Annotated in this window: 90 protein-coding genes and 1 tRNA gene (1 of these 91 cut by a window edge); 35 read left to right on the top strand and 56 right to left on the bottom strand. The window is 58.2% G+C overall.

The features are described from left to right. A protein-coding gene (gene tgt / locus FKG94_RS02290; protein ID WP_425460021.1) for a tRNA guanosine(34) transglycosylase Tgt crosses the window boundary here: on the bottom strand, positions 1 to 234 show its 5' end (the start). 894 nt of this gene lie to the left of the window's left edge; 234 of the gene's 1,128 nt are visible here — the first part of the coding sequence; the start codon lies at positions 232 to 234; its stop codon lies beyond the left edge, outside the window. A 14-nt stretch (positions 235 to 248) separates the two neighbouring features. Then, positions 249 to 1,322, bottom strand: coding sequence for a tRNA preQ1(34) S-adenosylmethionine ribosyltransferase-isomerase QueA (gene queA, locus FKG94_RS02285; RefSeq protein ID WP_142902543.1), 1,074 nt, complete (start codon positions 1,320 to 1,322; stop codon positions 249 to 251). 142 nt (positions 1,323 to 1,464) lie between these two features. Here queA and FKG94_RS02280 point away from each other — a divergent pair. Then, positions 1,465 to 1,551 (top strand) — tRNA-Leu (locus FKG94_RS02280). A 60-nt stretch (positions 1,552 to 1,611) separates the two neighbouring features. Here the strand turns inward: FKG94_RS02280 and FKG94_RS02275 are convergent. The 3 genes from FKG94_RS02275 to FKG94_RS02265 form a co-directional block, all read right to left on the bottom strand. Beyond that, positions 1,612 to 1,851: a helix-turn-helix domain-containing protein gene (locus FKG94_RS02275; protein WP_142902542.1), complete on the bottom strand. Its 240-nt coding sequence runs from the start codon at positions 1,849 to 1,851 to the stop codon at positions 1,612 to 1,614. Then, entirely contained in the window at positions 1,832 to 2,992 is a 1,161-nt protein-coding gene (locus FKG94_RS02270) for an alpha-hydroxy acid oxidase (RefSeq protein ID WP_142902541.1), read from the bottom strand. The genes FKG94_RS02275 and FKG94_RS02270 overlap by 20 nt, the downstream gene beginning before the upstream one ends. A 299-nt stretch (positions 2,993 to 3,291) precedes the next feature. Next, a complete protein-coding gene (locus FKG94_RS02265) occupies positions 3,292 to 5,040 on the bottom strand; it encodes a putative bifunctional diguanylate cyclase/phosphodiesterase (protein ID WP_142902540.1) in 1,749 nt (582 codons plus the stop codon). A 457-nt stretch (positions 5,041 to 5,497) separates the two neighbouring features. Between FKG94_RS02265 and FKG94_RS02260 the strand changes: the two genes are divergently transcribed. From FKG94_RS02260 to FKG94_RS02240, 5 genes are read left to right on the top strand one after another with little or no spacing between them, the layout of a single operon-like run. Next, entirely contained in the window at positions 5,498 to 6,103 is a 606-nt protein-coding gene (locus FKG94_RS02260; RefSeq protein ID WP_179957446.1) for an SCO family protein, read from the top strand. Further along, on the top strand, positions 6,075 to 6,512 hold the full coding sequence (locus tag FKG94_RS02255) for a hypothetical protein (protein WP_142902538.1): 438 nt from the start codon (positions 6,075 to 6,077) through the stop codon (positions 6,510 to 6,512). Before FKG94_RS02260 ends, FKG94_RS02255 begins: the two co-directional genes overlap by 29 nt. Then, on the top strand, positions 6,502 to 8,916 hold the full coding sequence (locus FKG94_RS02250; protein WP_142902537.1) for an ATP-binding protein: 2,415 nt from the start codon (positions 6,502 to 6,504) through the stop codon (positions 8,914 to 8,916). Before FKG94_RS02255 ends, FKG94_RS02250 begins: the two co-directional genes overlap by 11 nt. 29 nt (positions 8,917 to 8,945) lie before the next feature. After that, the gene (locus tag FKG94_RS02245) at positions 8,946 to 9,386 is read left to right on the top strand and encodes a response regulator (RefSeq protein ID WP_142902536.1); all 441 of its coding nucleotides are present in this window, start codon (positions 8,946 to 8,948) and stop codon (positions 9,384 to 9,386) included. A gap of 14 nt (positions 9,387 to 9,400) precedes the next feature. Further along, positions 9,401 to 10,159: a sensor histidine kinase gene (locus FKG94_RS02240; RefSeq protein WP_142902535.1), complete on the top strand. Its 759-nt coding sequence runs from the start codon at positions 9,401 to 9,403 to the stop codon at positions 10,157 to 10,159. Positions 10,160 to 10,239: 80 nt separating this feature from the next. On the opposite strand, the gene FKG94_RS02235 is transcribed toward FKG94_RS02240, so the two are convergent. The 3 genes from FKG94_RS02235 to FKG94_RS02225 all read right to left on the bottom strand — a co-directional run bounded on the left by FKG94_RS02235 (position 10,240) and on the right by FKG94_RS02225 (position 17,447). Continuing rightward, positions 10,240 to 11,358, bottom strand: a complete 1,119-nt coding sequence (locus FKG94_RS02235) for a transglutaminase family protein (RefSeq protein WP_142902534.1) — start codon at positions 11,356 to 11,358, stop codon at positions 10,240 to 10,242. After that, a complete protein-coding gene (locus FKG94_RS02230; protein WP_142902533.1) occupies positions 11,312 to 16,663 on the bottom strand; it encodes an FG-GAP-like repeat-containing protein in 5,352 nt (1,783 codons plus the stop codon). The genes FKG94_RS02235 and FKG94_RS02230 overlap by 47 nt, the downstream gene beginning before the upstream one ends. 85 nt (positions 16,664 to 16,748) lie before the next feature. Further along, positions 16,749 to 17,447, bottom strand: coding sequence for an RHS repeat-associated core domain-containing protein (locus FKG94_RS02225; RefSeq protein ID WP_142902532.1), 699 nt, complete (start codon positions 17,445 to 17,447; stop codon positions 16,749 to 16,751). 712 nt (positions 17,448 to 18,159) lie between these two features. On the opposite strand from FKG94_RS02225, the gene FKG94_RS02220 reads away from it, so the two are divergent. Together FKG94_RS02220 and gap are read left to right on the top strand one after the other, a co-directional pair. Further along, positions 18,160 to 19,188 carry a type I glyceraldehyde-3-phosphate dehydrogenase gene (locus tag FKG94_RS02220; protein WP_142902531.1) on the top strand — a complete coding sequence of 343 codons (1,029 nt, stop codon included), beginning with the start codon at positions 18,160 to 18,162 and terminating at the stop codon, positions 19,186 to 19,188. 2 nt (positions 19,189 to 19,190) lie between these two features. Next, positions 19,191 to 20,189 carry a type I glyceraldehyde-3-phosphate dehydrogenase gene (gene gap / locus FKG94_RS02215; protein WP_142902530.1) on the top strand — a complete coding sequence of 333 codons (999 nt, stop codon included), beginning with the start codon at positions 19,191 to 19,193 and terminating at the stop codon, positions 20,187 to 20,189. Here the strand turns inward: gap and FKG94_RS02210 are convergent. Beyond that, positions 20,186 to 21,574 carry an MFS transporter gene (locus tag FKG94_RS02210; protein WP_142902529.1) on the bottom strand — a complete coding sequence of 463 codons (1,389 nt, stop codon included), beginning with the start codon at positions 21,572 to 21,574 and terminating at the stop codon, positions 20,186 to 20,188. The genes gap and FKG94_RS02210 overlap by 4 nt on opposite strands. A 649-nt stretch (positions 21,575 to 22,223) precedes the next feature. On the opposite strand from FKG94_RS02210, the gene FKG94_RS02205 reads away from it, so the two are divergent. The 4 genes from FKG94_RS02205 to FKG94_RS02190 all read left to right on the top strand — a co-directional run bounded on the left by FKG94_RS02205 (position 22,224) and on the right by FKG94_RS02190 (position 25,363). Next, positions 22,224 to 22,652 carry a YiiD C-terminal domain-containing protein gene (locus FKG94_RS02205; RefSeq protein WP_142902528.1) on the top strand — a complete coding sequence of 143 codons (429 nt, stop codon included), beginning with the start codon at positions 22,224 to 22,226 and terminating at the stop codon, positions 22,650 to 22,652. Between the two features lie 118 nt (positions 22,653 to 22,770). Then, positions 22,771 to 23,664, top strand: coding sequence for an adenylate/guanylate cyclase domain-containing protein (locus FKG94_RS02200; protein ID WP_142902527.1), 894 nt, complete (start codon positions 22,771 to 22,773; stop codon positions 23,662 to 23,664). Positions 23,665 to 24,275: 611 nt separating this feature from the next. Beyond that, a complete protein-coding gene (locus FKG94_RS02195; RefSeq protein ID WP_142902526.1) occupies positions 24,276 to 24,803 on the top strand; it encodes a hypothetical protein in 528 nt (175 codons plus the stop codon). Positions 24,804 to 24,862: 59 nt separating this feature from the next. Then, positions 24,863 to 25,363: an RDD family protein gene (locus tag FKG94_RS02190; RefSeq protein ID WP_142902525.1), complete on the top strand. Its 501-nt coding sequence runs from the start codon at positions 24,863 to 24,865 to the stop codon at positions 25,361 to 25,363. A 31-nt stretch (positions 25,364 to 25,394) separates the two neighbouring features. Here FKG94_RS02190 and lptG read toward each other — a convergent pair whose 3' ends face one another. Then, complete coding sequence (gene lptG / locus FKG94_RS02185) at positions 25,395 to 26,459, bottom strand: LPS export ABC transporter permease LptG (RefSeq protein ID WP_142902524.1); 1,065 nt, start codon at positions 26,457 to 26,459, stop codon at positions 25,395 to 25,397. Then, positions 26,452 to 27,582, bottom strand: coding sequence for an LPS export ABC transporter permease LptF (gene lptF, locus FKG94_RS02180; protein WP_142902523.1), 1,131 nt, complete (start codon positions 27,580 to 27,582; stop codon positions 26,452 to 26,454). Before lptF ends, lptG begins: the two co-directional genes overlap by 8 nt. A 415-nt stretch (positions 27,583 to 27,997) precedes the next feature. Between lptF and FKG94_RS02175 the strand changes: the two genes are divergently transcribed. From FKG94_RS02175 to FKG94_RS02160, 4 genes are all read left to right on the top strand, one after another. Next, entirely contained in the window at positions 27,998 to 29,518 is a 1,521-nt protein-coding gene (locus FKG94_RS02175; RefSeq protein ID WP_142902522.1) for a leucyl aminopeptidase, read from the top strand. Between the two features lie 21 nt (positions 29,519 to 29,539). Further along, a complete protein-coding gene (locus tag FKG94_RS02170) occupies positions 29,540 to 29,995 on the top strand; it encodes a DNA polymerase III subunit chi (protein ID WP_246124884.1) in 456 nt (151 codons plus the stop codon). Positions 29,996 to 30,018: 23 nt separating this feature from the next. Then, the gene (locus FKG94_RS02165; RefSeq protein WP_142902520.1) at positions 30,019 to 31,857 is read left to right on the top strand and encodes an MSCRAMM family adhesin; all 1,839 of its coding nucleotides are present in this window, start codon (positions 30,019 to 30,021) and stop codon (positions 31,855 to 31,857) included. Between the two features lie 141 nt (positions 31,858 to 31,998). After that, a complete protein-coding gene (locus FKG94_RS02160) occupies positions 31,999 to 34,764 on the top strand; it encodes a valine--tRNA ligase (protein WP_142902647.1) in 2,766 nt (921 codons plus the stop codon). 421 nt (positions 34,765 to 35,185) lie between these two features. On the opposite strand, the gene FKG94_RS02155 is transcribed toward FKG94_RS02160, so the two are convergent. From FKG94_RS02155 to FKG94_RS02130, 6 genes are all read right to left on the bottom strand, one after another. Further along, positions 35,186 to 35,986 (bottom strand): delta-class carbonic anhydrase, encoded by an 801-nt coding sequence (locus FKG94_RS02155; RefSeq protein WP_179957445.1) that lies wholly within the window; start codon positions 35,984 to 35,986, stop codon positions 35,186 to 35,188. Positions 35,987 to 36,270: 284 nt separating this feature from the next. Continuing rightward, entirely contained in the window at positions 36,271 to 36,681 is a 411-nt protein-coding gene (locus FKG94_RS02150; RefSeq protein ID WP_142902519.1) for a GFA family protein, read from the bottom strand. A 585-nt stretch (positions 36,682 to 37,266) separates the two neighbouring features. Further along, entirely contained in the window at positions 37,267 to 37,956 is a 690-nt protein-coding gene (locus tag FKG94_RS02145; RefSeq protein WP_142902518.1) for a 3'-5' exonuclease, read from the bottom strand. After that, positions 37,940 to 39,796 carry a DUF294 nucleotidyltransferase-like domain-containing protein gene (locus FKG94_RS02140; protein WP_142902517.1) on the bottom strand — a complete coding sequence of 619 codons (1,857 nt, stop codon included), beginning with the start codon at positions 39,794 to 39,796 and terminating at the stop codon, positions 37,940 to 37,942. The genes FKG94_RS02145 and FKG94_RS02140 overlap by 17 nt, the downstream gene beginning before the upstream one ends. A gap of 549 nt (positions 39,797 to 40,345) precedes the next feature. Beyond that, entirely contained in the window at positions 40,346 to 42,052 is a 1,707-nt protein-coding gene (locus FKG94_RS02135) for a sodium:solute symporter family protein (RefSeq protein WP_142902516.1), read from the bottom strand. A gap of 10 nt (positions 42,053 to 42,062) precedes the next feature. Beyond that, entirely contained in the window at positions 42,063 to 42,335 is a 273-nt protein-coding gene (locus FKG94_RS02130; protein ID WP_142902515.1) for a DUF4212 domain-containing protein, read from the bottom strand. A 142-nt stretch (positions 42,336 to 42,477) separates the two neighbouring features. On the opposite strand from FKG94_RS02130, the gene FKG94_RS02125 reads away from it, so the two are divergent. Continuing rightward, positions 42,478 to 45,969, top strand: a complete 3,492-nt coding sequence (locus FKG94_RS02125; protein WP_142902514.1) for a hybrid sensor histidine kinase/response regulator — start codon at positions 42,478 to 42,480, stop codon at positions 45,967 to 45,969. 66 nt (positions 45,970 to 46,035) lie between these two features. On the opposite strand, the gene FKG94_RS02120 is transcribed toward FKG94_RS02125, so the two are convergent. Next, a complete protein-coding gene (locus FKG94_RS02120; RefSeq protein WP_142902513.1) occupies positions 46,036 to 46,677 on the bottom strand; it encodes a response regulator in 642 nt (213 codons plus the stop codon). Between the two features lie 692 nt (positions 46,678 to 47,369). Beyond that, positions 47,370 to 49,376, bottom strand: coding sequence for an acetate--CoA ligase (acs, locus tag FKG94_RS02115; protein ID WP_142902512.1), 2,007 nt, complete (start codon positions 49,374 to 49,376; stop codon positions 47,370 to 47,372). Positions 49,377 to 49,632: 256 nt separating this feature from the next. Here acs and FKG94_RS02110 point away from each other — a divergent pair, with 256 nt between their 5' ends. Then, positions 49,633 to 50,796 (top strand): DcaP family trimeric outer membrane transporter, encoded by a 1,164-nt coding sequence (locus FKG94_RS02110; RefSeq protein ID WP_142902511.1) that lies wholly within the window; start codon positions 49,633 to 49,635, stop codon positions 50,794 to 50,796. 74 nt (positions 50,797 to 50,870) lie between these two features. Here the strand turns inward: FKG94_RS02110 and rnhB are convergent, their stop codons facing one another. The 15 genes from rnhB to rpsB form a co-directional block, all read right to left on the bottom strand. Further along, positions 50,871 to 51,476 carry a ribonuclease HII gene (gene rnhB / locus FKG94_RS02105; protein ID WP_179957461.1) on the bottom strand — a complete coding sequence of 202 codons (606 nt, stop codon included), beginning with the start codon at positions 51,474 to 51,476 and terminating at the stop codon, positions 50,871 to 50,873. 11 nt (positions 51,477 to 51,487) lie between these two features. Then, positions 51,488 to 52,636: a lipid-A-disaccharide synthase gene (lpxB, locus tag FKG94_RS02100; RefSeq protein WP_142902510.1), complete on the bottom strand. Its 1,149-nt coding sequence runs from the start codon at positions 52,634 to 52,636 to the stop codon at positions 51,488 to 51,490. Positions 52,637 to 52,656: 20 nt separating this feature from the next. Beyond that, positions 52,657 to 53,436, bottom strand: coding sequence for an acyl-ACP--UDP-N-acetylglucosamine O-acyltransferase (gene lpxA / locus FKG94_RS02095; RefSeq protein WP_179957444.1), 780 nt, complete (start codon positions 53,434 to 53,436; stop codon positions 52,657 to 52,659). 30 nt (positions 53,437 to 53,466) lie between these two features. Then, on the bottom strand, positions 53,467 to 53,904 hold the full coding sequence (gene fabZ, locus FKG94_RS02090; protein WP_142902509.1) for a 3-hydroxyacyl-ACP dehydratase FabZ: 438 nt from the start codon (positions 53,902 to 53,904) through the stop codon (positions 53,467 to 53,469). A 227-nt stretch (positions 53,905 to 54,131) separates the two neighbouring features. After that, positions 54,132 to 55,337, bottom strand: a complete 1,206-nt coding sequence (gene lpxD / locus FKG94_RS02085) for a UDP-3-O-(3-hydroxymyristoyl)glucosamine N-acyltransferase (protein WP_342779057.1) — start codon at positions 55,335 to 55,337, stop codon at positions 54,132 to 54,134. A gap of 11 nt (positions 55,338 to 55,348) precedes the next feature. Beyond that, complete coding sequence (locus FKG94_RS02080; RefSeq protein WP_142902508.1) at positions 55,349 to 55,852, bottom strand: OmpH/Skp family outer membrane protein; 504 nt, start codon at positions 55,850 to 55,852, stop codon at positions 55,349 to 55,351. Positions 55,853 to 55,992: 140 nt separating this feature from the next. Continuing rightward, complete coding sequence (gene bamA, locus FKG94_RS02075) at positions 55,993 to 58,605, bottom strand: outer membrane protein assembly factor BamA (protein WP_142902507.1); 2,613 nt, start codon at positions 58,603 to 58,605, stop codon at positions 55,993 to 55,995. 88 nt (positions 58,606 to 58,693) lie between these two features. Then, positions 58,694 to 60,037, bottom strand: a complete 1,344-nt coding sequence (gene rseP, locus FKG94_RS02070; RefSeq protein ID WP_142902642.1) for an RIP metalloprotease RseP — start codon at positions 60,035 to 60,037, stop codon at positions 58,694 to 58,696. Positions 60,038 to 60,100: 63 nt separating this feature from the next. Beyond that, positions 60,101 to 61,273: a 1-deoxy-D-xylulose-5-phosphate reductoisomerase gene (ispC, locus tag FKG94_RS02065; RefSeq protein WP_142902506.1), complete on the bottom strand. Its 1,173-nt coding sequence runs from the start codon at positions 61,271 to 61,273 to the stop codon at positions 60,101 to 60,103. 79 nt (positions 61,274 to 61,352) lie between these two features. Further along, positions 61,353 to 62,189 (bottom strand): phosphatidate cytidylyltransferase, encoded by an 837-nt coding sequence (locus FKG94_RS02060; RefSeq protein WP_142902505.1) that lies wholly within the window; start codon positions 62,187 to 62,189, stop codon positions 61,353 to 61,355. Continuing rightward, complete coding sequence (gene uppS / locus FKG94_RS02055; RefSeq protein WP_142902504.1) at positions 62,182 to 62,913, bottom strand: polyprenyl diphosphate synthase; 732 nt, start codon at positions 62,911 to 62,913, stop codon at positions 62,182 to 62,184. The genes FKG94_RS02060 and uppS overlap by 8 nt, the downstream gene beginning before the upstream one ends. An 88-nt stretch (positions 62,914 to 63,001) precedes the next feature. Beyond that, complete coding sequence (frr, locus tag FKG94_RS02050; RefSeq protein WP_142902503.1) at positions 63,002 to 63,559, bottom strand: ribosome recycling factor; 558 nt, start codon at positions 63,557 to 63,559, stop codon at positions 63,002 to 63,004. Next, on the bottom strand, positions 63,552 to 64,310 hold the full coding sequence (gene pyrH, locus FKG94_RS02045; RefSeq protein ID WP_142902502.1) for a UMP kinase: 759 nt from the start codon (positions 64,308 to 64,310) through the stop codon (positions 63,552 to 63,554). Before pyrH ends, frr begins: the two co-directional genes overlap by 8 nt. A 293-nt stretch (positions 64,311 to 64,603) precedes the next feature. Next, on the bottom strand, positions 64,604 to 65,476 hold the full coding sequence (gene tsf, locus FKG94_RS02040; RefSeq protein ID WP_142902501.1) for a translation elongation factor Ts: 873 nt from the start codon (positions 65,474 to 65,476) through the stop codon (positions 64,604 to 64,606). A 307-nt stretch (positions 65,477 to 65,783) separates the two neighbouring features. Beyond that, entirely contained in the window at positions 65,784 to 66,533 is a 750-nt protein-coding gene (rpsB, locus tag FKG94_RS02035; protein ID WP_142902500.1) for a 30S ribosomal protein S2, read from the bottom strand. Between the two features lie 408 nt (positions 66,534 to 66,941). Here rpsB and map point away from each other — a divergent pair, with 408 nt between their 5' ends. The 4 genes from map to nth all read left to right on the top strand — a co-directional run bounded on the left by map (position 66,942) and on the right by nth (position 72,429). Further along, entirely contained in the window at positions 66,942 to 67,712 is a 771-nt protein-coding gene (gene map, locus FKG94_RS02030; RefSeq protein ID WP_142902499.1) for a type I methionyl aminopeptidase, read from the top strand. 102 nt (positions 67,713 to 67,814) lie between these two features. After that, the gene (locus FKG94_RS02025; RefSeq protein ID WP_142902498.1) at positions 67,815 to 70,493 is read left to right on the top strand and encodes a [protein-PII] uridylyltransferase; all 2,679 of its coding nucleotides are present in this window, start codon (positions 67,815 to 67,817) and stop codon (positions 70,491 to 70,493) included. Between the two features lie 12 nt (positions 70,494 to 70,505). Further along, complete coding sequence (gene dapC, locus FKG94_RS02020; RefSeq protein ID WP_142902497.1) at positions 70,506 to 71,702, top strand: succinyldiaminopimelate transaminase; 1,197 nt, start codon at positions 70,506 to 70,508, stop codon at positions 71,700 to 71,702. Positions 71,703 to 71,760: 58 nt separating this feature from the next. Then, positions 71,761 to 72,429, top strand: coding sequence for an endonuclease III (nth, locus tag FKG94_RS02015; RefSeq protein ID WP_142902496.1), 669 nt, complete (start codon positions 71,761 to 71,763; stop codon positions 72,427 to 72,429). 424 nt (positions 72,430 to 72,853) lie between these two features. On the opposite strand, the gene FKG94_RS02010 is transcribed toward nth, so the two are convergent. After that, the gene (locus FKG94_RS02010) at positions 72,854 to 73,339 is read right to left on the bottom strand and encodes a winged helix-turn-helix transcriptional regulator (protein WP_142902495.1); all 486 of its coding nucleotides are present in this window, start codon (positions 73,337 to 73,339) and stop codon (positions 72,854 to 72,856) included. Positions 73,340 to 73,404: 65 nt separating this feature from the next. On the opposite strand from FKG94_RS02010, the gene FKG94_RS02005 reads away from it, so the two are divergent. The 8 genes from FKG94_RS02005 to moaE all read left to right on the top strand — a co-directional run bounded on the left by FKG94_RS02005 (position 73,405) and on the right by moaE (position 80,696). Then, positions 73,405 to 74,232, top strand: a complete 828-nt coding sequence (locus FKG94_RS02005) for a nuclear transport factor 2 family protein (protein ID WP_142902494.1) — start codon at positions 73,405 to 73,407, stop codon at positions 74,230 to 74,232. Positions 74,233 to 74,325: 93 nt separating this feature from the next. Then, positions 74,326 to 74,673, top strand: a complete 348-nt coding sequence (locus FKG94_RS02000) for an ArsC family reductase (protein WP_142902493.1) — start codon at positions 74,326 to 74,328, stop codon at positions 74,671 to 74,673. A gap of 27 nt (positions 74,674 to 74,700) precedes the next feature. After that, positions 74,701 to 75,735 carry a 2,3,4,5-tetrahydropyridine-2,6-dicarboxylate N-succinyltransferase gene (gene dapD, locus FKG94_RS01995; RefSeq protein ID WP_142902492.1) on the top strand — a complete coding sequence of 345 codons (1,035 nt, stop codon included), beginning with the start codon at positions 74,701 to 74,703 and terminating at the stop codon, positions 75,733 to 75,735. 533 nt (positions 75,736 to 76,268) lie between these two features. Further along, entirely contained in the window at positions 76,269 to 77,432 is a 1,164-nt protein-coding gene (gene dapE / locus FKG94_RS01990; RefSeq protein WP_142902491.1) for a succinyl-diaminopimelate desuccinylase, read from the top strand. A 548-nt stretch (positions 77,433 to 77,980) separates the two neighbouring features. Beyond that, entirely contained in the window at positions 77,981 to 79,369 is a 1,389-nt protein-coding gene (gene hemN, locus FKG94_RS01985; protein WP_142902490.1) for an oxygen-independent coproporphyrinogen III oxidase, read from the top strand. Between the two features lie 115 nt (positions 79,370 to 79,484). Continuing rightward, positions 79,485 to 79,970, top strand: coding sequence for a cyclic pyranopterin monophosphate synthase MoaC (gene moaC, locus FKG94_RS01980; protein WP_142902489.1), 486 nt, complete (start codon positions 79,485 to 79,487; stop codon positions 79,968 to 79,970). Then, entirely contained in the window at positions 79,967 to 80,218 is a 252-nt protein-coding gene (gene moaD / locus FKG94_RS01975; protein WP_142902488.1) for a molybdopterin converting factor subunit 1, read from the top strand. Before moaC ends, moaD begins: the two co-directional genes overlap by 4 nt. Before the next feature lies 1 nt (position 80,219). Further along, entirely contained in the window at positions 80,220 to 80,696 is a 477-nt protein-coding gene (gene moaE, locus FKG94_RS01970; RefSeq protein WP_142902487.1) for a molybdopterin synthase catalytic subunit MoaE, read from the top strand. Between the two features lie 105 nt (positions 80,697 to 80,801). Here moaE and FKG94_RS01965 read toward each other — a convergent pair whose 3' ends face one another. Then, a complete protein-coding gene (locus FKG94_RS01965) occupies positions 80,802 to 81,392 on the bottom strand; it encodes a hemerythrin domain-containing protein (protein ID WP_142902486.1) in 591 nt (196 codons plus the stop codon). A gap of 152 nt (positions 81,393 to 81,544) precedes the next feature. On the opposite strand from FKG94_RS01965, the gene FKG94_RS01960 reads away from it, so the two are divergent. Then, entirely contained in the window at positions 81,545 to 81,823 is a 279-nt protein-coding gene (locus FKG94_RS01960; protein WP_246124883.1) for a hypothetical protein, read from the top strand. Positions 81,824 to 82,176: 353 nt separating this feature from the next. On the opposite strand, the gene FKG94_RS01955 is transcribed toward FKG94_RS01960, so the two are convergent. From FKG94_RS01955 to FKG94_RS01935, 5 genes are all read right to left on the bottom strand, one after another. Next, positions 82,177 to 82,995 (bottom strand): class I SAM-dependent methyltransferase, encoded by an 819-nt coding sequence (locus tag FKG94_RS01955; RefSeq protein WP_142902485.1) that lies wholly within the window; start codon positions 82,993 to 82,995, stop codon positions 82,177 to 82,179. Between the two features lie 163 nt (positions 82,996 to 83,158). Then, positions 83,159 to 83,833, bottom strand: coding sequence for an energy transducer TonB (locus tag FKG94_RS01950; protein WP_179957443.1), 675 nt, complete (start codon positions 83,831 to 83,833; stop codon positions 83,159 to 83,161). 96 nt (positions 83,834 to 83,929) lie between these two features. After that, complete coding sequence (locus tag FKG94_RS01945) at positions 83,930 to 85,504, bottom strand: M56 family metallopeptidase (RefSeq protein ID WP_142902483.1); 1,575 nt, start codon at positions 85,502 to 85,504, stop codon at positions 83,930 to 83,932. A 14-nt stretch (positions 85,505 to 85,518) separates the two neighbouring features. Next, positions 85,519 to 85,905, bottom strand: a complete 387-nt coding sequence (locus tag FKG94_RS01940; protein WP_142902482.1) for a BlaI/MecI/CopY family transcriptional regulator — start codon at positions 85,903 to 85,905, stop codon at positions 85,519 to 85,521. 408 nt (positions 85,906 to 86,313) lie between these two features. Continuing rightward, complete coding sequence (locus tag FKG94_RS01935) at positions 86,314 to 87,783, bottom strand: alpha/beta hydrolase (RefSeq protein WP_218943403.1); 1,470 nt, start codon at positions 87,781 to 87,783, stop codon at positions 86,314 to 86,316. A 143-nt stretch (positions 87,784 to 87,926) separates the two neighbouring features. On the opposite strand from FKG94_RS01935, the gene FKG94_RS01930 reads away from it, so the two are divergent. Both FKG94_RS01930 and FKG94_RS01925 read left to right on the top strand, forming a co-directional pair. Further along, entirely contained in the window at positions 87,927 to 89,486 is a 1,560-nt protein-coding gene (locus FKG94_RS01930; protein ID WP_142902481.1) for a LytR/AlgR family response regulator transcription factor, read from the top strand. Between the two features lie 366 nt (positions 89,487 to 89,852). Further along, complete coding sequence (locus FKG94_RS01925) at positions 89,853 to 92,015, top strand: winged helix-turn-helix domain-containing protein (RefSeq protein ID WP_179957442.1); 2,163 nt, start codon at positions 89,853 to 89,855, stop codon at positions 92,013 to 92,015. 305 nt (positions 92,016 to 92,320) lie between these two features. Here FKG94_RS01925 and FKG94_RS01920 read toward each other — a convergent pair whose 3' ends face one another. The 4 genes from FKG94_RS01920 to FKG94_RS01905 all read right to left on the bottom strand — a co-directional run bounded on the left by FKG94_RS01920 (position 92,321) and on the right by FKG94_RS01905 (position 98,933). Then, the gene (locus FKG94_RS01920) at positions 92,321 to 94,279 is read right to left on the bottom strand and encodes a metallophosphoesterase family protein (RefSeq protein ID WP_218943402.1); all 1,959 of its coding nucleotides are present in this window, start codon (positions 94,277 to 94,279) and stop codon (positions 92,321 to 92,323) included. A gap of 3 nt (positions 94,280 to 94,282) precedes the next feature. Continuing rightward, positions 94,283 to 95,608, bottom strand: coding sequence for a DUF2252 family protein (locus FKG94_RS01915; RefSeq protein WP_142902479.1), 1,326 nt, complete (start codon positions 95,606 to 95,608; stop codon positions 94,283 to 94,285). 508 nt (positions 95,609 to 96,116) lie between these two features. Further along, the gene (locus tag FKG94_RS01910; RefSeq protein WP_142902478.1) at positions 96,117 to 96,530 is read right to left on the bottom strand and encodes a cupin domain-containing protein; all 414 of its coding nucleotides are present in this window, start codon (positions 96,528 to 96,530) and stop codon (positions 96,117 to 96,119) included. An 819-nt stretch (positions 96,531 to 97,349) separates the two neighbouring features. Next, positions 97,350 to 98,933 (bottom strand): PQQ-dependent sugar dehydrogenase, encoded by a 1,584-nt coding sequence (locus FKG94_RS01905; RefSeq protein ID WP_142902477.1) that lies wholly within the window; start codon positions 98,931 to 98,933, stop codon positions 97,350 to 97,352. A 336-nt stretch (positions 98,934 to 99,269) separates the two neighbouring features. Here FKG94_RS01905 and FKG94_RS01900 point away from each other — a divergent pair, with 336 nt between their 5' ends. Continuing rightward, positions 99,270 to 100,541: a mandelate racemase/muconate lactonizing enzyme family protein gene (locus FKG94_RS01900; protein WP_142902476.1), complete on the top strand. Its 1,272-nt coding sequence runs from the start codon at positions 99,270 to 99,272 to the stop codon at positions 100,539 to 100,541. A 34-nt stretch (positions 100,542 to 100,575) separates the two neighbouring features. On the opposite strand, the gene ileS is transcribed toward FKG94_RS01900, so the two are convergent. From ileS to FKG94_RS01875, 5 genes are all read right to left on the bottom strand, one after another. After that, a complete protein-coding gene (gene ileS, locus FKG94_RS01895; RefSeq protein ID WP_218943401.1) occupies positions 100,576 to 103,722 on the bottom strand; it encodes an isoleucine--tRNA ligase in 3,147 nt (1,048 codons plus the stop codon). Positions 103,723 to 104,003: 281 nt separating this feature from the next. Then, entirely contained in the window at positions 104,004 to 104,516 is a 513-nt protein-coding gene (locus FKG94_RS28640; RefSeq protein ID WP_179957441.1) for a hypothetical protein, read from the bottom strand. Between the two features lie 496 nt (positions 104,517 to 105,012). Beyond that, positions 105,013 to 106,881 carry a Gldg family protein gene (locus FKG94_RS01885; protein WP_142902474.1) on the bottom strand — a complete coding sequence of 623 codons (1,869 nt, stop codon included), beginning with the start codon at positions 106,879 to 106,881 and terminating at the stop codon, positions 105,013 to 105,015. Positions 106,882 to 106,888: 7 nt separating this feature from the next. Then, entirely contained in the window at positions 106,889 to 107,635 is a 747-nt protein-coding gene (locus FKG94_RS01880) for an ABC transporter permease (protein WP_218943400.1), read from the bottom strand. After that, complete coding sequence (locus tag FKG94_RS01875) at positions 107,632 to 108,555, bottom strand: ABC transporter ATP-binding protein (RefSeq protein WP_142902473.1); 924 nt, start codon at positions 108,553 to 108,555, stop codon at positions 107,632 to 107,634. The genes FKG94_RS01880 and FKG94_RS01875 overlap by 4 nt, the downstream gene beginning before the upstream one ends. A gap of 119 nt (positions 108,556 to 108,674) precedes the next feature. Here FKG94_RS01875 and FKG94_RS01870 point away from each other — a divergent pair, with 119 nt between their 5' ends. Further along, complete coding sequence (locus FKG94_RS01870) at positions 108,675 to 109,205, top strand: leucine-rich repeat domain-containing protein (RefSeq protein ID WP_179957440.1); 531 nt, start codon at positions 108,675 to 108,677, stop codon at positions 109,203 to 109,205. A 132-nt stretch (positions 109,206 to 109,337) separates the two neighbouring features. On the opposite strand, the gene FKG94_RS01865 is transcribed toward FKG94_RS01870, so the two are convergent. The 6 genes from FKG94_RS01865 to lpxL all read right to left on the bottom strand — a co-directional run bounded on the left by FKG94_RS01865 (position 109,338) and on the right by lpxL (position 114,981). Continuing rightward, the gene (locus FKG94_RS01865) at positions 109,338 to 109,622 is read right to left on the bottom strand and encodes a PilZ domain-containing protein (protein ID WP_142902471.1); all 285 of its coding nucleotides are present in this window, start codon (positions 109,620 to 109,622) and stop codon (positions 109,338 to 109,340) included. Positions 109,623 to 110,131: 509 nt separating this feature from the next. Beyond that, positions 110,132 to 110,845, bottom strand: a complete 714-nt coding sequence (purC, locus tag FKG94_RS01860; RefSeq protein ID WP_142902470.1) for a phosphoribosylaminoimidazolesuccinocarboxamide synthase — start codon at positions 110,843 to 110,845, stop codon at positions 110,132 to 110,134. Between the two features lie 27 nt (positions 110,846 to 110,872). Next, a complete protein-coding gene (locus tag FKG94_RS01855) occupies positions 110,873 to 111,631 on the bottom strand; it encodes an MBL fold metallo-hydrolase (protein ID WP_142902469.1) in 759 nt (252 codons plus the stop codon). Continuing rightward, positions 111,631 to 112,815 (bottom strand): outer membrane protein assembly factor BamC, encoded by a 1,185-nt coding sequence (gene bamC, locus FKG94_RS01850; RefSeq protein ID WP_142902468.1) that lies wholly within the window; start codon positions 112,813 to 112,815, stop codon positions 111,631 to 111,633. The genes FKG94_RS01855 and bamC overlap by 1 nt, the downstream gene beginning before the upstream one ends. A gap of 62 nt (positions 112,816 to 112,877) precedes the next feature. Then, entirely contained in the window at positions 112,878 to 113,750 is an 873-nt protein-coding gene (gene dapA / locus FKG94_RS01845) for a 4-hydroxy-tetrahydrodipicolinate synthase (protein WP_142902467.1), read from the bottom strand. 259 nt (positions 113,751 to 114,009) lie between these two features. After that, a complete protein-coding gene (lpxL, locus tag FKG94_RS01840; protein ID WP_142902466.1) occupies positions 114,010 to 114,981 on the bottom strand; it encodes an LpxL/LpxP family Kdo(2)-lipid IV(A) lauroyl/palmitoleoyl acyltransferase in 972 nt (323 codons plus the stop codon). Positions 114,982 to 115,343: the final 362 nt, after the last annotated feature.

Genomic DNA, 115,343 nt, shown 5'->3' with positions numbered 1-115,343 from the left:
CAGATCGCCATGGGCCCGCACCACCTCGGTACCCGGTCGCAACATCAGGTGAAAGGTATTGCCGAGAATGATCTGGGCGCCGGTGGCGCCGATATCCCGCGGTAACATGCCTTTGACACTGCCATAGGTGCCGACCGGCATAAACGCCGGGGTTTCCACTACCCCACGGGGAAAGTGCAGGCGCCCGCGGCGCGCCCCTGCAGCCTGACCGGGCGTGTCCAGCTCAAACCGCATATGGCAAGTGCGCATCAGCCCGGGTACCCGGCGCGCCGGCCGGGCATATCGTCGCCGGCGTTGGAATTGCGGGTGATAAACATGGCATCGCCATAGCTGAAGAAACGATAGCGATTTTGCACCGCCTGGCGATAGGCCTCCAGCGTGTGGCGGTAGCCGGCGAACGCCGACACCAGCATCAACAGCGTTGACTCCGGCAGGTGGAAATTGGTTACCAGGGCGTCCACCACCCGATAGCGGTAACTGGGATAGATAAAGATATTGGTCTCGCCTTGATAGGGTTGAAGCTCACCGCTCTGGGCTGCCGTCTCGAGACAGCGCACGCTGGTGGTGCCCACGGCGATCACCCGCTTGCCCGCCGCCCGGGTGGCGCGCACCTGCTCACAGACCGCGGCGGATACCTCCATGATCTCCGAGTGCATATTGTGCTCGTGAATATTGTCCACCCGCACCGGCTGGAAGGTACCCGCGCCCACATGCAGGGTCACAAAGGCAATCTGGACGCCGGCAGCCCGCAGTTGCTCCAGTAACTCGGCGTCGAAATGCAGACCCGCGGTGGGCGCCGCCACCGCGCCCTGGCGGTGTCCGTAGACAGTCTGGTAACGCTCACGATCGGTCACCTCATCGGCCCGGTCGATATAGGGCGGCAGGGGCATATGGCCGATGTTCTCCAGCACCTCCAGTACCGGCTTGGCGGGCGGGAAGCGCAGCTCAAACAGCTCCTCGTGCCTGGCCACCACCGCCAAAACAGTGCCGTCTTCAAGCAGGATATCGGTGCCGACCCGGGGCGATTTACTGGCCCGGGTGTGAGCTAACACCCGGTTATCGGGCAGGACCCGCTCGATCAGAATCTCGACCCGCCCACCGGTGGGCTTGCGCCCGAATACCCGCGCCGGTATCACCCGGGTGTCGTTGAAAACCATCAAATCCCCGGGCTGCAGGCAATCGAGAATATCCGGAAAACGGCGGTGGCTGACCTGCCCCGAGGGGCCGTCAAGGACCAATAGACGACTGCCGCGCCGCTCGGCGGCGGGCGCGCGGGCGATCAGTTCGTCTGGTAAGGTGTAGTAAAAATCCTGGCGACGCATAGACTGTGCTTGACGGACACATCCGCTAAACTGGTGATCGTTGAGGGCGGGTAGAGTATCGGAAAACCGTCACTTTGGCTACCGGCCGCAGATAAGGCGTTGACCCGGGTAGAACCGCTGCTATAATCTGCGCCTCTGAGAAGCCAGAGTGGTGAAATTGGTAGACACGACGGATTCAAAATCCGTTGCCTTAACGGGCGTGTCGGTTCGAGTCCGACCTCTGGTACCAGTAAAATCAAGGGCTTACGTAATATGGCGTAAGCCTTTTTGTTTCTAGCCTGCAAAAGTGTCAACAAAGTGTCGACGCAGTTTCACGCTTGCCTGAGTACTTGTTTTCCTTCATTACTGTTAATTGCTCAAGCTGGCAGTCAAAAGCGCTGGCAAGTTTCTCCAGTCCCCGTTTCTGCTTTTTAGCTTCCGAGTTTTCCAACTGTTGGTAAGCGGATTGTGAAATATTTATTTGGTCAGCCACGTCCCGCTGGCTTTTATTTCCGAACAGCCGCCACGCCTTAAACGGGAGGCCATACAACTCGGTGGCGGGACAACTGCGCCACCGTGCCGCATCCCAATTGCCTCATGATCTGCTGCAGTTGCATCTTCAGGCTGTTAATCGTGTGTTCCCCACCCCTCTTCCCAAGCGCCGCAACACCGTAAACAAAGGTGCGCCCGAGAAACGTAAAGTCTGCCCCACAAGCCAGCGCACTGGCGATATTGGGACCGGAGCGCAGGCCACTGTCCATGAAAATTTTTATTTTTTCGCGGTATTTCGGTGCTATACGTTGCAGTGCCCTGATCGACGATTCGCCAATGTCCAACTGTCTGCCGCCATGGTTGGATATCACTACAGCATCGGCGCCGAGTTCAACGGCCTTATCGACGTCGTATTCGCTGGTCAGTCCTTTTATCACCAAGGGACCTTTCCACATATCCCGGATAGCTTTAAGGCCCTCAGAATCCACGGGACCCATGACCGTCTTATTCATAAAACCAGCCAGTTCGGTAGCGAGCAGGTTTTTCGGCATATAGGGTTTAAGCGTTTGCATTTCCGGCTTCCCTGCCCGCGCGGTCTCCAGTAACCAGCGCGGTCTGGTTAGCATCCGGATAATGTTTGACCAGGTCATAGTGGGGGGCATCGCCAATCCGTTTTTGATATCGCGCGGACGAAAGCCGAAGGTAGGAACGTCGACGGTCACAACCAGCACCCGGTATCGGGCCGCGGAAATACGCCGCAACAAGTCTGTTCTGGTGGCACTGTCGGTAGGGTTGTAGAGCTGGAACCAGGCATTGCCTTGGGTAATTTCGGCGATGCGCTCAAGACCGGCCGAGGAGACTGTACTCAATACAAACGGTATATTCCCCTCCGCAGCCGATGCGGCCAGTATTTCTGGGCATTTCGGCCACATCAGCCCCTGTAAGCCAACCGGCGCAATGCCGAAGGGCGCGCTGTATCGATGCCCAAACAGTTCGACACTCAAATCACAGCTCACAGCGGGCTTGAGTAATTCACTGTGAAGCTGAACGGCCTGTATATCATCTCGATTGCGACGTACCCCGACCTCTTCATTACAACCACCCTGGAGATAGTCGAACGCGAAAGCGGGCATTCGTTGTTGTGCCCGGCGTTCCAAGTCTGCGCTGTCAGGGTAAGCGGAATTAAAATAGTCACTCATGGTTAGCTCCATCCAAGGGCTACAGCCAGTGCCAATCTTCGGCTCGACAGCGAACAAGTGGGCCTGAGCTGTCTCTATCCGGACGAACGCCCGTATCGATAGTGACTTTCCGCGCGATATATCAATTTATTCACTATCGCCTGAGGCCTCACAGGTCACACTAGTCCAGCCATTGCTCCGCTATTATTGTACCACTGGGCTTCTTTGTTAAGCCCCGTCCATTGATTTGGTTTTTTGTTGAAGCCGGTAGACACAGGCGTTCGCAAACGCGCCGGGTGAATTGTCAATGGGTGGCTGCTTCAGCCCATGAGTTTGATATCAGACTTTCCCGGCAATACCGGTTTCGGCTGCCAATCGGTGCTCGGCTCTCCCCATAAAAATCCCTGGCCTTCATTACACCCCAACTCTTTGAGTCTCTGTTTTTGCGCGTCGGTCTCGATGCACTCCGCCACGACATTCAATTCCAACGCCCGGCCCAGCGAGACAATAGCCTTGAGCACCGCCTGGTCTTTAGGGTTGGTATCAACATGGCGGATAAACGCACCGTCAATTTTCAATGTATCGATAGGTAACCGGCTTAAATAACTTAGCGAAGAAAAACCCGTTCCAAAATCATCTATCGCAATGCGAATACCGAGGTTTTTCAATGCCGTCAACCGCTTTTCCACCTCTTTTAGGTTTTCCAGCAGCATGTGCTCCGTAATTTCAATTTCCAACCGATGTCCTGGAACTTTGTATTCCTCCAGAACAGCCACTAAGGTCGAACCCAAAAAACAGTCATCATTAAACGAACGACCCGAGAGGTTGATACAAATGCTCAGCCATTCATCCCGATCCTGCCACTGCTGTAGTTGCAGGCAGGCCCGACGCAACACCCATTCGTCGATTTGTGCAAGCAAACCTGACTCCTCGGCCATGGGAATAAAATCGGCCGGCGATACGGCTCCCAGCGCAGGGTGATGCCAGCGCAACAGTGCTTCCACCGAGCTTATGCGTCCATTGAGAAGATTAACTTTGGGCTGGTAAGCCAGCGCAAAAGATCCCGCAAGACCCTGCAGGGTTTCTTTTAACGACATTTCCTGTTCATAAGCCTGCTGCTGTTGCCGTGATAACAGGGGAGAAAAGAAGTGGTATTGATTACGGCCTCTATTCTTGGCCTCATACATCGCCATATCGGCATTCTTGAGTAATTGGCTCGGCGTAGTTCCGTGGCGCGGGTAGCAGGTTAAGCCCATACTGACACCCACTGAGCAGGTTTTTTGTCCGAGATTGATCGGAACATTGACCAGGTCGATCACCTGTTGGGCAATCTTGGCAAGGTCGGCTTGCCGATGCGTCTGGCGCAGGATCAAAGTGAACTCATCTCCCCCCAGTCGCGCCGCCGTGTCACTGTCTCTAATCAATGTCGACAGCCGCTTGGAGACCGTACGCAACACTTCATCTCCGGCGCCATGTCCCAGGGTATCATTGACAGATTTGAATCTGTCCAGGTCGAGAAAACACAGGGTAAAGCATTCATTGTTGCGCTGAGACTGCAACACCGCCTGACTGAGGCGATCGAGGAATAGTAAACGGTTAGGCAAGCGGGTAATAGGGTCATAGTTCGCCAGAAGATGCTCGCGATCCCGAATAGCTTCTATACCCAATTTCAACCGATGTCTCTCCACCGCATGACGTAAAGTTCTAACAATCAGGCTGCTGTCGTGCAGGTAACGCTTTGAAATGTATTCTTCAACCCCTACATGTACGGCCTGCAGGACCAGTTCGTCATCTTCGCTACCCGACAGGATGACCACCGGCGTTTTACAAGCGGCCTTGAGCAGGTCGTTAACCGTGTCGAGATTTCTCGAATCGGGAAGGTTGAGGTCCGTCACAATGACATCGAAAGAGGTATTCAGGAGACAGCCGATAGCATCTTTCACCTCCGTCGCTATGGTGCAACTGAAATGTTGTAGATAACTGTCTTCCAATGCTTCGCGAAAGAGTTTGCTGTCGTGCGGATCGTCTTCGATAAGGAGAACGCGGACGCCTTTTTCGTCTTGGGCCATGACTATCAGTGCACATCGCTTAAAACAATAGAGTAATTTGCCAAGTATAGGCGACAACTGGGGGTAAACCAGCGCTACCAACAGCTACTTACACAACAAGACCTACGGCGCGAATTGGTTTGCCAGGCGGTGTTCGCTGGACAATAGGAGGATATGGGCTACGCTTAAGGCGGTATGGCTCGGAGGCCCAATCTGTGACCACAGGTTATTTTACGGACTGTAAAAAATGTAATGCGCCGATGTTGTTATTCAACAGGAGGGGCTGTGCGCGAATAAGCGATACGCAGCAATATTGCCCAAGTATCGTCATGGCCGCCCGCGGGCCCTGGTTGGTGGCGACAAGGTACCCAGTACGCCGCCGCGGAAACCTGGACACTGCATATCAACTTACGAAGACACCCTTGCGAATACGCGAGATTTGGCGTCAATCCGCTGACAGCACGAGCGAGGCCTGACCTTGCCTTCGCGTTTTTGGATCAGTATTGGTGGTTTTCTCTCGGCCGCAGCAATTGCGATTGTCGCAATCGTGCAGGCGTTTCCCGATCCTGCGCCTACCCTGCAGTTCAATCTCACAACTCATAACCAGCACCCGATGACTGAGCGGGAGCTGGTGGGGCGCCCAACATTGCTGTTTTTGGGTTTTACGGCCTGTCCCCACGTATGCCCAACCACACTCGCCCGGCTGTCCCGGGCTCTGGAGTCACTGGATGCACAGAGCCGGAACGTGAATGTCTTGTTTGTCACTGTGGACCCGCACACGGATACGCCGGAACGAATGGCGCGGTATTTAAAGCAGTTTCACCAGCAAATTATCGGTCTCAGCGGCCCTGATAGGTCGCTGCAACAGCTCTACAGTCGCTTGCGTGCTTATGTCAAAAAGCTACCGGGGACCACACAAGGGTTTAACCACAGTGCGTATTTGTATGTTTTCGACGCCGACGGCACGCTGAGTGGCCACTTGAGCGGTAGCAGCAGTGTGGAAACACTCAGCGCCCAAATCCAGCAGCTACTGTCCCACCATGAGGAAACTCTCCATGCCAGACTGGAATATTACCCTGATTGATACCCTGACCAATCTGTTTAGTACAGAGCGTTTCATGCCGCATGGGTACTGTTTTTTGTGGCAACAGGAATTGCTTTGGATGCATGTGATCGGCGATATCGCCATCGCCATCGCCTACTTTTCAATTCCGATTACAATTCTGTACCTGCTGCGTAAAAACAGGCAGACCATGCCCTACCGCTGGGTTTTTAACATGTTTGCAATCTTTATTTTTTTATGTGGCGCCACACACCTGATTGAACTTGTCACCCTATGGTACCCCATCTACTACCTTGAGGGGTTAATGAAAGTTCTCACTGCAGCCGTCTCCGTCGCCACAGCAATTATGATTTTCCCCTTGATCCCCGCTCTTATGAAAAAGTTTTCACAACTGAGTTCCCTGACACAGACTGCAGAGCATGTCGACTGATACAGCTCGTTTCGCTACCGCCGGCGAAACACTCACCTATTTTCGGGTGCCGGTTATCACCACGGCAGCGGGCGTACTGATCAGTATATTTCTCTTTATGTGGAGCATCCAAAGTGGACTCACACGTCTAAAATCAGACTTCGAAAAATTTTCTGTATTTGAATCCAAAGCGTTGGAAATGCAGCTCCAGCAGCACGTTTTACATGCTGAACTGCTGCGCAGCTTTTTTGATGTTTCGGAATTTTTCTCGCAAAAGGAATTTACTGACTATGCGGAGCCGTTGTTTTCAGACCCGGCCTACAGTTACGTAGCTTGGGTGCGTTACCGGCCGGATCAAACCTACGAAACAGTCTACTCAGTCGGCACCAAGGCTCCGGCACTCAGCGACGCCCGCCTGCCGACACTGGACTCCGTGGCCCACAAAGGCGCTGTAGCGTATGAGAAACACGAAGACGGAGCCACAACGCTGGTTATTATGCTCCCTTTAGATAATGGTGAAAACGCACGGGGCCTGATAACAGTTGCATTGGATCTGGGATCGATAATTATTGAGACGCTGACCTGGAAAAAACACCAAAAGCGCGCTTATCTGTACGACGAGACTGACCTCGGAATGCCAGTTTACCGCCTCAGGCCGATGGATAGCAATGCCGAAACCTATCGCAATCAGCTTGCCGGCACTGATGACTACAAAACAACGGAACGTTTCGCCATTTATCATATTCAGCAATCCATTTCAGTCCTCAATAGAGACTGGAAAATTCTTTTCATCCCAACCTCCGAGTACTTCTCCAGCGCTGCGGAGTATGCCTCGTGGTTGGTTCTGTTGCTGGCACTTCTCATTACTGGACTGGTGGGGTATAGCGCCTTTAGATATGCCAGCGATAATCTGCGCATCACACAGGAAGTGAAACGTCAAACCGACGTAATCAATGAAAGTCAACGACGCCTGCGTGAGAGTGAGGAGCGCTATGATATCGCCGTGCGCGGCTCCAGCGTCGGCCTATGGGATTGGAACTTAAAAACTAACCAGCTGTATTGGTCAGAACGCTTCAAGAATATCATCGGTATCGATGACAACCAGTTTATCCGGCACTTTAGTGAATTTGAGAACCGACTTCACCCAAATGATCACGCCGCAGTTCTGCACGCCTTGGAGCGGCACTTCGCCGATAGAGAGCCCTTCGACACAGAGTATCAGTTAAGGCACAGCGCCGGACACTATGTCTGGATTCATACCAGTGGTCAAGCAGTGTGGGATAAAGAAGGCCAAGCCACTCGCATGGCCGGTTCTGTACAGGACATTTCAGATCGCAAGAAATCTGAAGAGCGGTTACACGACGCCTATCGCTTTCAAAAACTCGTGTTTGACACCAACCCGCTACTACTGTTTGTAAAGGACGCTGCGTTCAAAATCGTTGACGCAAATCAGCATTTTATTAATATGTATCCGCGCGCAATGCACGACGAAATTATCGGCCACACCACACTGGAAAAGTACAGCAAAAAAGATCGACAAGATTTTCTTGAGATGGATCAAAAGGCGTTTGAAGAGGGGTACTCCCGAGTCGAGGAAACTTTCACCACACCCAGCGGAGAGATCAAAATCTACGACACGCAAAAAATTCGCTTCCACAACACCCGTGGTGACCGTTTTATCCTGGGGGTTGCACTTGATATAACGGAACGTGAAGCGTTGATTCAGAAACTGGTCTCCTCCAACGAAGAGTTGGAACGTTTCGCTTATATCTGTTCTCATGACTTGCAGGAGCCGCTGCGCATGATCCGCAGCTTTTCCGAGAAACTTCTGCGCCATATGGATGACAAGCTCCAGAATGACACCAAAGCCCGGCGTTACTTTGGTTACCTCACTGAGGGCGCGGCCCGCGCTCAAAACATGATCGCCGACATCCTTACTTACGCCAGTGTAGATCGAGATACGCAAAAACCCGAAAAGGTTTCCCTCAGCGAACTGATCGATGTGACGAAAAGCCATTTGCAAGCCAATCTGGAAGAAAGCAGTGGCTGTATCACCTATGATTCCCTACCGGAAGTCTTAGGGCACAAAACTCAACTTTACCAACTGCTCTCGAATCTTATTGGTAATGCTTTAAAATATCAGAAGACTAACACCAGGCCAAAAGTTCATGTCGGTGTTTGCGAGCTGGACAGCCACTGGCAAATCGCGGTGAACGACAACGGCATAGGTATGGACAAGCGGCATCTGGTCAGAATTTTCGAGGTATTTCAAAGACTGCATCACACTGACGAATATGCAGGTACGGGCATTGGTTTGTCAATCTGCAAGAAAGTAGCAGAGCGTCACGGAGGGAGGATTTGGGTCGAATCCGAAAAAGGCGTCGGTTCCACCTTCTACTTTACGCTGCTAAAGTCAGCTGATTAGCCAAGTAATCCAAGGGGAGGCATTGAACGATGAATACAAAACTTGCCGAGATTCTACTGGTCGAAGACAACCTGGCCGATATCGATCTCACACGAGATGCATTTGCGGAGGCCAAGTTGCGCAACAACCTGCACGTCGTGCGCGATGGCGAAGATGCCGTAGACTATTTATTCAAGCGCAATAAATTCAAGTCTGCAGTAACGCCTGATATCATTTTACTGGACCTTAACATGCCCAAAATGGATGGTCGGGAAGTTCTAAAGATTATCAAGAAAGATGCCAATTTACGCCGTATCCCAACTATTGTTTTAACCAGCTCGCAGGCCGATACGGATGTTATAGAGAGTTATGACTTATACGCCAATTGCTACATTGTCAAACCGATCGATGCCACTAAATTTATCAATGTAGTGCAACAGGTGGAAAACTTCTGGGTGGAGGTCGTATGCCTGCCTCCTAAGCCGGTGTAACCAGGAGGGGCGGCATGTTGAGAAAGCCGGTGGATTCGGTGACGCAAACGCAGGCAAAGTACGAGGCCTTGAAGGCGGAGTACCAACAGTTCGCCTATGTTGTCTGTCACGATTTAAAATCACCTTTACGACACATCGATGGTTTCACCAAGCGCATTAAGAAGCGCTTGAAGGATACATTGGACGAGAAGAGCCGGGAAGATTTCGCGGTAGTGGATAACAGCGTTGCGCGCGCCGAAGCGTTGTTGGAGGCACTGCTGGCGTTTTCACGCTTAAGCACCACAGAGGAACCCCTCGGCCCGGTCGACTGTAACGCACTCGTCAAGCGGACGCTAACGCAATTATTCGACACAGATGGGGGCGAACAACTAATAGCGGGACCACTACCGGTAATTGACGGATACAGGAAACAGTTGGCGACACTTTTTTATCACCTCTTGCATAACGCAAAGCACTATCAGCCAGCGGGCCAAGTCCCGGCTGTCTCGGTGGCCGCAGTTGAGATAGAACACTATTGGCAATTTACGCTCACTGATAACGGTATAGGCATTGCAGCTAATAGAATCGGTCGAGTTTTTGACATATTCACCCGGGCGGCTCGTGAAACCGATTACCCCGGTCTCGGCCTGGGGCTTACCCTGGCAAAAAAAGTGGTGCAATGTCATGCCGGAGAAATCCGGATCGAGTCAGAAGAGGGAAAAGGTACGACTGTATTTTTTACCCTGTCAAAATACTTGTCAGCAGATCGCGCAACGCAGCGCTCATCATCATAACGGGACAGCCACCCATTCCCAATTCTGCTGCATGGACATGAACATCACCAAAGTTAGCGACGCCAACACCCGGGCCAGAGTCAGTTACCCCGATGCGCTTTGAAACGCTCAACAGTGTGCATATACCTTTCCGAAAGCCCCGCCGCGGGCTCTCGCCAACCGAGTGCTTCCGCCTTCGAAAACCAAGCCAGATTCTGTCGCTGCAACGAGTCGAGCCGCCGTCGCTCGGCTTGGCTTCGCGGCAGACCTGCCGCTTTCATCGTGGCTAATTCGCTATGCAGCATTCGCGCATAAAGGTTTCCCTTTAGTAGCACAGCGTTAACAAACTTGGGGTGGTAACCCAACATTAAATCAACCGTCTTATGCGCTATATCGTACTGGCCACTATCGAGATAAGCCTGCCCCAAATCATAGAGCATCAGCGCCACCGCCTCTTTTTTAGTCAAACTGCGCAGGTAGACCCCCTGCTCGATCGCCTCCGGTCGAATCCCGAATTCTTCGACATACCTGGCATCGCTCAGCAGCGTGCCCGAAGTCGTTTCAATATTGGTCGATTTTTTGTCTGCATCGGTATAGCGCACAAACATATGGTGAGGTGCAAGCACCAAATTCACACCGACACCCAGTCTTTCACTGAGCAACAGCAATAAAATCGGCATTGATACACAATTTCCTTTTTTGGTGGCCATATAGTTGACCACCGACTTTCCCCTCGGCTTCAACGTTCCCATCGGGTCGTCGAGATCATATCGATAGGCCTGCTGGTGATTCCATGGGCCCGCGGTGTACAGGTAACGTATGGCTGTGCCCAGTTTTTCCAGGGACGACGGGCCGTATTCGGGCATGGTTTTGATCGTCGCCACGATATTACTGATATTTCTTTCACTCGCGGCAACATCCATATCGTCGTAGAGAGCGGCCTCGATCAAAAAACGTGTGCGCGCCAGATCAATTTCATCTTCCGGCAGAGCTAAAAACCTCTGTATTTTCTCAACAACATCTGTGGACCGATACTCTGCATCGGCCACTACAGAAAAGACTATAAGAAAAGCAATTAACGCACGCGTATACACCACAACATGCCTGCTGGCGCAATGGGGGATTATTTGTATGCCAATGCGCCTGCGCTTATCGAGGAGCTGCTCGCTCCATCTAAAGGCCGTCAACGCATATACCAGAGTTTTCACTTTCAACTTCACGCTGGCTCTCACTATCGACATTGCTAGAGGGTGTATCACCGTCAGTGCTATCCTCGCCCAGGCCATCGGCAACTTCGCCTGGGCCCTTTGCATACACCTGACTATCGGCATTATCGAGGTATCTACTCAACTCATCGCTATCGGTTTGGGAATTCGACGGATCGGCCACTACCAAACGGGCCAGTACCGGGTCGTAATAGCGTGCATTTAAAAACATCAATCCACTGTCATCCAGACGTTCGCCTATAAAGCTGTGAGTCTCGATATGTTCACTGGATTGACTTAACTGCTCCCCGAATGCCGCATAGGTATAACGCTGTATCATATCGCCATTGCTGTCGGTTACCGCCTGCACCGACTGTAAGTGATCTTTGTGCAACCAGAAAGTTTGCCCGGCTTCGCGTTTCGTGTCCTCCGGCAGATATTTCGTGATCTCACCGTCGCGAATCTCCAGGTTATTGACATACAAAGTGGTCACACCATTTTCGGTTTTCTTGACGCGCTCGCCATTGGGACCGTAGAGAAAAGTGCTGCTGTCAATGCGAAGCGGGCGATCGCGACCGTCGTACTCGATCTCGCGACCACTGCCGGCAACCATATTGCCGTTGGCGTCATAGCGGTAATCCGAGTGCGCGCCGGCCGACAACACCGCGTGAGGCCGATCACTGCCGGGAGCGGGATAATCGTACACCCCCACCCTGGAATTGAAAATCATATTGTCGACAGTGTCATAATCAAACGTCTGACTAAGCATCGTATCGTCGATATTGGCGGCACTCTTTAGCCGATACAAATCGTCATAAACATAGGCCCAGCTTTCATTGGCAAAACCACTGGTGATTGTCGTTATCAACCCGATGGAATCCCGCTCGTGGACAATGGCCTGAATACTGCGCCCCCCGGCCCGGGAGTTGATGGACATCAGCCAGTCGTTGTCGTCATTGTAACCATAATCGGTAGTCACCCCATTGGCCAATACTTTCTGGACCATCATGCCGTGATCGTTGTAGGAAATACTCTCGATCAAGCCCGGTATTCCCTGCAGGCGACCGGCAGCATCATAGCGCCAGGGTTGGGTATCACTGCCGATCAGATCACCATCGGGATAGCGCTGCCAGCGGATTCGGCCAGCGGCGTCAAAACCGGTATCAAAGGCGTAAGTGTTACCGTCGATATGGTGGGTGCTTTGCACCGCACGACCAGCCGCATCATAGTTGTATCCCACCGTCATGTTTTCATTACGGGCTGTGCTAAGGCGACCGACATTAAAGTATCCGCCGTACGCTTCATCGTAGATATACTCATTGATTTCAGCGTCGGGTGTACCGGCGCGATAAGTCTCCCTGCGTTTACGACCGAGCAAATCGTACTCGTAGCGGGTGCGCTGGCCGAGGGCATCGGTGCTGGCGAGCTGACGCCCGACATCGTCATATTCATACGACCTGATCCCTAAATCCGGATCGTCAATCCGGGTTTGCCGGCCAAGCGAGTCAAAGTCATAGGTCCAGGTATTGCCGACATTATCGACTATGCCAACAATGCGACCCAGCGCGTCAAACGACATCCGGGTAGATACGCTCCGATCGTTTAAGAAACGGTCGCTTTGCACGCGCTGTCGATAGGCATCGTAGTGCGCGACACTGCGTTTTTGCTGATGATTGGTGCGTACCACTTTTTCAAAATAGGGGCCGTGCAGATAGTCCCAGCGAGTTATACGGCCATCGGCTTCAGTGGTTTGGATCAATCGGTCTAAACCATCGTGGTAACTCAAGCTCCACCGCGGTGTCGTCGTCGCGCGATGCCAGTCACTGTTCGCAGCCACCAACCCCCGTTGGTTAAAGCGTGTCAAGTGTTGCAATACAGCGCCGTCGCCGGCCGGTTTTTGACTCTGGTAAACGCGCTCGAAACCGTCCAAAAATTCACGCCGCCAAAGATCGGGCTGACCATCCGCCCCGGGTGTTACCACCTCAGTGAATTGCGTTTGGGGATCGCCGTAATGATTGTAAGCCGTGATCTCGAAATCGTCACCGGGAAAATCAACCCGGGTAACCCGGCACAATGCATCGTACTGCGAACGTGTAACTTGGTTATTCTCATCGGTCGCCAGGCGTTCCACGCCACAGACGGGGTCCCACTGCATCAGTGTTTTGTGGCGGGTGTCACCGGTAAAATATAACGGCTTGCGGGTTTCAACCACAAATTGTCGGTCGAGTTCATCGTAGATAAACTCCGTTCGGGCCCCCACTGCATCGTAGGCGTTGATGATATTGCCCTCGGCATCGTATTGCGCCCGCGAGGACACAAAGCGATTTTCAGTGTTGAGCCAGTGCTGCTCTTCGGTGCGATTGCCCACCGTCGGCGCGCTAGACCAGGTGGCGGCATTGTCGTAGAGGTAGCGCACCTCGGCGACTTTACTACCGCCGTCGGCAAGCCCGTCAAAAGTTTCAACTCTGGCAGGCAGATTCACGATATAGTCATCGGTATTGGGCACATAGGTGGTTCTAACAGTGCGTTCATCACCTTCGAGCGTCACATCGCCCAACAGGGTTTTACTCACCACATTGCCGAAGTCATCAAATGTTTTTTCGATACCAATTCTCTTGTACTCGCGGTTGTGCCCAACGGTTTCAGTTCGCCCGGTGACCAGTGCTGTATGCGGGACCCGGGTGAGATCTACATCGTATTGATAGCTGAGGCTGCGGGTAAAGGTGCTGTCGCCGTTGTTGCGCGAGATATCGGCAATCTGTCCCCGAGTGGCCAAATCCAGCCGATAAGTTGCCCGTTCATAAGGACAGACCGACTCTCCCTGGAGGCAGGGCAGATACGCGGTAACGCGGGCAAAGCCCATAAACAGCCGGGCTTTCTTGTCTTCCACCCCCACCCAGTAGGTATACTCTGTGCGGCGCACGCTATCGCTGCGGTTGCGGCCGTCGTCCTTACTGATCGCTGTCACTGTCTGCACGATGCGCGGATTAAAGAGGTTGAACCAAGCGGAGGACGGTGTGTACTCCACGCGGGTGGTGCCGCCAAAGTGATTGGTTACTTCAACGAGCTTCAGGTGCTGGTTGGGATCGGTAAGCCGAACAAAATTGCTGCCGTTGTCGGTGTTGTGACATTGATAGTCGGTGCGACCATCACCGTTAAAATCACCGAGAGAAAAGGTATTAACCCGATTCTCTTTACAAAAGACGGACCCGGTACGTGCGGTAAAGGTACCATCGCCTTTGGAAAAGGCGATGGCGGTGGTGCCGGACCGGCGATCGTGGCATTGCAAGTCAGTTAAGTAATCCCCATTAAAGTCGCCCAGAGAAAAGTTGTCGGCGCCAGGCGTACCTTTGCAAAACCTGGGGCCAGCCACTATGGCAAAGCTGCCGCCGCCTTTTGAGAGCGCTACCGAATTATCGCCTTTCAGAATGTTGTGGCATTGCAAGTCGGTCGCGCCGTCGCCGTTAAAATCTCCCAGAGAAAGTCGATATTCGGTACTACCCAGACAGTAGTTTATTCCACCCACGGCGACAAAAGTGCCGTCCCCCCTGGACAGCCTAATACCGTTTTCCTGTCCCTGTCGACACAGGTAGTCGGTTTTACCATCGCCGTTGAAGTCACCGAAAGAAAGCGTACCGCGCTTGCATGTTTCGGGACCCATCGCCAGCGTGAAGGTACCGTCGCCGTTGGAGAACTGCACCCAGGTCTGGCCGTCTCGGGCCCGCTTACAGTGGTAGTCCGTCTTGCCGTCGCCATTAAAATCCCCCAGCGAGAAGATATTGGGCTCGGTGCACCACTTCTCTCCTTCACGCACAAAAAAGCCCAAACCGTGGCTGGATTCCTTGATCCAGTTCTTGCCGTCCCGCCGGCGGTGACATTGGAAATCGGTTTGGCCATCGCCGTTGAAGTCGCCGAGAGAAAGCTGCTCTCCGCCACACCAACTGCCGTCGTCCATAAACTCGAAACTGCCATCGCCGTTAGACAGGCCGATGCGGGTGCCGCAACGATAGTCGGTGCGGCCATCGCCGTTAAAGTCACCGCCGGAGGAAAAATTCCCTGCACACCATCTCACACTGTCTGCCACACGGGTGACCGGATCGACGGTTTCCTCGGCGTAGCGCATCTCGATCGGCGCCAGGGTGGTGCCCGGGTCCGTCACTATGCCGTCGCTGTCGACCACAGCATCGCGGCCATGGGTTGTCACTCGACTCAGCAGCGACTTTTTTGACCCGGCGCTTTGCGTATAGCTCAAGGAATAGCTATTGCGCCGCTCGTCACCCACCCGTACATCGATGGTTTTTAAGCGGTACCGGGTTTTTACCATGCCTCTCCCCGTGGCCCGAAAAATCGGGTCCGGTCGTGTCTCCCAATAGAAGTTAACACTGGCGCGGTTGTAGAAAATCTTTTTGATATAACAGTCTTTTTGCGGCGTAGAGCTGGTCGGGAAGATACCGCCAGCACCGTCGCACCAGTACCAGTAGGTGACTTGGTTACCATGGGTATCCAACATCGCACTCAGCGCCCAGCGGAAGGTGGTTTCCGGTGTATTCGGCGGAAAACCTGTCGGGTTCGACAGATCGCGCAACTGACGGGTATAGATAAAACGGGTGCCGTCTTTGAACGTGAGCGTCCATTTATTCGCTTCGCTGTCGAGGGTAAGGCGCTGGTAGCTTTCGACCTTGGTAGTGTGCGTGCCGCCGTTTTGACACCCCGGGCTCGACATGTCGGGGGTACAGGGAATAATATCGATAACACTGCCGTTAAACAGAAAAATATCCGTATCGTCATAGCGCGGTGCGCCGCGCCCCGGGGAGGCCCGGGTAATAGTCGACAACCCACCGATATGCCAGCCCAGCCCCAGTTGGCCATTGCGGCTGTTAGACTCGTACTTCAAGGCGAGGGCCGGTGTCAAATCCCGATACTTGGGTAAGTCGATATCAATTGTGGTCGTATACTCACCATTAAATGCGTGCGTATCGTAACTGATCTCACCGGCGTTGGCGGCATCGCTGCTCACGGTACCGTCAACCTCACTGACTCCGACTGTGCTGGCGGTCGCCGCCTCCTTGTCTGCCACCGCCACGGAGGCCGGGCTGGGTTGCCCGTCGGCGGGCGCCGCAACGGTCTCGGCAGGCACCGCAACCGTCTCACTATCCGGGGTATCTGCATTCGACGGCACCGTGGCCGCAGCGGTGTCGCCGGCCTCAGTCGACACCGCAACAGCCACTCCCGCGTCGCCGCCTGTCTGACTCGCCGATACAGTGTCGAATCCACAGCTAAACACCAAGAAAAACGCCACACCTAAGCCTGATCTATTCATAGTCTTTCCTATTATCAGATGAGTCGTGTTAACGATAAAACCTCAACTTCCCGCTGAGCCGAAAAGCCGACGACAAACCGTCCGGTTAACGTTTGGGAGCCGGCTCATCGGCATGGGGATTCGGCTCATCAGGCCTCGCCCCCGGGCTGGCGTTATCCAGCGGCGCAACGGGTTCGACATCACTGGGCAATCCGGGCTGCGGTTGCCGGCCCGGCTCGGGAAATGCATTTTTATCCAATATATCCTGCAGGTCATTCAACCGGTCCGACAAGCGCTGCGCCTTCTCCAGCGCTTTTTGACGCGCGTCTTCAAGTTGTTCCATTTTGTCTTTTATCGCTTCCCGTTCCTCCTCGGTCAGTTCACCCTGTTGTTCGTCCTCCTGCTCGACGGCGTCTTCGGACTTACCGGGCTGCTGCCCGCCCGGGTCCGCATCGGCGTGCTCACCGGCACCACCGTCATTCTCAGCCGCGGCCTCGCTGTCGGTATCTTGTGGATCATTGGCTTCGGCAGACAAGCCGCTGGGGTCTCTGACAAACACCGGGTTGTTAAACGCATAAGCGTAGCGATTAAGTCCGACACCATCGCCCAACGGATCGGAGGGGTCTGCTGACACAAAGCGAGCCAGTACCGGCCGGTAGTAACGGGTAGTAGTGGACAGCGGCCCGCAACAATAAGAATACCCGGCCTGCGGCGCGGATTCGGCGCGGGTTTCTACAGTAGCTACCGCACTAAAGCCACGCCAACAAAACGCGAGGGCCGCCACCAGTATCAACACTTTTCTCATTCCTGTTCACCTTCCCGAGGTTGGGCAAGAATCTAGACAGGCGATAGCCAGAGAGACGATACGTTGCGGCGCCGCTGTTACCGGGTATATGCCAACTATGCACTAAAGGTGCACATTTAATACTCGGTTGCGCCGCCAGCGCTTTCACTGCGGTGGCAATTGTGCTGGTCGACCGCGGATAAATCGCCTCACTCGATCCAATGAAACTTTTTCGCGCAATTTTTTGATCCAGTTAACACACTGGGTCCGGGGATCAGCTCAGTGCCGCCCCAAATACGGGTTAGCGATAAGGATGACGCAGGAGGGGCATGCGGGTAAGCTGCCTGATCCATCTCCGAGCACATAGGCAAGCGGCACCGCAGTATGGGCAAACGGCACCTTAATCGAGGGGATCCAGGCGCGTATATCCTTGTCCGCAAACCATTAACCCAGCATCGTTGTCATTCACACCAGCGACTCGCGACAACGGCTTGTTTTTCCCCCGCCAGAAACGCCACCCGGGGCCTGTAACACTATATCCTTCAGTCAGGCCCTGAGCACAGTTGCGCCACTTGGAATACACCCACAGGTCAATTAAGCTACGCCATGGAATAGCTGGAACCTGCGCAAACCGGGGTTTCAACTGTTGCGCTTAACGACTACTGTTAACCATTGCCGTTAACTATTGCCTTCAACTATTACCTTCAACCACAGCAAGCAGGGGGTGTCAGTCTTGGCTACACAAAAGATTCGATTGGGTATTATGGGTTTCGGCCATATCGGCAGGCATCTCTATCGCCTGGCGCTGGAGGGCGATGACATAGAAATCGTTGCAGTCTGCGACATCGGCAAGCCGGAAATTATTCACTACCTGTTGGAGACCGAGGGGGTCGAAGGCCTGGATTGTACCCTGGATGGGAACTACCTGCGCAATCCGAAATTCTCCACCCGGATTCTCAACGGCTCGCACCCGAGCGATGTACCCTGGGACCTGTTCGAGGTGGATTTCGTCATCGACGCCACCCGCAAATACGACGGTCGCGACGATATGCAGGCCCACCTGGACGCCGGCGCTAAACGGGTCATTATCGCAATGCTGCCGAAAGATCATATCGACCGCTTTGTAATACCGGGTATCAACGACGACACCATTAAGGCCGGGGACCGTATGATTTGCGCCGGCTCGGCCACCACCGGCGCCCTGGCGACCGTGCTGAACGCCGTCGACAGGGCCAATCTCAAAGTCGACTACGCGATTATGACGTCGGTCCACGCCTACACCAGTGACCAGTCTCTGCAGGACGCCGCCGGCGAGGACTACCGCCGCAGCCGCTCGGCGGCGGAGAACATCATCCCCAATACCAACCTGTCGCCCGCCTGGGTTGAAAAAATTATGCCGCAGTTTGCCGGCCGCCTGTGCGGCAACGCCCTCAATGTGCCGGTTCAGAAAGGTTCGATGCTCGATTGCACGATTATTTTCAAGGACCCGGCCGTTACTGTGGAGGATGTCAACACGGCTATCGTCAAGGGCGCGGAGCAGACCCCCAACCTACTGGCAGCCACCGCTGAGCCGATTGTGTCATCGGATGTGATCGGCTGCCGGCAGTCGGCACTGTTCGACCTCAAAGCGACTATTAAATCGGGGCAGAAAATGGTCAAGACCATCGCCTGGTATGAAAGTGTCGGCCACGCCTGTCGCATTATCGATGTGGTGCGGGCCTATGCCGACCTGGAACAAGCCAATCTGGAAAAAGGAGAATAATCGTGCGAGTTGCAATCAACGGTTTCGGGCGCATCGGTCGCGCGGTCTTTCGCATTCTGGATCAAAGAACCGATATACAGGTAGTCGCCATCAACGATCTGTTCGACCCGGCGGCACTGAAATACCTACTCAGCTTCGACACGGTCATGGGCCGTTTCAAGGGCCCGCTGGAACTGCAGGACAACCACCTGAAAACCGCCCATTCCGATGTGACCATGCTGGCCGAGCGGGACCCGGACAACCTGCCCTGGGGCGACCTCAATATCGATGTGGTGGTGGAATCCACCGGTGCGTTCCGGGCCAAGGCGCAGTTGGAAAAACACCTGCAGGCCGGTGCCAAGCGGGTGATCCTGACCGTGCCCGCCAAGGATGAGATCGACTACACCGTGGTACTGGGTGTCAACGACGACGGCCTCACCCCCCAGCACCGTATCGTCTCCAACGCCAGTTGCACCACCAACTGCCTGGCGCCGATGGCCAAGGTCCTCAACGACGCCTTCGGCATTGCCGAAGGGGTGATCAACACGGTGCACGCCTACACCAACGACCAGCGCCTGGCCGATGTGCCCCACTCCGACTGGCGTCGCAGCCGTGCGGCCGCCGAGAATATCATCCCCACCTCCACCGGCGCCGCCAAGGCGGTAGGTGAGGTGCTGCCGGAGTTGAAGGGCAAGCTCGACGGTATCGCCTCGCGGGTGCCGGTGCCAGACGGCTCGGTGGTGGACCTGGCAGCGGAGCTGAATCAGGACGTCACCGTGGAAGACATCCACACTGCCGTCAAAGAAGCCTGCGCCACCGAGGCGCTGCACAACATCCTGCAGTTTACCGACCAGCCCCTGGTCTCGTCCGATATCATCGGCAACCCCCACTCTTCCATTTACGACGCCAGCTTTACTCAGGTGGTGGGCAAGCGCTATGTCAAAACCCTGAACTGGTACGACAACGAATGGGGCTACTCCTCCCGGGTCTGCGATCTGCTGGCCAGGATGGCCAGCTTTTAAGCAGCCGGCTCCACGTCGGCCGTTGCGGTGTCGTTGTCGCCGTAACGGCTGACGGCCACCTGCCCGCGCTTTTCATCGACGGTCAGTAACAACAGCAGACCGACGACGAAAAACAGCAACGTCGACAGCAGTGCCAGGCGGTGGTCGCCGCCGCTGAAATAGCTGATCACACCGTAACTCACCGGCCCCACTATCGCCGCCACCCGCATGGCCAGACCCCACAAACCAAAAAATTCCGCGGTGCGCGCCGGTGGGGTGAACTGCCCGATCAACGCCCGCCCGGCCGACTGAGTCGCGCCCATAGCGAGACCGATAAGGTTGCCGGCGATCCACATATCCAGCGGCTGCGACGCGCGAAAGACCACGGCGACCGCCACTATCCAAATCAGTAGTGTGATCGCCAGCGTGCGTATGGAGCCGAGTTTGTCCTGGATCAGCCCGAACACCACCGCACCGAGCGCCGCGGTAAAGTTGACCACCAGGATCAACAGAATAATATCCTGCTGCGACAGCCCCACCACCTCCTGGGCATACACCGCCGCCAGCACAATGACCGTGCTGACGCCGCTTTGGTAGACCGCCAGCGTCAGCAGAAAACGAAACAGGTCCCGGTAGTGGGAGGCCTCCCTGAGCGTGTGCAGTACCCGCCCCAGCCCCCGATTCAGGCCGACCCGGCCGGCCTGCAACAGAGAAAATTGCCGGGTGACGGGGGCCACCGGCACCGCCCGCTCACGCAGCCATAAAAACGTCGGCAGCGCCGCCAAGGCAAACATCACCGCAACGATCAGCATGGTTACCGGTACATACTGGCTGGCATCGGCGCCGCGGCCCTCGGCCCAGTTGATATAGAGCAGGCACAACACCAGCGACAGTATGCCGCCGAAATAACCCAGCCCCCAGGCAAAGCCCGATACCCGGCCCATATTTTTTCTGTCGCTGATCTCCGGCAAAAAGGCGGAAATCAGGTTTTCGCCACTGGCAAACATAACATTGGAGATAATCACCAGCGTCATGGCCATCACCAGGTCGCCCGCCCCGGCCAGCGCGAGCAACGCCGTGCCCGCGACACAACCGATGGTGGTGACCACCAACAGCGGCTTTTTGATCGCGTGATAGTCGGCGATGGCTCCGAGCACCGGCGCCGACAACAGCACGATGGCGTTGGCGATCCCCATGGCCAGGGTCCACAGGAAAGTGGCGCTGCCGCCGTTGTCGGCATTCAGGCTACTCGCCACCACACCGACGAAATACACATTGAAAACCGTGGTGAGCACCACCGTGGTGTAACCCGAGTTGGCGAAGTCGTACATCGCCCAGGCAAACAACTCGCGCTTTTGCGGCTTATCCGCGGGCGCGTGCCGCGTATCGATACCTTGATCCGTCATTTATCCACTCCACTTTTCACTTCACCTGCGCAGTCCATCACCTGCCGTCCAACCTTCGTCGGTGAGGATTCTCCGCCGCACAATGGCCGCTGAACGTCAGCCGGCAGACATGGTCCGCAAACCACAGGCCCACGAAGGCCGCCGCGGGCCGGGTGCGACAGGCCGCCACGCGGCTTCCCGGCCGCCCACCATAACATATACCGCAGCAACGCATAGAAACTTCATGAAATGTCACCGTCGTTGATAGTTAACGTCACTGCAAATGTATGGATATTTTCTAAAATAATCTGCCAGCGGACCCGCACTGCCGGCACCGGCAAACTGCCGGCGTCGGGAATAGCAATGCCTTAAGCAAAAGCGTGCCAATTGGCCGGTTTGCCGCTGGGTAGGGCTTTCAGAAACACGTCGTGAACCCGTACCTGGGGACTCGCCTAAAGCGCCTACTTTTGGTCCCGACAGCATCCCTGCTGTCGAGAGTTTCTGGAAGCCCTACCCAGCGGCAAACCTACCTCCGATATTCTTAGCCGAGATCGATAGGGATAACGAGGGTCGATAAATTGTGCAAATTCGCTTAAAGCAATGCCATCCCCGGCATCGGGTAACTTTCAGCTTCTACCACCTTTGCCAGTCAACCGATAAGCGAGTTGCCATGACCACCGACCAACCAGCCATGACGATCGATATCATTGAGAAGATGGGTGCGCGTATCCTTTCGCTCGATGACAACCGGGTAACCGCCACCATGCCCCTGGCTCCCAACGTCAACCATGTCGGCACCATGTATGCGGGCAGTCTGTTTACCCTGGCCGAGTTCCCCGCCGGCGCCCTGTTCGTGCGCCGGGTGGACACCCGCAAAATACTGCCCATAGTGGCGGAGGTAAAAATACGGTTTCGCCGCCCGGCGCTGACCGATGTGTTTATGTCGCTGGAGATTGCCGAGGCAGAGTTCGAACGCCTGCAGCGCGAGACCCTGGCCGAGGGCAAGAGCAGCCTGATCAACCACCAGGAGCTGACCGATACCAATGGCGAAGTCGTCGCTATCGCAGAGGCCCGCTACGTCTGGCTGAAGGCGCCCTGAAATCCGGCCGGGGTCCAGACCGCTGGCACGAATTTGCCTGTGGCTTTTTGCGATAAGGCGCCGACAGTCGATATACTTGGCAACCGGGCAGCCGTGCCTGCATCACCGGAGTCAAGCCATGAGCGATACCAGCCAGCTGCAAGCCATCATGTTCGCCGATGTGTCGGGCAGCTCGGCGCTGTACAAACGCGTGGGCAACCTCGAGGCAAAAAGCCTGATCGACGAAACTATCGGCACTATGCGGGCCCTCACGGAGGCCAATAACGGTATCGTGGTAAAAACCATTGGCGATGAAGTCATGGCGCGCTTCGATCACCCCGAGGCCGCCTGCAGCGCCGCCATCGCCATGCAGCAGGGCAGTCAGGACGGCAACGGCCTGGCCATTCGCATCGGCCTGGCTTATGGCGCGACCCTGCTGGTGGACGGCGATGTGTTCGGCGATACGGTCAACGATGCGGCCTGCGTCGCCCATATCGCCCGCGCCCGGCAGACGGTTGTCACCCAGGCGATAGTGGACGAGTTGCCGCCGTCATTGCGCGACGCCTGCCAGGAGTTTGACCGCATCCCCATCAAGGGCGAGGGCCAAATCTCGTTGATCTACCGCCTGCAGTGGGAGCTGCCCGACCAAACCTACAGCGCCACGCGCGTCATGGCACTGCAGGAACTCAGCGGGGATAATCCCGCCAGCCAGCGCCTGACCCTGGCTCACAGCGACGGCGAATTGCAGCTTACGCCACAGGAGACACCGTTTGTGATCGGCAGGGACCCGCGGCGTGTGGATCTCTTTATCAATACCAGCCTCGCCTCCCGCGACCACTGCCATATCGACTTCCGCCGCGGCAAGTTTGTACTGGTGGACCACAGCACCAACGGCACCTATGTCACCACGCCCGGTCACGAACCGATTTACCTGCGCCGCGAGGAAGTGCCGCTGCAGGGCGAAGGCAGTATCGGCATCGGCGGCCAGACCGATAAACCCAGCACCGAAGTGATTCGTTTTCGCCTCAGCTAAGCGGCAGTGCGCTGCCCTACTCAGCCTCAATAGAATAAAAAAGTCTATTTTTTTATTTTTTAATTCTTTTTGGCTTTTAAAAAGAAACAAAAATGACACAAATCGTTTAAATCCCGACCAGCGACTAGATCGATTTGTTCTACTCGGCCTCTTCTGAAACTGCTGAGAGAATTAAGACGTCACAGCCGGGACAAAAATTCCATTTGGCAAGTTAAGATTCACTCACCCCCCTGTGCAAGAGGCTGGTAGCCCCCGGGCCGACGCCTGGAATGGCTGAGCAGTCACGCCGATGAACCGCTTACATTTTCCATACATTTCGATCTAAAAAGAGGCTTTATAATCCACAGCGATCAGGGCAAGATGATCCATACTTCTGGAAACAGGAGCTTGGCGAGATGACGAGAAGTACGGACCATAGAAATACAAACCAAATAAGCGCGAACCAGATAAGTACGAACCAAGTAAGCACGAGCGAGAAAAGCAAGAGCAAGAGCAAGAAAAGTACGAACAAAACTGAAAACAAAGACAACACGACAAACACAAACAAGACAAAGTACACAAAACAGTTGAACAAACCGTCGCCCGGCGACGCCAACCTCGGAGCAATTGTTTTGACGGATCGAATACACCCACTGCCGTTCTATATGGCCACCCTGCTTCTGGCACTGAGTGCCATCGCGCCCCAGCTCAGTTGGGCTGAAAACAGCGACGATATATTCATCCCCGATAACCTCTTGTTTTACAACCCCCTCAAGCAGACCGATAATCGCGTGGAAATTTCCGCACTCCCCAGCACCACCGGTCTCGATAACCAGGCGCTGGAACAGGCCGCCATGCATTTTCGCGACAACCAGATGAACTCGACCCAGCGGGCGCTGAACTACCAGTGGTTGCATCAACATCACCACCAGACCGATCTCGAACACGATAGTAAGGTCTTGTCCAAGTTGTTGAAAATGGGCTTGCGTACTTACTGGGACAATATGCAAAAGCCGGGATTTATGACGGGAAAGAACAGCCTGGGTACGGGTTCCGGCAGCAAAAAGTCCTACCGCAGCAGTTTCACCAAAAGTGAGGTCGACTACGACCTCAAGATTTCCGGCAATAAACTGAAACTGTCTATGGACTATAAGTTTTAAACGCTACTTCACACATCTGCTACAATCAGGCCCGCACAGTTCAGCGGGCCTTTTTATTTATGCCATCGACAACCGCGCCGACGCCGGCCGATTCCATCACCAACCCCAGTGCCGGCCCACTGCGCCGTGTCGCCGCGCTGGTTTACGACAGTCTGTTGCTGATCGCACTGAGTCTGGCCTACGGATTCTTGGGCGTGGCGATAACGGTAGTGATAACGGGCGCCGACCCGCAAACTCTCGAGCCGATCGCTGCCAGTCCCTGGCTTTTCATTGGCTGGGTCATCACCCTCGCCCTGTTTTACTGTGTGTTCTGGCGGCGCGGTGGCCAGACCCTGGGGATGCGCGCCTGGCGCCTGAAACTGGAGCGCGATACCGAGGGTGACGGCGGCGGCACAATCCCCGGGTGGCGCGAATGTCTGTTGCGTTGCCTGGTAGCACCCCCGGCCCTGGCCGCTGCCGGTCTCGGTTACTGGTGGTGCTATTTCGATCCCAAAGGCCGCAGCCTGCAGGATCGACTCAGCGCGACGCGCGTGGTGGTGGTACCGAAGGCCGGACGCTGAACTGGAGACTGGCGCCAGGCCGTCCGCTCGGTCAAAGGCTCCGGCGCAGCAACACCACCCCGACCGCCGCACAAATCAAAATCGGCACCAACACCGCCAGCAGCGGTGAAAACCCGAATACCAGACTCGACGGACCCAACAGGTCCTGGCTGGTGCGAAACACAATGCCCACCACCACCCCGCTGAACACCCGAAAGCCCATGGTGACTTCCCGCAGCGGACCAAAAATAAACGATATGGCAATCAACACCAGACTCGCCGCGGCCAGCGGTTGCAACAGTTTTTGCCAAAATGCCAGCCAGTATTCATCACTGCCGAGACCCTGCTGCCCGAGGTAAGTAGCGTAGGAATACAGACGTCGAATCGACAGCGCTTCGGGCGGCAGCACCAGAATATTCAGCAGCGCCGGTGATATCCCGGTGCGCCAGCGGCGGGTGGTGAACGTACTGGTGGTGATCTCGGCCCCGCTCAGGTCGGTAACCTGCCCCTGTTCCTCGAGCCAGACGCCGCCGCCCTGGTAGGTCGCGCGTTTGGTGAAACTGGAGAACACCAGTTGGCGGCGCTCATCGAAACCGTAGCGGGTCACCCCAAACAGCACGCCGTTGGGCAGTACCGCGTTGAAATGCATATACTCATCGCCCTCGCGACTCCACAGGCCGCGCCGCGATTGCAGGGCGCGGTCCTCACCCTGGGCCAGCGCGCGCCGGCTCTCGGCGATCTGGTCGGTATAGGGTATGACATATTCACCCAGCGCCAGGCCCAGCGCCATAAACCACAGCACCGGCTTCAGCACCATCCAACTCACCCGCGCCACCGACACGCCGGCGGCCCGCATAACCACCAGCTCACTGGCACCGGCCAGACTGCCCAACCCCCACAGGCAACCCACCAACACCGCGAAAGGTATCTGTTCGTAAAGACGCGCGGGCAGGGTCAGCCCCACATAGATCAAAACCTCCAACCCCGTATACGCGTCTTTCCGATCGCTCATCTCGTCGACCAGGGCGGAAATCCCGTCCAGCGCCACTAACACCAGCAACACCGTGGCAACCGAACCGATAATGGCGCGGCCCACATAGCGGTTGAGCCTACGCATCACTGCCCTCTCCCCCCTGCGCCTGCAGCGCCGGTCGCCGTCGCAACCAGGACCTCCAGCTCCCCGCCGTCAACAACAGCAGAGCAATAACAAAAAATATCGAGTGCACCGCCCAGAGACCGAAGTGCACCGGCAGACGGCCGTCCTCGATTGCCCCGCGGGCAGAACTCAGAGAGACCAGGTAAATGATGTACAGCAAAATAGCGGGTATCATTTTCAGGTAGCGACCCTGGCGCGGACTGGTCTTACTGAGGGGCACTGCCATCAACGTCAAAATCACCACCAGCACCGGAATTGACAGCCGCCACTGCAGCGTCGCCTGATCGACGAGCTTGTCCGACCCCAATAGCGCCCGGGTGGGAGTCGAGTCTGCCTTAGCCTTGCGCTTTTCGCGTGCGTGGGGCTGCTCGAGGCGCTGGGCGAACTGCGCAAACCGGGTGATACGGTAGTCGGCCTCTCCGGGTCGCCCCTCGTAGCGGTGGCCGTTTTTCAAAATCAGATAACGCTGGCCGTTCTCCTCATGGGTAATCTGATTGCCCGACTCCGCCACGATAACCGCCAAATCAGCACTCGCCGACCCGTCGGCCATCTGCGCCATAAACACCCCAAACATCTGCTTGCGATCACTGCTGAGCGACTCGGCATAGGTGATACTCTGGCCGTTGCGCATGGCCTCGAAGCGGGCCGGCGTCAGGGCGTCGAACTCGGTGCGTTTGCGCTGCTCGCTGAGGATCGCCTCGGCCCGCTCCGCACCCAGCGGGCTTACAAACAGACTGAAACCGGCCACCACCATCGCCACACCCAGCGCGGGTATCAGGGAGTACCCCAGCAGTCGCCGTTGGCTCATACCGCAGGCTGACAGCACCGTCATTTCACTGTCCATATACAAGCGCCCGTAAGCGAACAGGATCGCCAGGAACAGACCCAGCGGCAGGATCAACTCGAGAAACCCGGGCAGGCGGTAACCCATGACGGCGAACAACACATCGGAGGCAAGTTTACCGGCGGCGGCATCCGCCAGATACTTTACAAAACGGGCGCTTAGGGTGAACATCAACAGCACCGCGCTGACGGCTGTCATACTGAACAGCACCTCGCGGGCCAGGTATCGAAATACAATCACAGCAGCGGTAAAGGTTTCCTGATCATCGGGTTAAAAAGTCCGCTAAACAACGCTGCCACACCAGCGGTGGGACCAGCCAAATACCAGCCCAAACAACGCGGGCTTGGTGTAAACTAGCGCCCGGCGGCTGACGATGCGGCATTATCTCCCAAACCCATTACAATGTCTCGTGACCAACGTCCTATGAGGACTAAGTCCGGCGGCGCGTATAGTTAGTTACCAGGTGTCAGGTGTCGTTAGTTACCAGGTGTAGCTGGTTACCGGATACGCTTGCTTACCAGATGTAGCTAACTACTGGGTATAGTTAATTAACAGACACCACTACTTGGGACAGTTATTTGAGTCAATTGTTTGAGCCGGCGCCAGTTTCGGTACCGGTGCAGCGAGAACAATAATCCAGCGGGAAACCACTATTATGAATTTTCAGGCGAAAGCTTCCGACGTTATTAACGATACCACCGATTGTGCAGTGGTTGCCGTCTTCAAAGACGGCAAGCTCTCAGCCGGCGCCCAGGCGGTCAACAAAGCCTGCCATAAAATTGTGCAACAATTAATCAAGCAGAAAGACATCACCGGCAAGCCTGGTAAAACCACCTGGCTGCACGGCCTCGACGGTATCAAGGCCAAACGTATACTGCTGCTGGGCGCCGGCGCTCAATCGGGCTGTTCGGAGGCCGACTATCAACGCCTGATCAAAGGTACCGCCGAGGCGCTCAAAGGCAGCGGCTGCGAAAATGCCGTGCTGCACCTGGATGATATCAACGTAAAGATCGAGACCCACTCAGGCGACGATAAATCCACACCCAACCGCGATACGGCCTGGAAAGCCCAGCAGGCGGTGGAGGTGTTCGGCTCGACCTATTACCAATTCAACGCCCACAAGAGCAAAAAGAGCGACCCCGTCAAACTCAAGAAAGTCACCCTCGCCGTGGCGGATGCCAAACAGCGCAAAACGACCCAGGCAGGCATCAAGGCCGGTGCGGCGGTAACCGCGGGCGCGAACCTGGCACGCGACCTGGGCAATCACCCGGGCAACGTCTGCACCCCCACCTACCTGGCTGCAGAAGCCAGGCGCCTGGCTCGCAATCAACCCAGGCTGACCACCAAGATACTGCAGGAAAAACAGATGCGGGAATTGGGTATGCACTCACTGCTGTCTGTAGCGGCCGGTACCGAGGAACCGGCCCAGATGATCATCATGGAATACAAAGGCGCCGCTAAAAGCAAGGCGCCCTACGTGCTGGTGGGCAAAGGCATCACCTTCGACTCCGGTGGTATCAGTCTCAAGCCCGGCGCCGCCATGGACGAAATGAAGTTCGATATGTGCGGGGCCGCCAGTGTATTCGGCGCCATGCGGGCGCTGCTCGACCTGCAACCGACACTCAATGTGGTGGCTGTGGTGGTGGCCAGCGAGAACATGCCCAGCGGGCGCGCCACCAAACCGGGCGATATCGTCACCTCCATGTCCGGCCAGACCATCGAGATACTCAATACCGATGCGGAGGGCCGTCTGGTGCTGTGCGACGCACTGACCTACGTCGAGCGTTACAAGCCGGAGGCGGTCATTGACGTTGCCACCCTGACCGGGGCCTGCGTTATCGCGCTGGGCAAACACGCCACCGGCCTCTACAGCAACCGCCACACCCTGGCCCAGGCACTGTTGGCGGCGGGCCGCGAGGCGGCCGACAAAGCCTGGCATATGCCACTGTGGGACGAGTACCAAAAGCAACTGGACAGCAATTTCGCCGATATGGCCAATATCGGCGGCGCCCCGGGCGGCAGTGTTACGGCGGCGTGCTTTCTCTCGCGGTTTGCCAAAAAGTACCCCTGGGCGCACCTGGATATCGCCGGCACCGCCTGGCTGTCGGGCAACCAGAAGGGGGCCACCGGACGGCCGGTGCCGCTGTTGGTCAGATATCTGCTGGATCAGGTCTAGGAACGCCCGGCGGTGACACAGGTGGATTTCTATATCCTCGCCGCCGAGTCGGCGGCCGCGCGACTGGCTTTTACCTGCCGCCTGATCGACAAGGCCCGCCGCCTCGACAAACGCGTCTTTGTCGCCACCGGGGACACCCGCCAAACCGCGGCGCTGGACCAACTGCTGTGGAGCTTCAGGCCGGAATCCTTTATCGGTCACAGCGCCGTCGACCGGGACGCTGCCGATGCCGATGTCCGGGCCCTGGCGCCCTCGCCGGTGCTGATCAGTCACCGTCCCGCCGGCGACGATCACCACGACCTGCTGATCAATCTCGGCGACGCCGTACCGGGTTATTTCAGCCGTTTCGAGCGCCTGGCTGAGGTGGTGATACAGGTGCCGGAGATTTTGCAGGCGACTCGCAATAACTACACATTTTACCGCGACCGCGGCTATCCGATACAATCACACCATCTGGGCGGCAACACGTCCGGATAAGGCTGTCGGAGTATTGGGACCGTATGCCCAGAAATAAGAAAGAAACCAAAAAAGCGCTGCTCGGCGAGCTGGAGTCCATCAAGGACCTCCTGATAGAAGACGAAGACGCGATACCGGTACTCGAACCCACGCCGCCGCTGTTGGACGTCGAGGCAATCGAGCCGCCGCTGCTGACCGATACCCTGCCACCGGGCGGGCCCGACGTGCCGCCGCTATTGAACAACCCCGCGGACCCGCCGCCAAATACCGAATCACCCGGCCCGACATCGCGGCAATCACAGCAGCCTGGGCAACCGACTGCGCCGGCAGACGAGCTGGCGCTGGACGCTATGGAACCACCGGTGCCGGAAGAAGTCACGGCCGCGACCCTGGCCAAGGCGGCGGATGAAGAAATCCAAGCCGCCCGGGAGGAACAGGCGCAGAGCAACGCGCAGACGGATGTGCGAGACCCGCCGGCCGCAACCGAAGTCGTCTCCACGCCACCGCCCTCCGACAGCGGCGCGCCCAAACCTCTGCCCGGCCAGCACAGCCTGTTTGACGATCCGCCGCCGCAACCGGCGCAGCAAAGCAAAGGCAAGACAGCGGCAGAAAGACGGGCGCCGGCGACCAAAGCCAAGCCGGCGACGCAACGCAAATCCCCGGCGCCCAAGCGCAACACTCCCGTCAAGGCCCAGGGGGACAACCCGTTTTTACCCAAGCATATTCGCGACCGCCTGCACACGACCAAAACGCTGGTCGACCAGATCAAGGAGTCCCCTGCGTTTCGCGACTTCCCGTTTCCGCCCGAAGCGGCCTCCAGCCCTGCTCAGCCCCCGGCCACTGAGGGTCTCAGCGACGCTGATCCCACTACTCAATCGCCGTCGAGCCCAGAATTTGCGCTCGACAACGGGCCGGCCTTAAACCCTGAGTCCGCTTATGGTCCCGAGCCGACCGTCGGGACTGAAGCCAATACCGAGCCTGAACCAACGCCCAACACTGCGCCGGCCTCAAGCTCCGAACCCGCTCATGGTGTCGAGCCGCCACCCGGCGCTGAGTTCGTCCCCCCGGCAGAGTCCGGCCCCAGTGCGGCATCCTTCCCTATCGTCGAGCCGACTCACGGCGCTAAATCCGCCCTTAGCGACGAGTCGGCACTCGACCCCGGACTCGCTCCCACCGATGAGTCAAACTTCGACGCTGAATCCACCCTCAATGACGAGTCAGCACTCAGCCCCACTCTCACTGTCGAGGCAACTTCCGACGTCGAATCCACCCTCGGTGACGGGTCACCACTCGATCTCGAGCCCACTCTCACTGCCCAGGCAACTGCCGACGCTGAATCCGACCTCGGTGACGAACTGCCACTCGACCTCGAGCCCACCCTTACTGCCGAGGCAACTGCCGACGCTGAATCCGACCTCGGTGGCGAGCTGCCACTCGACCTCGAGCCCACTCTCACTGTCGAGGCGACTTTCGACGCTGAATCCACCTTCGGTGATAAGTCAGGACTCGACTCCGGGCCCGCTGCCACCGCCGATACACCACCCGGCCCCGAATCAACTGCCGGTGTCGAGCCGACCGCAAGCCACGAGTTACCGTCCGCCGCGAAGCTGGCCGCCAGCCCCGCCATGTTGCCGGTGCCCGAACCGACCCCGGTATTGACCGCCCGGGACGAGTTGATCGAGCAGTTGGTCGCCGAATTTATGCCGGCCATCGAGCACGAATTGCGCCGGCGGTTGCAGGCACTCTCTACCGACCCTAAGCTGCAGCGCCCTACCGACCCTAAGCTGCAGCGCCCTACCGACCCTAAGCTGCCGCGCCCTACCGACAATAAGCCGCCGCGCTCCACTCCCGATAAGCCGCCGCGCTCCGCCGGCGACGATTGACAACGCCGGCTTACCGTTTCGCGAAGCAATCAGTTTCGAGCAGGCTGAGGGCATTGTATAATCCGCTGCCCTGTTACCATCAATCGACACTATCAATCGACAATACCCATTGCCATGACTGACGATACTGCGCCACCGGCGCTGGACAAAACCTACCAACCCCAAGCCCTGGAAACCCACTGGTACGAGACCTGGGAAGCGCGGGGCTATTTTGCCCCGAGCGGCAAAGGCGAGCCTTACAGCATCATGATCCCGCCGCCCAATGTCACCGGCAGTCTGCATATGGGGCACGGTTTTCAGGAAAGCATCATGGATGCGCTGATTCGCTACCACCGCATGTGTGGCAAAAACACCCTCTGGCAGGTGGGCACCGACCACGCCGGTATCGCCACCCAGATGGTGGTGGAGCGGCTGCTGGAAACCGAGGGGGTATCGCGCCACGACCTCGGCCGGGAAAAATTTATCGAGAAAGTGTGGGACTGGAAGCACCATTCCGGCGGCAATATCACCCGCCAGTTGCGCCGCCTCGGCGCCTCGCCCGACTGGTCCCGCGAGCGCTTCACCATGGACGACGGCTTTTACAAAGCCGTGCAGGAAGTGTTTATCAAACTCTATGACGACGGTCTTATCTACCGCGGCAAGCGCCTGGTGAACTGGGACCCGAAACTGCATACGGCGATCTCCGACCTGGAGGTGATCAGTGAAGAGGAGCAGGGCCATCTCTGGCACTTCCGCTACCCGCTGAGCAGCGGTGATGGTCATCTGACGGTGGCCACCACCCGCCCCGAGACCATGCTGGGCGATACGGCGGTGGCCGTGCACCCCGAAGATGAGCGCTATCGAGACCTGATCGGCCAGACCCTGAAACTGCCGCTGACCGATCGCGAAATCCCGATTATCGCCGACGACTATGTCGACCGCGATTTCGGCACCGGCTGCGTCAAAATCACACCCGCCCACGATTTCAACGATTACGAGATGGGCCAGCGCCACCAGTTGGACGTGATCAACGTGCTCGATGCCGACGCCAGGATCAATGCCAGCGCGCCGGCAAAATACCGCGGCATGGATCGCTTCGAGGCCCGCAAGCAGGTGGTTGCCGACCTGGACCAACTCGGACTGCTGGAAAAAGTCGACGACCACAAGCTAAAAGTACCCCGCGGCGACCGCAGCGGGGTGGTGATCGAGCCCTATCTGACCTATCAGTGGTATGTAAAGACCGAGCCGCTGGCACAGGAGGCGATCGAAAAAGTCGAGGACGGCAGCATTCAGTTCGTGCCTAAACAATATGCAAATATGTACTTCTCCTGGATGCGCGATATCCAGGACTGGTGTATCTCCCGGCAACTGTGGTGGGGCCACCGTATTCCCGCCTGGTACGATGACCAGGGCGAGGTGTATGTGGGGCGCGATGAAGCCGAGGTACGTCGCAAACACCAGTTGGGTGACGACATCAGGTTACAACAGGACGAAGACGTACTCGACACCTGGTTCTCGTCGGGGCTGTGGACATTTGGCACGCTCGGCTGGCCGGAACAGTCACCGGACCTGGAGACGTTCCACCCGAGCAGTGTGCTGGTTACCGCTTTCGATATTATTTTCTTCTGGGTTGCCCGCATGATTATGCTGACCCTGTACTTTCGCAAGGAAATTCCCTTCCACACCGTGTATATCACCGGTTTGGTGCGCGACGGTCACGGGCAGAAGATGTCGAAGTCTAAAGGCAATGTACTCGACCCGATCGATCTGATCGACGGTATCGACCTCGAGGCTCTGGTGCAAAAGCGCAGCGAGGGCATGATGCTGCCGCAGTTGCGCAATAAAATCGCAGCGCAAACGCGCAAGGAGTTTCCCGAGGGTCTGGCCCCCTACGGCACCGATGCCCTGCGTTATACCTACTACTCACTGGCATCCACCGGCCGGGATATCAAGTTCGATGTCGGTCGCATCGAGGGATTTCGCAACTTCTGCAACAAGATCTGGAACGCCGCCCGCTATGTACTGATGAATACCCAGGATCGGGACTGCGGCCAAGACGGCGGCGCCGTAGAGCTGTCGCTGGCCGACCGCTGGATCATCTCCCGACTGCAACAGGCCGAACAGGCGGTAACGGAGGGCATCGAGACCTATCGTTTTGATCTTGCCAGCCAGGCGCTGTACGAATTTGTCTGGAACGAGTACTGCGACTGGTACCTGGAGTTGTCCAAGCCGATGCTGTGGAGCGACACCGCCAGCGACGCGCAAAAGACGGGCACCCGCCGTACGCTGATCCGGGTGCTGGAAACGGTACTACGCCTGGCACATCCGTTTATGCCGTTTATCACCGAGGAAATCTGGCAGCGGGTAAAAACCCTGGCGGGTGTCGAGGGCGATTCCATTATGCTGGCGCCCTACCCTGTGGCCGACGTCGACAAGATTGACCAGGCCGCCACCGCCGATATCGAGTGGGTGAAAAAAGTGATTATCGCCGTGCGCAATATTCGCGGGGAGATGAATATCTCACCCGCCAAGGCGCTGCCGGTGTATTTTCAAAACGGCGGCGCTGGCGATCAACGCCGCCTGCAGGAGAACCGACAGTTTCTGCTCAAACTCGCCAGCCTCGAATCCATCACCTGGCTGGCGCAGGGCGAACAGGCGCCGCTATCGGCCACGGGTCTGGTCGACGATATGGAGGTGCTGGTGCCGATGAGCGGGCTTATCGACAAAGACGCCGAGCTGGCGCGCCTGGATCGGGAGCTGGACAAACTGAACAAGGACCTGGCGCGGGTGCAGGGCAAACTCAGTAATTCAAAGTTTGTCGACAAGGCGCCGGAAGCTGTGGTGCAGAAAGAGCGGGACAAGCTGGCGGAGATGCGGGGCGCATTGGGCAAGCTCAAGGAGCAGCGCGGCAAGATTGCCAGTTTGTAACAAGCTGAAGCCGTTCCACGAAGGAGCCAGTAAAACCGGTGTATGCTGTCGAATTTTGACAGCTTCCGATTACAGTTGATGACAATTCAGGGCTACACAATCCCGCCTGCCGACAGTGCTCTTGCGCGCTCTGCAGTGATTCTACTTTAACCATGTAACTGCCCGTAAATAAGGAATGACACGGTTGTTGAAGATCGTGGCGAATCGACTGGAGGAGATGCATGCTGAGACGCGCCGTAAACCCATCCCTGGGGGCTCGCGCACGGCATCCCTGCCGTGCACGGTCTCAGCATGCATCTCCTCCAGTCGATTCTTCTTACTTACCTTCAGTATTCTCTTATCAGTTTTAAAAACCAGACAACTAGGCCACGGTTTCAATCGAAAGGCGTGGCCTGCCCCAACCCGCAAACAGATAACCCGGCTATTTAATCTCAGACAAAAGCTTGGGATTGGTCACCAGTTTCCTGACACCGTGGGCATAGTCTTCTTCAAACACATTGTTCTCACACCACTTACTCAAACTGTTGATATCCAACTTGGCGCACTGCGGTCGCACGCTCCACGATACCTGCAGCGGTGAACAGGTTGCTTCGGTGTAACTGGGTCCGGTAGTAGAGCCCTGGAACTGCACTGGCTCGCCAGTGCCACTCGGCAGCGCCTTGGCCTGGTGGTAACCCTTGGCACGGTTGCCGGCATAGCTGAAATCGGCAAAGTCCAGCGCATTGGTATCATTGACGACGGTAAAGACCTGGGTTTCCACTCGCAGATCGGGGTTGGCACACTGCTCCGACAAACAGGAACCAAGTCCTTTACCCGGTTTTACGTCACAGGATGAATGCACCCAATGTACCTCGATGGTGTCGCCCGGTTTTATACCTTTACAGTGATTGACCTTCGGCGCCTTCAACTCCGCACGGCTCAACGACTTGCTGACATTACACTGATACCCCCCGTTAACACCATCTCCCGCATAGATAGAAAAATCCTTTGCTTTGTGTTCAGCGTTGGCATGGAAGTGAATGTTACACAGGTTCATCGTTTGATAGCTCGGCGCCATCGAGAAGGCGCGCGGGTTTGTCCCGACCGCACTATCGATATCCCTGGGAGTTTGCGGTCCAAAGCCAACACAGGCCTCCGCCGCATGACCCAGAGTCGAAAAACCTGCCAGCAACGAAACCAGGGCGAACTGAATTATTCTAACTGTCTGCACGGTACTTTTCATTGGCACTGTACTTTTCATTGGCACTGTACTTTTCATTTGCACTGTACTTTTCATTGGCACTGTACTTTCCTCTATGAGATTGATGATATCGTCGTTTTAAAACCAGTAACTCTTTCAAATAGCGCTTACTAATAGCCCTTCGTAAATAGCCCTTCAAAAACTGCCGCTTAACCCTTTCGGAACAGAGGGTTTATTGCGGTCGTCCTCAATGACATTGACCACGCCCACCGCGACGCCCCGCGGCTGTAAACAGCTTTCAAACAAAAAGTATTCGCTACGACTACTCAACCAATACCTTTCTCGTACACTGTACTTCCCTCGGGAATTACCACCCCGGAAAGTTTGCTCGCAACCCATACATGATATTGCGGCTGAACCGCAAACGGTGCATTGATCCGGTCGGCCATAACGCCAATCAAACCGGGAAACCCCTCAGATTTATCGAACATCAACACACCACAATCCGCACAGGCAAGTCTGGCCGTTTGATTGCCCGCATCACTCACATAGCGGTGCTCGGTGGCCTGTCCGACTATTTGCACAGAGTTTACTTTAAAAAAGGCAATTGTTGAATAATCCTTTTGTGATGCGTGCCGGCAGTCCGCACAGTGGCAGCAAAGCTGAATCATCGGTTTTTTCGAAGATTCAAATCGTATTTTTCCGCAGCCGCAAGACGCTGATATTTTTGTACTCATACGATAAAAACCTTTTATCAAAAGGATAGTAAAGCGCTATAAAAAAGCTACTTTCGCAGAGCATCGACCGGAAAAGATAACACTGGCAGTCGAAGTGTTCCCGCCCCAAACCACAACACAGTCAAAGCCTCTTGGCCAGTGGCATCGTCAACCGCGTTGCAACAGCCTGACGCCCGCAAACCTCAATGGCATTCCCTTACTTGCAAATCGTCAAAATACCTATCGATTCGTCGAGTAGATGACAACCGATAAGCAGCCATCGAGACATCCATAGCCGGGACTATTGGAACTCGCTTCAGCACTACCGCCGCCAAAGGCAGGCACCCCAGGAGTGTAGCAGGAAACAACGAAGCAGTGCTTCGCCCACAGAGCGCTCATTACCTGTGGTTTTGAGTTGGACCCGCTAGCGGGGGTTGAGCCGGAACACCAAGTCCGTGTTTCAGAAAGCTCCGCCCAAAGGCAGGCCGGTCAATTAGCACTTCTCTACTAAGACAAGTGGCACTAATGGCCATAACTGAAATATTGCAAGCTCAAACAGCGAGAACAAACCGACAGCAAGACAGGCGATGCGGCAACTTGGGCCGCTTAACTGACACCGACCGGATACAAGTCCCGCAATCGCAGGCGGCCCCGATCGCCGAGATAGGCAACCTGGGCCAGGAACAGTTCCGCGGTAGCATAGGCATCGCTCAGCGCATTGTGCTGCGCTGTAGCCGGCAGACCGTAGCGGTCGCGGCAGAGTTTCAGGCGCAGACTGGCAGACTTGCCCTGACGGCGCAGGCGCCGCTTTTCAATTTCCATGGTATCGAGGTAGACCGCCAGCAGCGGGCAGCGCACGGTCTGCACGGCGGCCCGTTGAATAAAGGCGATATCGAGGGCAGCGTGGTGAAAGACCAGCACCGCACCCTGCGCCTGGGCCGCCAGCAAAGCCAGCACCCGCGCCACGCTGGCGGCACCGGCAATGGCGCTGTCGCGCAGGCCGTGAATCTTGGTGCTCTCCCCGACCCGGGTATCGGCGTGAATCAGAAAGTGCCGCCCCGAGTCGCCGACGATACGTCCCCTCTCGATGACTACCCAACCGAGGCTCAACAGACTGTGGCGGGTGGGATTGAGCCCACTCATCTCCGCATCCAACACCACGAACCGAAGATCGTCGAACGCCGCCCGCAGCGGCGGCGGCGGCGCGTCGTAAAGGGCTTCAAACGGCGTGCCGCGGGCCCGATAGCGCCGCAACGTGGCCAGCGCCCGGTGGCGCAGACTATAGAGCACCGCCACCAAACCCCATCTTCATACCCTGCTGGCAGCTCTGTACTACGGCAAAGGCCTCTTTCAACTGGTGCCGCACCAGCGGCGACAGCATCTTGGGGTTGAGGCTGTTGGTTACTTCGCGCCCCTGCGCCAGTTGCTCGCCCTGGTTTTCGATGCGGATGCGGGCGATAAACTCATGGGCGTCGAGCAGGTTGTGGATATCGCCGGCGGACAGCTCGTTATGGTCCTCCAAACCGCGCAGGCGATCCATGGTATTGACAGCATCGATACCGGCCGACAATGCGTAGATACGCGCGATATCGACAATCGGGATAGTCCCCCTGTGCTTCAGGTCCAGCACCGGTTCGTGGTTGCCGTCGCGCTCCAGTACAAAGGTTTTGAAAAAACCCAGCGGTGGCCGGTGCCCGAGGGCGTTTTCAGTCATCCCGGCCAGAAAAATACTGTTTTTTCTGGCCCGGGTATGAACAAACTCCGTGAGCCGTTGGGTCAGGTCCTTGGCGCCGAAAATATGCCGCAAATCAAAAAAGATACAGGCGTGCATCAACGCCTTCGCCGAGGGCTCGTCAATCCAGCGGGCGAAATACTGCTGCCACTGCGACAGGGACTGACGCCAGCGCGGAGTGGTGGCCATAATATCACCCGGGCAATAGCGAATACCGCAACGGTGCAGACCGTCGCAGACAAATCGGGCCAGTTCGGTGAAATAATCGTCGTCCCCGGGCCCGGCGCTGTCGTCGATCAGCAGGGCATTGTCTTGATCGGCGCCCAGCATCTGGTCCTGGCGTCCCTGGGAGCCAAACGCCAGCCAGGCGTAGGGCACCGGCGCCTGGCCGAGCTGCTGCTCGGCCAGGCGCAGCAACTGGGTGGTCATGGCGTCGGTGACCGACGTAATGATGCGCCCGATATCCTCGACCCTGGCATCGGCCTTGATCAGCTTTTGAATCAATGCGGGCAGCTTTTCCGCCACCCGGGCCACCGCCGCCGCATCGCGGCAGCGGTTGATCGACTTGATCAAAAACAGCGGTTGCGAATTCTGCGCCAGCAGCAGGTCGTTGGTGGTCAGCATACCCACCGGCCGCTGCACCCCGGCGTCTATCTCGATCACCGGCAAGTGGTGAATATTGGCGGACATCATGGTGAGCTGGGCATCGTGCAGACGGCTGGCGCTGGTCACAAACTGCGGCTCCGGGGTCATCACCCGGTGCAGTTGCGTCGCGGGCGGCAGGTTGGCAGCCAGCACACGGGTGCGCAAATCCCGGTCCGTCACCACCCCCACCAGGCGTTCACTGTCGACCACCACCACCGAAGACACTCGCTCCCGGGTCATCAGCCTGGCGGCGGCAGCCACTGACATATCCTGGGCCGCGCAAACAGCCGCGCGGGTCACAATGTCCCCCACCCGTTGACCCAGTTGATAATCCCTGTCGGTGTCTACCTCCCGGTCGCCGCAGTGGGCCAGTTTCTCCCGCTTGAAAAAGCTGTCGACATTGGCATCGGTCTGCCGCAGGTCGCCAATAACGGCCGGTGGAATCACATAGAGCAGGCAGTCCTCCAGCACCGTGGCGAGGTGATGGCGGTTGCCGCTGGCCAGTTCGCAAGCGTGCCCAAAGCCGTCACCGGCACTCAGGCGGTCCACCAGTTGATTGTCGCTCGCGCGAATCTCGACGCTGCCGCTGCGAATCAGGTAAAAGTCGGGATCGCCACCGGCGAGATCGATAGTGTCACCGGACTTGTGGTAGCTGACACTCAAGTGCCTGACCAGTTTGGTCAGAGCCTCCTCCTCCGCCTTGTCAAACGGCGGGCAGGTGCGGATAAAACCGGTAATTTCAGGAATTTCGCCAACCATATCGTTCACTCGTCACGTTTTCGTTTTTATAGATTCTGTTGGTGATGTCGCTACAGCAAGGAACTGTGCCAACTGACCCGTCCTGCCTCGGAAGAGACCGCCGGAGCAGCCCCATGTCTATCTCGCAGGGCCTGCCTGGGATGCCTGCGGTTACACGGACATCCGATCTTGGAAGGTTTTCACAGAAGCGGCCGAACCGCAATAGTTTCCAAATGACTCATTATCACTGATTAAAACTACAGATATGGGGTCCTTGGCTATGAGGTCCTTGGCTATGAGGTCCTTGGCTATGAGGTTCCAGGCCAGGCAGGCTCGAGGTTCGGGACCTTGGGAGACATGAGGCCGAGCAGCCAAAAGCAGGTGCCCTGAGCAAGGCCCGGGGAGGGACTGATACGGGTCTCGAACCCCAAGCCCCCGCGCCCGGTCGAGCCACGATGCGTTCGGGGCCCCCTGCCGATCGGCGTCCCTTCCCCACCGCCACGGCAGAGGCTGGCTGCGCCAGGTATCGGCGCCTCTCCAGCCCGGCCCCGAGGCCTGCCAAGCACCTCATCAGTGAGCCGAAGCCCCCCCGGCCCCTTTGGGATGGCGAATACTTTCCACCAAGTCCTGCACCGGCTGCGGTGTCTCTGCCGTCATTCTGCTAACGCCGATGGCCACTGCAAAATTGATCAACATCCCCAATGTGCCGATACCTTCCGGCGAGATGCCGAACAGCCAGTTGTCCGGCACATTGGCCGCCGGGTTGATAAACTTAAAGTAAATGATATACGCCGCGGTAAAGGTAATACCGGACAGCATACCGGCAATCGCCCCCTCCTTGTTCATGCGTTTGCTGAAAATCCCGAGGATAATGGCCGGGAAGAAGGATGACGCCGCCAGGCCAAAGGCAAACGCCACCACCTGAGCCACAAAACCCGGTGGATTGATACCCAGATAGCCGGCCACACAAATTCCCGCCGCCGCCGCCAGGCGGGCGTAAAGCAGCTCCTGGCGGTCCGAGATGTTGGGCATAAGGTTGCGTTTCAGCAAATCGTGGGACACCGAGGTCGAGATGACCAACAACAGGCCGGCCGAGGTGGACAGGGCAGCGGCAATACCGCCGGCGGCCACCAGCGCAATAACCCAGACCGGCAGGCGGGCAATCTCGGGGTTGGCCAGCACCATAATGTCGCGGTCGATATTCATCTCATTGCGCTCGTCGCCGGCATAGAACATGCGGCCGTCCCCATTCTTGTCGTCCCAGGTAATCAGCCCTGTTTTCTCCCAGTTGCTAATCCAGCTGGGCGCCTCTTCATAGGCGGTGCCCTGGGCGTCGGGACCGTTGATGGTGTCGATCATATTGACCCGGGCAAACGACGCCAGCGCCGGCGCTGTGGTGTAGAGGATGGCAATAAACACCAGCGCCCAACCGGCGGAAGACCGGGCATCACGGACTTTGGGCACCGTAAAAAAACGCACGATCACGTGGGGTAAACCGGCGGTACCCAACATCAGCGCCGCGGTAATAAAAAAGACATCGATGGTCGCTTTACTGCCGTCGGTGTAAGCGGTAAAGCCGAGTTCCCGGGACAAACCGTCAAGTTTATCCAGTAGATAAGTGCCCGAGCCATCTGCCAGTTCCGCGCCAAAGCCCAACTGCGGGATCACATGCCCGGTCATCATAATGGAGATAAACACCGCCGGTACCAGGTAGGCGAAAATCAACACACAGTACTGCGCCACCTGGGTATAGGTGATGCCTTTCATGCCGCCGAGCACCGCGTAGAAGAATACCACTCCCATGCCGATAATCACGCCGGTGGTGATATCCACCTCCAAAAAGCGCGAGAACACCACACCGACGCCGCGCATCTGCCCGGCCACATAGGTGAAGGAGACAAAGATCGCACAGACCACCGCCACCGTGCGGGCGGTCTGCGAATAATACCGATCGCCGATAAAATCCGGCACCGTGAACTTGCCAAATTTACGCAGGTAAGGCGCCAGACACAGCGCCAGCAGCACATAGCCGCCGGTCCAGCCCATCAGGTATACACCGCCGTCGTAGCCGAGAAACGAGATCAGCCCGGCCATGGAAATAAAAGACGCCGCCGACATCCAGTCCGCCGCGGTCGCCATACCGTTGGCGACCGGATGCACGCCGCCGCCCGCCACATAAAACTCGTTGGTGGAGCCGGCGCGCGACCAGATCGCAATACCGATATAGACGATAAATGTCAGTCCAACAATCAGAAAAGTTGCCGTTTGAATATCCATGTCGCTTGCCTCAGGAATCGTCTTCTTGTACGCCGAAATCGCGATCGAGCTTATTCATTCTCGCGACATACACAAAAATCAGCACTACAAATGTATAAATGGAACCCTGCTGAGAGAACCAAAACCCCAGCTTGAAGCCGAAGAAACGCACCTGGTCCAACAGGTCGACCAACAGGATGCCAAAGCCGTAAGACACCACGAACCACACCGCCAGCAACGTCAACATCAGCCGGATATTGGCTTTCCAATAAGCGGCTGCCTGCTCTTTAGTTTTAAAAGCCATCGCTATCTACTCCCCACACATTATTTTTCGTCAGCCAAAATTTATCAGGTCTACCCGCCCGGGGGTCCCCGACTTTGGTCTAAATTACGACTATAGTCTAAATGGGTATAATGACGGCATAACGATAAGGCAGAGAGCGGATATGTCGCCAAGCACCCTTCTCCTCACCGTGTTTGCCTATACCCTGGTGCTGTTCTGGGTGGCGCGCCTGGGCGACAAGGAGAAATACCAGGCCACCAGTATCACCCGTCACCCCCTGGTCTATGCGCTGGCACTGGGTGTCTACTGCACCTCCTGGACGTTTTACGGTCTGGTGGGCACCGCCTCCACCCGGGGCTGGGGTTTTCTGCCGATCCTGTTGGGTCCGATGTTACTGTTTACGCTGGGTTTTCCACTGCTGCAGCGCATCTCGCGCATCTGCAAGCAGGAGCATATTCACAGTATCGCCGACTTTCTCGCCTCCCGTTACGGCAAGCGCCAGGCGGTGGCGGCGACCACGACGCTGGTGGTGCTGCTGGCCACGGTGCCCTATATCGCCCTGCAGTTGAAAGCGGTATCCGACACCCTGATCCTGACCATGGAGGGCAGGCTCGCCGGTTACCAAAACGTGACCTTGCTGATCGCCCTGAGTATGGCGGCGTTCGCCCTTATTTTCGGTGCCCGGCGGCTCGACGTCTCCGGTTACCACAGCGGCCTGATGTCGGCCATTGCCTTCGAATCGCTGGTCAAGCTGATCGCCCTGGTTATCCTGGCGGTGTTTGCCGTGGGGTTGCTGAGTCAGTTCGCACCGCCGCAGCGGCCGGCGCCGTTGAATGGTGACAGCGGGTCTGTCTGGGCGTTTTCCCTGAGCCTGCGGGCCGTAGTGGAAACGCTGGTGGCGGCCTGCACCATTTTCTGCCTGCCGCGCATGTTTCACGTCACCTTTGTAGAGCAGCTTTCCGAACGCCACCTGCACTACTCCCGCTGGGTCTTCAGCGGCTACCTGCTCGCCATCACGGCCTGCATTGTCGTTATCGCGGCGGCGGGCAACGTTTTGTTTGCCGGCCGCGCGGTCAGCGGCGACACCTATGTCCTGGCCATGCCGTTGCTGGAGAACGCCGGCGGCTTGTCGCTGCTGGCGTTTATCGGCGGCTTCTCGGCTGCCACGGCGATGATTATCGTCGCCACCATCACCCTCAGCCAGATGCTCAGCAACGATGTCATACTGCCGCTGCTGATGCGCAGCAATGCCGGGCGCGGTCCGCTGCGGGACTACTCCGGCGCATTGATTTTCACGCGTCGCGCAACCGTCCTGGTGGTGGTGGGCCTGGCCTACCTGTACCAGGTGGCGCTGGCGGAAAATGTCGCCCTCACCAGTATCGGCCTGATCGCCTTCGCCCTGGCAGTACAGTTGGCGCCGGCCATCGTCCTGGGTATGTACTGGAAAACCGGTAACTCCCGCGGCGTTTACGCCGGCCTTGCCTGCGGGCTCGGGTTTTGGTTCTACACACTGATGTTACCGCTGCTGGCCAGAGCGGGTCTGATCGACCACGCGCTACTCACCGGAGGGTTGTTTAACCTGTCGTGGCTGCGGCCGGAGAGTTTATTCAACCTGACGTTCAGCGATGCCTATACCCGCGGCGTGGTCATCAGCCTGAGCGCAAACCTGGCGGCCTTCGTGTTCTTCTCCCGCCGCGGCGCCACCACGCTCGCCGACAGAATTCAGGCAAGGGCATTTTGCTATCTCGACCCGGCGCCAAAAACGGCGCAGCCCAAGTATGCGGATATCGCCCTGGATGATCTGAAAGCGCTGTTGGAACAATTTCTCGGCGCCGGCCATACCGCGGATTTTCTCGCGCGCCACCACAGCGGCGACAACAGTCTCAGCAACCAATTGGTGGACCAGGCCGAGCAGACCCTCTCCGGCGTGGTCGGCGTGGCCTCCGCCAAAGCCATGGTCAACAGTCTGCGCACCGGTGAAAACCTGGCGGTGGAGGATGTGGTCAACATCTTTGAGGAAACCACCCGGGCGCTGCGTTTCAACCAGGACATACTGTTCGCGTCGTTTGAAAATATCTCCTCGGCCATCAGTATCGTCAATTCCGACTTGCAGATGGTCGCCTGGAATCGCCGCTATGAGGATATGTTCAACTACCCGCAAGGTATGCTCAACGTCGGCCGTCCGGTGGCCGACCTGGTGCGCTTTAATGCCCGGCGCGGTATGCTCGGCCCCGGTTCGGAGGACGAACACGTCAAACGTCGCCTGACGCATCTGCAGTCGGGCAAACCCTATCGGGTGGTGCGCGACCACAGCGGCACCGTCATTGAAATAAAGGGGCTGCCGCTGCCAAACGGCGGCTATGTCACCACCTACGACGATATTACCGATTTCATCTCCACCCAGAAAGCGCTCGAACAGACCAACACCGATCTCGAGGACCGGGTCAGGGAGCGCACCGAAACCATCGAGCAAATCAACAAAGACCTGCGCGCGGAAATTCGCCGGCGCGAGCGGCTCGAGCAGGAGATGTTGCAGGCCAAATCGGAGGCGGAGCAGGCCAATGCCAGTAAAACCAAATTTCTGGCCCTGGCCAGCCACGATATTCTGCAACCGCTCAACGCCGCCAATCTCTATGCCAGCGCCCTGCTGGAAAAGGCGGATAACGAAGGCGCCGATGCCACCACCACCCAGCGCCTGCAAACGGCAATCCAGTCGGCGGAGTCAATTATCTCCAGCCTTATGGAAATCGCCAAACTGGACACCGGCGCGCTGGCGCCGGAAACCCACCGTTTTTCCCTCAATGAGATCCTACAACCCCTGGTCGATGAGTTTCGCCTGCTCACCGGCGGCGCCGTGGCGCTGCGCTATCGCCCCTGCTCGGTGCTGGTGAAAACCGACCGCCACTACCTGCGTCGCATCCTGCAAAATTTTCTTTCCAATGCCGTCAAATACACCCAGACCGGACGTATTCTCGTCGGCTGCCGGCGCCGTGGCGACAGTGTCGAAATCCAGGTTATCGACACCGGACCCGGCATCTCCGAGGCCGATCAAAAACAGATATTCAACGACTTCTACCGGGCCGACGCCCAGCGCCACCAGACCGGTGCCGGCCTGGGGCTGGCGGTTGCGGCCCGCTTCGGCAGTCTGCTGGGCACGCCCATCAGACTGCAGTCCGAACTCGGTAAAGGCAGTTGTTTTACACTGCTGGTGCCGGTGACCCGGGCCGACACCGGGCACAGCGAACCCGACACCCTCGCGCCCGAAGAGGACCTCGGCGACCTGACCGTGCTCTATGTCGACGACGAGGCGCAGAACCTCGATGCCACCCAACACCTGCTCGAGCGCTGGCAGTGCCGGGTCACCACTGCGCAGACCACGCAACAGGCGCGCGCGGCCGGCGCGCTGCCAGCCCCGGATGTGATGCTGATGGACTACCATCTCAACGATGAAAACTACAACGGCATCCAGTTGGCGACAGAACTGTGCCGGCAGTGGTCGACCCCGGTGGAGGTATGCATCGTCTCGGCGGCGGGAGAGGTGGACTTGCCCAGACTGGCGGCAGCCCAGGGCTACCAGTTCCTGCGCAAACCGGTCAGGCCCGGCAAGTTGCGGGCGCTGTTGGCGCAGTTTAAAAAACGTTTGCAGACAGTTTAGTTTAGACGCAATGGTGAAGTGCAGACGGCGTGTGCCGATGGGTCCGACACGTCGGCAGTATTCGGGCTAGGGCTCTTCCAGCGACATCTTCGCCAGTACAATCACCGCCTGGGTGCGGTTGCTGACACCGAGTTTGCGAAAAATCGCGGTGATATGCGCTTTCACCGTCGCCTCGGTGACACCCAGTTCATAACCGATCTGTTTGTTGAGCAGACCCTCGCGCAAATAACACAGCACCTTGTATTGCTGCGGTGTCAGCGCCGCTATTTTAGCGGCCAGGTTTTTTTCCTCTGCACCCACCGGTTTAAGCTGCTGGCGCACTGCCGCCGGCACCCACTTATCCCCGGCGAGCACGGCGTTGAGCGCCTGGTAGATGTCCCGCGGCGAAACCGACTTGGGAATATAGGCGCTGGCACCATGGCCTATGGCCTTGCTGATGGTATCCGGGTCTTCACTGGCCGAGACCATCGCCACCGGCACGCTGGGAAACTTCTCCCGCACACTGACCAATCCGAACAGGTCCTGGCTGCCGGGCATATTGATATCGAGCAGTAGCAGATCGATATCCGCCAGCTGCTCGAGCGCGGCCAGGGTGGTGTCCAGATCGGAAGACTCGGTGATGTCGGCATCGACAAAATGCTGATTGATCACATCCAACAAAGCGCTGCGAAACAGCGGGTGATCGTCGGCGATATGAAAATGCAACATAGCTACTCCGATTGTCCCTGGAAACACAGCCGTGTCGGTGCAAGTAAGGGTCTAGGGGGAGAACCATAACCCAATTTCAGGCCGATGACGACTGTCAGTTCGAATATAGCCGAGGCGGCGGGCCAGGCCTTAATGGAACCGACCTGGGCGAAGTCGCGCCACTTGCGCGGTCTGCCTCTGGGCGACGTTCCAAGGGGTCGTTCCAAGGGGTCAGAGTGCTTGCATTTTGACCTCAGGCGGGCACAGGCTCCCACTTTTTGGTGGTAGTGCTTGAGCGGGTCGGTGCCAATCGATTCGGTCCTAACCCGGTGTAGGGGTTCGAGACACGTTGCAAGTACATCCCTGTAAACTCGCCTAAAGCGCCTACTGTTGGTCACGACAGCATCCCTGCTGTCGAGAGTCTCGAACCCCTACACCGGGTTAGGACCTACCACCGTAGTACAAATAGTGTCCGTAATAGTTAAGAATATCGAAGGGAGGTCTGTCTCTGGGTGACGCTTTCAGAAACTCTCGACAGCAGGGATGCTGTCGGGAAGCCCCCAGGGATGGGTTCACGGCGTGTTTCTGAAAGCGTCACCCAGAGGCAGACCGTTAATTGGCACGTTTTCCCTTAAACACCACCACCAAAAAGTGGGAGCCATTCAGAACAACGCCTAAAAACAGCCTTCAAAAAACGCCCCGCCGCAAAACCGTCAGTTACCAGCCGCCGCACGATTGAGCCGCCCCGCAATCAGCTCCTCCACCACCCCGGGCTCGGCCAGCGTCGAGGTATCGCCGAGGCTGGCAAAATCGTCGGCGGCAATCTTGCGCAGAATACGCCGCATAATCTTGCCGGAACGGGTTTTCGGCAGCCCCGGTGTCCACTGCACCCGATCCGGTGTGGCCACCGGACCAAGCTCTTTGCGCACCCAGGCACACAGCTCGGCGGTCAACTCGGTGTTCGCTTCGATGCCGGCAACAGGCGTGGCGTAAATATAGATCGCTTCACCTTTTATCGGATGGGGAAAACCCACCACCGCCGCCTCGGCCACGGCCGGGTGCGAGACGGTGGCGCTCTCAATTTCCGCCGTGCCCAACCGGTGACCCGAAACGTTCAACACATCGTCGACACGCCCGGTAATCCAATAGTCACCGTCGGCGTCGCGCCGGGCGCCGTCGCCGGTAAAGTACATACCCGGATGCGTCGAAAAATAGGTGTCGATAAAGCGCTGGTGATCGCCCCAGATCGTGCGCGCCTGGCCCGGCCAGGCGTCGAGAATCACCAGGTGTCCATCCGCCGCGCCGGTGAGAATATCGCTGTTGGCATCGACCAGTTGCGGCTCGATACCGAAAAAGGGCCGGGTCGCCGAACCCGGCTTGAGCGCTGTCGCCTTTGGCAGGGGTGCGATCATGACACCACCGGTCTCCGTCTGCCACCAGGTGTCGATCACCGGGCAGCGGCCGTTGCCGAACGCGTCGCTGTACCAGCGCCAGACCCCCGGATTGATAGGCTCGCCGGCACAGGCCAGCAGCCGCAGGCTGTCGCGCCCACTGCCGGCCAAGGCAGCGTCGGCATCGGACATCAGCGTGCGCACCGCGGTGGGCGCGGTATAGAACAGGCTTACCCGATACCGATCGATAATTTGACCGAAGCGACCCAGGTCCGGATAGTTGGGCACACCCTCGAACATCACCGTAGTCGCACCATTGGCCAGTGGGCCGTAGACCACATAGCTGTGCCCGGTAATCCAGCCGATATCCGCTGTGCACCAGTAGACATCGTCTTCGCGATAATCAAACACGTAGCGAAAAGTAGCCGCGGCGTAAACCAGGTAGCCACCGCTGCAATGCTGTAAACCTTTGGGTTTGCCGGTGGAACCGGAAGTATAGAGCACAAACAACGGGTGTTCGGCACCGACACCGGCCGCACTGTGCCGATCCGCCTGCCGTGCCACCAACTCGTGATACCAGATATCACGACCGGCCTGCCAGGCGATATCCGCGCCGCTGCGCTCGAGCACCAGCACGGCGTCGACACACTCGGTGCCCGCCCTGGCCAGGGCGGCATCGACATTGGCCTTCAGTGGAATGGATTTGCCACCGCGCACACCGGCGTCGGCGGTGATGACCATCTTCGCACCGCAATCGATGATGCGATCAGCCAGCGCGTTGGCAGAGAAGCCACCGAAGACCACCGAGTGCACCGCACCGATGCGGGCACAGGCGAGCATGGCGAACACCGCCTCGGGCACCATCGGCATATAGATCACCACCCGATCGCCGCTGTCGATACCCTGCGCCTGCAAACCGTTAGCCAGGCGACAGACCTGTGTATGCAGTTCGCCGTAACTGATGGATCTGGTATCCGCCGGCGCATCGCCCTGCCAGAGGATCGCCGTTTTATCGCGCCGCGTTGCCAGGTGGCGGTCGACACAATTGACGCACACATTCAGCAAGCCATCCTCATACCAGCGGATATGCAAATCCTCAGTGGCGTAGGAAACATTCTTTACCTGCTCAAACGGCCGCAACCAATCAATACAACGGGCCTGCTCGGCCCAAAAAGCCTCGCCCTCACAGGTCGAATGCCGGTACAGGCGCTCATAGTCCTGTGGACTATCGACCGCCGGCAGCGCCGCGACGGCTGCCTGGCCCGATGTAGTGGCCACTTGCCCCGACAAGGACTGCCCCGTTTTACCGCCTTGACTTGCCTCTGCCATCTTCCACTCCTTACTGCCGATTGCACTACTGCTATTGTGGACCCAGGCACCGGAAAACAAATTAGACATTGGTCGCAACTCAGACACTGGTCGCCATTCAGACATAGGTCGCAACGCCCGCGCCTTAGACGATAGTCGATATTCGACTAACTGCTAATACCCAGGCGGCACGGATCAATTAAACTCAAAAATAGGCGAGATGGGTAAAGAGTAACTAGACTCAAGTGAATGCGATGAATTGGCTGGAGACATAACAATGCAAAAAGGCTATAAAAATACATTGGCGACACTGCTGATCGCCGGGCTGTGCTGGACTCCCTCCCAGGCGGCAACCCTGACCGAAATCAACGGCACCAAAGTGACCATGAAAGGCTACGTCAAGTTTGACGCACTGGTGTCGAACTACAGCGACGGCGAACTCAGTGCCGGCAATCTGGGGCGAGACTTTTATTTACCCCCGCTGATACCGGTGGGCGGCGAAAGTAGTTCTGCCGTCACCGACTTCCATGCCCGCCAGAGCCGTATCAGCTTCGGCACCTCGACCCAGTTGGATGAGGATACGGTAGAAACTTACTTCGAATTCGATTTCCTGGTAACGCCCGACGGCAATGAGCGAGTCTCCAATTCCTACGAGCCGCGCATGCGTCACGCTTACCTGAAGTACAACAACTGGTTGCTGGGGCAAACCTGGACTACGTTTATGAATGTGGGCGCGCTGCCCGACAGCCTCGACTTTATCGGTAACGCCGATGCCACCATTTTCGTGCGCCAGGCACAAGTGCGTTATTCCGCCGGCCCCTGGCAGTTCGCCCTGGAAAATCCGGAAACCACTGTCACACCATTCGGCGGCGGTGGGCGTATTGTCACCGACGACAACCTCGCCCCCGATGCCGTGGTTCGCTACAATTACAAGCACGGCAAGCTGTCGCTGGTCACCGCGGCACTGCTGCGCCAACTCAGCTACGACGACGGCAACGGCATCGACGATACTGAAGTAAGCTTTGGCCTCAGTATCTCCGGCCGCTATCAGTTTACCAGCGACGATATTCGTTTTGTCCTCAACAGCGGCCGCGGCCTGGGGCGCTATATCGGCCTCAACCTCGCCAATGGCGCGGTGCTGGACGCCGGCGGTGATCTCGAAGCTATCGACTCGACCGGATACGCCATCGCCTACCGGCATTTCTGGAACTCGCAATGGCGCAGCTCGTTTATCTACTCCGCCATCGATATCGACAACGATACTGACTTGACCGGCACCGGCGTTTCCGAATCAACGCAAAGCACCAGGCTGAATCTTATTTACAGCCCCACGCCGCGCCTGAGTGTCGGCGCAGAACTGAGTTACGCCAGCCGCGATCTGGAGTCGGGTGCCGACGGCGACATGAACAGGTTGCAGCTCTCGGCCAAACTGACGTTCTGAGATTTTTAAACTACGTCTTTTGATCAAACAACGCCTTTTGATAAAGCGCCCTGCATCAAAGACGCCGCGGCACTTCAAAACAGGCGTTGTTGCGCCAGTTTCGCCCGCACCGGACCGTAAGACGTCCGGTGAATCGGTGACACACCGAGGCGCTCCAGCGCCTCCATGTGGGCTTTGGTCGGATAACCCTTGTGGCCGGCAAAACCGTAACCCGGATATTTTTTGTCGTAGGCGATCATTTCGCGGTCGCGGGTTACCTTGGCCAGAATCGAGGCGGCACTGATGGCCGCTACCCGGCTATCGCCTTTGACGACCGCCTCTGCCGGGTAATCCCAGCGGGGAATTTTATTGCCGTCCACCCACACATGCTCCGGTTGTATCGGCAATCCCTCCACTGCGCGCCGCATCGCCAGCAGGCTCGCCTGTAAAATGTTGAGCCGATCGATCTCGGCGATACTGGCGCGCGCGATATACCAGCTTTTCGCCTTTGACTGGATCTCTTCAAACAGCGCAGCGCGACTTTTTTCCGTCAGTTTTTTCGAATCGTCAAGTCCGGCAATGGGTTGCTGCGGGTCGAGTATCACCGCGGCGGTCACCACATCACCCGCCAGCGGACCGCGGCCGACCTCATCGACACCGGCACCCAACACGCCGCGATACCCACTGACAAACGGCTGCATCAGGCGCCCTTTCATGCGCCCCTGCCAATCAGGTTCAGCACCGCGGCGGCGGCCCTGGCGCTGGCGTCGCAACGCAGTTGCCGGTGTATCGACAGATAATCGCTTTGCAGTGCAGTCGCCGCGTCCGGCTGTTCCAGGTAGTGCAGCAGCGCCGCGCCGAGGTTTTCCGGCGTCGCCTGGCTCTGTAAAATCTCCGGCACCAGCTGTTGCCCGGCCAACAGATTCGGCAGGGAGATAAACTCGGACTTCACCATTCTGGACACAATGGCATAGGATAGCGCCGCCATCTTGTAAGCCACCACCATCGGCCGTTTTAACAGCAGCGCTTCCAGGGTGGTGGTGCCCGAGGCCATCAGCACGGCATCGGCCGCCGCCATCGCCGTGTGCGAGTCACCATCGAGCAGCGTGAGTGGCAAATCGCCGTAGTCCGACACCATGAGTTCCAATTGTTGGCGGCGCTGGCTATTGGCAGCGGGGAGAACAAAACGCAGGTTCGGTCTGCGTTGCAGACACCAGCGGGCGGTCTGCAAAAAGACCGGGGCCAGAAATTTGATTTCTCCGCCGCGGCTGCCGGGCATCAGTGCGATGACCTCGGCACCGGCCTCTATCCCCAGCTTGTGCCGCGCCGCTGGCGTGTCGCACGCCAGGGGTATGGTATCGGCGAGTGGGTGGCCGACAAATTCCACCGCCACCTGGTGGCGCCGGTAGAAGTCTGCCTCGAACGGAAACAGCGTCAGCATCAGATCGACCGACCTGGCTATTTTGACGATACGTTTTTGTTTCCAGGCCCACACCGAGGGACTGACATAGTGCACGGTGGGAATACCGGCTTCCCGCAACGCCCGCTCCAGGTCCAGATTAAAATCCGGAGAGTCGATGCCGACAAACAGATCGGGCCGGTGCTCGGTGAAATACCGTTTCAAGCCGGCGCGCATACGCAGCAGTTCCGGCAGGCGTTTGAGCGGTTCGATATACCCCATGACCGCCAGGCGATCCTGGGCGTACAGAGACTCGAAACCGAGCGCCAGCATTCGCGGCCCGCCGACGCCGACGAAGCTCGCCGCGGGATGACGATCGCGGATAGCGCTCATCAGGCCGGCGCCGAGTATATCGCCGGAGGCCTCGCCGACAACCATACCGATACGCAGAGATTGCCCCATACCGGATGCTGCGGCGGTGGTCAGCGGACTATGCCGCGGGAGGAAGATTGCAGGGAGGTCACCAGCGCTTCGACAGCAGCGCACTGTTGCGCCAATGCCTGCAGCTCCACTATCGCCTCCTCTACAGTCAGCCCCCGGCGGTACACCAGCTTGAAGGCTTTGTTGATGGCGGCAATGTCGGTTTTGCTGAAACCCCGCCGCCGCAGACCTTCCACATTGATGCTTTTCGCCGCCGCCGGGTTGCCGTTGACGATCACATAGGCGGGCACATCCTTGCCGATGGCGCTGCCCATACCGGTAAAGGCATGGGCGCCGATTTTGCAGAACTGGTGAACCAACGTAAAGCCGCTGAGTATCGCCCAGTCATCGATATAGACGTGACCGGCGAGAGCGGCGTTATTGACCAGGATACAGTGGTTGCCGATCACGCTGTCGTGGCCGATATGGACATAGGCCATCAGCAGATTGTCGTCACCGATGGTCGTTTCACCGCGGTCCTGCACAGTGCCGCGGTGAATGGTAACGCCCTCTCTGATAACATTGTTGTCGCCGATCACCAGGCGCGTGGGCTCGCCCTGGTACTTGAGGTCGGGGGTGTCTTCACCGACGGAGGAAAACTGGTATATCTGGTTGTGCCGGCCAATGCGGGTCGGCCCTTTGATCACAACATGGGAGTGAACCTTGGTTCCCTCCCCAATGTCGACATCCGGCCCCACTATTGACCAGGGACCCACTTCAACATTGTCGCCAAGCTTGGCGGACGGATCGATAATCGCGCGGGGATCAATCAATGCTTTCATACCTTATTCTTATCAGTGATTGTCGCTCAATTAAATCGAACGGTCCGCGCACATAATGGTAGCGGAGGCGGCCAGCTCACCGTCGACCGTGGCCTTGCATTCGAACTTCCAGATGCCGCGTTTATCCGATAACACCACGGCCTCCAGCTGCAGGCGGTCGCCCGGTACCACTTGGCGTTTAAAGCGCACCCGGTCGGCGCCGGCAAACAAATAAATGGACCCGTCCTGGGGTTTCTTGTCCAGCGTTTTAAATCCGAGAATGCCGGCTGCCTGGGCCATGGCCTCCACAATCATCACGCCGGGAAAAATCGGCGCCTGGGGAAAGTGTCCGTTGAAGACGGCCTCGTTCACAGTAATGTTCTTGTAAGCGACAATAGACTCGCCTTTATTCAGGGCTACAACTCTATCGATCAGCAGAAACGGATAGCGGTGCGGCAAGTATTCTCGAACTTCATTTACATCCATCATGGTCGACGACCCCTAAAAACCCAGCCTGGCTCTCATTGTAAAAATGTCTTCGTAGTTATGTATTCGCAACTGTGTTGACTCACGTTGTTTAACTACTGTATTCAATTGTGCTCAATAACCACATAACCCGCCTGCGCCGCCTTCTTCCAAACAGCCGATATCATTGTGGCAACGATTTTTTTGGCGGGTCAACCCCGCCCGGAAACCGGTGGGTTAAACGCCGGGGACTACTGTTGTTCAAGTCGCTTCAGTCGCGTTGCGATCTTTTCCAACTGGCCAAAGCGAACCGCATTTCTGCGCCACTCCCGGGTAGCCGCCAGAGGCGTACCGGAAGAATAGGACCCCGGCTCTCTGATCGACTTGGTGACCAGCGTCATGGCGGTGATGTGGACATTGTCCGCAATGTACAAATGTCCAATTATGCCCGCCGCGCCGGCAATGGTGCAGTTTGCCCCAATTGTTGTGCTCCCCGCAATGCCGACACAGCCAGCAACAGCGGTATTTTCGCCAATTCGTACATTGTGGGCGATATGCACCTGGTTATCCAGCTTAACACCCCGGCTGATAACCGTATTGTCGAGTGCGCCACGGTCGATGGTGGTATTGGCTCCAATCTCGACGTCAGCGCCAACCTCGACACCGCCGAGTTGGTGGATTTTAACCCATCCCGGCATCTCCGGCCCAGCGGGCACAATACCGAAACCATCGGAACCTATCACAGCACCGCTGTGGATTATGCAGCCGTTTCCGAGGCTGACACCATGATAGATGGAGACACCGGCATAGAGCCGCGTGCCGGCACCGATCACGGAGTCCTCACCGATATAACAGCCGGCACCGATCTGGACATTCGCGCCTATCTCGACGTTGTCCTCCACCACCGCCTGAGCGCCGATGCAAGCGCTGGCATCAACGCTGGCACCGGCGGCGACCTGGGCACTCGGATGGATACCGGTCGCTACAGCCGGCGCACAGTCAAACAGTGCCGAGACCCGGGCATAGCCGAGATAGGGATTGTCCAGCAGCAGGCGGTTGCCGGGAAATTCGTCAGCCACATCGGCACGCAGGATAACAGCGCCGGCCCGGGACTGGGAAAGATACTTGCGATAGACGGGATTCGCCAGAAACGACAGTTGTCGGCTCTGTGCACTTTGCAGGGTGGCCAAGCCGGCAATCGGGTAGTCGCCGTCACCGAGCAAAGTGGCATCCAGGTATTGAGCCAGGTCGTCAAGGCGGTAGGCGGCGATACCGTCGCCGCCGATAACCCTGTCGGGTTTGACTTTATTCGGCCAGGCTTCATCCAACTTGGCTGCATCGGACTGAGCTTTACCCGATTCAGCTTTACCCGATTCAGCTTTACCCGATTCCACTTTACCCGATGCAACTTTGCCGGTCTCCGTCCCGTCCGGCTTATCCTCGTTTGGCGTAACCACAAAAACCTGGCTTATTTGGCTTTGTTCAACTTGTCAGTGATCTTATCGGTAATATCGAGAGCCGGCTCGACATAGACTGCGGCGCGCTTGTGCAACAACAGGCCAATACCCTCGGAGGCGACAAGCTGGTTGACTGCGGTCTGCACCTTCGGCGCCAACTCCCGCTGAATCTGTCCGAGCGCCGCATTTTCTTCGGCTTTGAGCTTTTTAACGAGAAGCTGTAAGTCGGCTGCCTTGTACTCTTCCTGTTTGCGATGCTCGGCCGCCTGATCCTGAGACCAGGTCATGCCATTGGTTTCCTTCTCTTTCTGCATGTTCTGCAAATCCGACTGCAAGCCCTCGAACTTGGCTCGCATACTGGCGATCTCCGGCTTTTTCGTATACTCGTCTATGCGCTTCTTAGCCAGATCGGTGTTGAACATGGCAGCTTGCGCATCGAACACGGCGACCTTTCCCTCCGCAACAGCAAAATTGCCGGCCAGTAACGCCACCAGCACCAAAATCATTTTCGTCATACGCACGTTGTGTTCTCCGTTCAATGTTATTGTAAAGCAACTCTATTGAGTGAGTGTGTTAAGCGGCTCTATCAACTAACGGTCATTAAGCCACTATATTGAGGTCTTGAAAAAATAACCCTCGACGGGTTCAGGTTGTCCTAAAAATTTGTCCCCAGGGAAAAGTCAAACACCTTGGTTTCATCAAACTCGTTCTCCCTGATGGGCTTGGACAGGCTGAATGTCATGGGCCCGAAGCCGGTAATCCAACTGACACCGATACCCACTGAAGCGCTCAACTTGTTTAAATCGACATCAAAACAATTTAGTTGGTTGGGGCCGCAATTGGTATCGAATACATTACCGGCATCGAGGAAAAATGCCGATTGCAGCGAGCGCTGGTCTTTGATGAACGGCAGCGGGAACAGGATTTCAGCGCCGGCTTCCACCAGCACATTGCCACCGAAGGGATCGTCATCGTCGCCAAAGGTCCCGGTGCCGATCTTGCCGTTGGTGTTGATCAGGTAAGCCGCATCCGTGGGAATCAGGCGCTCACTTTCATCGGCGGTCAGCACCGAGGCCACCGGCTGGTCATAGCGTATCGCCGGGCTGCTGAGCGGCCCCAGGGTATTGCGTTCGAAGCCGCGCACCGAGCCGAAGCCACCGGCGTAAAAGTGTTCGAAAAACGGCAGCTCCGAGGTGGCGCCATAGGAGTCGGCCCAGCCCAGCCGCGTGCGCAGGCGCAGCGTCAGGTTGCGCGTCAGCGGTTGAAAATACTGGGCGTTATAGATGAGCTTGTAGTACTCCAGGTCGCCGCCCGGCAGAGCAACTTCCAACGACAGGCGTTGCGAGGCTCCCCGCGTTGCCATGCGCCCGCGGTTCAGGGTCGACTGGACCCAGGACAAGGTGAAGGAATAGCTGTTGAAGTTATCGCCGTTTTCATCGATAAAACCGTCTGACGTTTCCGTCAGTACGCTCTCCGGCAGCTCCGAGACCAACTGCCGCACATCGGAGAGATCGCACTCCTGGGCCGCGCCGTTGTCGTCAAAACAGCGATCCCGGTATTCCTCCTCCAACACCGCAAACTCCACCCGCGGGTCCAACCGCGGCGAGCCGATGATTTCCTGCACCGCAAAGTCGCCGGTTTTAATGGAAATATTGTTGTAACCAAAACTGAAACCCAGCCGCTCGATATCGGAAATCGGATAGCCAAAATTAACACTGGCCCCGTAAGAGTCGGTGGTAAACGTACTGAGGTTAAACTCGGAAAAGTCACGCTCGCGGAAAAACACGCTAAAACCGCGGCTCACACCATCGGGTGTAAAATAGGGATCGGTGTAGTTGAAACTGTAAACCGTCTGGAAGCGGCTGTTACTGATAGAGAAACCCACCTGCTTGCCGCTGCCGAACCAGTTGTCCTGGGTGACGTTGGCACCGAGCACCAGGCCGGAACCGTCTGCATAGCCGAGACTGGCACCGATGCTGCCCGAGGGCTGCTCTTCGACCGTATATTCCACATCCACCTGGTCGGAAGTGCCCGGCACCTCCACCGTGTCCACCGTCACTTCCTTGAAAAAGCCCAGGCGTTCCAGTCGCACCTTTGAATGTTCTATCCGCGAGGACGACGCCGAGGCGCCCTCCATCTGGCGCATTTCCCGGCGCAGCACATTGTCGGCGGTGCGGGTGTTGCCGCGAAATTCGATCCGGCGCACATAAGCACGTTTACCCGGATCGATAAAAAAGGTCACTTTTACCGTGTTGTCTTCCTCGTTCAGCTCCGGTATGCCGCGCACCTCCGCAAAGGTGTAGCCTTCGTTGCCGAGGCGCTTGGTAATATAGTCAGAGGTCGTGGTCATCAACACCTGGGAAAACGTCTGCCCCTCACGCATCAACACCAGCAGCCGAATCTGGTCTTCACCTACCACCGGATCGCCGGCCAGGTCGACTTCGCTGACCTTGAACACATCACCTTCGCTAACGTTGACGGTGATATACACCGATTCTTTATCCGGACTCAGTGATACCTGGGTGGAGTCGATACTGAACTTCAGGTAACCGCGGTCCAGGTAATAGGACTCGAGCCGCTCCAGATCACCAGACAGCTTTTCGCGGGCATACTTGTCATTGCCGTTCAACCACGAGAGCATACCGGTGGATTTGAGTTCAAACAGGTCCTGCAGCTCTTCATCATCAAACGCCGAATTGCCGACGATATTGATGTGCTTGATCGCCGCCACCTCGCCTTCGTCGACTTCAATATTGAGCTTTACCTGGTTGCGCGGCAGGTCCTCCACGGTAGTTTCCACCGAGGCGCCGTAGCGCCCCTGCGCTACATATTGACGCTGCAACTCCTGGGTCAGGCCCTGCAGGGTGGCGCGTTTGAAAATCTGCCCCTCCGACAGGCCATTGTCGTTAAGCCCTTTCATCAGGTCTTCGGTTTTGATGGCCTTGTTGCCGTCAATACTGATAGCGCTGATGGCGGGGCGCTCTTTCACCTGAATAATCAGCACACCACCCTCGCGGGCGATTTGAATATCGGCAAAATAACCGGACTTGAACAGCGCCCGGGTGGCCTGCTGAATCGAGATGCTGTCGAGGGTATCGCCAATCTGCACCGGCAGCGAGGCGAACACGGTGCCCGCCGAAACCCGTTGCAGCCCTTCGACGCGAATATCCTGAACCCGAAACGCCTGCGCCTGCACCAGTAACGGCACCAGCCACAGCGCCAGCAACGGCAGTCGGCAAGCAAATAGAGATAACCCGAAACACTTCATAATTAGACTGTTCTAATCCTACCTGAGATTATAAATTGGTGTTGCCCACTACATTTATTGTTGTGTCGCGCTACAGCGGCCGCCCGGCCTACCCGAGTCGCATGATGTCATTGTAAAACGCCAGCACCATTACCCCGACAATCACGCACAGGCCGAGTTGGTAGCCAATCATCTGCACACGCTCGGAAACCGGGCTGCCCTTAACGGCTTCAACCAGGTAATACAGCAGATGTCCGCCGTCCAACACCGGGATCGGCAACAGGTTAAACACTCCCAGGCTGACGCTGAGCAGGCCTAAAAAGCCCAGATAATAGACCCAGCCGGCTTTGGCAGAAGCGCCCGCCACTTTAGCAATGGTAATAGGACCACTCAAGTTTTTCGTGGATATTTGCCCGAGAATCAGTTTCTTCACCGACGCCAGTACGAAAACACTGGTTTCCCAGGTCTTGTCGACAGCCTGGGTAAAGGCACCGGCAATGGTGTACTCGGTCTCGCGCAGCAACTCCTCGGGCCAGCGAAAACCCACACCGACCCGGCCGAAGGCCTCGCCGTCGGCACCCTCGGCGGCGGCGGGGGTAATAGCCAACGCCAGCTGCCGGCCGCTGCGTTCAACTATCAGGTCGATAGTCTGCTCCGGGTGCGCCCGCACATAGGTCACCCAGTCCGACCAGGTATTCATGGTTTTACCATCTGCACTCACGATGCGGTCGAGCGGCTGTAAACCGGCGCGGGCGGCCGGACTGTCGGACTCCACCGTATCGATCACCACCGGCGGTCGCTGCAAGGTCAGGCCGATACCCGCCATCGGGTCCGGTTCTTCGGCGCCTCTCAGCCACTGTTCCAGGATGACCTCGGATTCATAATTAAGATTGGAATCGGGGTATTTAACGGTAAATTTCAGGCTGCCGGTTTCGCCCAGGCGCTGCAGCAATTGGCGGTTAAGGGCGGTCCAGGTAGGGGTCGGCATGCCGTCCACCGCGAGGATCTCCTGCCCCGGCTCCAGTCCCGCCTGCTCGGCGAGACTGCCGGTCTCGACCGCACCCACGATCGGTATCACATCGGTGGAACCGGGCAGCAGTTGCCCCCAAAACAGCACTATCGCCAACAGGAAATTGGCTATCGGCCCGGCCGCCACTATGGCGATGCGCTGCCACACCGACTTGCGGGTGAACGCTTGGTCGAGATCCTCCGGCGCCACCTCGCCCTCGCGCTCGTCGAGCATTTTGACGTAGCCGCCGAGGGGGATCGCCGCCAGCACGAATTCCGTGTCGCGGCGGTCGCGCCAAGTCAACAGGGGTTTGCCGAAACCGACGGAAAAACGCAACACGCGCACACCGCATCGCCGGGCGACATAGTAGTGGCCAAATTCATGGAACGTCACCAGAACACCCAGGGCGACGATAAACCAGACGATTGTCAGCAGCCCATCCATACCACTCAATACCTCACCTTGGCGGTCCACCGGTCTGGCCGGATGGCGCCGTTAGTTGTTTTATCAATATGTTTCAACCACTCGAAGGGCCGCCTCGCGCGCTTGTCGATCCGCGTCTTGGACCACATTCAGGTCGCGAGGTTCAGCGGTGGGCACCTGCTCCAAAACGGCTTCGATGACCGTGGCGATCCTTACAAACGGCAGGCGCCCGCGCAGAAACGCCGCCACCGCCACCTCGTTGGCGGCGTTGAGCAGGGCCGGCGCCGTGCCGCCCGCCGCCGCCGCGGCCATTGCCAGCCCCAGGCAGGGGAAGCGCTGCATATCCGGCGCCTCGAAATCGAGCCGGGCCTGGGCAATCAGGTCCAGTCCGGCGACACCCGCCGCCATCCGCTCCGGCCAGGCCAGCGCATGGGCAATCGGGGTGCGCATATCCGGATTGCCGAGTTGGGCCAGTACCGAACCGTCGACATACTCTACCATGGAATGGATAACACTTTGCGGGTGCACGACGACTTGTATCTGCCGGGGATGCGCGGCAAACAGGCGGCAGGCCTCTATAAACTCCAGCCCCTTGTTCATCATGGTGGCGGAATCCACCGAAATCTTGCGCCCCATGGACCAGTTGGGGTGGGCACAGGCCTGGTCGGGGGTTACCCGCGCCAGGGCCTCCAGGGCAATAGTGCGAAAGGGTCCGCCCGAGCCGGTCAACAGTATGCGCTCGACGCCGGCCCGCTCGAGACCGTCGAACGGCCGCGGCAAACACTGAAAAATGGCGTTGTGCTCGCTGTCGATCGGCAGCAGGGTGGCGCCACTTTCCGCTACCGCCTGCATAAACAGGTCACCGGCCATTACCAGTGCCTCCTTATTGGCCAGCATCACCTTCTTGCCGGCCGCGACCGCGGCCAGGGTCGGCTGCAGGCCGGCGGCACCGACAATGGCCGCCATCACCGCATCCACCTCGGCGGCGGCGGCCACCCGGGCCAGGTTGTCCTCACCCCAGAGTACTTCAGTGGCGGCGCCGGCGGCGCCCAGTTGCTCAGCGAGCCGGGCGGCCGCCGTGGCGTCCCGGAGCACAGCGTAGCGAGGTCGGTGCGCCAGGCACTGGCGGGCCAGCAGCTCGTGCTGGCGATTGGCGGTCAGAGCAAAGACACTAAAGCGCTGGGGATGGCGGGCCAGCACATCGAGCGTGCTGGCGCCAACGGAGCCGGTTGAGCCGAGGATGGTCACCGCCTGCATTACTGCCGCCCCTGCAATAGCTGCCGTCTCTGCATCACCGTCGCTACCCTTGTCACCGCCGCGTTTGTCAGGACTGCCATCAGAGTCGCCAACCCGACAGCATCAGGCCCAGGGCGAACACCGGTGCCGCGGCGGTCAGGCTGTCGACCCGATCCATCAGGCCGCCATGCCCCGGCAGGATATGACTGGAGTCCTTCAGACCGCGGTGGCGCTTTATCATGCTTTCGAGCAAGTCACCCAGGACGGAGGCGAGACTGGTGGGAATCACCAGCGCCAGCGGTACCCACCATTGTGCCCCACCCGTGATGGCGCCAATCACCAGTGCCAGCACCGTGGCAGCACCCAGACCACCCCAAAAACCCTCCCAGGATTTGCCCGGACTGACCGCCGGTGCCAGTTTGTGCTTGCCAAATGCCTTGCCGGAAAAATAGGCACCCACGTCGGCACTGACCACTATGGCCACCACCATCAAAATCAGCCAGGCGCCCTGAGGTTGAATACGAATATAGACACAGGCGACACCGGTGGGTACCAGCACCAGCAGCCCGATCAACCCCCGCAGCCAGCGGTTGCCCCACAGCACCGCGCTCTGCGGGTAGCTCTGCACCCAGAGCAAGGCCAAGGCCCACCAGATACAGCTCGCCACCAGGATGCCGCGCACCGCCGCCTCGTCGAACATCCAGGCACCGCTGAAACCGGTGAAATAAATGGCCGAGCCAAACAGCGTCACCACTACCGCCTGGTAGGCCAGGCGCTGGGGCACGCGACTGAAACCGGCCAGGTTGGCCCACTCCCAGGCAGCCATCAGCACCGCGAGTATGATAAACAGCGAAAACAATCCCACCGGCAGGTAAAACAGCACCGCCAGAAAGACCAGCGCCAGCAGTATTGCCGTCACCAGGCGTTCCTTAAGCATTGGCGACGCCCTCTATCTGCTCGCCCGACAACCCAAAGCGCCGCTGGCGGCAGCGAAAGTCCGCAATCGCCGCCTCCAGCGCGGCGGCATCGAAATCCGGCCAGTAGAGATCGCTGAAATACAGCTCGGTGTAGGCGCTTTGCCAGAGCAGGAAGTTGCTGATACGCAGCTCGCCGCCGGTACGGATCAACAGGTCCGGGGCGGGCAAATCGGCCAGGGCGATGTGCGCCTGCAAGGTATCCTCGTTGATATCGCCCGGCTCCAGGGCACCGGCCCGCACCTGCTCGGCCAGGCGCCTGGCGGCGTTGGCAATATCCCACTGGCCGCCGTAGTCGGCCGCAATCACCAGGTGGCGATCACCGTCGGCGGCGGTATCCTCAGCCTCCCGAATCGCCCGCTGGATGCGCTCGCTGAAGCGGGCGCGATTACCGATCACCCGCAGGCGCACCCCCTCTTTCCTGAGCCGCTTGGACTCGCGTTTGAGATAGGTGAGAAACAGGGCCATCAGCGCCTCCACTTCCCGCGGCGGGCGCTGCCAGTTTTCGCTGCTGAAGGCAAACAGTGTCAATACTTCAACCTCGTGCTCGCGACAACAGCGCATCACGTCGCGAATACGCTCGACCCCGGCCTTGTGACCCGAAGGCCCCGGCACCCCCTTTTGCTTGGCCCAACGGTTGTTGCCATCCATAATAATGGCAATATGGCGAATGGGTTGGGCACTCACTGACTGATACTCCGACAAAACATATTCACTACACCGGCGTGCTACACCGGCGCGGTCGCCGAGGATTCGGCAACCACGCGCTGGACCCTTAGATTTCCATCAGGTCAGCTTCCTTCACCGCCAGCGCCTTATCGACTTCAGCGACAAACTTATCGGTGATTTTCTGGATATCGTCCTCGGCGCGGCGCTCGTCGTCTTCACCGATCTCTTTTTCTTTTAACAGATCTTTAATGTGGGCAATGGCATCGCGACGCACACTGCGGATGGAGACGCGGGCGCCTTCCGCCTCGGCGCGCGCCTGTTTGATAAAGCCCTTGCGCGTCTCCTCGGTCAGCGGTGGCATGGGTATGCGAATCAACTCGCCGGTGGTGGCCGGATTCAGGCCGAGATCGGACTTCATAATCGCCTTCTCGATTTCCGGCACCATCTGCTTTTCCCAGGGGCTCAAGGACAGTGTGCGCGCGTCCAGCACGGAAATATTCGCCACCTGATTCAGCGGCGTATCGCTGCCGTAATAGTTGACGGTAATGCCGTCGAGAATACTCGGATGGGCCCGCCCGGTGCGGATTTTATTAAAGTTATTGCCCAGCGCCTCGACGCTTTTCTGCATGCGCTCTTCGGCGTCTTGTTTGATTTCGTTAATCATGGCTCGCGTCCTCTGTGGTGGCAGGGCCCTCTTCGATCAGTGTGCCCTCGTCACCGCCGACAACAATATTCAACAGCGCGCCGGCTTTGTCCATGCGAAACACCCGTACCGGCATGTCGTGTTCACGGCACAGGCAGATGGCTGTGAGGTCCATCACACCGAGCTTCTTATCCAGCACTGCATCGTAGGTCAGGCGGTCGTATTTGGTTGCGGTTGTGTCCTTCATCGGATCGGCCGAGTATACACCGTCGACCTTGGTGGCTTTCAGTACCAATTCGGCGTCTACTTCGATACCGCGCAAACAGGCGGCGGAGTCAGTGGTAAAGAAAGGGTTGCCGGTACCGGCGGAAAACACCACTACTTCGCCGCCGTCGAGAAAACGGATGGCGCGGCGGCGGTCATAGTGTTCAACAATGCCGCTCATGGGAATCGCCGACATCACACGTGAGGAGATATTACAACGCTCGAGCGCATCGCGCATGGCCAGGGCATTCATCACTGTCGCCAGCATGCCCATATGGTCACCGGTCACGCGGTCGAGGCCGGCCGCGCTCAGGGCGGCGCCCCGAAACAGATTGCCACCGCCGATCACCAACCCCACCTGCACGCCGATACCGACCAGTTGGCCGATCTCCAGCGCCATTTTATCCAGCACCTTGGGGTCGATGCCGAAGCCCTCTTCCCCCATCAGCTCTTCGCCACTGAGCTTGAGCAGTATCCGCTTGTACTTCTTGTCCCGCGTGGTTGGCATGTAGAGGTCTCCCCAGTGGCGCCGGCTGCAAATCCGCAGCAGTTTAACAGTAAAAAGGCGGGAGATGCAGTCCCGCCTTTTTACCCGGGTTGACAGCGAGTGGGCCTCACCCCGGGTTGTCAGTTCGCAGCCTGCAGCCGCGCGCCTTATCGAGCGGCGTTCAGATCTGGGGTCGGTGCGACGCCAGCGGTTTCAGATGCCATCCGGCGCCCGCTTTGTGGTTCGTTATCGGCTTCGCGGTAACTTGGCTGTTGTACCTAAGAATGTACCTGAGCTGTGGTTTAGCCGTAACCTTACTTCGACGCGTTGACCTGAGCCGCCACCTCAGCAGCAAAATCGACCTCTGCCACCTCAATGCCCTCACCGACCTCGTAGCGGACAAAGTCCTCCACCTCGGCGTCGGCTTGCTTGGCCAGGCCGCCGACGGTCACATCCGGGTCCTTCACAAACGGCTGCTCGGTCAGGCTGTTTTCCTTCAGGAACTTCTTGATCCGCCCCCCCATCATCTTCTCGACGATCTCCGCCGGCTTACCTTCCATATCCGGCTGCGCCTTGATGATTTCCTTTTCCTTGTTCAGCACGTCCTCGGGCATCTGTTCGGGCTTGACCACCTGCGGGTTGACTGCGGCCACATGCATGGCGATATCCCGGGCCAGTTCGGCGTTGCCGCCGCGCAGCCGGGTCAGCACGGCAATGCGGTTGTTGGAATGCACATAGGCCCCGACCACGCCGTCGCTCGCCTCGACCAGCGTCAGGCGGCGCACGTTGATGTTTTCACCGATCTTCTGCACCAGCGCCTGGCGGACTTCCTCCAGGCCGTCGGCCATCAGCGCCGCCACGTCGGTCTGCTTGTCGGCAAAGGCCTTATCGACCACCTTGCCGACAAAACCCAGGAAGTTTTCGTCGCGGGCCACAAAGTCGGTTTCGCTGTTGACCTCGGCCACCAGCCCGTAGCTGCCGTCGGCCGCCACCTTGGCCGCCACCACGCCATCGGCGGCAGTACGATCGGCTTTCTTCGCCGCCTTCAGGCCGCTGGCCTTGCGCAGGTTTTCAATGGCCAGTTCAATATCGCCATCGGCTTCGACCAGGGCTTTTTTACACTCCATCATCGCGAGGCTGGTGCGCTCGCGCAGTTCTTTCACCATTGCTGCTGTAATAGCTGCCATTAGCTTATCCTCATTTAATCGCTTCAGCGCCGCGGCTGAAAAGTTCAATGTCCGGCCCCGGGCTCTCTCTGTAGAACTGGTTTAAGAATATCGCGGGTAGGTCTGCCGCTGGGTGGGGCTTTCAGAAACTCTCGGCAGCAGGGATGCTGCCGGGAAGTCCCCAGGGAGGGGTCTACGGCGTGTTTCTGAAAGCCCCACCCAGCGGCAGACCGATCAACTGGCACATTTTTGCTTAAGTAAGTACCATCAGGGTAAGCCCCTTCCTCGCACTCAACATGTTATCGACACGTCAGGTGGCGGGCAGCGCCTATTCGGCCGCCGCTTCGTCGTCCTGAATCTCGACAAACTCGTCTTTGCTCGGTGTCGCAGATTGCGCATTGGCCGCGCCTTCGATACAGGCGTCCGCGACCGCGGTCACATACAGCTTGATGGCCCGGATAGCGTCGTCGTTGCCGGGGATAATATAGTCGACGCCGACCGGATCACTGTTGGTGTCCACCACGCCAATCACCGGTATACCCAGCTTGTTGGCTTCCTGAATGGCGATACGCTCATGTTCCACGTCCACAATAAACAGCGCATCGGGCAGACCACCCATATCCTTGATACCGCCGATGGAGCGCTCCAGCTTTTCCATGGTGCGGGTGCGCATCAGGGCTTCTTTCTTGGTCAATTTATCGAAAGTGCCGTCGCGGCTCTGGGCCTCGAGCTCCCGGTAGCGGCGGATGGAGGCGCGGATGGTCTTGTAATTGGTCAGCATACCGCCCAGCCAGCGATGGCTGACATAGGGCTGACCGGCGCGCTCGGCCTGCTCCCTGATGGTTTTTTGAGCGGCGCGCTTGGTGCCGACAAACAGCACCTTCTTCTTCTGCGACGCCATCTTCACCACCACACTCAACGCATCGTTGAACGCGGGTACCGTGTGCTCGAGGTTGATAATGTGAATCTTGTTGCGGGCGCCAAAGATGAATTGCCCCATCTTCGGGTTCCAGTAGCGGGTCTGGTGGCCAAAGTGCACACCAGCCTGCAGCATATCGCGCATGCTTACAGTAGGCATAATTGTTCCTTGTTCCGGGTTAAGCCTCCATATACCCCATTGACCAACCCGTGCGGCGACCGTCGAAGCGGCCGGCCCAACCCGGGCACCCAGGCAAATGTGCCGGTATATGTGTGACGTTTGTGTGTTTGTATATAGTATCTGTCCGGCAAGCCGGCTATTTACGCGCTCAACAGCTGTTTGACGGCTGTGTCGGTAGACAGCAAGGCGCTGACCGGACAGTAGTTACGCCGGCCCTGGATGCTAATAGCCAGGCGCGGCGCTTTATACCATAATCGAGCGTGCGTCTTCAACCGCATTTCATCGGCTTTGCCAGCCCGAAAAGCTGCCGCCGGGCCGCTGCTTGGTTTACAATGCGCGCTCTCAACCCATCGCCCGCTGTAACGGGCCCGCGATACCCAGAATTTTATGACAGTAACCATCAAAACCCCGGCCGATATCGAAAAAATGCGTGTTGCCGGCCGCATGGCGGCCGAAGTGCTGGAGCTGATCGGCGACCACGTGCGCCCGGGCGTCACCACCGCCGAACTCGATCGTATCTGTCACCAGCATATTACCGAGGTACAGCACGCCATACCCGCCTGCCTGAACTACAAGGGCTTCCCCAAGTCTATCTGCACCTCTATCAACCAGGTGGTGTGCCACGGCATCCCCTCGGAGAAGAAGGTGTTGAAGGACGGCGATATCATCAATATCGATGTCACCGTTATCTACCAGGGGTATCACGGCGACACCAGCAAGATGTTTCTGGTGGGCAAGGTCGCCAGCCACGCCGAGCGGCTGGTAAAGGTCACCCAGGAATGCATGTACAAGGGCATAGAGCTGGTACGGCCCGGCGCGCGCCTGGGGGATATCGGCCACGCTATCCAGCAGCATGCGCAAAAAAACTACTATTCCGTGGTCAGGGAGTACTGCGGCCACGGGATTGGCACGGTATTTCACGAGGAGCCGCAGGTGCTCCACTACGGGAGACCCAATACCGGGATGGAGTTACAGGAGGGCATGACCTTCACCATCGAGCCCATGATCAATGCCGGCAAGGCGCAGACCAAGCTTAAACCTGACGGCTGGACCGTGGAAACACGCGATGGGCGCCTGTCGGCACAATGGGAGCACACCATGGCGGTCACCGCTGATGGCGTAGAGGTGTTGACCGCCCGCGGCGAGGAAGCCTTCTAGCCGGTATCGATGCTCCGGCCCGAACTGACAACCGTGGGGCGCGTGCGCAGGGTCGGCAACGGCCACAGACACAGCTACCCTCAAGCTCGCTTTTGAGACAAGATGCAGACACCCTATTTCGAACGCCCGCTGTTTTTTTTCGACCAGAGCCGGTTTCGCCGTGCCCTGGCCGCGGGCAATAGTATTACGGTGTTCAAAGACGCCATCAGCGCCGCCAACGCGCAGTTCAACGCCCGCTTTCGCGAGGGCGAAGACATTCGCGCCCTGGTATCGGACCGGGCGCTGTTTATCGACTGCATGCTGCACTACGCCTGGCACCAGTTCCGCTGGAACACACATATCAGCCTGCTGGCGGTGGGGGGCTACGGCCGCGGCGAACTGCACCCCCATTCCGATATCGATCTGCTGATCCTGCTCGAGGACGACGGCGACAACCCGCATCTGGAAAGTATCGAGCGACTCATTACCTTTCTCTGGGATATCGGCCTGGAGATCGGCCACAGCGTGCGCAGCCTCAACCAGTGCGTCGACATCGCAGCGACGGATATCACGGTGGCGACCAATATCATGGAGTGCCGTACCCTGGCCGGCAGCGAGCTGTTGCGGGACAAACTGCGGGAGATGACCGGCCCTCAAAATATCTGGCCCGCCAACGAATTTTTCCGCGCCAAGTGGAACGAGCAGATCGCCCGTCACGACAAGCACAATCACACCGAGTACAACCTCGAGCCCAATGTCAAGAATGCCCCCGGCGGCCTGCGCGACATCCAGATGATCGGCTGGGTGGCGAAGCGTTTTTTCGGCGTGCGCTCGCTGCGGGAGCTGGCCGGCAGGGAGTTCTTCACCGACGAGGAATTCGGCATCCTGATGGCCGGCGAAGAGTTTATCTGGCGAGTGCGCTACGGCCTGCACATGATTGCCGGTCGCGCCGAGGAACGCCTGCTGTTTCATCACCAGCGGGAACTGGCGCAGCTGTTCGGCTACCGCGATTCGGACCGGCGCCTCGCAGTCGAACAGTTTATGCACGCCTACTACCGCATTGTGCTGGCGTTGCGGGAACTCAACGACGTGCTGCTGCAATACCTGGACGAAGCGATTTTGCAGTCCCCCGACAAGCAAGCCACCACCCCCATCAATGCGCGCTTCCAACTGCGCGACGGCTATATCGAGGTCACCCACCCCGAGGTATTCCGCCAGACACCGTCGGCACTGTTGGAAATCTTCGTGATGATGGGGCGCGATCCCGACATTCAGGGCGTGCGGGCCACCACCATCCGCCTGATGCGCGCCTGCCGCAACCTAATCGACGACGCGTTTCGCCGCGACCCGACCAACAACCGCCTGTTCATGGAATTGCTGGGCTCCCCCCACGGCCTGGTAACCCAGCTCAAGCGCATGAAACGCTACGGTGTGCTCGGTCGCTACCTGCCGGAATTCGGCCAGGTGACCGGCCAGATGCAGCACGACCTGTTCCATATCTACACCGTCGACGCCCATACGCTGCTGGTGGTGAAGAACATGCGCCGCTTCCGCCACCCGGAAGCGCAGACTCTGTTTCCGATCGCCGCCCATATCATGAAGCGCCTGCCGAAGCATGAGCTGCTGTATATCGCCGGCCTCTACCACGATATCGGCAAGGGCCGCGGCGGCGACCATTCCACCCTCGGCGCCGTCGATGCCGAGGCCTTTTGCGTCCAACACGGCCTGTCGCCACGGGAGACACGACTGGTGTGCTGGCTGGTGGAGAAACACCTGCTGATGTCGGCGGTATCGCAAAAGCAGGATATCTCCGACCCCGAAGTGATCCACAATTTCGCCCTCGAAGTCGGCGACCAGAACCGCCTCGATTACCTCTACGCGCTGACCGTCGCCGACATGAACGCCACCAACCCGGATATCTGGAATACCTGGCGCGCCAGCCTTATGCGCCAGCTCTACCTGGAGACCAAGCGCGCCCTGCGCCGCGGCCTGGAACATACCGTTGACCAAAAAGAGCTGGTCGAGGAAACCCAACTGGCGGCCATCGACAAGCTCGCCGACAAGGGCCTCGACGAACAGTTGGTGCGGGACCTGTGGGGCGATATCGGCGACGACTACTTCCTCCGCGAAGGCCACCTGGATATCGCCTGGCAGGCCGAGGCCATCTGGCGCAACCGCCACCAGGACCCGCTGGTGCTGATCAAGGAAACCACCAGCCGGGAACACGAGGGCGCCACCCAGATTTTTATTCGCACCAAAGACCGGGACAATGTGTTCGCCGCCACCGCCACCGCCCTGTCGCTGCTGGGACTGAACATTCAGGACGCGCGCCTTTACAGCTCCGTTGAGGGCTACACCATCGATACGTTTTACGTCCTCAACGAAAACGACGAGCCCATTGGTGACGACAGCGCCCGGGTCGAGGAAATCAGGCAGGCGCTGCTGCACGAACTCAGCCTGGTGGATGCGTACTCCGATATCATTCGCCGCCGCACGCCGCGCCGACTCAAGCATTTTGCCATGCCCACCCGCGCCACCCTCAGCAACGAACTGCACAGCAGCTACACGGTGCTGGAAGTGATCAGTCCGGACCGGCCCGGTCTGCTGGCCCATATCGGGCGGATTTTTCTCGAGTTCGGCATCCAACTGCAAAATGCCAAGATCGCCACCCTGGGCGAGCGGGTGGAGGACGTTTTCTTTATCACCGATAAACAGGGCGCGCCCCTGAGCGATCCGTCGCTGTGTAAAGAGTTACAGGAAGAAATCTGCCGGCGATTGGACCAGCGGGTAGAGGAAGGCTGATTCAGGACCCCTATGAATTCGGATTTAGACAAACTGCAACCCTATCCTTTCGAACGACTCGCCGCTTTGAAAACCGGCATCAATCCGCCCCGCGATCGCGAGCATATCGCCCTGTCCATCGGCGAGCCCAAGCACCCGCCGCCGCCGCTGGTGTTGGAACACCTGGCCCAAAACCTCGGTCGACTGGCCAACTACCCGACCACCAAAGGACTGCCGGAGCTGCGCCAGGCGATTGCCGACTGGGCGACGCGGCGCTTTGCGCTGGGCGCCGATGGCCTCGATCCCGAGCGCCAGGTGTTGCCGGTCAGCGGCACCCGCGAGGCTCTGTTCGCCTTTGCCCAGGCGGTGGTGGATCGCGCCGGCGCGCCGCTGGTGCTCTGCCCCAACCCTTTTTACCAGATTTATGAAGGCGCTGCGTTACTGGCCGGCGCTGAACCCTATTTCCTCAACTGTACCGCCGCCACCGGTTACCTGCCCGATTTCGATCAGGTGCCGGAGGCCATTTGGCAGCGCTGCCGGCTGTTGTACCTGTGCTCACCCGGCAACCCGACCGGTGCCGTGGCCGACCTGGCCAATCTGAAAAAAGTGATTGAACTGGCCGACGCTCACGACTTTGTTATTGCCAGCGACGAGTGCTACAGCGAACTCTACTTCGACGAGGCCCGACCTCCGGCCGGACTGCTGCAGGCCTGTGCGGCGCTGGGGCGACGGGACTTTGCCCGCTGCGTGGTGTTTCACAGCCTGTCGAAGCGCTCGAACCTGCCGGGACTGCGGTCGGGCTTTGTGGCCGGCGACGCCCAGGTGCTGGAAAAGTTTTTGCTCTACCGCACCTATCACGGCTGCGCCATGCCGGTCGCCAGCCAATTGGCGAGTACGGCCGCCTGGCGCGACGAGGGGCATGTCAAAGCCAACCGCGATGCCTACCGCGAAAAGTTCGCCGCGGTGCTGGAGATTCTCGGTGACTGCCTGCCGGTCGCCCGGCCCGATGCCGGTTTTTACCTGTGGCCGCGCACCCCGATCGCCGATACCGACTTTGCCCGCGAGCTTTTTGCCAGGCAGCATATTACCGTGTTGCCCGGACGTTTTATTGCCCGCGACACGCCGGCGGGCAACCCCGGTATCGACCATGTGCGCATGGCGCTGGTGGCACCGCTGGCTCAGTGCATTGAAGCGGCCGAACGCCTGAAAGTGTTTGTTGAGCATTTATAGAGATCATCCGTAGCCACTACCGACAAAAAACCAGCCATCGCAATTATCCGTAGAGACCATGCCCACCCAAAACCTTTCAAAGCCGGAGCGCGTCGATTTTGTCCAGGCCAAACTGCAGGCGCTCTATCCCGACCCTCCGATTCCCCTCGACCACCGTGACCCGTATACGCTGCTGGTAGCGGTGTTGCTGTCGGCCCAGTGCACTGATGAGCGGGTCAATAAGGTAACGCCGGCATTATGGCAACTGGCGGACAACCCATTCGATATGGCTGGTGTGCCGGTGGAAGAGATCAAGGCGGTAATCCGTCCCTGTGGCCTGTCGCCGCAAAAGTCCAAGGCCATCGCCGGGTTATCGCAAATTCTGGTGGACGACTACGGGGGCGAAGTGCCGGCGGATATGGCTGCGCTGGAAACTCTGCCCGGTGTCGGCCACAAAACCGCCAGCGTGGTGATGTCGCAGGCGTTTGGTGAGCCGGCGTTTCCGGTGGACACGCATATTCACCGCCTGGCACAGCGCTGGGGTTTGAGCAGTGGTAAAAACGTCGCCCAGACGGAGAAAGATTTGAAGCGCCTGTTTCCGAGGGAGAAGTGGAATGCGCTGCATCTGCAGATTATTTACTACGGGCGGGAATACTGTTCGGCCCGCGGTTGTGACGGGACGGTTTGTGAAATTTGTACGACTTGTTATCCGCAGCGCAAGCGGCCGAAGAAGACAAAGAAAGCTTGAGCAGAGGTTTGGGTTTCAATAAGTCATCAGCGGTCGGAAAAAGCGTCGCCAGTGGCGACGCTTCGAGCGGCACGGTGCGGGGACATAACTTTAGCCGATCCACTCACAACGGAGTCACGCACTTATAGAGTCGACAGGCGCGGTCCACTAATCCCCATCAGCCGTTGCAAGCGGGCAATTACACCGCGAGCCTTCCCTCTTGCAAACTGCCTCAGTATCGAAAAACCTGCAACAGGCAATTGAAAGAAAAAACGATACAGAGACAGGCCGGTCGATTAACACTACTCTCTAAAGTAACTGCCATTGGGTTCCGAACCCACTAATGCTCTTTGCTCCAATCAGGTCTCGAATAATCGCAGCCCCTTGCCAAAAACGGACATCGATCAATAATCAGCAAACGACTTTGCCAAGGCGCCACAACCGGTTATTCGCCTAACGCCTCAAAAGCCGCCTGCAGTTCCTCAACGACCGTCATCCCCTTTCGTTTTCTCCGCGTACCTAAATGCTCGCAGCGCAGATCGTCCATAAATCTCGACCACATCTCGGGACCACCTTCCTCGAGGAGTTGCGCCCGGATGGAATATTGCGGTGTCGAGGGTAGCCACCGGCGCCCCCAGGCGCCGAGATGGACGAAGACCGGCACCAGCGCGATCGATTTTTCTGTCAGCGAAAAAATGGCCTTCTGCTTATGGGTCGGATCATCATGCCTGGTGAGCATGCCGGCATCGACCAGCTTCTTCAACCGATCCGCTAACAGGTTCGATGAAATCTTCTCATCGGAGCCGGACAACAGCGCCCCATAGGTGCGCCGATTGCCGAACATCACGTCCCGCAGAACGACAAGACTCCATCGGTCACCGAGCAGTTCGACAGTCAGATTAATGGGACATCCCGAACGAGGTTCAGTCATGGCGATATCGCTCTCCCCTTAAAACCACTTGCATTATCGCAGAGGTTAGGTCATTCTACGACCACTTGCAAATATGCACTGGTTTGGGAGGATGGACCATGGCTGACTTTTCGAAGATTGAGGACAAGGTTCGCGCAGTGTTCGATGCCTATACAGCGCGAGACGCAACAGCGTTTCTCAAACTGCTACACCCGGATTTCTCATTCACCAGCCCCTATGACGACGCCATTGACAAAGACGCGTTCATGGAGCGCTGCTGGCCGGGCAATCATCCGGTAATGGACCACAGGGTTGAGCACATCCATACAAAGGGCGAGGTCGCATTCGTGCTCTATGAGCTTGAGACGAAAGCGGGGGAGACCTTTCGAAATGTCGAGCGGCTCACCTTTCGCGACAGTCTGCTCCATGACGTCGAGGTCTTCTTCGGCAACCCGCCGGCCGGACATGGCCGCTGGCAGAGCGACGACATTCGCGCTGCAGCCGCGGTCCGCAAGCTGATCGAAGAGCGTTATCAGGCCATTCGCGCCAAAGATGCCGAGGCAGCCACGGCGCCTTTGGTAGAGGACGTCATTGTGTTCGACGTACTCGATCCGCTGCGCCACACGCGCATCGAAGATGTACGACGGCGCGGACAGGAATGGTTCGATGGTTTCGACGGACCCGTGAGTGTTGAATTGAACGATCTCGTTGTGTCGGCCGACGGCGATACGGCGTTCGCCTACAGTCTCAATCGGTACTCGGGCAATTTCCAAGCCGGCGGCTCGACCGATATGTGGGTGCGCCACACGTCCTGCTATCGACTCAGGGAAGAGGGTTGGCGGTTGGTGCATGAGCACCTCTCGGTGCCGTTTGATCCGCAAACCGGCAGCTGGTCTCTCAATGCGCAGCCTTAGGCACGGTGAGGCGGGCACCTTCAGCGGTGACCCCAAACCGCAATTTTGATATGCTGGCGCCCCCGCGCGCAACCGGACAGTTCAGGAGCATCTGTGGCCACCACTCTCTACGGCATTAAAAACTGCGACACCGTCAAAAAAGCGCGCCGCTGGCTCGAGCAGCAGGCTGTCGATTACAACTTTCACGATTTTCGGGCCGACGGTTTGAGCAAAGCACAAGTCGCCACCTGGGTCGACCAACTCGGCTGGGAAGCACTGGTCAACAAACGCAGCACCACCTGGAAACAACTCGGCGAAACCACCCGCAACGGGCTGAACGACAGTAACGTGGTCGCCGTTGTCCTGGCCAACCCGACCCTGATCAAACGACCACTGCTCGACCTCGACGGACACTACCACACGGGCTTTAAAGAAACCGACTATCGCCAGCTTTTTCGCTGATCGCCAACCCTCAAACAGGACAAGATGATGACCAAGCTCTACAGTCTGGGCCTCGGCGTAGGTACCAACAACAGTAAAGGCGACTGGCTGGAGGTATTCTACCCGCAGCCACTGCTCAACCCCGACGAAAATGTGAGCCGGGCGCTGGCCGATGCCCTCGACTACCGTGGCGGCAATCGGGCCATCGCCCTCGACGGCAGCAAGATGGAGCTGCTGGCCACCGCCCTGGAAAACGCCGGTAACACGCAACAGGCAGCCATCGCCCGGGCATTCCAGCACAGCCGCCGCCCACTGGTAGCCACCTTGCTGGAAACCGACGCCGCACCGGCCTCAGTCCCCGAGGGCTACCTGAAACTGCACCTGATCTCCCACCGCCTGGTAAAACCCCATGGCACCGACCTCAGCGGCCTGTTCGGGGTGCTGCCGAACGTGGCCTGGACCAGCCAGGGCGCCATCGACCTGGAGGAACTGCCCGAGCGCCAGTTGCAGGCGCGGCTACAGGGCGACGTGCTGGAGGTGGCCTGTGTCGATAAATTCCCGAAGATGACCAACTATGTAGTGCCCGCCGGGGTCCGCATCGCCCATACGGCGCGGGTGCGACTGGGCGCCTACCTGGGTGAAGGCACCACCGTTATGCACGAGGGCTTCGTCAACTTCAACGCCGGCACCGCCGGGCCCGGCATGATCGAGGGTCGTATCTCCGCCGGCGTATTTGTCGGCGCCGGCTCCGATCTCGGTGGCGGCTGCTCGACTATGGGCACCTTGTCCGGCGGTGGCGATATCGTCATATCCGTGGGCGCCGAATGTCTGCTCGGCGCCAATGCCGGGGTCGGTATTCCGCTCGGCGACCGCTGCACCGTGGAGGCCGGCCTCTATATCACCGCCGGCACCAAAGTGACCCTGTTGGATGACCGCGGCGAGGCGGTGGAACAGATCAAGGCCCGCGACCTGGCCGGCAAATCCGACTTGCTGTTCCGGCGCAATTCCACCAGCGGGGCGGTGGAATGTAAAACCAATAAATCCGCGGTTGCCCTGAACGCCGAGCTGCACGCGCATAATTAAAGACAGCTCCGCTATGACCTTCGCGGGCAATACCGATGCGCTGCGGATTGACACCGGTGTGGTCTCTAAGACATCGACCTGAACGAAGGCGTGCCAATCGATCGGCCAGCCTCTGGAAAGGGCTTTCAGAAACACGGGCTGGGCGCCCCCTCGCCCCGTCCTTAGGGACTTCACAACAGCATCCCTGCTGTTGAGCGTTTCTGAAAGTCCTTTCCAGAGGCTGGCCTACCCACAGCATTCTTGACCAAGCTGGATACGATTGGGAGAGAGGTTAATAAATTGGTGCAGCTCCGTTTAAGCATCATCACCAACACCAGAAGTAGCCGCTTTAGGTAAAAGCAGGCACTTTGAGCCAAAGTAAATGCCTGAGACACGTGCCTTCGACAGTTCTGCGCGAACTGGTGGGCGCCGCAAAAAACTTTAAAATGGGCAGGCGCCGCGCCCATGAGGGGGTAATCCCCTTGTGAGAGCAGCGCCAACCCGGTGGCTTTGCCACCGGCAACCATCCCTGGCCACCGGAGACCTGATAGCCAATGTCCCCACCGAATACACCGGTACCTGACACCGATCTCTCACCGACCCTGCAACTGGCCAGGGCATTGATTCGGCGCCGCTCTGTAACGCCGGAAGACGCCGGCTGCCAGGACCTGATGATCGAGCGCCTGCAGGCACTCGGCTTTGCGGTCGAGCGCCTGCGTTTCGGCGCCGTGGACAATTTCTGGGCGCAGCGCGGTGATGACGGGCCGCTGCTGGCGTTCGCCGGCCATACCGATGTGGTACCCACCGGACCCGAGGCCCAGTGGCAGACGCCGCCGTTTGCCGCCGAACTCGAAGACGGCCTGCTCAAAGGCCGCGGCGCCGCCGATATGAAAGGCAGCCTGGCCGCCATGGTCACCGCCTGTGAGCGCTTTGTAGCACAACACCCGGATCATCGAGGTCGCATCGGCTTTTTAATCACCAGCGACGAAGAGGGCCCGGCCGCCGACGGCACGGTCAAGGTCGTGGACTGGCTCGAAGCCCGCAACACCAAGATCGACTGGTGCGTGGTGGGCGAACCCTCCAGCACCACACGGGTCGGTGACGTGATCAAGAACGGCCGCCGCGGCTCCCTCGGCGCCACCCTGGTGATAAAAGGCACCCAGGGCCATGTGGCCTACCCGCACCTGGCCGACAACCCGATTCACCGGGCGGCGCCGGCACTGGCGGCGCTGGCGGCAGAGGTGTGGGATGAGGGCAACGCGTTCTTTCCCGCCACCAGCTTCCAGATATCGAATATCAACGGCGGCACCGGCGCCACCAATGTGATTCCCGGCTCGGTGACGGTGGTGTGCAACTTCCGTTTTTCCACCGAGGTCAGCGCCGCGCAATTGCAAGAGCGCACCGCGGCGATACTGGCGCGGTATCACCTCGATGCCACTATCGACTGGCACCTGAGCGGCGAGCCCTTTCTTACCGCCGAGGGCGAGTTGGTGCAGGCGGCGGTGGCCGCTGTGGAGGCGCAAACCGGGCACAAGCCGGCACTTTCCACCGCCGGCGGCACCTCAGACGGTCGCTTTATCGCCCCTACCGGCGCCCAGGTGGTGGAATTGGGCCCCGTCAACGCCACTATCCACAAGGTGGACGAATGTGTAGCGGCGGCGGACCTGGATACCTTGAGCTGTATCTACCAGGATATGCTGGCGCGCCTGTTGACCTGACGTCGCTTCGCGATGGTGATGTCGCAGTGGTACCCACCAGCAGGGTCAGCACCAGCAGGGTAAGCACCAGCAGGGGTCAGAGCAAAAAATTAAAATCACAATTTTTGCTCTGACTCAAGTGGCACTTACCTAAGGTGGCACTTGCCTAAGAGGGTTTGCACCAACTTATTGATCTCTGCCCCAGCCTCATTGGTCTTGATTAAGAATGCTGTGGGCAGGTCTGCCTCTGGACCGGGCTTTCAGAAACTCTCGACAGCAGGGATGCTGTCGTGAAGCCCCCAGGGATGGGTTTACGGCGTGTTTCTGAAAGCCCGGTCCAGAGGTAGACCGGTCAATTGGCACCCCAACGCTTAAGCACCAGAGGTAGGCACCCGAAGCGAGTGCCACTCTGGTCTGGCCCCGTACTGTGCCATTGCCTGTCCACCACCGCACAGTGAGATGAAAGCGACCGGTCCGCCCCCACCGTGCAAGACATGACGTAAATCAACCGCCCCTCGGGCACCTGTTTGCTATACTGCCGCACTCACGCTAGCTGAGACCAGGACCCGATGAACTGCCAGCCCATCCGTTGGAATACTGAACTGATTCGCCGCTACGATCTGGCCGGCCCCCGCTACACCTCTTATCCCACCGCCCCCCAGTTTCGCGAGAACTTTACGAGCGCCGAACTGACCGCGGCGATCGACCGCAGCAACGCCTCCCAGCGGCCGCTGTCGCTGTATGTACACATTCCCTTTTGCGATACGGTTTGCTACTACTGCGCCTGCAACAAAATAGTGACCGCCAATAAAAACCGGGCCCGACCCTACCTCGATAACCTCTACGAGGAAATGCGGATGCTGGCGCCGCTGGTAGACGCGCAGCGCCAGGTCAACCAGCTGCACCTCGGCGGCGGCACCCCGACCTTTATCAGCGACGGGGAAATGGCCGAGCTGATGGCCAACCTGCGCAGTCTATTCGCCCTGCGCGACGACGACAGCGGTGAATACTCTATCGAGGTTCACCCCGGCCGCATGAACGTGAGCACCGTCGCCCACCTGCGCAGCCTCGGCTTCAACCGCTTGAGTATGGGCATTCAGGACTTCGATGCGGATGTCCAGCAGGCTGTCAACCGCTTCAATTCGGTGGATCAGGTCACAGCACTGGTAGAGGCGGCCCGACACGAGGGGTTTCACTCCCTCAGTATGGACTTGATCTACGGCCTGCCGCGCCAGAACCTCGCCAGCTTCGACAAGACACTGGCGCAGGTCATCGAACTGGCACCGGACCGTCTGTCGCTGTTCAACTACGCCCATATGCCGCACCTGTTCAAAACCCAGCGCCAGATCGATGCCGCCACCCTGCCCGCCCCGGCGCTGAAACTGCGGATGCTGGAATTTGCTATCGACCGGCTGACCCGCGCCGGCTATCGCTATATCGGCATGGACCACTTCGCCAAACCCGACGATCCCCTGGCGCTGGCCCAGGCCCGCGGCGAGTTGCAACGCAACTTCCAGGGTTACGCCACCCACGGCGACTGCGACCTGTTCGCCTTCGGCGTGTCGGCCATCAGCGCTATCGACAATGTGTTCGTGCAGAATCACAAGCAGATCGACGACTACACCCGGGCGCTCAACGGCAAGCAGTTGCCCCTGGCGCGGGGGCTGGCACTGAGCGCCGACGACCGCCTGCGCCAGGCAGTGATCCGCGAGTTGACCTGCCAGTTCGCCCTCGATATCCGCGCCCTGGAACAGCGCTTCGCCATTCGCTTCGACGACTATTTTGCCGCCGAACTCGAAGCCCTGCAGCCACTGGCAAAAGACAAGCTGGTGACCCTGACGCCGGAACAGATTCAGGTGACCGCCGAGGGCCGGCTGTTAATTCGGCGGATTTGCATGGTGTTTGATGCCTATCTGAAGGTAGAGGCACAGCAGGTGAAGTATTCGCGGATCATATAAAACCCGGGATTCGCAACCGGCGGCCTGACCCACGGTGGCACACCGCGCCTGTTAGCTGTGACCGGTCAACTTTAGTATCATGGACTCCCGTTGCCAGCAGCCCCACATCCCCGCTATGAACGAACTCACTCACCTTGATACCCGCGGCCAGGCCCAAATGGTCGATGTGGGCGCGAAAGCCGATACCCGGCGCAGCGCCACCGCCGAAGCCTACGTCACACTGCTGCCGCAGACCCTGGACCTGATTGCCAGCGGCGGCCACAAGAAAGGCGATGTCTTTGCCGTCGCCCGCATTGCCGGTATCCAGGCGGCCAAGAAGTGCGCCGACCTGATTCCGCTGTGCCATCCGCTGCTGCTCACCGCCATCAATGTCGAACTGACCGCCCAGCCCGAGCACAATCGGGTACGTATCGAAGCCACCTGCAAACTCAAAGGCCAGACCGGGGTAGAAATGGAAGCGCTCACCGCCGCCTCGGTGGCCGCCCTTACCCTTTACGATATGTGTAAAGCCGTCGACCGGGGCATGGTCGTCAACGGACTGCGGCTGCTACAGAAGCACGGCGGCAAGTCCGGCGACTGGAGCGCGGAGGCGCAACCGTGATCAAGCTATTGTATTTCGCCCGCTTTCGCGACCAGCTTGATTGCGCCGAAGAACAACTGGCACTGCCGGCGCATATCGACACAGTGGCGGACCTGGCCGCCCACCTGAGCGAGCGGGGCGCAAACTGGCGCGGCACCCTGGCGGACTCACAGGCGCTGGTTGCCGTCAACCAGGAGATCAGTGGATTTGAAACAGCGGTAAAAGACGGCGACGAGATCGCCTTTTTTCCGCCGGTAACGGGGGGCTGAAGTGACCGCAGCAACGCCCGCCAAAGCTGTCGATCGCATTCGTGTGCAGACTGACGACTTCGATTTGCAGGCCGAGTACCAGACACTGCGCGGCATTGACGCCGCAGCCGGCGCCGTGGTGCTGTTTACCGGCCTGGTCCGGGACCTCAACCAGGGCGACGCTGTGCGGGGCCTGACACTGGAACACTACCCGGGCATGACGGAAAAGGTGTTGGCCGATATTGTCACCGAAGCCCGGCAGCGCTGGCGGCTGCTGCAGGTCAGTATCCTACACCGGGTCGGTGCCCTGGCGCCAGCCGACCAGATCGTGCTGGTGGGTTGCGCCAGTGCCCACCGCGGCGATGCCTTCGCCGCCTGCGAATTTATTATGGACTTTTTAAAAACCAGGGCGCCGTTTTGGAAACAGGAGCGCACTGCCGGCGGCCACCGCTGGGTCGAGGCCCGCGACACCGATCGGGACGCCGCGAAACGCTGGTGACCCTGGTACAAACAACCCCCGGTACCGACATCTCTGATGCGGGCAACTCTGATCCGGACTACTCGGCACCTGCGGCTATGCTATGGGCAGCCATCACGCCGCCGACTATGACGCGGAGCGCTTACTGAACGGCGGCTGCAGGGGACCCTTACAGGCCAGCACATAGTTGTAGAGGTTATCGTAGCTGGACTTCAACTGCCCGCCGAACAGGGGATCGTCCTCCTGCTGGATGCGCTGCTCAAGCCGGCGCCAGTCCGCCGCTGTCAGATAGCGATTGAACAGTGGGTAAATCAACTCATTCTCGCGCTCGATATGAATCCCCTGGCGGGCCATAAAGTGGCGCGCCTTATCCACCAACTCATCCCCCGACACCACACAGTCTTTCGCCACGGCGTCAAACAGGCGATTCAGTTCGGCGGTGAGTTTTTCGAGCTCCGCATGCTCTGCCAGCGTCTGCTCGACGATGCCGGCCTCGGCGATGGGATGGCGCAGCAGCATTACAAACAACTCGTCTTCGACCGGGTGGTGCCAGTGCTCGGGGTAGACAGTGATATAGTCCAGCATATCAAGAATCAACCCCAAGTCCGGCTCCCCCAGACCGCGATCGGCAAAGCAGTCGAGCTGATACCGCAGGCACTGCAGAAGCTGCTGCAGGTGGTAGTGATCGATATACAATTGCCGCTGCACCGGGTGCATCGCGCACCTCCTCCCTCAAGATAAAGCCCACCGTAATGGAATTTTTCTGCACCCGATTTGATATGGGTCAAACCGTGCCGGCTTCATAAGCACTTATTGGCATATAGGGGTGGCAGGTTTATCATGGCGGCCAGTTATCCCGGGGAAATGGCGTGTCGCAAAAACACCGATGGAAGCAGTACAGGCAAGCGTTACTGGCCTACTATTCAGAACCTCTGAGCGGGGTGTTTCGCCAATTTCGCAACGGTGCCATGGTGTTTTTCGGCGGCCTGGCGGTCGTGTACCTGGCCAGCCAGATGCCGGCGTCGTGGCAACAGGAGATAGTCCTGCTGGGCGGCCTGGCGCTGGCGGGGATAGGGTTTGTTGTGGCCATGCTGGCACAGGTGCGACTGGTGATCGGCCGTATCGTGCAGTTTATGCAGAAAAAGTAAGCTGTGATATAAGCAGCGCGAGCCGGGCGAGTTTTAATCAGGCACCAATCCGTCAACCCTGCATTGTCCCAGCCGAGGACATACAATTCATTGAAAACGACACCGTGCCAACCCGGCCGGTCCACGCCGGGGGTGACTGTGTTAGACCTGCCGGCAACAGGACCTCTGCCGTCGGGTACTGCTTGCTACTACACCCCCCTTCTGGCACCGGATTTAAGTGTGGGGCCTAACACAGTCACCCCCGACGCAAACCTGGTCCAATGCCACCATCAACATGTCAACTCGCGGCAACCTGCCCAACCAGGGACGAGGTGGTGCAGGTGTTTTTCAGTCCCACACCAGCGACATCCAACTCATGTATCCATCTTGCGCAAAGCATAGATATCGTAGCGACTGGACTTGCCTTCAAGAACAAAGCTGGGAGAACGTCCCGCAATAGGCGGTGACTTGCGCGGTCTTTTTACAACGACACGGTAGCCAGCCCGCTCGAGGGCGACAGTCAACAGCGCGCCCGCATCGAGGTCGCGCCCCACAACAGAATGAAACGCCCGCATTTCCTTTTTTACACTCGCCGATTTTTCCCGCTCCGGGAACATCGGGTCCAGATAGACGACATCCGGTCGGGCGGTATCTGGCAAAGCTTGCAAATAAGTCTGCGCGCAACCGAAGTGCAGAGACATGCGCGCTAATATTTCTGCCAGCCCGCCATCCGACTGCGCCTCGTTGTGGGCCCGCTCAAGACCGTCGGCAAGCAGCGCGTGGACGATAGGCGAACGTTCTAGCAACAAGACCTCGCAACCCAATGTGGCCAATACGAAAGCATCCCGTCCCAGCCCCGCGGTCGCATCCATCACCGCCGGACGCCGGGCCGCTTTGATACCCACCGCCCGCGCAATCAGTTGGCCTTTACCACCGCCATAACGGCGCCGGTGATTGACCTGTCCCCCGACAAAGTCGGCGCGCACGGCGCCGGCGGCACCCGGACCGCCCTGCACCAGACTGACGCCCTGGGCATCAAACAGCAGGGCGTACTCCGCTCGCTGCCGCCCGCCCACCTCAGCATCCACCAGCAACGGCAAATCGGTCGACGCCGCCAGTTGCTGTGCGGCAGGCAGCGCGCTGCGACTGTTACAGATAATGTCGAGCTGTGGGGTGACCAACTGTTGAACCATCAAGATACCGTCTCTTTTTACCCAGCTAAGTTCACACCATTGTTTTACAAATGCAATAAAAATCACAGATTGCCGATCAACATCCGCTAGAGCCTCTGTACCACGCTCCAATATCAATCGCCTGCGTTTTCCCGTTTACCGTGCATAAGTCGCCACTCGCCCGTTAGCTGCCCTCGATAACAAAACGAATGCGCTCGCGAATATTGTACGATGCCACCGCTTCTTCTTCGACATAGCGCGGCTTATATTTCCAACGCTGTACCGCCTTTACCGCCGCGCGGTCAAACGCCCCCTCCGGTTGCGACTGCAGGATGCGGATATTAGTGGTGGCCCCGTAGGCAGTCACGTCGAACTCCAGGTCCACAAAACCCTCGACTCCCCGCGCCAACATACTGCGCGGATACTGCGGCGCCACCCCCACCTGCCGCACCAGGCTGCCGCCGCCGATATTGATCGTGGGAATCTCCGGATTGACACTGCCGGGACCGCCGGTAAACAATGAACCGTCATCGATCAAGGGGGGCTTTATCCGATCCGGTTCAATGATCGTCGGCGGCGGATCATTCTCTTGCGGCCGCTCCGGGGGCTTTTCTTTGTGGGTTTCGATCACCTTTTCTTCCATAAAAAACGGCTTTATCGACTGGGTGGGCGGCTCATCGACCACCACTTCCTCAACAAACACCAGGCGGTGCATCAGATAAAACAGCAACAGAGTCACCAGGGCCGAGACCGGCAGCATGGCGATAAGCCGGTAGTGGGAATAGTGACCGGACGGAGACCATGCAGAGATAGGCGTAGCCTTTAAGCCTGCCGGCAAAGACGATAAATATACAGACATAGCGATACCCTCGCGGTTGAGACACAGCGTGAAAAGAAACATCGGTGGCAATGAAGTTGGGCGCGCGCGGCCCGGTTCAGTCTGTCGCCGCTGGCGTCAGGTGGCGGGCGCCCGCGCTATTTGAGTGGGCCCGGCAAAGGGTGGCGGATGTCGCCGCCGCTGCGGATTCTCGGGCTCAGTAAGTCGGAAAATAAAGGTTTCAGTCACACCGGTAACAGCCACCGGCTCACCCTCGATACGGTAGGGGCGAAAACGAAAGCCCCGCAGTGCCCGCAACACCGCCCGGTCAAACACCCGGCCCGGCTGCGACACCAGGATGCGCGGCTGCTCGACACGGCCCTGCGGCGAAATCGTAAACTGCACGATAACCCGCCCCTCCAGGCCCCGGCGCCGGGCCCGCTCCGGATAAATGGGCGTGACCGTGACCAGCGGCATATAACCCAGAATCTGCACCTCGGCGTGCTGCACCGGTGCCAGTAACGGCTGTGCGATGCCTGCCACCCAATCCTCGCGCTGTTCCGGCGCCTGCCGGGCCACCACCAAAAGTTGCTCCATCGGTGGCGGTGAATCGACCTGCAACCCCGCCTTCATCGCGGCGAGATCAATAGTGGCAGGCGATTCAGTTGCCGGCTTATCGACTGTTTCCAGGTCGGCATGCGCTGCAGCCAGCGACACCGGTTGCACCAGATAGTGCTTCACCCGGGCGACGGCATCGGGCAGACTGGTCGCCTGCAGCGATGACAGCGGCAACAGCAGCGCCAGCACCAGCAGCCACAAGCCGATCCGGCTGGCTGTGCTGCAATGACCGCGATCCCGCGCCCCGTCCAGCAGGGCACGAATCCGGTCGGCCAACTGTGAGGGGGCCGCCGCCGACAGGACCACATCGCTGTGGGCCTGCCGGCGGGCATGCTTCACCATGCTGATCAGGTCCTCGGCGTAGTCGAGCCGCCGCCCCGCCAGCTCCACCACGCGGTCGTCGCAGGCCAGTTCGGCCATGGCCTGCAAACGGCGGCCGGCCAACCAGGTGAGAGGCAGAAACCAAAACAGCGCACACACCAGCTTGGTCAGCATCAACAACGCCCAGTCGTGGCGCTGCACATGGGCCAGTTCGTGAATCAGCACGCGCCGCTGGCGCTCGGCCGGCCAGATCGTCAGCGCCGGCGGAATCAGCAGCAGCGGGCGCCGCCAGCCCCAAACCTGGGGTGTATGCAGACTTGGCACCACCACAACCGCCACCGGCCGCCCGATACCAAGTGCCGCGCGCAATTCGTCGATCAGCGCCAGGGTGTGCCGGTCCCGGCAAGGGGGACAGCCGCGGCCGCGACGATACACCATCAACACACCACTGGCCGTGTAAAAAAGCACCCAAAACACACCCAGCAGGTAGATAGCGAGCAGTCCCGCCAGCACGGCGGTGGTCCCGGAGAGCGGCCCGGCAAGCGTCCAGGCGGGGTTGTGAGCCGGCAACACAGCCACTTCAATAGCGGGCATCAGTGCCGCCGCCAGCGGCAGGCCCAGCAGCGCCAACATCCCAAGCGACAGGCAATAAAACTGGGCAGCGGCCGAATCATAGGTAAATTGCTTCAACAGCCAAAAGATTAACAACAGGATCAACGTCGGCTTGATCACCAAAAAGGAAACCAGGGTAACAATATCGCCTAAATCGAACATAGCCGTCCCTCAGGTCATTGTTTGTTTTTTGCTTCCCGGATGGCCCGCTCCAGTTCGGCCAGTTCCGCATCGCTCAACTGGTTTTTTTCCATCCCCAGTAACGCATTTACCGCCTGCACGGCGGAGCCGTCGAAGAACGTCTTCAGCAACTTGCGCAGCGCCGAGGCGCGGGCATCGTCCTGCTCCAGCACTGGTGAATAGATATAGCGGGGGCCCTCTTCCCGGTGTTTCACCACGCCTTTATCCACCAACTTCGCCAGCATCGCCCGCACGGCGGAATAGCTGGGCGGCTCGGGCAGCGCCGCGCGAATAGCCTGTGCCGATAGCTCCTGGCGCTCGTAGAGAATATCCATGATTTGCCGTTCGCGGCGACTCAGCCGGTCGTGGGTGTCTTTTGTCATATCGCTCGGGTCCTGTGCCCGGAATTTTAGGAAAAAACGGAGTGCTACTTTTTTAGCACCGTGCTGCAAAAATAGCACCTTGAAAGAAAAGGTCAATAGTTAACTGCTAAAAAAATAGCACCTATTTTTATGAATATACTTAGCCCATTGATAACAAAGGCTTTTTTTGTAAAGCAGCGATTGGGTCAAAAATACGGTTTGGCGGATAAAACTGCCCTGGGGGTAATGGCACTGCCTTGAGCGTGTTTGCACCCGTTTATCGATCCCTGATCCAATTGAGCCGGCCTCGATTCAGCGTACTGAAGGTAGGTCTGGGGGGACTCGTGGTTTGGCCGCGCTTTTTATGATCCCTTTGAGCAGATGGATCGACAAAGATTGACGCTATTTTTCCTGAACCGGCGCCAACGGTCAGGGAACAAGCAGCTCGGGCAGCGGCACAGTGATCTGCCGGGTTGCGACCGGCCTGCCTCGCATAAAATCCGCCATGGCTTCTTTGACGGCGGGTGAGGACATAAACAGGTTGTGTCCGGCATTGACGACCGTAACGGCGGTCAGGTTCGTCAGCCCCACCACGGCTTCGCGCTGGCTTTCAAGATAGGTGCGCCCGTCCAGGGTCCCGCTAAACAGCAGCACCGGCACGCCGCTCTCGGGCTGCTTGCGGAAACTGTCACCGAGGTCCAGCAGCGGGGCGGCATCGAGCAAGTGCAATGTGGCGTTGAGGTAGGTACCTAACAACGCACTTTCCGCCTGTTGATAAACGCGCGCACGGCGCTCGGCGCCGATGCCCGATGCAATATCCATGGCCTCGGACATCGGCTGGTAAGCGACAGGTTCACCGGGCCGGTGCCAGCGGGATAACAGGCGGGCAATCGGTTGCAGATCGCCCCGATCCACTGCGGCGTAAAGAGACAACAGGCGCGCCGCGCGCTGTGGATCGGCGATCAGCGCCGACGCTGTGCGCTGCATATCCCGGCGCTGCAGCAAGTATTCAGCGACGGATCCGTCCGGGTAGGTAATTTCAAGCTCCGCGGGCGACAGCTCCAGCCTGGCGTGCACACGCCTGATCAACGCCTTGATATCCGGGTAGGCCAGCCGGGCCTCGGGCTGGGTATCAACGGCCTGTTGCAGGCGCTCGAAATAGGCGTCAGTGCGGGCCGGCAGTTTGATGGTCTGGTGCAGGCCCTCGGCGCTGGCGAGGATCACGCGCTCGAGACTCGTATCCATCTGCTTGAGTGCGGCCAATGCCAGGTGGCTGCCGTAGGAAATGCCCCACAACGTCAGCTTGCGGGCACCGAGGTGGCGTCGCAGGGCATCCAGGTCACTGACGCTCTCCAGGGTGTTGTAACCTTTCAAATCGATGTCGTGGTCTTCCCAGAACACCAGACACTCGCGCAATGCGTCACGATGCAGGCCGATATAGCGCCGGTCACTCAGCGGCCGGTCAACCGGGATCACCCGGCTGGATCGGCACGCCGGTAAAACATTGGATGCGCCCGTACCCCGTTGATCGAGCGCGATAACGTCACCAAATTCCCGCATCGCCATAAACAGTGGAAAACGGTTGCGCCGAGCCGTCGCGATCCCCGATCCGCCCGGCCCGCCGGACAGGTACACAATCGGCGCCCCCGGTCGTTTACCGGTGGCCGGGAATCTGACGTAAGTCAGCGGGATCATGCGGCTGTGCGGGTTGTCGCGGCGCTCGGGCACCGCAATCGCGCCGCGCAGGGCGGCGACAGACTCGCCGCTGGCGGCGGTAAAGATGTATTCAGTTTCACCGGCAAGCAGCTTTGGCCCGCGGGGTTCGACGGTGGTGCAGGCGAGCATTAGCAGCGCGGCCGGCAGCGTCAGCATGACTTTCATCCACTTTATGACTTTCATCCAATTGACTCCAATACCCTGGCTGAAGACGTATTCGCAGCTTACAAACACCGGCACAGAACTCACGCGCCAATCGGCAAGCGGTGGGTATTTTTCGGTGGGCGGCCTAGTGCCGCCTGGCGAACTCCTCTACCATTTGCGGGATGAAACCAATCATTTACCGTCTGTTATGCTCGATCGTGTTGATATTGGCACTCTCACCCGCAATCGCACCCGCAATCGCACCCGCAATCGCACCCGCAGTCGCACCCGCAGTCGCACAGCCGCTGTTGTCGATCGAGCAGCAACCGGTTACGGTATGTCCCGGTGCTTTATCACCGGCGGGGTCACCCCCCTCCTTCGACCACCCGGATTGTAAATCCACACGCGCGGCGGCCATCAATCCGCACCGCTCTCATATCTGGGTTCGCGCCTATATCGATTTACCGGCTACCCGCGTCGCCCAGCTCCAGCCCCTGGGCGTCTTTATTTTGGGCAAAGCCGCCAGCCGGGTATTTATCAATGGCGACTATCTCGGCAGCAACGGCACGCCTGCCGCTACCGCGGCTGCGGAAACGCCGGGTCTTATGGATGCCGCCCTGCCGCTGCCGCAACGGTTGGTAACGCCGGGACGCAATGAGCTGGTCCTGGAAATGTCAGCTCACCATTCGACATTGAATCTGGTGAACGCGATGCATTTGATCGCCATCGGCGACTACGCAAATCCCACCGACGAGAGACTGCGGCACTATTGGGTAGCACTGTTGCCGTTTGGTGCCCTGGCATTGGCCGCTTTGTTTCTGATTACACTGGCATGGAGCGAGCAGGGTTCGCGACAACGCCTGCTGCTGCCCCTGATGGCGATAGTGGCGGCCGCCCAGCTATTGATCGAGACCTCCCGCGGGCTGCTGCCCTACACCTACCCGCTACACGATGTGAGATTGCTGCTGATCTTGCTGTGTGCACTGGTGTTCGGCCTGAGTCTGCTGGCACACGTGGTGCATATCTTCGGCGGCCGTCGCAGCATCTGGCTGCTGCCGGCGGGTGCAGCACTAACGCTCCTGTTCGTACAACTGGAGGGCGGCTATGACAACAAAACGACGGTGGCCATTTTGGTGCCGACGGTGCTGGCAGGCTTATTATCTGTTTATCGGATGAGCCAGTCGCAACCGCAAGCCGCTCAGTTCACACTGGCACTGGCATTGTTTGCGGCGGTGATCTACTGGGCACCCGGCCGTTTTTTGGATCTGTTTTTTTACTATGTGGTAGCCGGGATAGTGTTTTTCCTGATTGTCCAACAGGCGCTGGCGCTGGCCGGCGAACGCCGTCTTCTGGCTGCCGAGCGCGCCCGCGCCGACCGCCTGCAACTGGCACTGGACCAAAAGCGCGCATCCACGCAGCCGCACAGGTTGGCGGTTACCAGCGCCGGCAAGGTCGAGTGGGTGACCAGCGACCGCATTGCTTACTGCCAGGGCGCCGGTGATTACGTCGATATCGTGTTTACGGATGGCGGCCACGCGCTCCACAGCGGCAGCCTGGGAAAGCTCGAACAAGCACTTCCCGCCACCTTTCTGCGCGTGCACCGCTCATATCTGGTCAATACGACATTGATCCGATCATTGCAACGGGAGGCGTCCGGTGTAGGTCAACTGGTTTTATCCAATGGCGCCAAGGTACCGGTTAGCCGCAGGGTCATGCCGGCGGTTCGCGACGCCTTGGAATAACACGCCTGCTCTTTAAGTCACCTACTTTACCGAAACAAGTGCCAATTGACCGATCTGTCTGAGAGCAATATCAACGCCGGGCCAGGATCAGTTTTTCACCGGACCTGCAATTCATAAAACTGTAACACCACATCATCTTCAGTCAGTGTTTGCCAACTCTTTGACGGTCGGCTAAGGCCTGCTGCAGTCGCTGGCTGGTAAGCACCGACCCGACAGCGTTGATGGCAACAGTGGTGTGGTGCGCGATTTACATCCTGTGTATCATTGTACTCAGCGGCGGGCCAGCCCGGATATTGCCGGGGTGTCTGACCAACCCGCTGTATGATAAGTGTAAAAAGTGCTGTTTGCTATCGCCGGGGGAGCTTTATGCATCAGACAAAGCTCGGTAACAGTTTTCGACTCGGCTATTGTCTGATACAGCCAAGCACGCTCTCTATACAACTCGACGGCTGTGAAAAACAGACTCTGCAACCAAAATTCGTCGAGGTAATTTCCTACCTGGCAGAGCACTACCCGCGCGTGATCCCGCGTCAGGAGCTTATCGATACGATCTGGAACGGCAATGACTCCGTTGGCGAGAAGGCACTGACCAATGCTGTCTGGCACTTGCGCCAGCATCTAAAGTCACCCGACGCTGAAAAAGAGATCATTGAGACAATCCGCAAAGTTGGCTACCGCCTGGTCATAGCACCCCAGTGGCTGGATGAAGTGGGCGCGCCGGCATCCTATCCGGCCAAGCCCGACAGGCAACCCGACCACAGGGTCTCCGGCCGCGATGGAACGTCGATCACCAAAGGTTTGCTAAAATTTGTAGCCTACAGTGTCGTTGTTCCCTGCAGCATCCTACTAAGTTGGTATTACCTGACGCAATACGAACCGATCCAGGAACCGGATATTCAGCGTGTCACAACTGACCCCGGCAGTGAGCTGTATGTAGCGCCTTCACCTGACGGCCGCTATATCGTGTACCACTGGCGGACCTTCGGGCAACCCATTAATCTGTTTATGCGGGACCTGGAGCAGCCGCAGATGCCCGCCAGGCAATTGACATTTGACAATCTGAGACAACGCTTCTCCGTGTGGAGCAATGATGGGCAATATCTGTATTTCCACCGCAGGAACCGGCTGCAATCAAGCTGCGAAATTCTGCAGATAAAAGTAGATACTAATCAGGAGAAGCCTATCGCAAGCTGTGGCCTCAACAGCGGCTTCATTTACATGGATATTTCGCCGGACGACAGGATTCTCGCCTTTCAAGGGTACGATGATAAGACTAACAGCCGCGGCATCTATTTTGTCGAGTTGGATAACCCCGGGGCTGAGGCGGTCAGATTTTCCTGCACAGTCGATTGCGATTACACAGACAGGGATATGGCTTTTTCTCCCGATGGCCAGCACATCGCAGTTACCCGCCGGCGCAACAGCTACGATGAAAATATTTACCTGGTGGATTTAGCCACAAAAAATGCCCGGCAATTGACCGAGGGCGAGGAGAACATCACCGGCCTGACCTGGCATACCGACAGCACCAAGCTTGTCTACGCCACTGAACGCGCCGATGTCAGCAGTGGTTATATCATCGACATTCACTCCAAAAAAATCCACAGTCTAAACATAGACGGCTTTGGTTTTCCCGCCTATTCCAGAAAAACAGGAGAATTGTTTTACGAACAACGGGTGAGGCAATCCAAAATATTGAGCTTACAACTCAATAACACTGTTAGCCGAACCCCCTTCCCGGTTGTCGAGTCCAAATTCAGTCATCACTCGCCGAACTACTCGAAACGAATGGATAAAATCGTTTATGTCTCCAATGAATCCGGCCACTATGAGCTGTGGACGGCAGATAGCGACGGTAGAAACAGGCAGCAACTGAGCCGTTTAAAAACAAACGTCAGGTATCCGCGCTGGTCCAACGGCGACAGCCGGGTGGTCTTTATTGGACAGGCCGAAAGTAACCGCGGCGATGCTATCTATATTATGGATACGGAGTCCGGCAAGCTGTCCACGCTATCCACCGACTACGATGATTTTGACAGACCAAGCTGGAGCTATGATGACAGCGCTATTGTGGTGGGCGTCTATGAGAATAGTACCAGCGAGATATATCAATTTGATATCGATAACGGCACCGCCAGGCAACTCACCGCCGACAGCGGTCGCTTCGGCATCATGACAACGCCCACCACGCTAGTCTATACCCGCCATGGCAGAGGACTCTGGCAACGGGATATCGACACGGATGCGCCGCCGGTTGAAAAAATCGACAGCCGGGTGTTTTCTCATCCCTATGCGTGGACTTATGCTGCCGGGGGTGTTTATTTTCGCCGCAATAGATCTGACCATCACCAGATTATTCACTATGATTTCGATCAACAGCGACTCACCACCTTGGTGCGCCTGCCCATCAGGACATTTAGATCCTACGGGACGCTGTCGTTCTTACCGCAAGAGGGAAAACTTCTATACGCCGGCACTGAGTACCCGCAGGCGGATATCAAAAAAATGAAACATCCTTTATTGCCTTAAGGTCGCTGCCATCCACCCGGCAATTGGGGACGCGGCGGCAGAGTATCCTGCCCTCGATCCGGTTGCCATGCGGGGCAGTCTTTTCAAGACACGCCGCAAGTACATCCCTGTAGGCTTGGCGTCGGCATCCATGCCTCCTACAGTCTTGAAAAGACTGCCCCGCATGGCAACCTAACAGTGTCTGTACATTGCACTATGGAGAGGTTGTCTGGTGAAGGTTTAGCGGTTGTGCGCAGAAAAAAAGAGTGCACCGGGCTTTACAGACGCCGAAGTAATATCGACTCAATTAACGTAGCCTCACGCCGTTAGTCGCTGGTTCGCTCAACCACAACCGGTGCCGGAGACAACTTTGGACTCCGGTGCTGCACAAACTCCAGCTCATCGCCACTTGCGGTGAGAACCAAAGTCCGTATAGTTTTGCACTCGCCATCAAGCTGTAACACGCCCAGGCCACTGGTGTTGAGCAGAGTCCGCCCCTTCCCGCCAGGCGGTTTGCGCGGCCGAATCGACATATAGCGGCGCTGGGTAAACCAGTTGAGGGGAGAACGCCGGTGATACAGCCAGCGGTTGAGCTTGTCCAGCCACAGCAGCAATGTCCTCGGAAATTCATTTTTGATACCACTGGCCGTGATCTGGCAGATACGGGGGCTCTGGCGGGAGAACCTCAAGGTGACATCGTAGACGAAAGAATAGTGCACATCGCCGGACAGGATAATAAACAGCGGCGGCGTGCTCTGGTGGCGAAAGATATTGAGCATAACGCTGGCCGTGCCTTTATGAGCCATCCAGTTTTCAGCATCGACCGTCAGCGCCTTGCCGAAAAAGGTGAAGATTTTTTGAATCACCTCGATCAGTTTGACGCCGTAGACCGGCGTTGCCGACACCATAATGACCGAACGCTGACCGATCAGGTGTTGCTGCAGATCGCACAGCGACTCCCAGTCCATCAACCCGCTGGGCTTGGCCGGATTGCTCTCCGAGCGCCAGCGCTGGGTGCGGGTATCCAGCACCATGGTCGGCGGTGTGGTTGGCAGTCGGTAGTGCCAGTTACTCCATGCCAGCAGGCGTTCTATCAGTTGGTCCTGGCCCTTGAGGCCGGCATCGCCAAAACATGTCTGCAACTCGTCGTGCAAAGGCACAAACGCCTCAGGATCGTTACCCCACCCTTGACACAACAGGTACCCGAGCAGGGCATTGCCGATAATCCGCTTCGAAAAAGGGTGGGAATAGGACGCCTCTTCCCAGCCCCGGGTCAGGTTCCAATCGTCGGTTACATCGTGGTCGTCAAAGATCATGTAGGTGGGCAGATGAGCCAGTACCCGGCGCACCTGCGGTAACCCCGCCACAAAACGCTCGATGATGCCTTTCTCTTTTTCGTAGGTGGCCTGCACGGCGGGCTGCAGGTCTTTTTTGCCGAGATTGACCCTCTGCCAGAGGGCCGGTGACCACACCAGCAGGTACATGGCCATCACTTCCGCAAAGGTGACCAGGTGGTTGCCGCCATTGACCGTGGTAAAAATCGGCTTGCGCTTGCCGCGCCAGAAACGCTTGCTGACCGCCGCGTTGGCATCTTCATCGGGCAACAGGGCATCGCGGCGATAAAAATTATCCGGGTGAGCAAACAATTCGGCGGAATTGTTCACCAGCGCCCCCGACCAGCTCTCATCGAACAACCCCAACATCTCGATCACCTGGTGAATCGCCCAGAGCATGGGACCGGCGACATCGTCGGTATAAACCTGATCACCGGACATCATCAGGAAATTCGGCCTGGCCTGCGCGCCGGCCAAACGAGTGGCGAGCCGCCGGTCGAGCTGAACCAGGGCATCGTCGCAGCGGTGATGAGGCTTGCGACAGGACCCGTGAATCACTTCGCTGACAGCCAGGTCGATCACAAAACTGGGGTGGCCGGCACCGTCATAATTAATATCGGGCACCTGTTCAGTCAGCCAAACGGCACCGGCTGCAGTCTCGAGGGAAAAGTCGTAGCGCACCTCCACCCGCTGCGCCAGGGGCTCGCCCGGCGACCAGTAAATCCAGTGCACAAAGCAGTGGCGACCCACCGGCAGGCTCAACTGCTCCAATTCGGGCGCGGCAACCGCGGCCAGCTCACCCTGGCCAATGGCCAGGTGCAAACGGCAGTCGCAAGGCTCACTGGTCACCAGCCAGAAAGCCACCCGCTGCGGATCACAGCGACGCAGAATGGGGCCCGCCAGCACCAGAGGCAAGGGAGTGGTTACAGCAGCCTGTTGCACTTTGGTCACGAGTTACACCGCCAACATATCATTGAGCAGGGCCCAGTCCTGCACGGTTTGCCGGGCACAGCGCGCCGCCGTGTCCAACAGCATCTCCTGATGCTGCGCCAAGGTTGCGCAAACCGCCCGTTCATAGCGGGTGGAGCGCCGATCACCGCGGCTGTGGGCCAGCGCCAGGGCGCGACCACAGGTCTCGGCATACTCGATCAGGCCGGGCCCGGCTGCGCCGGGGTTGAGCAACATCTCCGGCGCTATGCCGACCTTGGCGTGATGCCGGGAGCGTATCAGCCAGTGGGCATCCCGCCAGCGGGTTTCGTCCAGCACCAGGTCCGGCTGGCGTTGCATGCGCCGTTGACAGACGACGGTCAGATGGGCCGGATTCAGGCGATTGGTGGGGCTCAGGTCGTCGAAAAAGCCCAGCGGTGCGGCCCGCCGCTGCTGTTTGACTTCGACGATATGACAAAGCGGCAGGTCCCGCGGATAGCGGCCGTCCCGCGGTCCCACCAGGAAATAGTAACGCCCCATATTGACCGAGCCGGTGCCCGCGCCGAGCCGCTCCGCGACATCGAGAACCCGGTCGTCCATAAAGGGGGCAAAGTGTGTCTCCAGCGCCTGCCGGCCGACGTCCCCGGGCGCGGCAAAATTCGGATTTTGCGAGTCAAAACGAATCTCGTCGGCCTCCCAGACAGCCGCTTTGGCCAGCGCACTCTTGCGGGCAAAATGTTTGCCACCGCCGGCGCGATGTTTGGCTTTGATCCACAACGGCTGCAAAACATGGCCGGCGGCAAACTCATCAATCACTTGCCGATGCCCCTGGCCGGCACTGCCCAGGGCATCGCAGGTGGCGATATAGCACTCGAGGAATGCCCCGTTGGCCCGTATTACCAAGGCGTCGTCAGGCGCGGCCTGTGCAGCCGGGTCCATCGCTTTGGCCGCTCGGTAGCGGCCGCTTTTCACACCCTGTAGATAGTCCGCAGCCAGGTGCATGCTGGCAGCAAAACGCAGCATATCCCAGACCGCGTGGCCGATACAGGCATCGTCAAAATCGTTGAGGGAGAAGATCACACTGTCGCCGTGGGAGCCCTCTTCGGTGATAAAGCCGAAGTTTGACAGATGGCAATCGCCCTGGATGGTGGTGAGGGGAATATCGCGGTACAGCGATGGAGGCAACGAGGGCCATTCACCGGCCGCCAGGTCGCGATAGAAAAGTCCGGCACTGCCGCGCATAAAACTGAACGGGCTGGCGGCCATTTTGACGTGTTTGGGCAGTGGCGCACCGGCCCCGGGCACCGCACCGTCGACACTCGTCATTACCCGAGCAATAACCTCCTGCCGCATAATTACCCATCCTCCGATATGCGCAACGAGTTAACCGAGCGGTAAGCTACCTTCTGAGCTGACAATTTACCGGGTTGGCGAATTACTGAGTTACCGAACCACCATAGCCAGACACCCGAGCTGCGGAATTCCCGGCAATTTATAACGGTTTAGGCGGCAATTTTACAGGTTTTTAACAAAACTTTAAGCGGAAAACTGTAAACGGCCGGCTACCAAAGAGAGTCGGGCGCTTACAGCGGGACGGTAACCACCGGGGCGGCATCACAGAGAGAACGGCGCCATTAGCCTGCAATCTGCGGCGCCGGCCCCGGGCGGCACCTGCAACAGGTGCCGTAAGGTTCGGTGAAGACCGCCTGGTGTTGCCTGTCACCGGGCATCAATCGCCAGACCTCGGCCGCAAAAAAGTAGGGAAAAGTGTTTCTGGATCAATATGCGGGTCGTCAAAAACCTTTAAGAAGAATCCATTGCATCGGCGCGCTGGGACTGACGCCGTGCGTCGCAGGTACATTTAGGGAGCGGTGTAAGGCTTCATTTGCGTTCCCACAACCGGTGTGACAAATAACAGTGTGACCGGCATCAGCCACTGAAATCTATGCCATACAGCCTGAGGTACAACACAGAAACTTTCACTTGCCAGAAAAACTTCATGATCACCGCCAGGCAAGTCGAAGTATATTTTAGTGCTACCACTGACAAGATAGAGCAGCTCATCACCATCAGGGTGCATCTCCCAGCTCGCCTCATGCAGGTCTTCCGGCTTTTTCGCCTGCAGGCAGCCAACCAGGTGCGAGCGATCATACGCATCTGCATTTTTCCAAACCTCCTCGGAGCGACTAAGCGTATCCATACTGCCGTCGCGCAGTATTTGAACCAGGTTTTCATTTGGGTTCACCACATCTATCTTCGTATTTGCCACAATCATATGGGCCTCACCTCCAACTTCCATTAATGGCCTGCGCTTCCCCGGGGCCGGGTAATGTCGATGGACCGGCCCGGGCAAGTCGCAAGTATTGACTGACCGGCGCCGGCAGGCGCCAGTCAGTCAGATTCGACACCCGGTAATACCACTACCCGATACTCTGTTTGTCACTATTGTCTATTGCCGTATCGATTGCACCGGCAAGAGAGGGAAAGAAATTATGGCTCGAACAATCGCTCTGAATCCGGTCGCCGGGCTGAATCCAGTTGCCTCAAATTCGCTGAACCGTAGCTCAAAAAACCTGGGGTTGACATCCAAGCCAACGGCTTTGAATTACGACTGCAGCCATTTCCCGGAAATGTAAAAAAACGTAACAACACCACAGACCGGCTAGGTCCCTTCAGCATTGACTACTCTCTCTTCCATTGCGTGCTACTCCCGTCTATCTTGATCTTCCTGTCTCTCGCGCCATTGGCAACCGTATATCTATTTCCGTTTTCAGGTAATCGTTTGCCGACCGAGGGCGCCGTATGTTAACACGCCGGAAAAATTTTCAATACGATAACAACAAAGAAAAAATGGCCGAATTTTAGTACGGAGGTAACCCCGGCTTTGCCAGCATGCGCTGGCTTAGCGTTAAGAAAAAAAACAGGAAGAGGCCCGAGAAGAGACAGGTAGAAAAAAACGACTTTTCAGAAATTTGCAAACCATGCAGAGCAAAAAATGTAACGCTTATTACTAAACTTATCGCAAGGCGTGCGCCTAATTATTGCCAGACGCCGCCACAATTCTATGCCAGTTGAAAGACAATCGCCGTCTCGGTTAGGCGCCGTCATCGCCGCGATAGCTGATGCGGTAAATAACATCGGCCCAGTCGTCGGATATCAATAGCGAGCCGTCTTGCAACTGCAGGATATCTACCGGCCTGCCCCAGTAAGCATCTTTTTCCCGGTCCAGCCAACCTTCGGCAAAAGGCTGGTAGCTGACAATACGATTGCCGTCGAGCTTGGCCACCATAATGCGGTAGCCCACTTTCTCGCTTCTGTTCCAGGAGCCGTGTTCCGCTACAAACAAGGCGTTTTTATAGTCCGGCGGGAACATGGTACCAGTGTAGAATTTGATGCCCAGGGGTGCGGTGTGGGCCTGTAGCTCCCATTCCGGCGCTCGATAATCTGCGCAGCCCCGGGCGTTGGCGAATTCCGGATCGATCACCGCGCGGCCGTGACAATGGGGAAAACCGAAATGCAGCCCCGGTTGCGCCAGGCGGTTGATTTCACAGGGAGGCGTATCGTCGCCCATCAAGTCGCGGCCATTGTCGGAAAACCACAGTTCCCCGGTTTGTGGATGCCAATCGATACCCACTGAATTTCGCACCCCTTTGGCGATTACCTCCAGACCGGTGCCGTCCAGATTCATTCGGGTGATGGTCGCATCGAGCGGATTGCCCGGCTCACACACGTTACAGTCGGCACCGACCGGAATGTAGAGTTTGTTATCCGGTCCCAGCGCCATAAACTTTTTCGCATGTTTAACCTGATTGGGGAAAGCATCGAAAATCACCTCGGGCGGCGGTGGGTTATCGAGCCGGTTTTCAATATCGGTGAACTTCAGTACCCGAATAATCTCGGCGACATAGAGATCACCGTCGACAAAGGCCAGCCCGTTGGGCCTGGCAAGCCCCGAGGCGATCGTATACTTTTTGTCGGCTTTCATATCCCGGTCGGTGTCCTGCAACGCGTACACCTCCTCGCCGAATTTGTTATTGCCGACGAAGACGGTGCCCCGATCTCCCATCACCAGCGAGCGGGCATCGTTTACATTCTCTGCGTAAATGGCGATTTCGAAGCCCGGCGGCAGTTTCAGGCCGGCCAGATCCCGATGGCCTTTGGCAAAGGTTTTATATTTTTTTTGCCGGGTTTTGCGCCCGAGAATGGGAACCCGGTTGTCGTAGGCCTGGTTGGCAGCCCGCACCCGCGCCACTTCGGCACTGTCGATAGGTTTGCCACTATCGCTAAAACGCCGGCGCACATAAGAAAGCAACTGCGCCAGGTCAGTGTCCGGTAGATGCTCGAACCCCGGCATCTCCCCGTCCCAGTATTCGCCGTTGACCAGTATCGGGCCGCGCAACCCGTGCAGCAGCACATTGATCAGGCGGGTCTGGTTGCCACTCACCCAGTCCGTGTCCATCAGCGGCGGCGCCACGCCGACAATCCCCTCGCCATCGACTTGATGGCAGGCCGCGCAATGGCGCAGGTAAAGCTGTTCACCGGCGGCCGCCGCGGGGAGGGTCGCGCCCACCGCCCGCGGGGTGATGCCCCGGTCGACGCAGCCGCTCGAGGTCATGGCGAAAGTCAAAACGAAAACCACTACAACACGCGCAATTGATCTGCGCTGTCCTGCATTCATAAGCAAAATCCAATTAGAGACCGGCCAGCTGCCGGCTGGAGTGATCGTATTTATAGCTGCGCCCCTGCCAGCGCACTTCGACAAGGCTTGTTTATAACCGGGCTGACCACAGATACCGATACAACTAGATAAAAGCCAATAAAATCAATGCAATAGACTAAACCTTTATAATTGGTCCGACCAAAAACAGTAATTCCGGCAAGAGACTGACATTTAATACTTTCATCCTACCTTACCATAATCTATTATTGGCCTGACCGAATTATAATACCTGGCACCAAATGATCAACCGCCAACCCCACCGGCAAACGGAAACCGTAAACGAAGGCACTACAAATGCGACGACCCCGACAACTGACACGCAGGAAACTGTTAAGGACCGGCCTGACTACCGGCCTGTTGACGACGCTGCCGCCGGTGATGGCTGGCGAGCCGGTTGCCAGCGCTCCCCTGCTCACTTTTCCCGGGCAGCTTCCCGAGTTTCATCACCTGCCGGCGCAAATCCCGCAGCCGGTGATCCTGGCAGCCGTCGAGCTGTTCGAATACCACAAGACACTGTTCCTGCGCACCCGGTCCACCGACGGCGTGGAGGGCATCGTCAAATGTAATGGCCGTTTACAACACCACCCCACCTTGTTTAAGAACCTGGTGGTACCCTTCTTCCTGGGCAAAGACTTGCGCGGACTGGAAACCCTGCTGGCCAATGTCCCCAACTACCGCCGCGGCTACAAATTTGCCGGTCTGCCCTACTGGAACAGCGTCGGTCATCTGGAGCTCAGCGCTCTCGACCTGCTCGGCAAGACGGCCAATAAATCCGTGGGGGCGCTCCTGGGGAAAGTCATCCACCGGCAGTTACCCTTCTATCTGTCCAGTACCCGCCGCGACACCACACCGGCACAGGAGGTGGCATGGCTCGGCAAGCGGGTGGCGGAGACCGGCGCCGGCGCCATCAAGATAAAAGTCGGCGGCCGCATGAGCCGCAATGCCGATGCGGCGCCCGGACGCAGCCAGGGTCTGGTGGCCCTGGCCCGCAAAACCTTTGGCGAGCGTATGGTCATCTATGCGGATGCCAACGGTTCGTACGACGCCCCCACCGCCATCCGGGTGGGGCATATGCTGCAGGACCACGGCGTCAGTTTTTTCGAAGAGCCCTGTCCCTGGCAGGACTTTGAAATGACCAGGCAGGTAGCCGATGCGCTGCAGATGGACGTTGCCGGCGGCGAGCAGGATTCCAGCCTGCCCAAGTGGCGCTGGATGATCGAGCACCGGGCACTCGACATCGTGCAACCGGACCTGCTCTACAACGGCGGGCTGATACGCTGTCTGGCGGTGGCCCGCATGGCCGCCCGGGCCGGGCTCAAGGTTATCCCCCACGCACCGCGCAACGACTCCGAAGTCTCCTACACCTTGCATTTCGCCTCGATCGTACCCAATATCGGCGCGCACCAGGAGTTCCAGGCCGCACCGCCGAAAGACCGCTATGGTTATCACCCGGAATTCAAAATCGTCGACGGTGTGATACCCGTCCCCACCACGCCCGGGTTGGGGGTAGTGTTCGATAAAGAGATTTGGCAGAAAGGGAAGCGGCTTTTATATGAGAAAGCTTGAGCTTTATCGACAAACGTCTTTCAAATCGGCAGCCTTAAGTCGCAGCACCGATCACCATCCGCAGTGGCGATCCATCAATCTCAAACAACTCACCGCTTTCGTCCATATCGGCACAGACGATACGACAGGCCAGAGTCTCTTGCGCGATATGATCGAGATGTCGACGGATGGCCAGGTGCAACGGTTGCTCTGCCTGGTAGGTCACCTCAATCCGCTCGGTAACCTGTAACTTCAATCGCTTGCGCGTCTTTTGAATGCAGCTAATCACCTCCCGCGCCCATCCCTCGGCAATCAAGTCATCCGTTAAACGGCAATCCAGTTCAATAGCTATATCCCGATCGCAGACAACCTCGGTCCCGGTCTTTGCCTGCCTGAATACCAGAATATCATCAGAGCGAAACCGTTCGCCGTCCAACTCTACTTCGCCGCTCGCCTGCAGGCGAGCCAGCTCCGCTGTGGTCAGATTTTCGATCAGGGCACGATACTTTGCAAAGTCTCTGCCCAAGCGCTTACCCAGCACCGGTGAGTTGGGTTTTCCCCGCAAGAGAATATAATCTTCCTCCCGATTGCAGTAGTACACCTGTTTAACGTTAAGCTCGGACCGGATATAAGGGTCCAGGTTCCGTAGCGCCTCCAGCAACGCCAAATCACTGTGGATAATGGTCAACTTTGCCAGCGGCGTCTTGGTTTTGATCTTAACCTGATTGCGTTTTTGCCGACCCAACAAGATAACCTGCTGCATCCGTTCAACACCGCGTTCCAATTCAGGCTTTATCAGACGGGATTGCGGTTGCGGATAAGCGCACAAGTGAACAGACAAAGGCATGGTCGTCGCACTTGAAGTATCCAGCGCTATCAAGCGCCGGTACAAGGTCTCAGACAAAAAAGGTGTAAACGGCGCCATTGTCCGGCTCAATTCCAACAGACAGGTATACAACGTGGTATAGGCGGCCTGTTTATCGGCGCTCATACCGGCAGCCCAGAACCGGGACCGGTTAAGGCGAATGTAGCCGTTTGTCAAATCCTCGATAAAGGCAAACAAAGCGGGCACCACATGGTAAAGCCGGTATTGTTGCATCTGCTCGGCAACGGTGGCCTGCAGCGACTGCAACCGCGACAGCAACCATTGATCGAGTATGTTATCGCTGTCCTGCCGATGCGTGCCGGGTTGCCATTGATCAATGCCGGCATAAGTCTGTAAAAACCGAAACCCGTTGAGCCAGGGCAACAAAACGCGGCGCACCATATCCTGCACACCGGCATCGGCAAACGCCTGTTCCTGCGCCCTCACCAGCCCCGAATTGATCAGATAAAGGCGCAGCGCGTCGGCGCCGTAGGTTTCCATCAACTCGTCCGGCGGCGTGTAGTTGCGCAGACGTTTTGACATTTTCTTACCGTCCGCGGCCATCACTATGCCGTTGACAATAACGTTTTTAAACGCCGGTTTGTCAAACAGCGCGCAGCTCAATACCGACAGCGTGTAAAACCAACCGCGGGTCTGGTCCAAGCCCTCGGCAATAAACTCGGCGGGAAATCCCTCGCCGAACAACGACTGGTTTTCGAACGGATAATGCAACTGGGCATAGGGCATGGCACCGGACTCAAACCAGCAGTCCAGCACTTCACTGACACGGCGATAGGTGCCCGGTTCCCCCGCCCGGGTAAAACTCAGCGGGTCCACATGTTCCCGATGCAAGTCCGCCGGCGCGGCACCGGTGTACGATGCCAATTCCTCCCGCGAGCCGATACAGATCTGCCGCTGGGTCACATCATTGACCCAGATGGGCAGCGGTGTTCCCCAGTAGCGGTTGCGGGAAATAGCCCAGTCGTTGGCGGCCGCCAGCCAGTTGCCCATGCGCCCGCTCTGCAGGTGCTCGGGAACCCAGTTGATCTGCCGGTTGAGCCGCACCAGGTCAGCGCGCAAAGATTCGACCCGCACATACCACGAGGGTATGGTCCGGTAGATGATCGGGGTGTCGGAGCGCGGGCAGAACGGATAACTGTGGGTAATCACCTCCTCCCGGTAAACATGCCCGCGGTGCTTGAGCGCGCGCAGGATATTGCGGTCGGCGTCTTTGACCTTTTGACCGGCGAAATCGGCTACCTCGGCGGTAAAACGCCCCGCCATATCTATCGGGCAGACCAGGGCATCGATGGCCGCCGCTTTGAAAATACGCAAGTCGTCTGCGCCGAAGGCGGGCGCCAGATGTACTATGCCGGTGCCGTCATCGGTGGAGACATAATCGTCAGCCAGTACTTGAAACGCACCGCGGTTTTGTAAATCGGTAAAATAAGGAAACAGCGGTTGGTAACGTTTACCCACGAGGTCGCGACCTGTTATTTTGCCGATGACACTGAGGTGCTCCCGCTCACCCAGCCTGTCAAAACCTGTCCTGGACATCACCAGTGTGATACCCGCAACCCGATCCCGGACCTTGACGTATTCAATCGAGCTGCCCACACACAAGCCCAGGTTGGCGGGCAGGGTCCAGGGCGTAGTGGTCCAGGCGGCCAGGTAACAGTCTTCGTCCGCCAGCTTGAACAACACCGTAACGGCCGGGTCCCGCACCTGTCGATAGTTGGAACCCGCCTCAAAGTTGGACAGCACCGTGCCCAGTGCGGTGGAGAAAGGAACCACTTTTAAGCCCTGATAAATCAGGTCTTTCTCCCAGAGTTGCTTTACCACCCACCAGACGGATTCCATATACCAGGGCTCCATGGTGCGGTAGTCATTCTCAAAGTCCACCCAGCGCCCCACCCGGGTGATAGTGGACTCCCACTCGGCGGTATAGCGCTGCACGATACGCCGGCACTCGTCGTTATACCCTTTGATCCCCAACTGCGCGACGGCCTCGGACGCGGACAGGCCCAGGCTTTTGTCGATTTCGTGTTCTATGGGCAAGCCGTGACAATCCCAACCGAAACGCCGCTGGACATAACGACCATTCATAGTGAAGTAACGGGGCACGATATCCTTGAGAATGGAACCCACCAGGTGACCGTGGTGCGGCAGCCCGGTGGCAAACGGCGGGCCGTCATAGAAAACGTAAGGTTTGCCGCCGCGGGTTTGCGCCAGCGACTGTTCGAAAACGGCCTGCTCACGCCAAAACGCCAGCACCTGGTGTTCGTGGTCGACGAAAGAAAAATTGTCATTGATCGGATTGCACGTATCGGGGCTCACGACATTACCTGTGGTTTGGTTAACTGCCAGCCCTGCAACGAAAAAACCCGTCAAGGCTGACGGGTTTTTGTGTCTGTTTTGATCTGCGCGACTTAACCCATCATGCTGACTCGCATAATGATGTTAATAATTCGCTGGCGCAGAGTTGATTTAGTCATGGTCGGCATAATTGCTGATTCCGCCGGGGCTGTCAAGCAAGCGGCGCCGGGTCCGGCGGCACGGGGGTATAAATGGCTATCGCTGAGAGACTTCCGCAGGTATAAGCACCCTGTTGAAGCGACTCAAATTGGCGCCGGCCCGGCTTTCGGGTGCTCAGCCACCTGTCGATCACGCACGTTATTCAGCGCCTCCACCAGAGCAAGCGCCTGCTCCCGCGGCACCAGGTCATCACAGCTAAAACTTTGGAAGTCATAATCCTTGGCCTGCTTGCCAAACACCACATACTCACTGTCGAGCTGCAGGCGTGCATGGCAATCGTTCAGGTTAACCCGGATTTTGAAATTGCGCTGCTCCGCCCCCTTCCACTGTTGCAGCAACTGGGCGGTATAGACATAGCCCTCTACCGCGATCAGCCCGTGCACCGACATCGCCGGATTGACCAGATCGCCGATATACTTGACTTTGACCAGCGAGACCATATCGGCGGCTTGATAGCGCCGCTGCAGGTCTTCATCCGCCAGTGCCGCCAACCCGGCAACCGGCATTGACAGACCCAGTAACAGACTCACCAGCCATCTCGGCGCCACGCTCAAACACAATTCAGACAGAGACAAAAAGATACCCCCATTTTTCATCTTTACCACATCAGTCTTTATTCAATCGGTCATTCCCCGATCCCGGCCGGTTGCAGCCAGTGGCCGTCATACTACACTATTTCTGAGGGATCGATAGCCTGTTTAGTTCCTCGCGAGAAGCAATAAATCGCGCCCTCACCCAGTCGACCCGGTGTCCACCGGTAATATAACCGACAAACCCGAGCTCAATCTGACCTCCGTCAAGCTGTACCGGAATCAGCGCTTCGTTTTCGATCCCCAGGCGCTAAAACCCACCACTCCGGCAGGCGGTGGGCACAATTAAACATCTTGGAAGAGGCAAGTGGAAACACCGGTAGCGGCAACCACCGCAGGCATGGCGTCGCCACTGTTCCATAACGGCCAAACGCAGCGAGGCACGCAGCACTATGCGTCAACAATCGGCTTGCCGGGGGTATATAGCCATACTATTTCGCGAAAAGAACTGGGGATCAGCACACTTTAGTGCCGCAGCAGTCTGGCAGTTATGGCGCAGCGACTAGACTGCCGGCCGGATCCGCCGCCGGCGTCTGCGCATCCAGGCGAGGCCGATCGCGCCGAGCGTGAGCAGCCCCGGCACCAGCGCGGCGTTGATCAGCAGCAGGCGGGTCTCCAGGGCCCCGATATCCTTGCGCAACTGGTGCTGTACCTGCCGCAAGTCACGGCGCACTTGCAGCTTTTCCAGTTCAAACGCCTTGATATCCTGCCGCTGGGCAGCGTCCGACTCCAGTACCATTTCGCCCTGCTCGGTCTGACTGAGCTGTTGGATTTGCACCTCAAGCTGCTCTAACTTATCCATCAAAATCTGTTCCTGTTCCTGGAAGCGTTCTGTCGCCACACGTTGCAGCCGCTCCACCACCTCGAACGGGCGTGTGTAAGTGCCCCGGGAACGCACGCTGATCAGGTCGGCACTGCCACTGAGGTTTTCCACCGCGTTGATCACAAAGGCGCCGTTATTGGCCCAGGGCGCGGCCACGCGCTGGCCGAAAAAGTCGCTGACCTGCACCCACAACCGGTCGCTGAGCATATCGGTATCGGCGACCACGACAATATTGATGTCGCGCTGCGAAGCCTGCAGATGAGGTGTCTGCCCGGTCGGACCGGCGGCGTCCGGCGCCGCAGGCGGTCCCTCGGGAAACGCGCTGGACACCGGCCCGCGCACCCGCGCCGCCAGGGTATAGCGCTGCCCGGTCGGTACGAAACCCTGCAACAGTTTGCCGTGGTCGCGCAGGTTCGCAAACTTGTCGCTGGCCATGGGCATGGCGCTGTCGCTGCTGGTCAACAGCGGTACCCAGCGGGTGGTCGCTCCCGGCGCCGGTGCGACGCTACCGGCGGTGGCGAGGTTGATATTCTCGAGATCCGCGGTAACGATATCATCGCGATGTAACGCGTCATCCTGCAAACCAAAAAGACCCAGGTGAGGCAGCGGCAGTTTATCCTCGGCGGTGGCCAGGCGCAGGGCCCATTTACTGTCGCCCAGCACCTGCTCGGGGTCGAATGCCACACCCCAGGCTGCAAACAGGGCCGGTAACGCTGAGCGGCCGGCCCCCGGCAGCGCCATTTCGGCGTGGGGATCGACAAAAATCAGGGCCCGACCACCGCGCAGGACGAACTGGTCGATGGCATAGCGCGTCGGCGCGCTGAGTTCACGGGGATGAATGATTAACAGCACGTCCACATCGGCATCGATGGCAACAGTGGTGGGGTCGAGTGCCCGCACCCGGGTCAACTGTTGCAATTGCTCAATCACCAGCCAGGGCGGTGCCGGCTGGCGGGTCCTGACATCGAAACCGCCAAACACCTCCAGCGACGCGATAACACCTACCACCGCGGGTTTGGCATTATCGAGCCGGTAGATCAGTTGGCTGATGTCGTACTCCAGAAAGGCCTCGCGCTGAAGACTGAAAAGGCTGATCACCTGCTGCTCGCCCGCGGCGTTGGTCCCGAGCAGACCAAAGTAAACGGCAAAACTCCCAGCCCCCCCCGGCAAGCCTTGCAGACCGGCCTCCGCCGCGCGCTCTTCCGCGGTACTGAAGGGCTCCGGATCGACGACTTCCAGGGTCAGCTTGCCGCCACTCAGAGACGCGTACTCCTCGAGCAACTCGCGCACCCGCCGGGCAAACTCGCGCTGGCGGGGAAACTGCTGCGCGACCTGGTCGGAGAAAAAAAATGACAGTGCAATGGGCTCGTTGATATCGGCGAGAATTTGCCGGCTGCCCTCGCTCAGGGTGTAGAGTCGATCCTGTGTGAGGTCCAGACGCCAGTAGGGTAGCTGCTGAATCAGACCTGCGCCCGCCACCAACACCACTGCCAGCAGCGCCAACCCCGCGCCGGAGAGCCACCATTGCCGCTGTCGGGTTGTGCCCATATCTTCCTCAGCCCGCTTTCTTCACTTGAATGACAATCGCCGTTGCCAGCAACCAACACCCGATAAACAGAACGAAAAACAACAGGTCGCGCCAATCCAGCACGCCGCGGCCGATACTCTGGAAATGCGTGAGGAAACTCAGCGAGGCGAGTGTGTCCACCAGCCAGTTGGGCGCCCATCCGTACAACACCTCCAGCAACGCCGGATAGCCGATAATAACGAACACAAAACAGACGCTGACGGTCAAAATAAAAGCGATCACCTGATTGCCGGTGGTCGCCGACAGGCACGACCCCACCGCCAGAAACGCGCCGGCCATCAGCCAGCTTCCCAGGTAGGCCGCCACCACCACCCCGTTGTCGGGGTCGCCGAGGTAATTCACCGTTAGCCAGATCGGAAAGGTCAGCAGCAGCGCAATTCCGGTGAACAACCAGGCGGCAAGAAACTTGCCCAGCACCATCTCGAGCAGGGTCACAGGCAGGGTCATCAACAGCTCGATGGTGCCGGATTTGCGCTCCTCGGCCCACAGTCGCATCGCCAGGGGCGGCGCCAGGATCAGGTACAGCCAGGGGTGAAATAGGAAAAACGAGGTCAGGTCGGCCTGCCCGCGATCGAAAAAATTGCCGAGTTTAAAGGTAAAAAAACTACTCAGCATAAGAAAGATCACAATAAACAGGTAGGCGAGCGGCGTGGCAAAGTAACTGCCCAACTCGCGTCGCAACAGGGCCGGCAGCGCCGGCAGCAGCCGGGTCACGACTGGCCTCCGGTCAACTGCCGAAAGACTTCATCCAGGCGTCCTTCGAGCGTATGCATCTCCGCCACACACCAGCCCCGATCGTGAATACAGGCGCTGACGGCGGCGGAGATATCGACACCGGCTTCGGGGAAGACAGTGTAACCATGCCCCTGTGTGGCCCCGACCACTTCGGCCACGCCGGGCAGGGTCGCCAGCGTCTGCGCCACCGGATAGGGTTGGGTAAAACGCAGCGTTATCGCCTTGTGGTATTTCGAGTGCGCCTGCAGTTGCGCCGGGGTGCCATCGGCAATAATGGCGCCGCGATGGATGATGATGGCACGGGAACAGACGGCGCTGACTTCCTCGAGTAGATGGGTGGAAATAATGACGATCTTGTCTTGCGCCAGGTTTCGAATCAGTTCCCGCACCTGGTGTTTCTGGTTGGGGTCCAGACCATCGGTGGGCTCGTCCAGTATCAGGACCTTGGGGTCGTGGAGAATGGCCTGGGCGAGGCCGACGCGACGTTTGTACCCCTTCGACAGCGTGTCTATCGTCTGATGCTGTACTGATGCCAATTGCAACAGGGATATCAGCTCGCCAATCCGGCGCCCTTTTTCCTCGCGCCCCAGGCGTCGCACCGAAGCGATAAAGCGCAGGAAGTGCAGCACGGTCATATCCCCATAGCAGGGGGCACCCTCCGGCAGGTAACCGATTTGCTGCTTGGCGGCAATGGGGTCGCCGCTGATATCGGTCCCATAGATGCTGATGCGGCCGCTATCGGGAGTGAGAAAACCGGTAATCATCTTCATGGTGGTGGATTTGCCGGCCCCGTTGGGACCGAGAAACCCCAACACCTCGCCCGGCGCCACCTGAAAAGAGAGATTGTCGACCGCGGTTATCGTGTCGAAGCGCTTGGAAAGCTGATGTATCTCTATCATCTGGCTGCCGCTGCCGTCTGCCAGGTTGTGGACACGATGGCGTTAACTCCGGGTGGCGACGACAAGCGATGGTTTGGGCCGTACAATGTCATTTTTTTACTCAGTGGGGATTGGGCGAGATGAAAAGGTTCAGGGCAGCGGGGCCGGCATTGCGGCTGCTGGTCGGCACACTGGTGGGCGCGGCGGCCACAATCTCCGGCTGCGCCAATTATGCTGTCACTTTCAACGATCGTCCGGTGTACACCCCACCCCCTTTGTTTGTCGATTATGAGGTTGCAGACCGCCGGTTGAAAGTGTGCATCGACCAGACCATCGCCGACCGCCGCATCACCAGTGCCACCGCGCTCAAGCAGCTCTCGTGCAGCTATGGGGGCATCGAGTCGCTGGCGGGTATCGAGCTGTTTACCGGCCTGCGCCGCCTCGGCCTGTCGAGCAACCGACTGACCGATCTCACGCCACTGGCGACACTGACGCAACTGGTACACCTGGACGTCAGTGAAAACCGGCTCACCGCCGCGGCGCCACTACTGTCGCTGTTGCGGCTGGAGTATCTGGATGTCAGTAAAAACCCCAATCTCCCGTGCGGCGATCTGCGCCAGCTGACCGGTAGTCTCAACGGCGAATTCATTTTGCCGCAGCACTGCCGCTAGCGCACCCCCAACACGCTCCATTTGACGCTTGCAGGGCTCTTTAAACACCACAGCTGCACGAGACCCACTACCTGCCAGGTATGAGCGCTCTACCACTGTGTCTGCGCCACACTGTACCCGGCGCTCGGTACCCTATGCCTGGCGCTCAATACCAACGGCAAAGGTCAGCCCTATCATATTGCGGTGATGGTGCACGATACGCATGGAAACCGGCTCTTCGTTGATAGCGCCCACAACTTTCTTGAACCTGACGCTGACCACAGTCCCCACCGGCGGAATGGGTTGGTTTTCTACAAGTACGGCTGCCCCACCGTCAGAAATATCTTGAGTGAAACCCACAATGGTCCCGAAGGCCGAATGGGCCATTTCCACCCGAATTGAGGTAGGCCTCCGTTCGAAACGGCGACGCTCGTCCACTGGCGTAACTCCTTATACTGGTAGGTTTGTTTTATACTTGCAGGTTAGTCTTATAATAGCGGATGTCATCACTTTTGGCCTATAAAACCACAAAAAGCGCCCAGTTCAAACACCAGCGGTAAAATAGGCTCGCTGCAGGCTGTTCCGGTTGCGGCGATTTGACCCGGTTCTCCTTAGACAAACCGCCAATAATCCACAGATTCTGTGGATAACTCTGTGAATGAACCTCTTAAAAACCGCTAAAAGCCGTATTTTTGCAGGACTATTTGCAAATTGACGACAAAGTGATCAGGAGGTAAAAGCCTTTAAATATCAAAAAGTTGTGCTATTTTTTTAGCATTTTAACGACTGTCAAGTAAAAACTTTCGACACTGCCTGTTCAGAATCCGGGACATGTGGAAAAATCCGGACAGGTTAGTCAGGTCAATCCACCACAAGCTCTGTAGTAAGCGCCAACTTGTACTGACGTACGACTCCATTGACGATCTGTCCTGTTGGGCCCGCGGCCCTCAGTCGAAGGTCAGCCCCAGCCGCCGCCCCACCAGCTCATAGGACTCGACCACATCGCCCAGGTCCTGGCGAAAACGGTCCTTGTCGAGCTTTTCGCGTGTCTCGCGGTCCCACAAGCGGCAGCCGTCCGGGGTAAATTCATCCCCCAGCACCAACTCGCCCCGGTAAACGCCGAACTCGAGTTTGTAGTCCACCAGCAGCATATCGCCGGCCAGGAACAGCGACTTGAGTACGTCGTTGATTTGAAAAGTCAGGGCCTTCATTGCTTCCACCTGCTGCGGCTCGGCCCAACCGAACGAGCGAATATGGTATTCATTGATCATCGGATCGCCGAGCGCATCGTCTTTCAGAAAAAACTCGAATGTCGGCGGCTGCAGCGTCCGCCCCTCAGCCACCCCCAAACGGCGGCAGATCGAGCCGGCGGCAATGTTGCGTACCACACACTCCAGCGGAATCATCTCCAGGCGCTTGACCAGCGACTCCTCGGCCGACAGCAGGCGCTCGAAATGGGTCGCAATGCCGGCGGCGGCGAGCTTTTCCATAATGAACGCGTTGAACTTATTGTTGACCATGCCTTTGCGCTCAAGCTGAGCGACTTTTTTGCCGTCAAATGCCGAGGTGTCATTGCGAAACAGGAGAATGAGCTTGTCTTCCTCATCGGTGGTATACACCGATTTGGCCTTTCCCGCGTAGAGTTGGTCGCGTTTTTCCATCGTCTTACCTTGTCTGGCCTGCCTTGCCTACTCGATCGACAACCAGTCGAACCCCTGGTCCTGGCAGGCATAGTGGACCCGGGCAATACCGCTGATTTTATCGGTTAACGCGGCCTGCGCCAGGGCCAGAGAGTTATTTTTCTGGCTGATATGGGCCACTACCAAATGTTGCAGCCGGCGCCGTTCCAGGCGGGCTAAAAAGCCGGCCGTCTGGAGGTTACTCAAATGTCCCCAGGGGCCGCCGACACGGCGCTTGAGCGAGACCGGATAGGGCCCGGCTGCGAGCATGCCGGGGTCGTGGTTGGCTTCCAGCACGAGCGCGTCACAGTCGGCGTAGTGGTTTTCCACGTGGGGCGTGATACTGCCCAGGTCGGTGAGCACCCCGAGCCGCTTACCCGCCGCCTGCACCACGAATTGCGCCGGCTCCCGGGCGTCGTGGGGCACTGCCACCGGGGTCACATCCAAGCTGCCGACACTGAACGATTGGTAACCGTGGATCAATTCCAACGCCGGCAGTTCACCGAGGTCCCGCGCCTTGTAGGTGCCGGGGGTCATATAGACGGGCAGTCGATAGCGCCGCGCCAGCGGCGCCACACCACTGAGATGGTCGCTGTGTTCATGGGTGACCAGGACCGCCGCCAGTTGCTCCGCCGCCACCCCCAGGCGCGCCAGCCGGCGCTGGGTTTCCTTGACGGTGAAACCACAGTCGATCAGCACGCAGTCGTCACCGGATCGCACCAGGGTGGCGTTGCCGCGACTGCCGCTGCCGAGCGATGCAAACTGCACTAAATCAGGTTCCGCCGAATCACTTGTAATAACGCCTGCGCCTGTTTCGGCGCCAGCAACTGGGCGTAGGCATCGCGCACGCGTACCTCAATATTGTTATCGTCACCGCGCACCACCACCAGGTAGCCCGGCGCGTTGGCCAGTGCGTCCGCCTGGGCCTGTAGCAACACATCGGCGAAGATCGCCCGGTTTTGCGCGTTGTCCTCCAACTGCAGCTGCGCCAGCACCTGCTGCAAAGAATAAGGTGTCTGCGGCGGCGGCTCGTCTTCGTCACCGCCGAACCAGCGGCTCAGGAAACCCGGCTCTTCATCCTCGTCGGGCTCCTGGCGAAACCCCACATAGTAAATCCCCATGGTTTTATCGTCATCCCACAGGTGAAAACCGCCCCGCTGCACCGCATAGCCCACCGTGGCCCAGGCACGAGTGTAGGGCAGTTCCATATGCAACAGCGGCTCGATGGTCGTGGTCAGAATCGCCACCTTGGGACCGCCGCCGATAGTTTGCGCCAGTAACGACGTGGCACCGCTGCTCTCTTCGCTGGCCAGCGTTGCCGCCAATTCGTCGATCATCCAGGACTCGCGCTCGGCATTCGCTGATCCCGCCGGCCAGTTGACCTGCCCGCCCGCCGGTACGTCTTTGCCCACACTCATATGCAGCACATGAATTTCAGTGCTTTCGGGTTGCACCCCCTGCTCGATTTGCAGCCGATAGCGGTCTTTGTTGTCCGGGTCCGTTTTGAACTGCAGCCAGTCGGTTTCGATAATGCCGTTGGTGGCGTCGGTGAAAGCCACCTGCAGGCCGGCGCGACCGAGAAAGTTCCGCACCCGCGGCCAGACTTCGCTCGGCGGCGTGTTGATCAAAATCCAGCGGCTTTCGCCGAGGCGCTGGATTTTGACCTTCTCGGTCAGCTGGCCGGTGCCGAGCTCCTGGGGCCGCGGCACCTCGAACACGCCGCCGGCGACGCCCTCACCACTGTCGCGAGCCACCGAGGGAATGACGTAGAGTTCGTCCAGTGAGCTTTCACTCAACCCTTCCGGCACGATGATCGGCGGGATCGAGTCGGCTTTTAGGTAGTCGTCACCGCGATCGCGAAAATACCCCTCCTGTCCAAACAGCATACTGCAGCCCGCCAGGGCCGGGATCAAAGCAGTGGAGAGAATCAACCTGAACACAACATTCATCATTATCTTTTTTTGCTACCTCAATGGATTTGCCGCGCTATCTTTGCCGCGCTACCTCTCCCGAACTACAACAGGCCCGCAGCATCGAGTGCCGCGCGCACCTGGTCGTGGTAGCGGGCGGCCAACGGCGTCAGGGGCAAACGTATACCGGTGCCGATCAGCCCCATCTGTGCCACCGCCCACTTCACCGGAATCGGGTTTGATTCCACAAACAGCGCTTCATGCAGGGGCCCCAGTTGCCGGTCCAACTCGCGCGCCTGCGCGGTTGCATCGGCCAGCGCCAGCTCGCACAGGCGCGCCATCGCCGCGGGGGCGACATTGGCGGTCACGGAGATATTGCCGCGCCCGCCGAGTAACATTAACTCAACCGCGGTGGCGTCGTCGCCGGATAACACCAGGAAGTCGTCGGTGGCATCAAGAATATGGCTGACCCGGGCCAGCTCTCCAGTGGCCTCCTTGACGCCGATAATATTGTCCTCTGCCGCCAGGCGAATCACCGTCTGCGGGTCCATATCAACGCCGGTGCGCCCCGGCACGTTATAAAGTATCTGGGGAATGGCGACAGCGCGGGCAATATGCTGGTAGTGCAGGAACAAACCTTCCTGAGTCGGCTTGTTGTAGTAGGGGGTCACCAGCAGGCAGGCGTCGGCACCCCGTTCCCGGGCGGCGGCGGTAAGCGCCACCGCCTCGTCGGTGGCGTTGGCACCGGTGCCGGCGATCACCGGAATGCGGCCGTTGACCTGGTCGACAATCCGCTTGATCACATCGAGGTGCTCGGTCACGCTCAGGGTGGCCGACTCCCCGGTGGTACCAACGGCAACTATGGCATGAGTACCCTGCTCCAGGTGCCACTCCACCAGTTTGTGGAGGCTGTCCCAATCCAGTCGGTTATCCGCTGTCATCGGGGTCACCAGGGCGACCATGCTGCCTTCGATCATCTGTTATCTCCGTCCACCTATGGGTTGCCGTAGCCGGCACCTTTCGGGCAAAGGCGTAATGGTACTGACGCCATAACCGTGAAACAAGTTCCGCGGCGCTTTTCTTTACCGCTTTTTGTCAGTTTCGTGACGGCCGGGACTGTCGCCGGCAGTGTTTTGAGGCAGTGACTTCGTTGTGCGGTGCCGTTGTCGATGGGATGCGGGAAATGCCCGGACCCAGTCAAGCGGCCGCCACCCGCCGCACAGCCGGCGGCGGCCATCACGCCCGTTCGGCAGCGGGGCGGCGCTTTTTGCGTTTTTTGCCGGCATCGTCATAGAGGTCGGGAGCGCCCGGCGGGCGTGTTTTGAAACGCCGGTGCACCCACAGGTATTGCTCCGGCTGCTCCCGAATACGCGCCTCTATAAAGGCGTTGATCGCGGTCGCGTCCAAGCTGTCGTCACCACTCGGAAAATTCTCCAGCGGCGCGTGCACCGTCACTTTATAGCCCCGCCCGCGGGGTAACCGGGTTTGGGTAAACGGTATGACCCGGGCGTCGCCGAGCCGGGCGAACTTGGCGGTAGCGCTGACCGTGGCGGCCGGAATACCAAAAAAAGGCACGAAGATACTGAATCTGCGCCCATAATCCTGATCCGGGGCATACCAGGCGGCGCGGCCGTCGCGCAGGGCCCGAATCATGGCGCGCAGGTCGCCCCGGGGAATAACGGCGGTATCGGTGCTGTGGCGGGCGCGGCCGCGATACTGTACCAGATCGTAGACCGGGTTGTTGTGGGGCCGATACATACCGTCGATGGAGTGGCTCATATTCATAAAGGCAGCGCCGATGTCGAGAGTGGTGAAATGCATGGCCAGCAACACTACGCCTTCACCGGCCTCTTTGGCGCGTTGCAAATGCTCCAACCCCTCGATAGTGAACAGCCGGCGCAGCCGCCACTGCGGCCAGAACCAGGCGATACCCGATTCGAAGAGCGCCATGCCGGTGGAATAAAAGTTCTCGCGCAACAGTTGCCGGCGCGCGGCGGCGTCCAGTTCAGGAAAGCATAGGGCCAGATTGCGATCGGCGATGGCGTAGCGGCGCCGGGCAAAATAAAACGACAACCAGCCAAACAAGCGGCCCAACCCCATCTGCCAGCGATAGGGCAACTGCGAGATCAACCACCAGCAGCCAATCCCCAGCCAGGTGGGCCAAAAGCGGGGGTGGAGCATGGCGGCGTTAAAACGGGGTTTATCCATGAAATGTGGGACAGCGGGCAAAAGTGCCGATTATAGGGAGCGCATGGACAACTTGCACCTTTTGCAGTGGCACCATGCTAGGGGTGACGTAACTCTAGTTGCGTCTCCCCTAGCATGGTGCCACTTCCCTTTTCTTGGGCACCTGTTTGGTGTACTGCGGTTTCCTTTCACCTTTCAGCTCAGGTGTAAGCGAATACCAGCGCTCTTTGTGGCACGGTGCCGCCGGGGATGGTGCCGTTTGAGAGTGGTGTGGCGCCCCTCGAAGGGGTCTGCCCCTCGTGCCCCTCGAAGGGGTCGGGGGGGGGGGGGTTTTTTTAATTGAGGGGGGGGGGTGGATTAAAAAAACACCCCCCCCCCCCCCC

The organism is Exilibacterium tricleocarpae (assembly GCF_007004655.1).
GTDB classification, from domain to species: domain Bacteria; phylum Pseudomonadota; class Gammaproteobacteria; order Pseudomonadales; family Cellvibrionaceae; genus Exilibacterium; species Exilibacterium tricleocarpae.
This window is presented reverse-complemented; position numbering and strand designations above follow the sequence as displayed.

Bases quoted from the DNA above. Each gene is read 5' to 3' on its own strand.
- lpxA (WP_179957444.1), bottom strand. From the start codon at position 53,436: ATGAAAGCATTGATTGATCCCCGCGCGATTATCGATCCGTCCGCCAAG.
- queA (WP_142902543.1), bottom strand. From the start codon at position 1,322: ATGCGTCGCCAGGATTTTTACTACACCTTACCAGACGAACTGATCGCC.
- rpsB (WP_142902500.1), bottom strand. From the start codon at position 66,533: ATGCCTACTGTAAGCATGCGCGATATGCTGCAGGCTGGTGTGCACTTT.
- FKG94_RS02225 (WP_142902532.1), bottom strand. From the start codon at position 17,447: ATGAGAAAAGTGTTGATACTGGTGGCGGCCCTCGCGTTTTGTTGGCGT.
- FKG94_RS01870 (WP_179957440.1), top strand. From the start codon at position 108,675: ATGAAAAGGTTCAGGGCAGCGGGGCCGGCATTGCGGCTGCTGGTCGGC.
- FKG94_RS02150 (WP_142902519.1), bottom strand. From the start codon at position 36,681: ATGAGTACAAAAATATCAGCGTCTTGCGGCTGCGGAAAAATACGATTT.
- lpxL (WP_142902466.1), bottom strand. From the start codon at position 114,981: ATGGATAAACCCCGTTTTAACGCCGCCATGCTCCACCCCCGCTTTTGG.
- FKG94_RS02190 (WP_142902525.1), top strand. From the start codon at position 24,863: ATGCCATCGACAACCGCGCCGACGCCGGCCGATTCCATCACCAACCCC.
- rseP (WP_142902642.1), bottom strand. From the start codon at position 60,037: ATGGATGGGCTGCTGACAATCGTCTGGTTTATCGTCGCCCTGGGTGTT.
- fabZ (WP_142902509.1), bottom strand. From the start codon at position 53,904: ATGATGGATGTAAATGAAGTTCGAGAATACTTGCCGCACCGCTATCCG.
- lptG (WP_142902524.1), bottom strand. From the start codon at position 26,459: ATGCGTAGGCTCAACCGCTATGTGGGCCGCGCCATTATCGGTTCGGTT.
- dapE (WP_142902491.1), top strand. From the start codon at position 76,269: ATGTCCCCACCGAATACACCGGTACCTGACACCGATCTCTCACCGACC.
- dapC (WP_142902497.1), top strand. From the start codon at position 70,506: ATGAATTCGGATTTAGACAAACTGCAACCCTATCCTTTCGAACGACTC.
- FKG94_RS02025 (WP_142902498.1), top strand. From the start codon at position 67,815: ATGCAGACACCCTATTTCGAACGCCCGCTGTTTTTTTTCGACCAGAGC.
- FKG94_RS02265 (WP_142902540.1), bottom strand. From the start codon at position 5,040: ATGGCCCAAGACGAAAAAGGCGTCCGCGTTCTCCTTATCGAAGACGAT.
- FKG94_RS02205 (WP_142902528.1), top strand. From the start codon at position 22,224: ATGACCACCGACCAACCAGCCATGACGATCGATATCATTGAGAAGATG.
- moaC (WP_142902489.1), top strand. From the start codon at position 79,485: ATGAACGAACTCACTCACCTTGATACCCGCGGCCAGGCCCAAATGGTC.
- FKG94_RS02165 (WP_142902520.1), top strand. From the start codon at position 30,019: ATGCCCAGAAATAAGAAAGAAACCAAAAAAGCGCTGCTCGGCGAGCTG.
- frr (WP_142902503.1), bottom strand. From the start codon at position 63,559: ATGATTAACGAAATCAAACAAGACGCCGAAGAGCGCATGCAGAAAAGC.
- FKG94_RS01945 (WP_142902483.1), bottom strand. From the start codon at position 85,504: ATGTTCGATTTAGGCGATATTGTTACCCTGGTTTCCTTTTTGGTGATC.
- FKG94_RS02245 (WP_142902536.1), top strand. From the start codon at position 8,946: ATGAATACAAAACTTGCCGAGATTCTACTGGTCGAAGACAACCTGGCC.
- FKG94_RS02060 (WP_142902505.1), bottom strand. From the start codon at position 62,189: ATGCTTAAGGAACGCCTGGTGACGGCAATACTGCTGGCGCTGGTCTTT.
- FKG94_RS01875 (WP_142902473.1), bottom strand. From the start codon at position 108,555: ATGATAGAGATACATCAGCTTTCCAAGCGCTTCGACACGATAACCGCG.
- FKG94_RS01915 (WP_142902479.1), bottom strand. From the start codon at position 95,608: ATGCGGCAGGAGGTTATTGCTCGGGTAATGACGAGTGTCGACGGTGCG.
- FKG94_RS01900 (WP_142902476.1), top strand. From the start codon at position 99,270: ATGCGACGACCCCGACAACTGACACGCAGGAAACTGTTAAGGACCGGC.
- map (WP_142902499.1), top strand. From the start codon at position 66,942: ATGACAGTAACCATCAAAACCCCGGCCGATATCGAAAAAATGCGTGTT.
- FKG94_RS02210 (WP_142902529.1), bottom strand. From the start codon at position 21,574: ATGACGGATCAAGGTATCGATACGCGGCACGCGCCCGCGGATAAGCCG.
- FKG94_RS02230 (WP_142902533.1), bottom strand. From the start codon at position 16,663: ATGAATAGATCAGGCTTAGGTGTGGCGTTTTTCTTGGTGTTTAGCTGT.
- FKG94_RS01955 (WP_142902485.1), bottom strand. From the start codon at position 82,995: ATGGTTCAACAGTTGGTCACCCCACAGCTCGACATTATCTGTAACAGT.
- FKG94_RS02110 (WP_142902511.1), top strand. From the start codon at position 49,633: ATGCAAAAAGGCTATAAAAATACATTGGCGACACTGCTGATCGCCGGG.
- FKG94_RS02010 (WP_142902495.1), bottom strand. From the start codon at position 73,339: ATGACTGAACCTCGTTCGGGATGTCCCATTAATCTGACTGTCGAACTG.
- pyrH (WP_142902502.1), bottom strand. From the start codon at position 64,310: ATGCCAACCACGCGGGACAAGAAGTACAAGCGGATACTGCTCAAGCTC.
- FKG94_RS02125 (WP_142902514.1), top strand. From the start codon at position 42,478: ATGTCGCCAAGCACCCTTCTCCTCACCGTGTTTGCCTATACCCTGGTG.
- acs (WP_142902512.1), bottom strand. From the start codon at position 49,376: ATGGCAGAGGCAAGTCAAGGCGGTAAAACGGGGCAGTCCTTGTCGGGG.
- FKG94_RS02155 (WP_179957445.1), bottom strand. From the start codon at position 35,986: ATGAAAAGTACCGTGCAGACAGTTAGAATAATTCAGTTCGCCCTGGTT.
- FKG94_RS02240 (WP_142902535.1), top strand. From the start codon at position 9,401: ATGTTGAGAAAGCCGGTGGATTCGGTGACGCAAACGCAGGCAAAGTAC.
- FKG94_RS28640 (WP_179957441.1), bottom strand. From the start codon at position 104,516: ATGAAAAATGGGGGTATCTTTTTGTCTCTGTCTGAATTGTGTTTGAGC.
- rnhB (WP_179957461.1), bottom strand. From the start codon at position 51,476: ATGCAGCCGTTTGTCAGTGGGTATCGCGGCGTGTTGGGTGCCGGTGTC.
- FKG94_RS01940 (WP_142902482.1), bottom strand. From the start codon at position 85,905: ATGACAAAAGACACCCACGACCGGCTGAGTCGCCGCGAACGGCAAATC.
- hemN (WP_142902490.1), top strand. From the start codon at position 77,981: ATGAACTGCCAGCCCATCCGTTGGAATACTGAACTGATTCGCCGCTAC.
- tsf (WP_142902501.1), bottom strand. From the start codon at position 65,476: ATGGCAGCTATTACAGCAGCAATGGTGAAAGAACTGCGCGAGCGCACC.
- FKG94_RS02140 (WP_142902517.1), bottom strand. From the start codon at position 39,796: ATGGTTGGCGAAATTCCTGAAATTACCGGTTTTATCCGCACCTGCCCG.
- bamC (WP_142902468.1), bottom strand. From the start codon at position 112,815: ATGATGAATGTTGTGTTCAGGTTGATTCTCTCCACTGCTTTGATCCCG.
- FKG94_RS02130 (WP_142902515.1), bottom strand. From the start codon at position 42,335: ATGGCTTTTAAAACTAAAGAGCAGGCAGCCGCTTATTGGAAAGCCAAT.
- FKG94_RS02175 (WP_142902522.1), top strand. From the start codon at position 27,998: ATGAATTTTCAGGCGAAAGCTTCCGACGTTATTAACGATACCACCGAT.
- FKG94_RS02200 (WP_142902527.1), top strand. From the start codon at position 22,771: ATGAGCGATACCAGCCAGCTGCAAGCCATCATGTTCGCCGATGTGTCG.
- FKG94_RS01965 (WP_142902486.1), bottom strand. From the start codon at position 81,392: ATGCACCCGGTGCAGCGGCAATTGTATATCGATCACTACCACCTGCAG.
- FKG94_RS01925 (WP_179957442.1), top strand. From the start codon at position 89,853: ATGCATCAGACAAAGCTCGGTAACAGTTTTCGACTCGGCTATTGTCTG.
- FKG94_RS02255 (WP_142902538.1), top strand. From the start codon at position 6,075: ATGCCAGACTGGAATATTACCCTGATTGATACCCTGACCAATCTGTTT.
- FKG94_RS01910 (WP_142902478.1), bottom strand. From the start codon at position 96,530: ATGATTGTGGCAAATACGAAGATAGATGTGGTGAACCCAAATGAAAAC.
- FKG94_RS02120 (WP_142902513.1), bottom strand. From the start codon at position 46,677: ATGTTGCATTTTCATATCGCCGACGATCACCCGCTGTTTCGCAGCGCT.
- FKG94_RS01885 (WP_142902474.1), bottom strand. From the start codon at position 106,881: ATGGGCACAACCCGACAGCGGCAATGGTGGCTCTCCGGCGCGGGGTTG.
- lpxB (WP_142902510.1), bottom strand. From the start codon at position 52,636: ATGGGGCAATCTCTGCGTATCGGTATGGTTGTCGGCGAGGCCTCCGGC.
- FKG94_RS02135 (WP_142902516.1), bottom strand. From the start codon at position 42,052: ATGGATATTCAAACGGCAACTTTTCTGATTGTTGGACTGACATTTATC.
- nth (WP_142902496.1), top strand. From the start codon at position 71,761: ATGCCCACCCAAAACCTTTCAAAGCCGGAGCGCGTCGATTTTGTCCAG.
- FKG94_RS02080 (WP_142902508.1), bottom strand. From the start codon at position 55,852: ATGACGAAAATGATTTTGGTGCTGGTGGCGTTACTGGCCGGCAATTTT.
- ispC (WP_142902506.1), bottom strand. From the start codon at position 61,273: ATGCAGGCGGTGACCATCCTCGGCTCAACCGGCTCCGTTGGCGCCAGC.
- purC (WP_142902470.1), bottom strand. From the start codon at position 110,845: ATGGAAAAACGCGACCAACTCTACGCGGGAAAGGCCAAATCGGTGTAT.
- FKG94_RS01950 (WP_179957443.1), bottom strand. From the start codon at position 83,833: ATGTCTGTATATTTATCGTCTTTGCCGGCAGGCTTAAAGGCTACGCCT.
- FKG94_RS01935 (WP_218943403.1), bottom strand. From the start codon at position 87,783: ATGAAAGTCATAAAGTGGATGAAAGTCATGCTGACGCTGCCGGCCGCG.
- FKG94_RS01905 (WP_142902477.1), bottom strand. From the start codon at position 98,933: ATGAATGCAGGACAGCGCAGATCAATTGCGCGTGTTGTAGTGGTTTTC.
- FKG94_RS01930 (WP_142902481.1), top strand. From the start codon at position 87,927: ATGAAACCAATCATTTACCGTCTGTTATGCTCGATCGTGTTGATATTG.
- FKG94_RS02250 (WP_142902537.1), top strand. From the start codon at position 6,502: ATGTCGACTGATACAGCTCGTTTCGCTACCGCCGGCGAAACACTCACC.
- bamA (WP_142902507.1), bottom strand. From the start codon at position 58,605: ATGAAGTGTTTCGGGTTATCTCTATTTGCTTGCCGACTGCCGTTGCTG.
- dapA (WP_142902467.1), bottom strand. From the start codon at position 113,750: ATGATCGAAGGCAGCATGGTCGCCCTGGTGACCCCGATGACAGCGGAT.
- FKG94_RS02270 (WP_142902541.1), bottom strand. From the start codon at position 2,992: ATGAGTGACTATTTTAATTCCGCTTACCCTGACAGCGCAGACTTGGAA.
- dapD (WP_142902492.1), top strand. From the start codon at position 74,701: ATGACCAAGCTCTACAGTCTGGGCCTCGGCGTAGGTACCAACAACAGT.